Origin of the sequence: Pseudomonas sp. SCB32 (assembly GCF_009189165.1) — a bacterium.
In the GTDB taxonomy this organism is placed as follows: Bacteria; Pseudomonadota; Gammaproteobacteria; order Pseudomonadales; family Pseudomonadaceae; genus Pseudomonas.
Genome location: NZ_CP045118.1, coordinates 1403276 through 1514893 on the forward strand (window position 1 = coordinate 1403276; position 111618 = coordinate 1514893).

The 111618-nt window shown below is 65.7% G+C and carries 111 protein-coding genes (1 of these 111 running past the window's edge); 61 read left to right on the forward strand and 50 right to left on the reverse strand.

The window, feature by feature from the left end; translation table 11 throughout:
* Both GA645_RS06480 and GA645_RS06485 read right to left on the reverse strand, forming a co-directional pair.
* Positions 1-141 carry the start of an enoyl-CoA hydratase gene (locus GA645_RS06480; RefSeq protein ID WP_152221028.1) on the reverse strand. It extends 678 nt beyond the left edge of the window, so 141 of the gene's 819 nt are visible here — the first part of the coding sequence; its start codon is at positions 139-141; the stop codon falls past the left edge of the window.
* A gap of 302 nt (positions 142-443) precedes the next feature.
* Positions 444-1607, reverse strand: coding sequence for an isobutyryl-CoA dehydrogenase (locus tag GA645_RS06485; protein WP_152221030.1), 1164 nt, complete (start codon positions 1605-1607; stop codon positions 444-446).
* 149 nt (positions 1608-1756) lie between these two features.
* Between GA645_RS06485 and GA645_RS06490 the strand changes: the two genes are divergently transcribed.
* From GA645_RS06490 to ung, 3 genes are all read left to right on the forward strand, one after another.
* Complete coding sequence (locus GA645_RS06490) at positions 1757-2635, forward strand: AraC family transcriptional regulator (RefSeq protein ID WP_152221032.1); 879 nt, start codon at positions 1757-1759, stop codon at positions 2633-2635.
* Between the two features lie 94 nt (positions 2636-2729).
* Positions 2730-3296, forward strand: coding sequence for a hypothetical protein (locus GA645_RS06495; protein ID WP_152221034.1), 567 nt, complete (start codon positions 2730-2732; stop codon positions 3294-3296).
* Between the two features lie 54 nt (positions 3297-3350).
* Positions 3351-4043, forward strand: coding sequence for a uracil-DNA glycosylase (ung, locus tag GA645_RS06500; RefSeq protein ID WP_152221036.1), 693 nt, complete (start codon positions 3351-3353; stop codon positions 4041-4043).
* Between the two features lie 92 nt (positions 4044-4135).
* On the opposite strand, the gene GA645_RS06505 is transcribed toward ung, so the two are convergent.
* From GA645_RS06505 to GA645_RS06525, 5 genes are read right to left on the reverse strand one after another with little or no spacing between them, the layout of a single operon-like run.
* A complete protein-coding gene (locus GA645_RS06505; protein ID WP_152221038.1) occupies positions 4136-5179 on the reverse strand; it encodes an AbrB family transcriptional regulator in 1044 nt (347 codons plus the stop codon).
* Entirely contained in the window at positions 5172-6689 is a 1518-nt protein-coding gene (locus GA645_RS06510; RefSeq protein WP_152221040.1) for a tripartite tricarboxylate transporter permease, read from the reverse strand. Before GA645_RS06510 ends, GA645_RS06505 begins: the two co-directional genes overlap by 8 nt.
* A gap of 10 nt (positions 6690-6699) precedes the next feature.
* The gene (locus GA645_RS06515; protein ID WP_152221042.1) at positions 6700-7167 is read right to left on the reverse strand and encodes a tripartite tricarboxylate transporter TctB family protein; all 468 of its coding nucleotides are present in this window, start codon (positions 7165-7167) and stop codon (positions 6700-6702) included.
* Between the two features lie 54 nt (positions 7168-7221).
* The gene (locus GA645_RS06520; RefSeq protein WP_152221044.1) at positions 7222-8199 is read right to left on the reverse strand and encodes a tripartite tricarboxylate transporter substrate binding protein; all 978 of its coding nucleotides are present in this window, start codon (positions 8197-8199) and stop codon (positions 7222-7224) included.
* Between the two features lie 29 nt (positions 8200-8228).
* Positions 8229-9530, reverse strand: coding sequence for an OprD family porin (locus tag GA645_RS06525; RefSeq protein ID WP_152221046.1), 1302 nt, complete (start codon positions 9528-9530; stop codon positions 8229-8231).
* 215 nt (positions 9531-9745) lie between these two features.
* Between GA645_RS06525 and GA645_RS06530 the strand changes: the two genes are divergently transcribed.
* Together GA645_RS06530 and GA645_RS06535 are read left to right on the forward strand one after the other, a co-directional pair.
* Positions 9746-10417, forward strand: coding sequence for a response regulator (locus GA645_RS06530; protein ID WP_152221048.1), 672 nt, complete (start codon positions 9746-9748; stop codon positions 10415-10417).
* Positions 10410-11819 carry a sensor histidine kinase gene (locus GA645_RS06535; RefSeq protein WP_152221050.1) on the forward strand — a complete coding sequence of 470 codons (1410 nt, stop codon included), beginning with the start codon at positions 10410-10412 and terminating at the stop codon, positions 11817-11819. Before GA645_RS06530 ends, GA645_RS06535 begins: the two co-directional genes overlap by 8 nt.
* Before the next feature lie 254 nt (positions 11820-12073).
* Here the strand turns inward: GA645_RS06535 and GA645_RS06540 are convergent, their stop codons facing one another.
* Positions 12074-12910: an HDOD domain-containing protein gene (locus tag GA645_RS06540; RefSeq protein WP_152221051.1), complete on the reverse strand. Its 837-nt coding sequence runs from the start codon at positions 12908-12910 to the stop codon at positions 12074-12076.
* Between the two features lie 167 nt (positions 12911-13077).
* Positions 13078-14019, reverse strand: coding sequence for a folate-binding protein YgfZ (locus GA645_RS06545; protein WP_152221053.1), 942 nt, complete (start codon positions 14017-14019; stop codon positions 13078-13080).
* A gap of 170 nt (positions 14020-14189) precedes the next feature.
* Here GA645_RS06545 and GA645_RS06550 point away from each other — a divergent pair, with 170 nt between their 5' ends.
* Together GA645_RS06550 and GA645_RS06555 are read left to right on the forward strand one after the other, a co-directional pair.
* On the forward strand, positions 14190-14444 hold the full coding sequence (locus GA645_RS06550) for a succinate dehydrogenase assembly factor 2 (protein ID WP_152221055.1): 255 nt from the start codon (positions 14190-14192) through the stop codon (positions 14442-14444).
* Entirely contained in the window at positions 14428-14880 is a 453-nt protein-coding gene (locus GA645_RS06555; RefSeq protein WP_152221057.1) for a protein YgfX, read from the forward strand. Before GA645_RS06550 ends, GA645_RS06555 begins: the two co-directional genes overlap by 17 nt.
* Here GA645_RS06555 and nadB read toward each other — a convergent pair.
* Positions 14849-16465: an L-aspartate oxidase gene (gene nadB / locus GA645_RS06560; protein WP_152221059.1), complete on the reverse strand. Its 1617-nt coding sequence runs from the start codon at positions 16463-16465 to the stop codon at positions 14849-14851. The genes GA645_RS06555 and nadB overlap by 32 nt on opposite strands.
* 459 nt (positions 16466-16924) lie before the next feature.
* Here nadB and rpoE point away from each other — a divergent pair, with 459 nt between their 5' ends.
* From rpoE to pdxJ, 12 genes are all read left to right on the forward strand, one after another.
* Positions 16925-17509: an RNA polymerase sigma factor RpoE gene (rpoE, locus tag GA645_RS06565; protein ID WP_152221061.1), complete on the forward strand. Its 585-nt coding sequence runs from the start codon at positions 16925-16927 to the stop codon at positions 17507-17509.
* A gap of 31 nt (positions 17510-17540) precedes the next feature.
* Complete coding sequence (locus GA645_RS06570) at positions 17541-18128, forward strand: sigma-E factor negative regulatory protein (protein WP_152221063.1); 588 nt, start codon at positions 17541-17543, stop codon at positions 18126-18128.
* Positions 18129-18150: 22 nt separating this feature from the next.
* Positions 18151-19095, forward strand: coding sequence for a MucB/RseB C-terminal domain-containing protein (locus GA645_RS06575; protein ID WP_152221064.1), 945 nt, complete (start codon positions 18151-18153; stop codon positions 19093-19095).
* Positions 19092-19547: a SoxR reducing system RseC family protein gene (locus GA645_RS06580; protein WP_152221066.1), complete on the forward strand. Its 456-nt coding sequence runs from the start codon at positions 19092-19094 to the stop codon at positions 19545-19547. Before GA645_RS06575 ends, GA645_RS06580 begins: the two co-directional genes overlap by 4 nt.
* Positions 19548-19583: 36 nt before the next feature.
* The gene (locus tag GA645_RS06585) at positions 19584-21011 is read left to right on the forward strand and encodes a DegQ family serine endoprotease (protein WP_152221068.1); all 1428 of its coding nucleotides are present in this window, start codon (positions 19584-19586) and stop codon (positions 21009-21011) included.
* 147 nt (positions 21012-21158) lie between these two features.
* Complete coding sequence (lepA, locus tag GA645_RS06590) at positions 21159-22958, forward strand: translation elongation factor 4 (RefSeq protein ID WP_152221070.1); 1800 nt, start codon at positions 21159-21161, stop codon at positions 22956-22958.
* Between the two features lie 5 nt (positions 22959-22963).
* On the forward strand, positions 22964-23818 hold the full coding sequence (lepB, locus tag GA645_RS06595; protein WP_152221072.1) for a signal peptidase I: 855 nt from the start codon (positions 22964-22966) through the stop codon (positions 23816-23818).
* Between the two features lie 144 nt (positions 23819-23962).
* Entirely contained in the window at positions 23963-24340 is a 378-nt protein-coding gene (locus GA645_RS06600; RefSeq protein WP_152221074.1) for a DUF4845 domain-containing protein, read from the forward strand.
* Positions 24337-25029, forward strand: coding sequence for a ribonuclease III (gene rnc / locus GA645_RS06605; protein WP_152221076.1), 693 nt, complete (start codon positions 24337-24339; stop codon positions 25027-25029). Before GA645_RS06600 ends, rnc begins: the two co-directional genes overlap by 4 nt.
* Positions 25022-25963 (forward strand): GTPase Era, encoded by a 942-nt coding sequence (gene era, locus GA645_RS06610; RefSeq protein WP_152221078.1) that lies wholly within the window; start codon positions 25022-25024, stop codon positions 25961-25963. The genes rnc and era overlap by 8 nt, the downstream gene beginning before the upstream one ends.
* Before the next feature lie 87 nt (positions 25964-26050).
* A complete protein-coding gene (recO, locus tag GA645_RS06615; RefSeq protein ID WP_152221080.1) occupies positions 26051-26755 on the forward strand; it encodes a DNA repair protein RecO in 705 nt (234 codons plus the stop codon).
* Entirely contained in the window at positions 26748-27491 is a 744-nt protein-coding gene (gene pdxJ / locus GA645_RS06620; RefSeq protein WP_152221082.1) for a pyridoxine 5'-phosphate synthase, read from the forward strand. The genes recO and pdxJ overlap by 8 nt, the downstream gene beginning before the upstream one ends.
* 74 nt (positions 27492-27565) lie before the next feature.
* Here the strand turns inward: pdxJ and cmoB are convergent, their stop codons facing one another.
* The 8 genes from cmoB to GA645_RS06660 all read right to left on the reverse strand — a co-directional run bounded on the left by cmoB (position 27566) and on the right by GA645_RS06660 (position 36312).
* On the reverse strand, positions 27566-28534 hold the full coding sequence (gene cmoB / locus GA645_RS06625; RefSeq protein WP_152221084.1) for a tRNA 5-methoxyuridine(34)/uridine 5-oxyacetic acid(34) synthase CmoB: 969 nt from the start codon (positions 28532-28534) through the stop codon (positions 27566-27568).
* Complete coding sequence (gene cmoA / locus GA645_RS06630) at positions 28531-29271, reverse strand: carboxy-S-adenosyl-L-methionine synthase CmoA (protein ID WP_152221086.1); 741 nt, start codon at positions 29269-29271, stop codon at positions 28531-28533. The genes cmoB and cmoA overlap by 4 nt, the downstream gene beginning before the upstream one ends.
* A 112-nt stretch (positions 29272-29383) precedes the next feature.
* The gene (locus tag GA645_RS06635) at positions 29384-29956 is read right to left on the reverse strand and encodes a hypothetical protein (RefSeq protein ID WP_152221088.1); all 573 of its coding nucleotides are present in this window, start codon (positions 29954-29956) and stop codon (positions 29384-29386) included.
* An 86-nt stretch (positions 29957-30042) separates the two neighbouring features.
* Positions 30043-30792, reverse strand: a complete 750-nt coding sequence (locus tag GA645_RS06640; protein WP_152221090.1) for an ABC transporter substrate-binding protein — start codon at positions 30790-30792, stop codon at positions 30043-30045.
* 1 nt (position 30793) lies between these two features.
* Positions 30794-31468 (reverse strand): lysoplasmalogenase, encoded by a 675-nt coding sequence (locus GA645_RS06645; protein ID WP_152221092.1) that lies wholly within the window; start codon positions 31466-31468, stop codon positions 30794-30796.
* Between the two features lie 98 nt (positions 31469-31566).
* Complete coding sequence (locus GA645_RS06650; RefSeq protein WP_152221094.1) at positions 31567-31962, reverse strand: protease inhibitor I42 family protein; 396 nt, start codon at positions 31960-31962, stop codon at positions 31567-31569.
* A 1142-nt stretch (positions 31963-33104) separates the two neighbouring features.
* Positions 33105-35504 (reverse strand): endopeptidase La, encoded by a 2400-nt coding sequence (lon, locus tag GA645_RS06655; RefSeq protein WP_152221096.1) that lies wholly within the window; start codon positions 35502-35504, stop codon positions 33105-33107.
* Positions 35505-35610: 106 nt separating this feature from the next.
* The gene (locus GA645_RS06660; protein ID WP_256676084.1) at positions 35611-36312 is read right to left on the reverse strand and encodes a helix-turn-helix domain-containing protein; all 702 of its coding nucleotides are present in this window, start codon (positions 36310-36312) and stop codon (positions 35611-35613) included.
* Between GA645_RS06660 and GA645_RS06665 the strand changes: the two genes are divergently transcribed.
* From GA645_RS06665 to putP, 3 genes are all read left to right on the forward strand, one after another.
* A complete protein-coding gene (locus GA645_RS06665; protein WP_256676085.1) occupies positions 36292-36621 on the forward strand; it encodes a DUF815 domain-containing protein in 330 nt (109 codons plus the stop codon). The genes GA645_RS06660 and GA645_RS06665 overlap by 21 nt on opposite strands.
* Positions 36622-36720: 99 nt before the next feature.
* The gene (locus GA645_RS06670) at positions 36721-37470 is read left to right on the forward strand and encodes an AraC family transcriptional regulator (RefSeq protein WP_152221100.1); all 750 of its coding nucleotides are present in this window, start codon (positions 36721-36723) and stop codon (positions 37468-37470) included.
* A gap of 788 nt (positions 37471-38258) precedes the next feature.
* Complete coding sequence (gene putP, locus GA645_RS06675; protein ID WP_152221102.1) at positions 38259-39776, forward strand: sodium/proline symporter PutP; 1518 nt, start codon at positions 38259-38261, stop codon at positions 39774-39776.
* Positions 39777-39901: 125 nt separating this feature from the next.
* On the opposite strand, the gene GA645_RS06680 is transcribed toward putP, so the two are convergent.
* Together GA645_RS06680 and GA645_RS06685 are read right to left on the reverse strand one after the other, a co-directional pair.
* Positions 39902-41107 carry a sugar transporter gene (locus tag GA645_RS06680; RefSeq protein WP_152221104.1) on the reverse strand — a complete coding sequence of 402 codons (1206 nt, stop codon included), beginning with the start codon at positions 41105-41107 and terminating at the stop codon, positions 39902-39904.
* Between the two features lie 207 nt (positions 41108-41314).
* Positions 41315-42229, reverse strand: a complete 915-nt coding sequence (locus GA645_RS06685; RefSeq protein WP_152221106.1) for a LysR substrate-binding domain-containing protein — start codon at positions 42227-42229, stop codon at positions 41315-41317.
* Positions 42230-42368: 139 nt separating this feature from the next.
* Here GA645_RS06685 and GA645_RS06690 point away from each other — a divergent pair, with 139 nt between their 5' ends.
* From GA645_RS06690 to GA645_RS06700, 3 genes are read left to right on the forward strand one after another with little or no spacing between them, the layout of a single operon-like run.
* Complete coding sequence (locus GA645_RS06690) at positions 42369-43007, forward strand: FMN-dependent NADH-azoreductase (RefSeq protein WP_152221108.1); 639 nt, start codon at positions 42369-42371, stop codon at positions 43005-43007.
* Positions 43007-43315 carry a multidrug efflux SMR transporter gene (locus GA645_RS06695; protein WP_152227951.1) on the forward strand — a complete coding sequence of 103 codons (309 nt, stop codon included), beginning with the start codon at positions 43007-43009 and terminating at the stop codon, positions 43313-43315. Before GA645_RS06690 ends, GA645_RS06695 begins: the two co-directional genes overlap by 1 nt.
* A 48-nt stretch (positions 43316-43363) precedes the next feature.
* Positions 43364-43585 carry a VF530 family DNA-binding protein gene (locus GA645_RS06700; RefSeq protein WP_152221110.1) on the forward strand — a complete coding sequence of 74 codons (222 nt, stop codon included), beginning with the start codon at positions 43364-43366 and terminating at the stop codon, positions 43583-43585.
* Between the two features lie 249 nt (positions 43586-43834).
* Here the strand turns inward: GA645_RS06700 and GA645_RS06705 are convergent, their stop codons facing one another.
* Positions 43835-46951, reverse strand: a complete 3117-nt coding sequence (locus tag GA645_RS06705) for a transglycosylase domain-containing protein (protein WP_152221112.1) — start codon at positions 46949-46951, stop codon at positions 43835-43837.
* A gap of 279 nt (positions 46952-47230) precedes the next feature.
* On the opposite strand from GA645_RS06705, the gene GA645_RS06710 reads away from it, so the two are divergent.
* The 3 genes from GA645_RS06710 to GA645_RS06720 all read left to right on the forward strand — a co-directional run bounded on the left by GA645_RS06710 (position 47231) and on the right by GA645_RS06720 (position 49976).
* Entirely contained in the window at positions 47231-47476 is a 246-nt protein-coding gene (locus GA645_RS06710; protein WP_152221114.1) for a hypothetical protein, read from the forward strand.
* A 124-nt stretch (positions 47477-47600) separates the two neighbouring features.
* A complete protein-coding gene (locus GA645_RS06715; protein ID WP_152221116.1) occupies positions 47601-48281 on the forward strand; it encodes a class I SAM-dependent methyltransferase in 681 nt (226 codons plus the stop codon).
* 312 nt (positions 48282-48593) lie between these two features.
* The gene (locus GA645_RS06720) at positions 48594-49976 is read left to right on the forward strand and encodes an amino acid permease (RefSeq protein ID WP_152221118.1); all 1383 of its coding nucleotides are present in this window, start codon (positions 48594-48596) and stop codon (positions 49974-49976) included.
* A gap of 69 nt (positions 49977-50045) precedes the next feature.
* Here the strand turns inward: GA645_RS06720 and GA645_RS06725 are convergent, their stop codons facing one another.
* From GA645_RS06725 to GA645_RS06740, 4 genes are all read right to left on the reverse strand, one after another.
* Positions 50046-50420 (reverse strand): 5-carboxymethyl-2-hydroxymuconate isomerase, encoded by a 375-nt coding sequence (locus GA645_RS06725; RefSeq protein ID WP_152221120.1) that lies wholly within the window; start codon positions 50418-50420, stop codon positions 50046-50048.
* Positions 50421-50624: 204 nt separating this feature from the next.
* Positions 50625-52541, reverse strand: a complete 1917-nt coding sequence (locus GA645_RS06730; protein ID WP_152221123.1) for a M48 family metallopeptidase — start codon at positions 52539-52541, stop codon at positions 50625-50627.
* A gap of 11 nt (positions 52542-52552) precedes the next feature.
* The gene (locus GA645_RS06735; RefSeq protein WP_152221125.1) at positions 52553-53149 is read right to left on the reverse strand and encodes a LemA family protein; all 597 of its coding nucleotides are present in this window, start codon (positions 53147-53149) and stop codon (positions 52553-52555) included.
* 164 nt (positions 53150-53313) lie between these two features.
* A complete protein-coding gene (locus GA645_RS06740) occupies positions 53314-53862 on the reverse strand; it encodes a cysteine hydrolase family protein (RefSeq protein ID WP_152221127.1) in 549 nt (182 codons plus the stop codon).
* A 107-nt stretch (positions 53863-53969) separates the two neighbouring features.
* Between GA645_RS06740 and GA645_RS06745 the strand changes: the two genes are divergently transcribed.
* A complete protein-coding gene (locus GA645_RS06745; protein ID WP_152221129.1) occupies positions 53970-54980 on the forward strand; it encodes a GlxA family transcriptional regulator in 1011 nt (336 codons plus the stop codon).
* Here GA645_RS06745 and GA645_RS06750 read toward each other — a convergent pair.
* Positions 54970-55266 (reverse strand): DUF3303 domain-containing protein, encoded by a 297-nt coding sequence (locus GA645_RS06750; RefSeq protein ID WP_152221131.1) that lies wholly within the window; start codon positions 55264-55266, stop codon positions 54970-54972. The two genes, GA645_RS06745 and GA645_RS06750, sit on opposite strands and share 11 nt — an antisense overlap.
* A gap of 305 nt (positions 55267-55571) precedes the next feature.
* On the opposite strand from GA645_RS06750, the gene GA645_RS06755 reads away from it, so the two are divergent.
* Both GA645_RS06755 and GA645_RS06760 read left to right on the forward strand, forming a co-directional pair.
* A complete protein-coding gene (locus GA645_RS06755; RefSeq protein ID WP_152221133.1) occupies positions 55572-55817 on the forward strand; it encodes a type II toxin-antitoxin system RelE/ParE family toxin in 246 nt (81 codons plus the stop codon).
* Positions 55801-56127: a helix-turn-helix domain-containing protein gene (locus tag GA645_RS06760; RefSeq protein WP_152221136.1), complete on the forward strand. Its 327-nt coding sequence runs from the start codon at positions 55801-55803 to the stop codon at positions 56125-56127. Before GA645_RS06755 ends, GA645_RS06760 begins: the two co-directional genes overlap by 17 nt.
* 11 nt (positions 56128-56138) lie before the next feature.
* Here GA645_RS06760 and GA645_RS06765 read toward each other — a convergent pair whose 3' ends face one another.
* Positions 56139-56507: a cupin domain-containing protein gene (locus GA645_RS06765; protein ID WP_152221138.1), complete on the reverse strand. Its 369-nt coding sequence runs from the start codon at positions 56505-56507 to the stop codon at positions 56139-56141.
* Between the two features lie 181 nt (positions 56508-56688).
* Between GA645_RS06765 and GA645_RS06770 the strand changes: the two genes are divergently transcribed.
* The 8 genes from GA645_RS06770 to GA645_RS06805 all read left to right on the forward strand — a co-directional run bounded on the left by GA645_RS06770 (position 56689) and on the right by GA645_RS06805 (position 61224).
* A complete protein-coding gene (locus tag GA645_RS06770; RefSeq protein WP_152221141.1) occupies positions 56689-57117 on the forward strand; it encodes a VOC family protein in 429 nt (142 codons plus the stop codon).
* A 101-nt stretch (positions 57118-57218) separates the two neighbouring features.
* On the forward strand, positions 57219-58043 hold the full coding sequence (locus GA645_RS06775; protein WP_152221143.1) for an aldo/keto reductase: 825 nt from the start codon (positions 57219-57221) through the stop codon (positions 58041-58043).
* A 31-nt stretch (positions 58044-58074) separates the two neighbouring features.
* Complete coding sequence (locus tag GA645_RS06780) at positions 58075-58521, forward strand: SRPBCC family protein (RefSeq protein WP_372239801.1); 447 nt, start codon at positions 58075-58077, stop codon at positions 58519-58521.
* Between the two features lie 92 nt (positions 58522-58613).
* Positions 58614-58985, forward strand: coding sequence for a nuclear transport factor 2 family protein (locus GA645_RS06785; protein WP_152221147.1), 372 nt, complete (start codon positions 58614-58616; stop codon positions 58983-58985).
* Between the two features lies 1 nt (position 58986).
* A complete protein-coding gene (locus tag GA645_RS06790; protein ID WP_152221149.1) occupies positions 58987-59799 on the forward strand; it encodes a class I SAM-dependent methyltransferase in 813 nt (270 codons plus the stop codon).
* Between the two features lie 86 nt (positions 59800-59885).
* Entirely contained in the window at positions 59886-60341 is a 456-nt protein-coding gene (locus GA645_RS06795) for a DUF3237 domain-containing protein (RefSeq protein ID WP_152221151.1), read from the forward strand.
* 69 nt (positions 60342-60410) lie between these two features.
* On the forward strand, positions 60411-60839 hold the full coding sequence (locus tag GA645_RS06800) for a thiol-disulfide oxidoreductase DCC family protein (RefSeq protein WP_152221152.1): 429 nt from the start codon (positions 60411-60413) through the stop codon (positions 60837-60839).
* A complete protein-coding gene (locus GA645_RS06805; protein ID WP_152221154.1) occupies positions 60832-61224 on the forward strand; it encodes a DoxX-like family protein in 393 nt (130 codons plus the stop codon). The genes GA645_RS06800 and GA645_RS06805 overlap by 8 nt, the downstream gene beginning before the upstream one ends.
* Here GA645_RS06805 and GA645_RS06810 read toward each other — a convergent pair.
* Both GA645_RS06810 and GA645_RS06815 read right to left on the reverse strand, forming a co-directional pair.
* Positions 61221-61964 carry a TorF family putative porin gene (locus GA645_RS06810; RefSeq protein ID WP_152221156.1) on the reverse strand — a complete coding sequence of 248 codons (744 nt, stop codon included), beginning with the start codon at positions 61962-61964 and terminating at the stop codon, positions 61221-61223. The two genes, GA645_RS06805 and GA645_RS06810, sit on opposite strands and share 4 nt — an antisense overlap.
* Positions 61965-62118: 154 nt before the next feature.
* Entirely contained in the window at positions 62119-63876 is a 1758-nt protein-coding gene (locus tag GA645_RS06815; protein WP_152221158.1) for an amidohydrolase, read from the reverse strand.
* Between the two features lie 114 nt (positions 63877-63990).
* Between GA645_RS06815 and GA645_RS06820 the strand changes: the two genes are divergently transcribed.
* Entirely contained in the window at positions 63991-64899 is a 909-nt protein-coding gene (locus GA645_RS06820) for a LysR substrate-binding domain-containing protein (protein ID WP_152221160.1), read from the forward strand.
* 5 nt (positions 64900-64904) lie between these two features.
* Here GA645_RS06820 and GA645_RS06825 read toward each other — a convergent pair whose 3' ends face one another.
* The 4 genes from GA645_RS06825 to yghU form a co-directional block, all read right to left on the reverse strand.
* Positions 64905-66446, reverse strand: a complete 1542-nt coding sequence (locus GA645_RS06825; protein ID WP_152221162.1) for a sensor domain-containing diguanylate cyclase — start codon at positions 66444-66446, stop codon at positions 64905-64907.
* A 67-nt stretch (positions 66447-66513) separates the two neighbouring features.
* Positions 66514-67122, reverse strand: coding sequence for a LysE family translocator (locus tag GA645_RS06830; protein ID WP_152221164.1), 609 nt, complete (start codon positions 67120-67122; stop codon positions 66514-66516).
* A gap of 53 nt (positions 67123-67175) precedes the next feature.
* Positions 67176-68012 (reverse strand): AraC family transcriptional regulator, encoded by an 837-nt coding sequence (locus GA645_RS06835; protein ID WP_152221166.1) that lies wholly within the window; start codon positions 68010-68012, stop codon positions 67176-67178.
* 95 nt (positions 68013-68107) lie between these two features.
* Positions 68108-68950, reverse strand: coding sequence for a glutathione-dependent disulfide-bond oxidoreductase (gene yghU, locus GA645_RS06840; RefSeq protein ID WP_152221168.1), 843 nt, complete (start codon positions 68948-68950; stop codon positions 68108-68110).
* A 108-nt stretch (positions 68951-69058) separates the two neighbouring features.
* Between yghU and GA645_RS28990 the strand changes: the two genes are divergently transcribed.
* The gene (locus tag GA645_RS28990; RefSeq protein WP_256676086.1) at positions 69059-69406 is read left to right on the forward strand and encodes a hypothetical protein; all 348 of its coding nucleotides are present in this window, start codon (positions 69059-69061) and stop codon (positions 69404-69406) included.
* A 33-nt stretch (positions 69407-69439) separates the two neighbouring features.
* Here GA645_RS28990 and GA645_RS06850 read toward each other — a convergent pair whose 3' ends face one another.
* From GA645_RS06850 to GA645_RS06865, 4 genes are all read right to left on the reverse strand, one after another.
* On the reverse strand, positions 69440-69580 hold the full coding sequence (locus tag GA645_RS06850; protein WP_178119498.1) for a hypothetical protein: 141 nt from the start codon (positions 69578-69580) through the stop codon (positions 69440-69442).
* A gap of 108 nt (positions 69581-69688) precedes the next feature.
* Positions 69689-71299 carry an FMN-binding glutamate synthase family protein gene (locus GA645_RS06855; protein WP_152221170.1) on the reverse strand — a complete coding sequence of 537 codons (1611 nt, stop codon included), beginning with the start codon at positions 71297-71299 and terminating at the stop codon, positions 69689-69691.
* A 264-nt stretch (positions 71300-71563) separates the two neighbouring features.
* A complete protein-coding gene (locus tag GA645_RS06860; protein WP_152221171.1) occupies positions 71564-72943 on the reverse strand; it encodes an L-serine ammonia-lyase in 1380 nt (459 codons plus the stop codon).
* Between the two features lie 679 nt (positions 72944-73622).
* On the reverse strand, positions 73623-74402 hold the full coding sequence (locus GA645_RS06865; protein ID WP_152221172.1) for a LuxR C-terminal-related transcriptional regulator: 780 nt from the start codon (positions 74400-74402) through the stop codon (positions 73623-73625).
* Positions 74403-74551: 149 nt separating this feature from the next.
* Here GA645_RS06865 and GA645_RS06870 point away from each other — a divergent pair, with 149 nt between their 5' ends.
* The 3 genes from GA645_RS06870 (at position 74552) to GA645_RS06880 (ending at position 77561) form a co-directional block, all read left to right on the forward strand.
* The gene (locus GA645_RS06870) at positions 74552-75370 is read left to right on the forward strand and encodes a carbon-nitrogen hydrolase family protein (RefSeq protein WP_152221174.1); all 819 of its coding nucleotides are present in this window, start codon (positions 74552-74554) and stop codon (positions 75368-75370) included.
* 164 nt (positions 75371-75534) lie between these two features.
* Entirely contained in the window at positions 75535-76857 is a 1323-nt protein-coding gene (locus tag GA645_RS06875; protein WP_152221175.1) for an APC family permease, read from the forward strand.
* Between the two features lie 59 nt (positions 76858-76916).
* The gene (locus GA645_RS06880; protein WP_152221177.1) at positions 76917-77561 is read left to right on the forward strand and encodes a glutathione S-transferase family protein; all 645 of its coding nucleotides are present in this window, start codon (positions 76917-76919) and stop codon (positions 77559-77561) included.
* A 645-nt stretch (positions 77562-78206) separates the two neighbouring features.
* On the opposite strand, the gene metR is transcribed toward GA645_RS06880, so the two are convergent.
* Positions 78207-79127: a transcriptional regulator MetR gene (gene metR, locus GA645_RS06885; RefSeq protein ID WP_152221179.1), complete on the reverse strand. Its 921-nt coding sequence runs from the start codon at positions 79125-79127 to the stop codon at positions 78207-78209.
* A 122-nt stretch (positions 79128-79249) separates the two neighbouring features.
* Between metR and metE the strand changes: the two genes are divergently transcribed.
* Positions 79250-81562 (forward strand): 5-methyltetrahydropteroyltriglutamate--homocysteine S-methyltransferase, encoded by a 2313-nt coding sequence (metE, locus tag GA645_RS06890; protein WP_152221181.1) that lies wholly within the window; start codon positions 79250-79252, stop codon positions 81560-81562.
* A gap of 1 nt (position 81563) precedes the next feature.
* On the opposite strand, the gene GA645_RS06895 is transcribed toward metE, so the two are convergent.
* Positions 81564-82007, reverse strand: coding sequence for a hypothetical protein (locus GA645_RS06895; protein WP_152221183.1), 444 nt, complete (start codon positions 82005-82007; stop codon positions 81564-81566).
* Positions 82008-82207: 200 nt separating this feature from the next.
* Here GA645_RS06895 and GA645_RS06900 point away from each other — a divergent pair, with 200 nt between their 5' ends.
* Positions 82208-83203, forward strand: a complete 996-nt coding sequence (locus tag GA645_RS06900; RefSeq protein ID WP_152227953.1) for an alpha/beta fold hydrolase — start codon at positions 82208-82210, stop codon at positions 83201-83203.
* 201 nt (positions 83204-83404) lie between these two features.
* Here GA645_RS06900 and GA645_RS06905 read toward each other — a convergent pair whose 3' ends face one another.
* Positions 83405-84319, reverse strand: coding sequence for a LysR substrate-binding domain-containing protein (locus GA645_RS06905; RefSeq protein ID WP_152221185.1), 915 nt, complete (start codon positions 84317-84319; stop codon positions 83405-83407).
* Positions 84320-84421: 102 nt separating this feature from the next.
* Here GA645_RS06905 and GA645_RS06910 point away from each other — a divergent pair, with 102 nt between their 5' ends.
* The 6 genes from GA645_RS06910 (at position 84422) to GA645_RS06935 (ending at position 92548) form a co-directional block, all read left to right on the forward strand.
* Positions 84422-85507 (forward strand): tartrate dehydrogenase, encoded by a 1086-nt coding sequence (locus tag GA645_RS06910; RefSeq protein WP_152221187.1) that lies wholly within the window; start codon positions 84422-84424, stop codon positions 85505-85507.
* Positions 85508-85740: 233 nt separating this feature from the next.
* Positions 85741-87360, forward strand: a complete 1620-nt coding sequence (locus GA645_RS06915) for a BCCT family transporter (RefSeq protein ID WP_152221189.1) — start codon at positions 85741-85743, stop codon at positions 87358-87360.
* Positions 87361-87499: 139 nt separating this feature from the next.
* Entirely contained in the window at positions 87500-88621 is a 1122-nt protein-coding gene (locus GA645_RS06920) for an aromatic ring-hydroxylating dioxygenase subunit alpha (protein WP_152221191.1), read from the forward strand.
* A gap of 52 nt (positions 88622-88673) precedes the next feature.
* Positions 88674-90122: an NADP-dependent succinate-semialdehyde dehydrogenase gene (gene gabD / locus GA645_RS06925; RefSeq protein WP_152221193.1), complete on the forward strand. Its 1449-nt coding sequence runs from the start codon at positions 88674-88676 to the stop codon at positions 90120-90122.
* A 61-nt stretch (positions 90123-90183) separates the two neighbouring features.
* Positions 90184-91155, forward strand: coding sequence for a PDR/VanB family oxidoreductase (locus GA645_RS06930; RefSeq protein WP_152227955.1), 972 nt, complete (start codon positions 90184-90186; stop codon positions 91153-91155).
* Positions 91156-91462: 307 nt separating this feature from the next.
* Positions 91463-92548: a helix-turn-helix transcriptional regulator gene (locus GA645_RS06935; RefSeq protein ID WP_152221195.1), complete on the forward strand. Its 1086-nt coding sequence runs from the start codon at positions 91463-91465 to the stop codon at positions 92546-92548.
* A gap of 1 nt (position 92549) precedes the next feature.
* Here the strand turns inward: GA645_RS06935 and GA645_RS06940 are convergent, their stop codons facing one another.
* From GA645_RS06940 to glpK, 4 genes are all read right to left on the reverse strand, one after another.
* Entirely contained in the window at positions 92550-92876 is a 327-nt protein-coding gene (locus tag GA645_RS06940; RefSeq protein ID WP_178119615.1) for a GlpM family protein, read from the reverse strand.
* A 96-nt stretch (positions 92877-92972) separates the two neighbouring features.
* Positions 92973-94514 carry a glycerol-3-phosphate dehydrogenase gene (glpD, locus tag GA645_RS06945; protein WP_152221199.1) on the reverse strand — a complete coding sequence of 514 codons (1542 nt, stop codon included), beginning with the start codon at positions 94512-94514 and terminating at the stop codon, positions 92973-92975.
* A gap of 164 nt (positions 94515-94678) precedes the next feature.
* Complete coding sequence (locus GA645_RS06950; protein WP_152221201.1) at positions 94679-95434, reverse strand: DeoR/GlpR family transcriptional regulator; 756 nt, start codon at positions 95432-95434, stop codon at positions 94679-94681.
* A gap of 188 nt (positions 95435-95622) precedes the next feature.
* Complete coding sequence (gene glpK, locus GA645_RS06955; protein WP_152221203.1) at positions 95623-97137, reverse strand: glycerol kinase GlpK; 1515 nt, start codon at positions 97135-97137, stop codon at positions 95623-95625.
* Between the two features lie 171 nt (positions 97138-97308).
* Between glpK and ybaK the strand changes: the two genes are divergently transcribed.
* Together ybaK and GA645_RS06965 are read left to right on the forward strand one after the other, a co-directional pair.
* Entirely contained in the window at positions 97309-97779 is a 471-nt protein-coding gene (gene ybaK, locus GA645_RS06960) for a Cys-tRNA(Pro) deacylase (RefSeq protein ID WP_152221205.1), read from the forward strand.
* Between the two features lie 107 nt (positions 97780-97886).
* Positions 97887-98669 carry a PhzF family phenazine biosynthesis protein gene (locus tag GA645_RS06965; protein ID WP_152221207.1) on the forward strand — a complete coding sequence of 261 codons (783 nt, stop codon included), beginning with the start codon at positions 97887-97889 and terminating at the stop codon, positions 98667-98669.
* A 3-nt stretch (positions 98670-98672) separates the two neighbouring features.
* Here GA645_RS06965 and GA645_RS06970 read toward each other — a convergent pair whose 3' ends face one another.
* Both GA645_RS06970 and argF read right to left on the reverse strand, forming a co-directional pair.
* Entirely contained in the window at positions 98673-99758 is a 1086-nt protein-coding gene (locus tag GA645_RS06970; protein WP_152221209.1) for an ABC transporter ATP-binding protein, read from the reverse strand.
* Between the two features lie 16 nt (positions 99759-99774).
* On the reverse strand, positions 99775-100692 hold the full coding sequence (gene argF / locus GA645_RS06975; protein WP_152221211.1) for an ornithine carbamoyltransferase: 918 nt from the start codon (positions 100690-100692) through the stop codon (positions 99775-99777).
* Between the two features lie 315 nt (positions 100693-101007).
* Here argF and GA645_RS06980 point away from each other — a divergent pair, with 315 nt between their 5' ends.
* The 3 genes from GA645_RS06980 to GA645_RS06990 all read left to right on the forward strand — a co-directional run bounded on the left by GA645_RS06980 (position 101008) and on the right by GA645_RS06990 (position 104785).
* Positions 101008-103101 (forward strand): molybdopterin oxidoreductase family protein, encoded by a 2094-nt coding sequence (locus GA645_RS06980; protein ID WP_152221213.1) that lies wholly within the window; start codon positions 101008-101010, stop codon positions 103099-103101.
* Between the two features lie 132 nt (positions 103102-103233).
* On the forward strand, positions 103234-103560 hold the full coding sequence (gene grxD / locus GA645_RS06985; RefSeq protein ID WP_043250272.1) for a Grx4 family monothiol glutaredoxin: 327 nt from the start codon (positions 103234-103236) through the stop codon (positions 103558-103560).
* Between the two features lie 61 nt (positions 103561-103621).
* Positions 103622-104785: an MFS transporter gene (locus tag GA645_RS06990; protein WP_152221215.1), complete on the forward strand. Its 1164-nt coding sequence runs from the start codon at positions 103622-103624 to the stop codon at positions 104783-104785.
* 48 nt (positions 104786-104833) lie between these two features.
* On the opposite strand, the gene bfrB is transcribed toward GA645_RS06990, so the two are convergent.
* Together bfrB and GA645_RS07000 are read right to left on the reverse strand one after the other, a co-directional pair.
* On the reverse strand, positions 104834-105310 hold the full coding sequence (gene bfrB, locus GA645_RS06995; RefSeq protein WP_152221217.1) for a bacterioferritin BfrB: 477 nt from the start codon (positions 105308-105310) through the stop codon (positions 104834-104836).
* Between the two features lie 219 nt (positions 105311-105529).
* Positions 105530-105745: a bacterioferritin-associated ferredoxin gene (locus tag GA645_RS07000; protein ID WP_152221219.1), complete on the reverse strand. Its 216-nt coding sequence runs from the start codon at positions 105743-105745 to the stop codon at positions 105530-105532.
* Positions 105746-106023: 278 nt separating this feature from the next.
* Here GA645_RS07000 and GA645_RS07005 point away from each other — a divergent pair, with 278 nt between their 5' ends.
* Positions 106024-106626, forward strand: coding sequence for a peroxiredoxin (locus GA645_RS07005; RefSeq protein WP_152221221.1), 603 nt, complete (start codon positions 106024-106026; stop codon positions 106624-106626).
* Positions 106627-106830: 204 nt separating this feature from the next.
* Here the strand turns inward: GA645_RS07005 and rnt are convergent, their stop codons facing one another.
* Positions 106831-107511, reverse strand: a complete 681-nt coding sequence (gene rnt, locus GA645_RS07010; protein ID WP_152221223.1) for a ribonuclease T — start codon at positions 107509-107511, stop codon at positions 106831-106833.
* Entirely contained in the window at positions 107508-108554 is a 1047-nt protein-coding gene (gene pyrC / locus GA645_RS07015) for a dihydroorotase (protein ID WP_152221225.1), read from the reverse strand. The genes rnt and pyrC overlap by 4 nt, the downstream gene beginning before the upstream one ends.
* Before the next feature lie 139 nt (positions 108555-108693).
* On the opposite strand from pyrC, the gene GA645_RS07020 reads away from it, so the two are divergent.
* The 3 genes from GA645_RS07020 to gloA all read left to right on the forward strand — a co-directional run bounded on the left by GA645_RS07020 (position 108694) and on the right by gloA (position 111554).
* Positions 108694-109716 carry an OmpA family protein gene (locus tag GA645_RS07020; RefSeq protein ID WP_152221227.1) on the forward strand — a complete coding sequence of 341 codons (1023 nt, stop codon included), beginning with the start codon at positions 108694-108696 and terminating at the stop codon, positions 109714-109716.
* 133 nt (positions 109717-109849) lie between these two features.
* Positions 109850-111067, forward strand: coding sequence for an argininosuccinate synthase (locus tag GA645_RS07025; RefSeq protein WP_152227957.1), 1218 nt, complete (start codon positions 109850-109852; stop codon positions 111065-111067).
* 94 nt (positions 111068-111161) lie between these two features.
* The gene (gene gloA / locus GA645_RS07030) at positions 111162-111554 is read left to right on the forward strand and encodes a lactoylglutathione lyase (protein ID WP_152221229.1); all 393 of its coding nucleotides are present in this window, start codon (positions 111162-111164) and stop codon (positions 111552-111554) included.
* Positions 111555-111618: the final 64 nt, after the last annotated feature.

Sequence of the window (111618 nt, forward strand, 5' to 3'; positions counted from 1 at the left end):
GCCGATCAGGGAGTCGCGGTCCCAGGTGTTGGCCGGCGGGTGGTTGATGGTGATCAGCGCGGTGTGGCCGTGTTTCTCCACGGTCAGCTTGTGGGTCAGGTCGAAGACTCCGGGCTTGTAGGGCTCGAGGGCATTGCTCATGGGGCATCTCCTTGTCGGTGCCGCCGGCGGGCGGACGCGTGTGCCTGGACTCTAGGCGCGCGCGCAGTGGCGCGTCCATGTCCGATCTGTTCGATTGCGCCCGCATGGGCGGGCGGTTTTTCCAGTGGGGCGCGGGCTTCGTTCACTGGGTGATGCCCCTTCCGGCCAGCGCAAGCGCTGTTCGCGATGGAGCCACGTCCCGCGTTCGCGGGAATGACGGGGTGAGTATTGAACTTCCCCTCTGTCATCCCCGCGGACGCGGGGACCCAAAAACAGCCGTTTCTACAACAACCACACTGCTGTTACAGCAAGCGATCCAGCATCCCGCCCTGTTCCAGCAGGCGGCGGGCGACGATCACCCGCATGATTTCGTTGGTGCCCTCCAGGATCTGGTGCACGCGGCTGTCGCGTACCCAGCGCTCCAGCGGGTAGTCGTTCAGGTAGCCGTAGCCGCCGTGCAGCTGCAGCGCCTCGTTGCACAGGGCGAAGCAGCGGTCGGTGGCGAAACGCTTGGCCATCGCGCAATACAGGGTCGCCTCGCCGTCCTTGTGGTCCAGCTTGTGCGCGGCCAGGCGCACCATCTGCCGGCTGGCGGTGAGGTCGGTGAGCATGTCGGCGAGCTTGAACTGCAGGGCCTGGAACTCGGCCAGCGCCTTGCCGAACTGCTTGCGCTCCTCGACGTAGCGCAACGACTGCTCCAGTGCCGCCTGGGCCGCGCCGAGGGAGCAACTGGCGATGTTCAGGCGGCCGCCGTCCAGGCCTTTCATGGCGTAGACGAAGCCCTGGCCTTCCGGGCCGATGCGGTTGCCGGCGGGGATACGCACGCCTTCGAAGGTGATGGTGCGGGTTGGCTGCGCCTTCCAGCCCATCTTGTCCTCGTTGCGCCCGTAGCGGATGCCCTCGGCATTGGCCGGCACCAGGAAGCAGGAGATGCCCTTGGCGCCTTCCTCGCCGGTGCGCGCCATGACGATCAGTACGTCGGTGCTGCCGGCGCCGGAGATGAAGGTCTTGGCGCCATCCAGCACGTACTCCTCGCCGTCGCGCTTGGCGCGGGTACGCAGGCGCGCGGCGTCGGAGCCGGCGTCCGGTTCGGTGAGGCAATAGGAAGCCAGCAGCTCGCCGCCGATCATCCCTGGCAACCACTGCTCCTTGAGCGTGGCATCGCCGAAGCTGGCGAGCATCCAGGTGGCCATGTTGTGGATGGTGATGTAGGCGGTGGTGGCGACGCAGCCGGCGGCCAACTGCTCGAAAATCAGCGAGGCGGACAGCCGTGACAGGCCCAGACCGCCGTCTTCCTCGGCGATGTACAGACCCAGGTAGCCCTGCTCGGCGGCCAGGCGGATCACGTCCACCGGGAAGTGGTGCTGGCGGTCCCAGTCGGCGGCGTGGGGGGCTAGTTCGCGGCTGGCGAAAGCGCGGGCGCTGTCCACCAGCAGGCGTTGTTCTTCGGTCAGGTCGAAATGCATGCAGCTACCTCGGATTGTTCTTGTCGGCCACATCGTCGCGCAGTGCGCGAATTCTCATCGGTTATAGCGGTTGCATCGGCGGCTGTGGATTGACGATCTTGCTCGGGGGATGGATGATCTTGGTATTCATGAGAGCGGGAAACCTCGCCATGTCCCGTCCACTCACCTCCTCCTGGCCACTGCCCCAGCAGGGTGTTCGCTTCATCACGCCGCCGCGCCTGCGCCGGGCGTTGGACCGCCATCCGCTGGGCCAGGCCTGCTATCCATTGGCCCTGGGCTACTACCCGGCGGCGGTGGGGCACCGCATGGAGCGGGAAAATCCGGACGACCACCTGCTGATCTACTGCAGCGCCGGCCACGGCTGGCTGGAAACGGAGGATGGACGATTCGAGGTCGCCGGTGGCGATCTGCTGGTGCTGCCCAAGGGCCGCGCCCATGCCTATGGCGCCGATGCGCAGCGGCCCTGGTCGATCTTCTGGGTGCACCTGGATGGCCGGTTGGCCGAGGAATTCCTGCGTCTGCTGGGCAAGTCGCCGCGCCTGCGGGTCGGTGTGCAGCCGCGTCTGCTTGGCGAGTTCGACGCATTGCTGGCGTTGCGCCGGCAGGGTCTGAGCCTGCCGCACTTCATTCATGCCGCGCACCTGCTGCAGAGCCTGCTGACCTCGCTGGCCCTGCGTCCGGTGCGGGCGCGGTTGAAGTCCGGGCGGGTGCTGGACGTGGAGGCCGTGCAGGCGCTGATGCGCGAACACCTGCATGACACCCTGAACCTCGACGAGCTGGCGGCGCAGTTCCGCCTGTCGCGCTTCCACTTCGCCAAGACATACCGTGCGCTGACCGGGCAGGCGCCGATCCAGGACTTCATCCGCCTGAAGATGACCCACGCCTGCCGCCTGCTCGACCAGGGCAACCTGGAGGTGCGGCAGGTGGCTGAGCAATTGGGCTATGCCGATCCCTACTACTTTTCACGGCTGTTCAAACGCGTGGTGGGCATGGCGCCCAGTCATTACCGGGCGCTGCACCAGGGGTGATGGCGCGCGCTGTCCTATGCGATGGCGTCCGTGACCGTGCATACACCTGGCATGGTCGTTAGTCTGCGGCGACTGCCCGGACAAGGACTTGCCCATGCTCCCCGTGATTGCCGAATTGCTGCTGACCCTGGCCTGCGCCGTCGCCGCCGGGCTCGCCCTGCGCGAGCGCCAGGGCTGGCGGGCGCTGGGCTTTCTGTCGATGGGCGTCGCGGCGTTTCTCGGGGCGTTGGAATACGCCGGCATCGCAGCAGTAGCTGAGCCGCATCATCTGGCGAGCGTATTGTCCGGAGCGCTGGGCCTGCCGCTGATCGCACTCGGGCGACTTTCCGCTGGAGCAGGGCGGCAGGTGCTGGTGCTGCTCGCTGGGGCGGCACTGCTATTGCTCCCACCGCCGGCCACTTTGGCCATCAACCTGATCGCGCTGCTGCTGATCGCCTGGCCCGGTCGTTCCAGTCGTTTTCCACTGGCGTTGCTCGGTGCGCTGCTGTTCATCGGCAGCGGTCTGCTGATCGGCACCCGCGGCGAGTGGGCTGGCGTGCCACGGCGGGAGCTGTTCCACCTGGGGCTCACGCTCGCCGTGGCGGCTTGGGCGCTGGCCGGGCTGGGCAGTGGGGCGGTGCGCGTGCCGGGGCTGCCGAAGCCTGGGCAGCGGTCGCCTTGACTTGGCCGGGACGCTTGCTTAGCGTGCCGGTTCGTTTTACCAGGCAGACGCACCATGACGAATGAAGATCGGATCAAGCTGGAAGCCAGCTGGAAGGACGCCCTCCACGAGGAGTTCGAGAAGCCCTACATGAAGCAGCTGGGCGAGTTCCTGCGCGCGGAGAAGGCGGCTGGCAAGGTGATCTTCCCGCCCGGTCCGCTGATCTTCAACGCGCTGAACACCACGCCGCTGGACCGCATCAAGGTGGTGATCATCGGCCAGGACCCCTACCACGGCCCCGGCCAGGCCCACGGCCTGTGCTTTTCGGTACAGCCGGGCGTGCCGACGCCGCCGTCGCTGCAGAATATCTATAAAGAGCTGCAGCGCGACCTGAACATCCCGATCCCCAATCACGGCTACCTGCAGCACTGGGCCGAGCAGGGCGTGCTGCTGCTCAACACCTCGCTCACCGTCGAGCAGGCGCGCGCGGGCTCCCACGCCCAGGCCGGCTGGGGGCCCTTCACCGACAAGGTGATCGAGATCGTCAGCCAGCGCTGCGAGAACCTGGTGTTCCTGCTCTGGGGTTCCCATGCGCAGAGCAAGCAGAAGCTGATCGACGCGCAGAAGCATCTGGTGCTCAAGTCAGCTCACCCGTCTCCGCTTTCGGCCTACCGGGGCTTCCTCGGCAACGGGCATTTCAGTCGCACCAACAAGTTCCTCGAACAGCACGGCCTGGCGCCCATCGACTGGTCGCTGCCGCCGGTCTGACACGCCCCTCTCCCCGAAAAAAAGGCCCGCACGAGGCGGGCCTGGAGAAATCGCCGGGGAACTCAGCCCGGCGAGCGTGGCACTTGCTGCACTCACTCCGCCGCTTCGGCGCGACGCTGCCAGAGGCGGAAACAGGGTTCGGCGAGAAACAGCACCAGCAACAGGCGCAGCACCTGCAGGGCCGTCACCAGCGGCACTGACAGCTGCAGCGTCTCGGCGGTGAGGCTCAATTCGGCAATGCCGCCGGGCATCATGCCGAGCATCAGCGACTGCTGATCGAGCGGCCCGAGCCAGCCGATCAACTCCGCCACCAGCGCCGCCGCCAGCATCATCCACAGGGTGCAGAGCAGGCTGCGGCCGACGAAGGCCGGCGCATTGCGGAAGAAACTGCGATTGAAGTGACAGCCCAGCGCGCTGCCGATCAGCCACTGGCCCAGCGAGCTGCTGCCCGCCGGCAGGCCGATCTGCAGGTCGGCGGCGATGGCGGCGACTGCGCTGACCAGCAGCGGCCCGAGCAGCCAGGGATTGGGTTGGCGCAGCGCCTGCAGGACCAGGGCGACCACTGCGCCGGCCGGCAACAACAGGGCCAGCCAGGCCCAGCTGACGGCGGATGCGTGCGCGCTCGGCGGTTGAGCATGGAGCAGCCAGGTGAAGGCCGCCGGCACCAGCAGTACCACCAGCAGCAGGCGCAGGCTCTGCGCCGCCGCCACGCGGCTGGATTGCGCGCCGTGGCGCAGACCGAGGTTGACCATCTCGCTGGCGCCGCCGGGCATGCTGGAGAAGAACGCCGTGGCGCGGTCCTCGCCAGCGCGGCGCAGCAGGACGATGGCGGCCAGGCTCGACAGCGTGGTGGCGAGTGCGCCGACCACCACGATGGCGCCGTGTTTGAGCACCTGCTCGACCACCGCCGGGGTGAAGTGCAGGCCGATCCCGGTGCCCACCAACCATTGCCCGGCCTTGCGCGCGCCGGGGACTTCCGCCAGCGGCCAGTCCAGCAGGCAGCGGCTGAGCATCACCGCCAGCAGCGAGCCGATCATCCAGGGCAGCGGCCAGCCGACCCCTTCGGCCAGCCAGCCGCCAAGGGCGCCGATCAGGGGCGTTGCCCAGAACAAGCGCCAGTTCGCCAGTTTATGCATCAGCCAGCTCGACCGGGGCACGACGGCCGCGCTTGCGCCAGGCGCGGTACAGCGGCAGGCCGAGCATCAGTGCGACCAGGGCCCAGGTGCCGAGGGTGATCGGGCTGGACCAGAGGATGCCCAGTTCGCCGTTGGAGATCGACAGCGCGCGGCGCAGGTTCTGCTCCATCAGCCCGCCGAGGATGAAGCCCAGCAGCAGCGGCGAGAGCGGGAAGTCCAGCTTGCGCAGGAGGTAGCCGAGGATGCCGATGGCAACCATCAGGAACAGGTCGAAGGTGGTGGCGTGCACAGCGTAGACGCCGATCGCGGTGATGATCGCGATGCCCGGCACCAGCGCCCAGTTCGGCACCGAAAGAATGCGCGTGAACACCCGGACCATCGGCACGTTGAGGATGATCAGCATGACGTTGGCGATGAACAGCGAGGCAATCAGGCCCCAGACGATGTTCGGCTGCTCCTGGAACAGCAGCGGGCCGGGGGTGATGTTGTACAGGCTGAGCGCGCCGATCATCACCGCGGTCGTGCCCGAGCCGGGTACGCCGAGGGTCAGCATCGGCACCAGGGCGCCGCAGGCTGCGCCGCCGATGGCGGTTTCCGGTGCCGCCAGTCCGCGCATGTCGCCCTTGCCGAACGTGCCGGTTTCGCCAGCCAGCTTCTTCTCGGTCATGTAGGCCACGGCGCTGGCCAGGGTGGCACCGGCGCCGGGCAGGACGCCCATGATGAAACCGAGCAGGCCGCAACGCAGGTTGACCACGAACACCGAGGCGGCCTCCTTGACGTTGAACAGCATGCGCCCACTGGCTTCGACCATCTTGTGGCCGTGGTGGGTCTTCTCCAGCAGCAGGAGGATTTCGCTCACCGAGAACAGGCCCAGCACCAGCACCACGAACTGGATGCCATCGGAGACGTGGATGTTGTCGAAGGTGAAGCGGTACACGCCGCTGTTGGCGTCGATCCCGACGCTGGAGAGGAACAGCCCGAGCAGCGCCGCCAGCAGCGTCTTCAGCGGCCGATCGCCGGCCAGTCCGCCAAGGGCGACGATGGCGAAGACCATCAGCACGAAGTATTCGGCGGGGCCGAAGGCGATGGCCCACTTCGCCAGCAGCGGGGCGAACAGCACCATGCCGCAGGTGGCGATGAAGGCGCCGATGAACGAGCTCCAGGCCGACAGCGACAGGGCCACGCCGGCCAGGCCGTTGCGTGCCATGGGATAGCCGTCGAGGGTGGTCATCACGGTGGAGGCTTCACCGGGGATGTTCAGCAGGATCGAGGAAATCCGCCCGCCGTATTCGCAGCCCAGGTACACGGCGGCCAGCAGGATCAGCGCCGACTCCGGCGGCAGGCCGAGGGCGAAGGCCACCGGGATCAGCAGGGCCACGCCGTTGATCGGGCCCAGGCCCGGCAGCAGGCCGACGACGGTGCCGATCAGGGTGCCGATCAGCGCGGTGATCAGGTTGTAAGGTGTCAGGGCGACGCCGAAGCCTTGCCCGAGGTAGCTCAATGTTTCCATGATGGTTTCCTCAGAGCAGGGGTTCGAGGATGCCCAGCGGCAGCGGGACATCCAGGGTGCGGTCGAACAGGACGTACAGGCCGATGGCGAGCAGCGTGGCGGTGACCACGCTGGTCACCGGGCGGCCGCCGTAGATCAGCGCGATGAAGGTGCCGACCAGGGCGCTGGCGGGGATGAAGCCCAGCGGCTCGAACAGCCCGGCGTAGACCGCCAGCAGGGCGACGCAGAGCACCACCTTGGCCAGCAGCGCGCCTTCCAGCGCGGGCTCGTCCTCGTCGCGCTTGATCGGCGTCGGGCGGGCGATCAGCCAGGCCAGGCCCACGGCCATCAGGCCCAGGCAGAGCAGCGGGTAGGCACGCGGGCCGACCGGTTCGTAGGAGAAGGGTGCCTGGAGCTGCCAGGCGATCAGGGCGAAGGCGACGCAGGCGAACAGCCAGGCGCCGGCGAACAGCCGCTGGAAGAGGCTGGTTTGCGACATGGGGAGACTCCTTGCGTCGGCGGCTGCGAGGAGCCGCCGACGCTGCGCGGGGCGTTACTGGATGAGGCCGAACTCGCGGGCGAGCTGCTTGTACTGGGTCACCTGCTGCTTCACGTAGGCATCCAGCTCCGGGCCGGTCATGGCGAAGGGGAACAGTTCGCGCTGGTCGCGCAGCTTGGCGAAGTCTTCCGAGGCCAGCAGCTTGTCGAAGGCGCCTTTCCAGAAGGCGTAGTCCTCCTCGCTCACCTTCGGTCCGACGTAGAAGCCGCGCACCACCGGCCAGACGATGTCGTATCCCTGCTCCTTGGCGGTGGGGATGTCGGTCATGCCTTCATCCTTCAGGCGCTCCTCGGCGAACACCGCAAGCAGGCGCATCTTGCCGGCGCGGATGTGCGGCATGGAGTCGGAGATGTCGGTACTGCCAACCTGGATGTGCCCGCCCAGCAGAGCGGTGGCGATCTCGCCGCCGCCTTCCAGGGCAACGTAGCGCAGCTGCTTGGGATCGATGCCGGCGGCCTTGGCGATCAGTGCGGTCTGCATCCAGTCCTGGCTGCCGACGGTGCCGCCGGAGCCGATCACCACCTTGCTCGGGTCGGCCTTGAGCGCGGCAACCAGGTCGTTGAGGTTCTTGAATGGCGAATCCGCCGGCACCGCGATGGCGCCGTAGCTGGTACCCACCGCCGCCAGCCACTTCACCGCACTTTCATCGAAGCGGCCGAACTTGCCTTGCGCCAGGTTCAGCAGGGAGCCGCTGGAGAAGGCCGTGATGGTATTACCGTCGGCCGGGCGCTGGGCGACCACCGCGTTGTAGGCCACGGCGCCGACGCCGCCGGGCATGTAGGTGACGCGCATTGGCTTGGACAGCAGCTTCTCCTCCATCAGGGCGCTTTGCGCCAGCTTGCAGGTGAGGTCGAAGCCGCCGCCGGGGGAGGCTGGCGCGATGCATTCCGGGCGCTTGGGCTCGGCGATCAGGCTGCCGGCGAACAGCAGGGTGGCGCCGGCCAGGGTCAGGTTGCGCAGGACGGTGGACATGGGCAATTCCTCTCTTGTTGTTCTTTCGATTACCAGATCGCCAGGGAGTAGCTGAGGTAGACGCGGGTTTCGTCGGCATCGCGGGCGAAGCTCGAGCGGTAGGTGGCGTTGCGCACGCGCACGGCTACGTCCTTGAGCGGGCCGCTCTGGATCACGTACTTGATGTCGGTGTTGCGCTCCCATTCCTTGCCGTGGCCGTCCATGCCATTGATTCTGGCATCGTCGCCGCTGACATAGCGATTCATCAGGGTCAGGCCGGGAATCCCGAGGCCGGCGAAGTCGAAGTCGTGGCGCAGTTGCCAGGAGCGTTCCTCGGCATCGGCGAAGTCGCCGACCTGCACGAAGTTCACCAGGTAGGGGTTGCTGCCATCGATGTAGGGGAAGGCGGTGTCGCCGTTCATCTGCTGCCAGCCCAGGCTGAACTTGCTGGCGCCCAGGGCGTAGCCGAGCATGCCGTTGAAGGCACGGTTGTCGATCTTGCCGCCGCGCGCTTCACCCTGGTCGTCGCTGAGCGCCAGTCGCAGGTCGGCGCTGAATTTTCCGGGGCCCAGCGGATAGCTGGCGAGCAGGCCGACGAAGTGCTGGCGGTAGACGTTGTCCAGCTCGGCGTAGTGGTAGCGGCCGGTGAGGTGGTCGGTGAGCTTGTAGTCGCCGCCGGCCAGGTCGTAGTGGTCGCCTTCGGCGCTGCCGCCGCTGAAGCGCTTGTTCTTGTTGTTCAGCGCGAGATCCTGCCAGTGGGTGGAGTCGCGGTCCTTGACCTTCTCCAGGCGACCGCCGGTGAAGTTGAGGCCGGGCAGGTCGGTGGAGTTGAGCAGCCCGCCTTCGAAGGTCTGCGGGAACAGGCGGCTGTCATTGGGCTGCAGGGTCGGCAGGTCGGGGATCAGGCTGCCGATCTTCAGCTCGCTCGCCGAGACCTTGAACTTGGTGGTCAGGCCGAGCTTGCTGTATTCGTCGGCGGCGCGGCCGTCGTCGTGGGTCGGCAGCAGGCCGGTGCCGGTGCGGTCGGGCGAGGAGTCGAGCTTCAGGCCAAGCATGCCCATGGCGTCGAGACCGACGCCGACGGTGCCGGGGGTGTAGCCGGACTGGAAATCGAGGATGAAGCCTTGCGCCCATTCTTCGCGCTTGGACTGGCCGCTGCCGTCGCGAAAGTCACGGTTGAAGTAGATGTTCTGGGTGCTGAGGGTGGCGCTGCTGTCCTCGATGAAACCTGCTGCATCGCACAGCGGGGCGAAGCCGGCGACGGCCAGCAGGGCGCTCGCGCGGGCAGTGGACAGGCAAGGGAAAATGGGCTTGCGGGCAGCCAGTGCAGCCTGGGGCTGGACAGTGGGCATCTGTGGTCTCCGGTTCTTGTTGTTGTCACGAAAGGGCACCACGCCGCCTTTCGCTCTGAGCGGTCTTCGCCGCTTGGGGGCGATGCTAACGGGCTAAGCTTTCACCAGGCTTTCAGTCGGCTTTCGCAGTCTTTTCAACGAATTTCCCCCATTCACAGCGGCGCGCGGATGGGTACACTGCCGGCCCGAACCTGTCGTCGTAGGGGTGAATCCGCGTGCGAATCCTTCTGGTCGAAGACCATCCCCAATTGGGCGAAAGCGTCGCCCAGGCGCTCAAGGGCGCCGGCTGGACCGTGGACCTGCTGCAGGATGGCGTGGCTGCGGACCTGGCCCTGGCCAGCGAGGAATACGCCCTGGCGATTCTCGATGTCGGCCTGCCGCGCCTGGACGGCTTCCAGGTGCTGGCGCGCCTGCGCGAGCGCGGCAAGACCCTGCCGGTGCTGATGTTGACTGCGCGCGGTGAAGTGCACGACCGGGTGCACGGGCTGAACCTGGGCGCCGACGATTACCTGGCCAAACCCTTCGAGCTGACCGAGCTGGAAGCGCGGGTAAAGGCCCTGCTGCGGCGCAGCGTACTCGGCGGTGAGCAGCAGCAGCGCTGCGGCGAGCTGGTCTATGACCTCGGCGCACGGCGCTTCACCCTGGCCGACCAGGCGATGAATCTGACTTCCCGCGAACAGGCGGTGCTGGAGGCACTGATCGCCCGCCCGGGACGGGTGATGAGCAAGGAGCAACTCGCCGCCCAGGTGTTCGGCCTGGACCAGGATGCCAGCGCCGATGCCATCGAAATCTACGTGCACCGCCTGCGCAAGAAGCTCGAAGGCAGCTCGGTGCGCATCGTCACCTTCCGTGGTTTGGGTTACCTGCTCGAGGCGCAGGATGGTTGAGCCGCGCCGCTGGCGCTTCCCCGGCGCCGGCAGCCTGCGTGGCCGGCTGCTCTGGCGCCTGGGTGGGATCCTGCTGGTGCTGCTGCTGATCGGCAGTGCGGTGACCTACTCGCGTGCCCGCCACGCCGCTGACATCGCCTACGACCGCACCCTGCTGGCGTCCGCGCGGGACATTGCCGACGGTCTCTACGCCAGCGACGGCACCCTGCGTGCCAACGTGCCCTATGTGGCGCTGGACAGCTTCGAGTACGACAGCGCCGGGCGCATCTTCTACCAGGTGATCGACCCGCAGGGGCGGATGATCTCCGGCTACGAGAGCCTGCCCGCGCCGCCGCCCGGCACGCCACGCACCGATGATTACCCGGCGCTGGCCAAGTTCTACGACGCTCAGTACCAGAGGCAGGGTGTGCGGGTGGTCAGCCTGCTGCAGCCGGTCAGCCAGCCGACGGTCAACGGCATGGCGGAAATCCGCGTGGCGGAAACCCTGGGTGCCCGCGAGCGACTGGCGCGCAACCTGCTCGGCGACACCCTGCTGAACCTGGCGCTGTCGGCCATTGCCGCGCTGCTGATGGTCTGGTATGCGGTGAGTGCCGGCCTGCGCCCGCTGGACCGCCTGCGCGCGGCGGTGGAAGAGCGGCAGCCGGATGACTTGCGGCCATTGCCGGAGGTGCGGGTGCAGCGTGAGTTGCGTCCGCTGGTGGCGGCGCTCAACCATTTCACCGTGCGCCTGCGCGGGCTGTTCGATCGGCAGTCGCAGTTCATCGCCGAGGCTTCGCACGAGCTGCGCACGCCGCTGGCGGCGCTCAAGGCGCGGCTGGAGCTGGGACTGCGCGAGCAGGACCCGCAACAATGGCGCGCCACCCTGGTGGACGCCGTGCAGAACACCGACCGGGTGACTGGCCTTGCGAACCAGTTGCTCTCCCTGGCGCGCGTCGAAAGCGGCGCGCGCGCCATCGCCGAAGGGGCGGGGGAGGATATCGAGCTCGGCCAGCTGGCACGGGAGCTGGGCCTGGCGCTGGCGCCGCTGGCCTATGCGCGCGGGGTTGCGCTGGCGCTGGAGGCGGACGAGCCGGCCTGGGTGAAGGGCGATCCGACCCTGCTCAACGAGCTGCTCAGCAATCTGGTGGATAACGCCATCGCCCATGCCCCGGCGGACGGCAATGTGATCATCCGCGTGCTGACACCGGCCGGGCTGGAAGTGGAGGACGACGGTCCGGGAATCCCTCCGGAGGAGCGCGACAAGGTGTTCCGCCGCTTCTACCGTCGTCGCCAGCAGGGCACCGGCCTGGGATTGGCCATCGTGGGCGAGATCTGCAGCGCGCACCGTGCACGCATCGAACTGGCCCAGGGCGAGCTGGGTGGGCTGCTGGTGCGGGTGAGCTTCCCGGCGGACGGCGCTTGAGCCAGAAACGCGAAACCCGCCGGTGAGGGCGGATTTCGGGGCAGGAGTTTCGCGGACTAGATCCGCTCCCACATTGTTTTCTGGGTCCCCGCGTTCGCGGGGATGACGTAAAGGGGCGCGAATTTCACGCCCGTCACTCCCGCGAACGCGGGAGCCCAAAAGACAGTTGCTCCTACGAAAAAGCCAATCCGTAGGATGGCGTGGAGCGCAGCGATACCCATCACGAAGAGAAAGAACGTCGCGGACGTTTTCCGTTACTGCAGCATGCTCATCGCCGCTTCCATCGCCGCCGAGAGGTCTTCGTCTTCCTTGAGATTGGCCTTGGGGTCGAGGCCGAGCTTGGCGAAGGCCGGGATGCTGCCCCAGTCCAGCTCGGTGTAGGGGTGCTGGCTGCCCAGGTAGCTCTGCAGGGTGGCGACCTGGACGATGTCCACGTAGTCGACCTTGACCGAGTCGCGGTTGAAATCCAGGTGCTGGGCGGGGACGGCGGCGATCGGCGCCGGGAAGTCCCAGGCCTTGAGGATGCGGTCGCCGATGACCGGGTGAATGCGCTCGATCACGTGGTTGAGGCTGATGGAGTCGGCCAGCAGTTCGCTGTGCTCCTCGGCGTAGGTGAGGATCGGCAGCACGCCGATCTGGTGCACCAGCCCGGCAAGGGTGGCCTGGTCCGGCGCCAGGCGGGTGTAGTGGCGGCACAGCGCGTGGCAGATGCCGGCGATCTCGGTGCTCTTGTTCCAGACTTCGCGCATCTTGCGGTCGACCACGTCGGAGGTGGCCTGGAACATCTGTTCCATGGCAAGGCCGGTGGCCAGGTTGCAGGTATAGTTCATGCCCAGGCGGCCGATCGCCATCTGCAGGTCGGTGATTTCCTTGTTGGTGCGCAGCAGCGGGCTGTTCACGACCTTGATGATGCGCGCGGTCAGCGCCGCATCGTTGCCGATCACCTTGGAGAGATCCTGGATGCTGCTGTCCGGGTCCTCCGCCGCTTCGCGCACCCGCAAGGCGACTTCCGGCAGCGTCGGCAGCACCAGTTCATCGTTGTCGATGGCCCGCAGCAGTTCCTGTTGTACTTTGTCGGCAAGCTTGCTCATGGCACTTCCTGATTGGGTCTGATGTTGCTTCTTGATGAGTCGTGTTGCCGCGCAACCCGGAGGACGGGTTGCATTTTGCACGGTGCCACATCACTCGTCGGTTAGGTGGATCACCAAATCGGGCTTTTCACGCCTTGTCCTGCGCCGGGCTCCCCACCCGGCGCAGATCAGCGCTGGATCTCGCGATTGCTGTCCAGGGTGTAGGGCAGGTCCAGCAGGCGCAGCGGCTGGCCGTCGGCCTCGCCCAGGCGCACGCGGCCATCGGCGACGGCGTCGTCCTGCAGCACGGCCAGCAGTTCCACGCCTTGCGCCGCGCGGGCGGCAAGCACCACTTCGCCGACGCTGGTGGAGTGCACCGGCGAGAACAGCTCGCGGCCCGGCTCCGGCAGGTCGCTGCCGTCCAGTGCCAGGCGATGCAGGCGGCGCTTGAGGCGGCCTAGGTACTGCATGCGGGCGACGATTTCCTGGCCGGTGTAGCAGCCCTTCTTGAAGCTCACGCCACCGACGGCCTGCAGGTTGATCATCTGCGGGATGAACAGCTCGCGGGTGGTGCCGAATACCTGGCCAACGCCGGCACGGATCTGGCCGAGCAGCCAGTCGTTGAGGTTGCCGTGCGCCAGTTGCGCGCCCAGCCGTTCGCGTAGCTCGGCGGCGCGCGCTGCCGGTACCCAGAGTTCGACGCGACCCTGCCCGAGGCCGATGGCGATCAGGCCGTCATGCTGCGCCACCTGATCCGCCTGGCCGCTCAGCGCCAGGCCCAGCCCGGCAAGCAGGGCGTCGGCGCCGCTCAGGCCGAAACGTGTCCACTGGGCGCTGTCGTCCGACAGGCTGGCTTTGGAGAACACGGCGTACTTCTTGAGGTCGGTGAGCTGGCTTTCGAGCAGGTCGCTGGCCATCGCCAGCAGGTAGCCGTCAGACACGGCGACGATGCGGAAGCTGGAGGTCATGCGCCCTTTGGGGGTGCAGCGAGCGCCGAGGCTCGAGGTTTCGTCGTTCAGGTAGCTGAGGTTGCAGGTCAACTGGCCCTGGAGGAATTTGGCGGCGTCCACGCCACGCACGGCGAGAATCCCTTCGTGATTGAGTTCGATGAAGAAAGCGGAGGCGGTCATCACGATTCGCTGGAAGAAAGTTAGGGGCCTCATGATAGAGCCCGGACCGAGGCTTGTCAGCGGGTGCCGGGAGCCGGGGCGCATGCGTATAATGCCGCTCGGCTCGCGCCGGCCGTCGACCTCGCGAGCGATCCGATGTATTCGCCCGCTGTTATTCGAGGTACCTGCAGATGACCGACGAAACCGAACTCAAACGCCTTTTCTGGCACAGCCGCCGCGGCATGCTGGAGCTGGACGTCCTGCTGGTGCCTTTCGTCCAGGAGGTCTATCCGGGCCTGCCCGCCGAAGATCAGGCGCGTTTCCGCAAGCTGCTGGAGTGCGAGGACCAGGACATGTTCGGCTGGTTCATGCAGCGTGGTGAGCCGGAAGACGCCGATCTGCGCCACATCGTTCGCATGATCCTGGACCGTGTCCAGCCGAAGTGACCCCTTCGAATGCCGCTGGCGACCGTCCATCGGGTTGCTGGCGGCCTACCTCGGCGCGCAATCGCTCGCCATCCTGGCGCTGTTGCTTGCCGCCATCCCCGCGTTCCTGAGTCTGCTCGGCCTGCTGGCCTGTGCGCTGCACGCCGGGTACGTCATGCCGCGCCAGGTCTTGCTGCGCAGCGCAGCTTCCGTGCGCGGCCTTCGCCACAACGCCGACGGTTGGCAGGTATGGTCCGAGCGTGATGGCTGGCAGCCGGTGCAACTGGCGCCGGACAGCCTGGCGCTGCCCGCGTTGATCGTGCTGCGCTTCCGCCGTCCCGGCCAGTGGCTGGCGCGCAGCGTCTGCGTGCCGGCCGATGCGCTGGCACCGGACATTCACCGGCGCTTGCGGGTGAGGCTGCGCTTCAGCCGCAATAGGTGGGCGGCGCCAGGATAGTGTCGCGCGCCTCGGGCAGCAGGTCCGGATAGTCCAGGGTGTAGTGCAGGCCGCGGCTCTCGCGGCGCTGCATGGCAGAGTTGATGATCAGCTCGGCCACCTGGGCGAGGTTGCGCAGCTCGATCAGGTCGCGGCTGACCTTGTAGTTCGAGTAGAACTCGTCGATCTCGTCCAGCAGCAGGCGCACGCGGTGCTGCGCGCGAGCCAGGCGCTTGTTGGTGCGCACGATGCCCACGTAGTCCCACATGAAGCGCCGCAGCTCGTCCCAGTTGTGCGCAATGATCACGTCTTCGTCGGAGTCGGTCACCTGGCTTGCGTCCCAGTCGGGGAGGCCGGCGGGAATGGGCGCCTGGGCGAGCTTGCCGACGATGTCGGCGGCAGCCGAGCGGGCGTAGACGAAGCATTCCAGCAGGGAGTTGCTCGCCATGCGGTTGGCGCCGTGCAGGCCGGTGAAGGTGGTTTCGCCGATGGCGTAGAGGTTCGGCACATCGGTGTGGCCGTGCTGGTCGACCAGCACGCCGCCGCAGGTGTAGTGCGCCGCCGGCACCACCGGGATCGGCTCGTGGGTGATGTCGATGCCGAAGTCCAGGCAGCGCTCGTAGACCGTGGGGAAGTGCTCGCGGATGAACTCGGCCGGCTTGTGGCTGATGTCCAGGTAGACGTAGTCGATACCCAGGCGCTTCATCTCGTGGTCGATGGCGCGGGCCACGACATCGCGCGGCGCGAGTTCCGCCAGGGCATGGAAGCGCTGCATGAAGCGCTCGCCGTTGGGCAGGCGCAACAGGCCGCCTTCGCCGCGTATGGCCTCGGTGATCAGGAAGCTCTTGGCCTGTGGGTGGTACAGGCAGGTCGGGTGGAACTGGTTGAACTCCAGGTTGCCGACCCGGCACCCGGCGCGCCAGGCCATGGCGATGCCATCGCCGGAGTTGCCGTCCGGGTTGCTGGTATAGAGGTAGACCTTGCTGGCGCCGCCGGAGGCGAGCACGGTGAAGCGCGCGCCGAAGGTGTCGACCTCGCCGGTGCTGCGGTCCAGCACGTAGGCGCCCAGGCAGCGCTGGCCCTTCTTGCCGAGCTTGCGCTCGGTGATCAGGTCGACCGCGACCCGCTGCGACAGCAGTTCGATGTTCGGCCGCAGGCGTGCCTGCTCCAGCAGGGTATTGAAGATGGCTGCGCCGGTGGCATCGGCGGCATGGATGATGCGGCGGTGGCTGTGGCCGCCTTCGCGGGTCAGGTGGAACTCGAAACCGCCGTCCTCGCGCCCCGGCTCATGGTCGCGGGTGAAGGGTACGCCCTGCTCGATCAGCCACTGGATGGCCTCGCGGCTATGCTCGACGGTGAATTTCACGGCGTCTTCGCGGCACAGACCGGCACCGGCGACCAGGGTGTCCTCGACATGGGACTCGACGGTATCGGTATCGTCCAGCACAGCGGCGACCCCGCCCTGGGCCCAGAAGGTCGAGCCCTGGGACAATTCGCCCTTGCTCAGGACAGCAATGCGCAGGTGCGCGGGCAGAGTCAGGGCGAGCGTCAGGCCAGCGGCCCCGCTGCCGATCACCAAAACATCATGCTGGAAGTGCTGACTCATATCCGGCTCCACCAAAAAGGCGCCCTAGTATATAGAAGGGTGCCACGGCACAATACTGGCGAACCGATGACACCGAAGGCGCCTGTTGCGTGCGGCAGTCGCAGGGCGGAAGCCGCGTGCTTGCGCTCATGCCGCGAAACCAGGCGCGCCGGCGTTGCATCGAGGGTGACGGATCGTGGCAAATCGCCGGAACTTTTTTAGTCGTTCCGGTTCCAACTCGGAATACCTTAAGTCGCTTTCGCGCAGGCTCGGACTGCGCGGGGAGGGCGCGGGTGTTACGCCCGATACAGTTGAATTCAACGGGCTTCGGACGCATGTCTGGGTCCGGTTGCCGCGAATGTGAAAAAACTGTGCGGCGCATGCTTGGAGGGGAGAACTTTTGCAGAAGTCCCGAGTCTATCTTGGCAGGACGATTTACCAGGGTGCTCGAAGCTCCTCCAGGTTCGTAGAGGAGCATTCATGCTAACCCAGGAACAGGATCAGCAACTGGTTGAACGGGTACAGCGCGGAGACAAGCGGGCATTCGATCTGCTGGTGCTGAAGTACCAGCACAAGATTCTCGGGCTGATCGTGCGTTTCGTGCACGACGCCCAGGAAGCCCAGGACGTCGCACAGGAAGCATTCATCAAGGCGTATCGCGCCTTGGGTAACTTCCGGGGCGACAGTGCCTTTTATACCTGGCTGTACCGTATCGCCATCAATACCGCGAAGAACCACCTGGTGGCGCGCGGTCGGCGTCCGCCTGACAGCGATGTCACCGCGGAAGACGCGGAGTTCTTCGACGGCGACCATGCCCTGAAGGACATCGAGTCGCCGGAAAGAGCCATGCTGCGGGATGAGATCGAGGAAACCGTCCATCGCACCATCCAGCAGCTGCCAGAAGACTTGCGGACGGCATTGACCCTGCGCGAGTTCGAAGGCCTGAGTTACGAAGATATCGCCACCGTGATGCAGTGTCCGGTGGGAACGGTCCGCTCACGGATCTTCCGTGCGCGGGAAGCGATCGACAAAGCTTTGCAGCCTTTGTTGCATGAAGAAGTCTGATACAGCGGCAACAGCCAAGAGAGGTACCGCTATGAGTCGTGAAGCCCTGCAGGAGTCGCTGTCCGCTGTCATGGATAACGAAGCGGATGAGCTTGAGCTGCGGCGAGTGCTTGCAGCCTGCGGCGAGGACGCCGAGTTGCGGGCCACCTGGTCCCGTTATCAACTGGCCCGTGCGGTGATGCACAAGGAGCCGGCGATGCCCAAGCTGGATATCGCTGCCGCCGTGTCCGCCGCGCTGGCCGATGAAGCTGCGCCGGCGCCGAGCAAGTCCAATCCGTGGCGCAACGTCGGCCGCCTGGCGGTAGCCGCGTCGGTGACCCTGGCCGTGCTGGCGGGGGTGCGCCTGTACCACCAGGACGACAATGTCGCCAACGGCCTGGCTCAGCAAGCGGCTGGCACGCAGCAGATCGCTCTGCCGCAGGTTCAGGGCCCGGCGGTTCTGGCAGGCTACACTCAGGACGAGGCGCCGCAGGTGATCACCAATGCCCGAGGCGGGCAGACCACCTGGCATGAGCAGCGTCTTCCGGGTTATCTGCGCCAACATGCGCAACAGTCCGCCGTAAACGGTACTGACAGCGCCCTGCCTTACGCGCGCGCCGCGAGCCTGGAAAGCCGCTGATTTTGCGACCTTAAGGAGCGACATGCGCGCGACTACAGCTCTGCTGTTCATCCTTGGCGGTCTGCTGGCATTGCCAGTGCAGGCCGCCGATGCGATGGACTGGATCAAGCGCCTCTCCGAGGCAGACCAGCAACAGAATTTCCAGGGCACTTTCGTCTACGAGCGCAGCGGTGCTTTCTCGACGCACGATGTCTGGCATCGGGTCGATGCCGATGGTTCGGTGCGCGAGCGCCTGGTTCAGGCCGATGGGCCGCGCCAGGAGGTCCTGCGGGTCGATGGCGCCACCCAGTGCGTGGGTGGTGGCATGGCCGGGCAGGTCTCGGTCGGTGAGCTCTGGCCCGCGCACAAGCTGAATCCGCAGGAGCTTTCGTCCTGGTACGACATTCGTGTCGCGGGTGAATCGCGCGTCGCCGATCGCCCGGCCGTGGTGCTCGCGGTGATGCCGCGCGACCAGCATCGCTACGGTTTCGAGCTCCACCTGGACAAGGAAACCGGTCTGCCGCTCAAGTCCCTGCTGCTCAATGACAAGGGGCAGATCATCGAGCGCCTGCAGTTCACCCGTATCGACCTGCAGGCGCCTGACGACGCCGAGCTGCAGCCGACGTCGACCTGTCAGCCGGTCAAGGAGCTCAAGAGCGCCAGTGTGAAGACCGGCTGGCATTCGGAGTGGGTTCCTCCGGGCTTTACCCTCAACAGCACCCTGCAGCAGCGCAGCCCTGTCTCGAATGACCAGGTGCTCTGCCTGGCCTACGGGGATGGCCTGGCGCGATTCTCGGTGTTCCTCGAGCCGCTGCATGGTGCCAAGGTCGATGACGCGCGTACCCAGTTGGGTCCGACCACGGTCGTGTCCCGGCGTTACGCCAGTGAAGACGGCGGTACCATGGTGACCGTCGTGGGCGAGATCCCCAGCGGTACGGCTGAGCGCGTGGCACTGTCCATGCGGCCGGCGGGGGCCCAGTCAGAGTGATCGAGGAGCAGGGAAGGGTGGTGGCAGTGGAATCCGGAGCAGTCTGGGTCGAAACGCTGCGCCGCTCCACCTGCTCGGGATGTTCAGTGAACGCCGGCTGCGGACAGGGTATCCTGGGGCGGTTGGGTGTCGGTAATGGGCGTGGCCGCGTGCGCGCCCTGTCTTCGCTGAAGTTGGCGCCTGGCGACGAAGTCGTGTTGGGCGTGGGCGAGAGCGTTCTCCTGAAGAGTGCCCTGCTCTTCTATCTTTCCCCCTTAATTGGACTTTTCGCACTGGCGCTACTGGCGGCGCGGATCGGTTTCGGGGAACCTCTGGTCATGGTGGCCGGGCTTGCGGGATTCCTGCTGGCCTGGCTGCTCGTGCGGCGCCTGGCGCGACGCCATTCGAATGATCCGGCGATGCAACCGGTTGTGCTGCGTGCGCTGGTCGGTGGGCCGCTCGGCCCGGTTTAGTCTCTTTCCCAATCAACATCACGGGAGCTGTAGTCAATGCAAACCCTGAAACGCAGCATGGCTGCGCTGATTGCCCTGCTGGCCTTGAGCCTGTCGGTCACTGCGCGTGCCGAACTACCGGACTTCACGACGCTGGCCGAGAAGGCGTCGCCGGCAGTGGTCAACATCAGTACGACCCAGAAGCTCCCTGATCGTTCGGGCGCCCAGATGGGTATCCCGGACCTGGATAACCTGCCGCCGGGTCTGCGCGAGTTCTTCGAGCGCAGCATTCCCCGTGGTCAGGGGCAGGGCCAGGCGCCCCGCGGACAGCAGCGCGAAGCGCAGTCCCTGGGCTCGGGCTTCATCATTTCCGATGATGGTTACATCCTGACCAACAACCATGTGGTGGCCGATGCCGACGAGATCCTGGTGCGTCTGTCCGACCGCAGCGAGCACAAGGCCAAGCTGGTCGGCGCCGACCCGCGTAGCGACGTCGCCGTGCTGAAGATCGAGGCCAAGAACCTGCCGACCCTCAAGCTGGGCGATTCCGACAAGCTGAAAGTGGGTGAGTGGGTGCTGGCTATCGGCTCGCCCTTCGGTTTCGATCACTCGGTGACCGCCGGTATCGTCAGCGCCAAGGGCCGCAGCCTGCCGAACGAGAACTACGTGCCGTTCATCCAGACCGACGTGGCGATCAACCCGGGCAACTCCGGTGGTCCGCTGCTGAACCTGCAGGGCGAAGTGGTGGGTATCAACTCGCAGATCTTCACTCGTTCCGGTGGCTTCATGGGCCTTTCCTTCGCGATCCCGATCGATGTGGCGATGAACGTCGCCGATCAGCTGAAGAAGGGTGGCAAGGTCAGTCGCGGCTGGCTGGGCGTGGTGATCCAGGAAGTGAACAAGGATCTGGCCGAGTCCTTCGGGCTCGATAAGCCGTCCGGCGCGCTGGTGGCCCAGCTGGTCGAAGACGGCCCGGCAGCCAAGGGCGGCCTGCAGGTGGGGGATGTGATCCTCAGCCTGAACGGCCAGACCATCAATGAGTCGGCTGACCTGCCGCACCTGGTGGGCAACATGAAGCCGGGCGACAAGGCTGCTCTGGAAGTCATCCGCGATGGCAGCCGCAAGACGCTGAACATGACCATCGGCAACCTGCCGGACGAGGACGAGGAAGTCGCCGCCGTCGAGGGCAAGGGCGCCGAGCGCAGCAGCAACCGCCTGGGCGTGACAGTCGCCGAGCTGACGCCTGAGCAGCGCAAGTCGCTGGATATCAAGGCCGGCGTGGTGATCAAGGAAGTCCAGGGCGGTCCGGCGGCGATGATCGGCCTGCGCCAGGGTGATGTGATCACTCACCTGAACAATCGCGCGGTGGATTCGTCCAAGACCTTCTCCGAGATCGCCAAGTCTCTGCCGAAGGATCGTTCGATCTCCATGCGTGTACTGCGCCAGGGCCGTGCGAGCTTCATCACCTTCAAGCTCGCCGAGTAAACTCGGCACTGAAAAAGGGCGGTCTTCACCGCCCTTTTTCATGTCCGTCCGTCCGGCGCAGGCGTGGCGGACAGTCTGGGATTCAAGTAAACTCCCCGGCTATTTTTCGGCGGATTGCCGCCTTCAGCCTTTCGAGTGTGTTCAGCCGTGAGTGACCTGAGTCATATCCGCAATTTCTCCATCATCGCCCACATCGACCATGGCAAGTCGACGCTGGCGGACCGCTTCATCCAGATGTGCGGCGGCCTGTCCGACCGCGAGATGGAGGCGCAGGTCCTCGACTCCATGGATCTGGAGCGTGAGCGCGGCATCACCATCAAGGCGCACAGCGTCACCCTTCACTACAACGCGAAGGACGGCAAGACCTACCAGCTGAACTTCATCGATACCCCCGGCCACGTCGACTTCACCTACGAAGTCAGCCGCTCGCTGGCCGCCTGCGAAGGCGCGCTGCTGGTGGTGGATGCCGGCCAGGGCGTGGAAGCGCAATCGGTCGCCAACTGCTACACCGCCATCGAGCAGGGCCTGGAAGTCATGCCCGTGCTGAACAAGATGGACCTGCCGCAGGCCGATCCGGACCGCGTGAAGGACGAGATCGAAAGCATCATCGGCATCGACGCCACCGACGCCGTGGCCTGCTCGGCCAAGAGCGGCATGGGCGTGGAGGACGTGCTGGAGCGTCTGGTGAGCGCCATTCCTGCGCCCGAAGGCGAGATCGAGGCGCCGCTGCAGGCGCTGATCATCGACTCCTGGTTCGACAACTACCTCGGCGTGGTCTCCCTGGTGCGCGTCAAGCACGGCCGCGTCAAGAAAGGCGACAAGATCCTGGTGAAGTCCACCGGCAAGGTCCACCAGGTGGACAGCGTCGGTGTCTTCACTCCCAAGCACACCGAGACTCCGGACCTCAAGGCCGGCGAGGTGGGCTTCATCATCGCCGGCATCAAGGACATTCTCGGTGCCCCGGTGGGCGACACCCTGACCCTGAACAACACTCCCGACGTGGACGTGCTGCCGGGCTTCAAGCGCATCAAGCCGCAGGTCTACGCTGGCCTGTTCCCGGTCAGCTCCGATGACTTCGAGGACTTCCGCGAAGCCCTGCAGAAGCTGACCCTGAACGATGCCGCGTTGCAGTACGAGCCGGAAAGCTCCGAGGCCCTGGGCTTCGGTTTCCGCATCGGCTTCCTCGGCATGCTGCACATGGAGATCATCCAGGAGCGCCTGGAGCGCGAATACGACCTGGATCTGATCACCACCGCGCCGACCGTGATCTTCGAGATCGTGCAGAAGAACGGCGAAATCCTGTATGTCGACAACCCGTCGAAGCTGCCTGATCTTTCGTCCATCGACGAGATGCGTGAGCCGATCTGCCGTGCCACCATCCTTGTGCCTCAGGAGCACCTGGGCAACGTCATTACCCTGTGCATCGAGAAGCGTGGCGTTCAGCGCGACATGCACTTCCTCAGCGGCCAGGTCCAGGTGATCTACGACCTGCCGATGAACGAAGTGGTGCTGGACTTCTTCGATCGCCTGAAGTCCACCAGCCGTGGCTATGCTTCGCTGGACTACAGCTTCGATCGTTTCGAGCCGGCCAACCTGGTTCGTCTCGACGTACTGATCAATGGCGAGAAGGTCGATGCCCTCGCCCTGATCGTCCACCGCGACAACGCGCCCTACAAGGGCCGTCAGCTGGTGGAGAAGATGAAAGAACTGATTCCGCGGCAGATGTTCGACGTCGCGATTCAAGCGGCCATCGGTGGGCAGATCATCGCCCGCTCGACGGTCAAGGCGCTCAGGAAGAACGTGCTGGCTAAGTGCTATGGTGGCGATGTGAGCCGTAAGCGCAAGCTGCTGGAAAAGCAGAAGGCCGGTAAGAAAAGGATGAAGCAGGTCGGTAGCGTGGAGATTCCGCAGGAAGCCTTCCTCGCTGTGCTCAAAGTGGACAGTTGAACCCTATGACGCTGAATTTCCCGCTGTTGCTGGTGATTGCCGTTGCTGTGTGCGGCGTTCTCGCCCTGGTGGACCTGGTGCTGTTCGCGCCGCGCCGCCGGGCAGCCATTTCCGCCTATGAAGGCACGGTCGGCGAGCCTGATCCGGAAGTGCTGGAAAGACTCAACAAGGAACCGGTACTGGTCGAGTACGGCAAGTCGTTCTTCCCGGTGCTGTTCATCGTTCTGGTGCTGCGCTCCTTCCTGGTCGAACCCTTCCAGATCCCGTCGGGCTCGATGAAGCCGACCCTGGAAGTGGGTGATTTCATCCTGGTCAATAAGTTCGCCTATGGCATCCGCCTGCCGGTACTGGACACCAAGGTGATCCCGGTCGGCGATCCGCAGCGCGGCGATGTCATGGTGTTCCGCTATCCGAGCGACCCGAACATCAACTACATCAAGCGTGTGATCGGCGTTCCCGGCGACACCATTCGCTATACCAGCGACAAGCGCCTTTACGTCAACGACCAGCTGATCGCCGAGAAGCTATTGGGCGAAGAGCCCGGCAGCCTGGGCAGCGTCACGCTGTACAAGGAAAAGCTGGGCGACGTCGAGCACCTGATCCGCAAGGAAATGACCCGTTATCGCGTCGAGCCGGGCAAGCAGTGGAAAGTGCCGGCCGATCACTACTTCATGATGGGCGACAACCGCGACAACTCCAACGACAGCCGCTACTGGAACGACCCGAAGATCCCGAAGGATCTGCTGGGTATGGTTCCGGACCGCAATATCGTCGGCAAGGCCTTCGCGGTGTGGATGAGCTGGCCGGAACCCAAGCAGCGCAATCTACCGAATTTCTCACGAGTGGGCGTGATCCACTAAAGTTGTGAGATGTTCGAAGCCTTCGGGCGGCGAACAGTGCTAGAAACCCGGGCGGGGCTGCACGCGGGGAGCGAAGCAGCCCCGTTTGCACGTGGACCCGCCGCGGTTGGCGGACAATAAGAACGATACCGACATGAGGTCGATATGAAGTACGCACGTTCGCAGAAGGGCATGTCGTTGCTGGGCTGGCTGGTGATTCTCGCTGTTGTGGCGTTCCTGGCCAGTGCGGCGTTCAAGGTTATTCCGCATTACCTGGATTACTACTCCCTTGAGAAGGCCATCACTTCGGTGGAAACCGACAAGGCAGCGGAGGTGCGCAGCGTGCCGGAGTTCTACTCTTATGTGAGCAAGGCGATGCTGATCAACGGCATCCGCGACTTGAACCTGGATGAGGCTATGGATGTGAAGCTCGAGAACAACGAGTTCCGCGCCCACCTGAAATACGAAAGACGTGAGCCACTGGTGCAGAACATCGACCTGGTGGTCAAATTTGACAAAGAATTCCGTGTACGAATGCCGTGAGTAACAACAGTCTGGATCGACTCGAGCGCAAGCTTGGCTACACCTTCCGCGACCAGGACCTGATGGTCCTGGCGCTGACCCATCGCAGTTTCGCCGGGCGCAATAACGAGCGCCTGGAGTTCCTCGGCGACGCCATCCTTAACTTCGTCATCGGCGAAGCCCTGTTCACCCACTTTCCCCAGGCCCGTGAAGGCCAGCTGTCGCGCTTGCGCGCGCGACTGGTGAAAGGCGAGACCCTGGCCCTGCTGGCCCGTGGTTTCGAGATCGGGGATTACCTGCGACTGGGCTCGGGCGAGCTCAAGAGTGGCGGTTTCCGCCGCGAGTCGATCCTGGCCGATGCCATGGAAGCACTGATCGGCGCCATCTACCTGGATACCGGCATGGACTCCGCCCGCGAGCGGATCATGGCCTGGCTCGGCCCGCAGTTGCGCGAGCTGACCCCGGTGGACACCAACAAGGACCCCAAGACCCGCCTGCAGGAATTCCTGCAATCGCGCGGGTGCGAGTTGCCGCGTTACGACGTGGTGGATATCCAGGGCGAACCGCATTGCCGCACCTTCTTCGTCGAGTGCGAGGTTGCCCTGCTGAATGACAAGACCCATGGCCACGGCGGCAGTCGCCGCATCGCCGAGCAGGTGGCCGCCGCCTCTGCCCTGGCAGCCCTGGGCGTGGAGAATGGCCATGAGTGAGCACGAGCAAGACCAGCACGACCCATCCGAGCACGATGAAGCAGGAGCCGTTCGTTGCGGTTACGTCGCCATCGTCGGCCGCCCCAACGTAGGCAAGTCGACCCTGCTCAACCACATTCTCGGGCAGAAGCTGGCGATTACCTCGCGCAAGCCGCAGACCACTCGCCACACCCTGCTGGGCATCAAGACCGAGGGTGACGTGCAGGCGGTGTATGTCGACACCCCCGGCCTGCACAAGGACAACGACAAGGCGCTCAACCGCTACATGAACCGTTCGGCCAGCGCCGCGCTGAAGGACGTTGACGTGGTGATCTTCGTCGTCGACCGCAACCGCTGGACCGACGAAGACCAGATGGTCTACGACAAGGTCAAGTACGTCAGCTGCCCGGTGCTGCTGGCGGTGAACAAGGTCGACCGCATGGAAGACAAGGGCGAGCTGCTGCCGCACCTGCAGTGGCTGGCCGAGCAGCTGCCCAATGCCGAAGTTGTGCCGATCTCCGCCCAGCACGGGCAGAACCTGGAGATTCTCGAGGGCCTGGTCGCCGAGCGCCTGCCCGAGAGCGAGCATTTCTTCCCCGAAGACCAGATCACCGACCGCAGCAGCCGCTTCCTGGCCGCTGAACTGGTGCGCGAGAAAATCATGCGCCAGCTGGGTGCCGAGCTGCCGTACCAGGTCACCGTGGAGATCGAGGAGTTCAAGCAGGACGGCCCGATTCTGCACATCCACGCACTGATCCTGGTCGAGCGTGATGGTCAGAAGAAGATCATCATCGGCGAGAAGGGCGAGCGCATCAAAAGCATCGGCCAGAACGCCCGCAAGGACATGGAAGTGCTGTTCGATTCCAAGGTCATGCTCAACCTCTGGGTGAAAGTGAAGGGCGGCTGGTCCGACGACGAGCGCGCACTGCGTTCGCTGGGCTACGGCGACCTCTGACCCGCATCGCCCCGCGAGCTGCTCGCGGGGCGCAGCCTGGGCGCCTGAGTGCGCCCACTTTCCGAATTCCATCCCAGGCGCAGCGCCATGAGCCTCGCTTCTTCCGCCCAAGCCGCCTTCGTCCTGCACAGCCGTGCCTACAAGGAAACCAGTGCGCTGGTGGACTTCCTCACGCCGCAAGGCCGACTGCGGGCCGTACTGCGTGGCGCCCGAGGCAAGGCCGGCGCGCTGGCGCGGCCCTTCGTGCCCCTGGAGGCGGAGTTCCGTGGGCGCAGCGACCTGAAGAACGTTGTGCGCCTGGAAGCCAACGGTATCCCCAACCTGCTCAGTGGCGAGGCGTTGTTCAGCGGGCTGTACCTGAACGAGCTGTTGATCCGCCTGCTGCCGTCGGAGGACCCGCATCCCGCGCTGTTCGACCACTACCAGGCGACCTTGCCGCTGCTGGCCGCTGGACGACCGCTGGAACCGCTGCTGCGAGCCTTCGAATGGCGGCTGCTGGACGAGCTGGGTTATGGTTTCTCCCTGGAAAGCGACATCGTCGGCCAGCCGGTGGCTCCCGACGGACTCTACCGCCTGCTGCCGGACTCCGGCCTGGAACCGGTTGGCAGCCTGCAGCCGGGGCTGTTCCAAGGCGCCGACCTGCTGGCCATGGCCGAGGCCGACTGGAGCGCCCCCGGCGCGCTGGCGGCGGCCAAGCGTCTGATGCGCCAGGCCCTGGCGCCCCATCTTGGTGGCCGACCTCTGGTCAGCCGCGAGCTATTCATGAATCGCAAGGACAACTCCCGTGACTGAAGCCAACCGTATTCTGCTGGGCGTGAACATCGACCACATCGCCACACTGCGCCAGGCCCGAGGCACCCGCTACCCCGATCCGGTGAAAGCCGCGCTGGACGCCGAGGAAGCTGGCGCCGACGGTATCACCGTGCATCTGCGCGAAGATCGCCGGCACATCCAGGACCGCGACGTGCGCGTGCTGGCCGAAGTGCTGCAGACTCGCATGAACTTCGAGATGGGCGTCACCGAGGAGATGATGAAGTTCGCCGAGATCATCCGCCCGGCCCATGTCTGCCTGGTTCCGGAGACCCGGCAGGAATTGACCACCGAAGGCGGCCTGGACGTCGCTGGCCAGGAAGCGCGCATCCGCGAGGCTGTGCAGCGCCTGTCCGCCGCCGGCTGCGAGGTGTCGTTGTTCATCGACCCGGACCAGCGTCAGATCGAAGCCTCCGCGCGTATCGGCGCGCCGGCCGTGGAATTGCACACCGGCCGCTATGCCGACGCGCACAACCCGGCCGAAGCCGCCCATGAGCTGGCGCGTATTCGAGATGGCGTGGAGTTCGGCCTGTCCCACGGCCTGATCGTCAATGCCGGCCATGGCCTGCATTACCACAACGCCGAGCCGGTGGCGGCGATTGCCGGGATCAACGAGCTGAATATCGGTCACGCCATCGTTGCCCACGCGCTGTTCGTGGGCTTCAAGCAGGCTGTAGCGGAGATGAAGGCGCTGATCGTGGCGGCGGCCAACCGCTGATCCGGCGTATTCCTGTAGGAGCGCCCGATGCGCGCGAATCGCGGGCATGGCCCGCTCCTACGGGGAATTATTGATCAGGGCTTGCGCGCGACCAAGGTGGCGCGCAGCGGCGCCGGCAGGCCTTCGAGGGTGCGGCTGTGGTCGTGCGGATCGAGGAAGTCCGGCAGCGACTGGTAGCGCATCCACTCGGTGGCGCGCTGTTCGTCCACCGAGGTGCGGCTGACGTCCACGCTGCGCACGTCGGTGAAGCCTGCGCGGTGCAGCCACAGCTCCAGCGCCGGCACCGACGGCAGGAACCACACGTTGCGCATCTGCGCGTAGCGGTCCTCGGGCACCAGCACGGTGTTCACGTCGCCTTCCACCACCAGGGTTTCCAGCACCAGCTCGCCGCCACGGCGCAGGCAGTCCTTGAGCGCCAGCAGGTGGTCGATGGGCGAGCGGCGGTGATACAGCACGCCCATGGAGAATACCGTGTCGAAGCCTTCCAGCTTCTCGGGCAGGTCTTCCAGGGCGAAGGGCAGGTGCCAGGCCGGCAGGTCCGGCAGGTAGCGCTTCATGGCGAGGAACTGGCAGAAAAACAGCCAGTTCGGGTCCACGCCCACTACGCTGCGCGCGCCAGCGCCGAGCATGCGCCACTGGTAGTAGCCGTTGCCGCAACCAACGTCGAGGATGCGCTTGCCCACCAGGTCAATGTGGGGCGAGACGCGCTGCCATTTCCAGTCCGAGCGCCATTCGGTGTCGATGTGCACGCCGAACAGGTTGAATGGCCCCTTGCGCCACGGGATCAGCCCTTGCAGCGCGAGCTTGAGCTGCGCGCGGGTGTCCTCGTCGCAGGCGCCTTCGAGATTGAAGCGATCCCGCAGCTCGACGGCGGCGGCTTGCAGCTGCGGCAGGCGATCCACCGCCGCCAGCCAGCGCTCCAGGTCGCCGTGACCATCGTCGACCTTGGCGGCCAGTTGCGCGGGCAGCGATTCAGCCCAGGCTTGCAGGGGAGTGCCGGCCAGTTCAAGGCTCAGGCGGTCGAGGTTGAAGCGTTCGATCATGGCAGGGCAATCAGGGAAGCGAAGTTGAGGCACTGGAACCAGGGCACGACCTTGGAGAATCCGGCGGCCAGCAGGCGTTCGCGGTGGGTCTCCAGGGTGTCGGGGCGCATGACGTTCTCGATGGCGGTGCGTTTCTGCGCGATTTCCAGTTCGCTGTAGCCATTGGCGCGCTTGAAGTCGATGTGCAGGTCGGTGAGCAGTTCGTGCTCCTGCTCGTCGGCGAAGCGCAGTTTCTCCGAGAGGATCAGCGCGCCACCCGGCAGCAGGGCGCTGCGCAGGCGGGCGAGCAGCTCCAGGCGTTGTTCGGGGGCGATGAACTGCAGGGTGAAGTTCAGCGCGATCAGCGAGCAGGGCTTGAGGTCCAGGGTGAGGATGTCCGCCTCGATCAGCTCGACCGGCAGCAGTTCCTGGTGCATGGCGTCCTGGGCGCGCAGGTATTCGCCGCAGCGCTCGATCATCGGCGCGGAATTGTCGACGCCGATGACGCGGCAGCCTTCGGTCTTCACGTGGCGGCGCAGTGCCTGGGTCACGGCGCCCAGCGAGCAGCCGAGGTCGTAGAGCACGCTGTTCGGGGCGGCAAAGCGCGCACCGAGCACGCCAATGTTCTCGACAATGGTGGGGTAGCCCGGCACGGATCGCTTGATCATGTCCGGGAAGACGCGCACCACGTCCTCATTGAAGGTGAAGTCGGGAACCTGGGTTTGCGGCTGGGCGAAGATGCGGTCGGATTCGCTCACGCTGGATGGGGCCTCGTTACGCTGAACAGGCAGCCGGGCGCGGCGCGCCCGGTTGCCGGGGCGCGCATTGTAGCCGAGGCGCCCAGCGCGCCCAAGCTTCAGCCGATAAGGGTCACTTGAGCTGGTCGGAGAAGTATTCGCCGGCGCCCTGCAGCGGGCCGAGCGGGTTCTTCTTGTCTTCCCGGCGACGGATGTTGGGTTCGCCGTTGCTGGTCTTGTGCACCACCACGTCGTCGATCAGTACGAATACCGGGCGGAACGACCAGCCCTGGACTTCCCGGCGCTTGCGGAAGTTGAAGATGTCCGCCCAGAAACTGCCCACCCGCTGGCTGTCGGTCTTGCTGAAGTCGAAGGAGTAGCCGATGCAGCGATCCTTGGCCTGCAGGCAGGTGATCAGGCCGTCAGGCAGGTAGTCGATGGGAATGTTGGGTTGCACGAACAACAGGCGTACATCGATGAACGAGAGCATCTTGGCGTTGCCCTGGGACAACGGGTCGAAGCCCAGCGCATACAACTGCGAGCGGGTGGTCTTGCCCGGGTCGACCTGGTTGAAGCGGCTCTGTGCATCCTGGTAGTCCAGGAAAGGTGATTGCACTTCCGCGCGTTCGCTGGGCAACAAGCCGCCACAGGCAGAGAGCGTCAGATACGCTCCCAGCAACAACATCGAGCGAACTACTGCACGCATGGAGCTCCCCTTATTGCAGTCTCTTGTAATTGATCTATAGCCGATGACCCAGCGCTGTGCCGGACTTTTCTCACGCTCTAGGATGCCTATTCCACAGCCACTCCATATCCCTGCATCAAGGGCTTCCACTGCTCGCTCCGGCGAAACGCACGCAGGCCGTCGTCAAGCTCCGCCAGGCGCTCCTTGACCGACTCCAGGCGAGGGTTGAGGGCGACGTACATGGGGCGTTTATCGGCCAGCTGTCCGGCGGCGCGAATCTGCTCGGACAGGCGGTGACGATGGAGGTAGTGCTCGACGATCTGGCGGTCTTCAAGCAACACGCTGATGCGGCCGAGCAGCAGCTTCTGGATATTGCGCTCCAGCACCCGCTCGCCGCTGAGCACCTGCACCTGTTCGTGATCTTCCAGGTGGCTGTCGCGCCAGGCGTCCAGTTGTGCACCGTAGGAATAGCCCTGGGCGAGGCCGATGGATTGGTCATTCAGGGACTGTGGCCCCTGGTAGTGCCATTGGCTGTCGGCACGGGTGTAGAAGCGCATGGTCACCCAGCCGATGGGCTCGCGTCCGATCACCAGGTTTTCCGACTCTTCCGGATAGGCACCGACCACGCCATCCACCAGGCCTTCCCGGGCCATCTGCAGGGCGCGCGGCCAGGGCAGGGGTTCGAAGGCGGGGGGCTGGTTGAGGATGCGGGTCAGGGCTTCGAGCAGGTAGCCGGGCTTGTCCGGGTTATCCGGGCAGATGTAGGGGCACCAATCGTCTCCGGCCAGATGCAGTGGCTCGGCACTGGCGATCAGTGGGGTGCACAGGAGCAGCGCCGGCACAGCGAATCGCAGCATGTCAGACTCGGGTGTTGGGCAGTCCCGGTGAGTATGGCAGAGCCTGATGACGACTTGTGACCGATGCCGCGATGCCGAACTGTCCGAGCCAGTAGGTGAGCATGATGGCGTAGGAGGAGCCGTCGAAGGCGCCGACGAATCGGCTGATGCCGATCATCGCGTCGGAGCTGACGAACAGCAGGGCGCCGACCGCCGCGAGGTTGCGGCTGGCGGCTGGCAGGTCGGTGCGGCCAAGACGGGCGATGGCGCGCCAGAGCATGCAGCTGATGGTCAGGCTGTAGAGGGCGATCGGCAGCAGCAGCGAGCCCAGGCCCCGGCTGTAGAGCAGGGCGAAGAGAGCACCACCCAGCAGGGTGGCGAACAGCAGGCCCGCCGGGGCCAGGCGGCGGGTGTCGCCGAGGTAGGCGAGCAGATAGGCCAGGTGCGCCAGCAGGAAGGCGGCAAGACCTGGGACGAAGGCGTTGACCGGCCACTCCAGCAGGATATCGCCGAGCATCGACAGTAGCAGGCCCACGGCGATCCAGCGCCGGTAGGTATCGGCCGGCGTGCTCAGCAGCCAGAGCAGCAGGGCGAGGACCGGCAGCGGCTTGCACAGCATGCGCAAGGGCGGCAGGTCGAAGGTGACGGCAAGCAGGTAGGCGATGCCGCCGAGCAGTGCCAGAAGTGTCCAGCGCATGGGGTTCCCTCCCGTGAAAAGGTGCGTCCACTGTGCCGCAGCGCATCGCGTCGCCACAGCCCGAGCGGCTTATGGCGCCGGTTGCCGGGTGCCTCGAGTCAGCGCACGGCAATCGGGCAGACGAAGGTCTGCGCAGGAGCGACTTCCGGCTCCCAGGGACGACGGTAGGCCAGTTCCAGCTTGTCCTCTCCGGTGCCGGATACACGGAAGCGCCAGGTGGACTCGCCGGCACTGCCGACCAGGCCTGCGTCTTCCGGATTGCTGTAGACCTCAGGGCCTAGGCTTTGCAGCAGGCCATTGGCGGCATTGCGCATTTCCCAACGGAACCCGGTGGTGGGGTTGCTTGGCAGGATCAGCACCAGTTCCTGGCCCTCGTGGAGCTTCAGGGGTTTGCAGTCTCTGGCGTCTTCCAGTGTGACCACGGGTTTGGACTGCCCGGCGCAGCCGGCGAGCAGGGCCAGGGAGAGGGGGAGCAACAGGCGGTACGACGGCATGACGACTCCTGGGGTGGGGACCAGACTGGCCGCAGGATATCGCAAACGTACGAAGAGGGAAGACCATGAGGTGCTGCCCGGCGTAGGAGCGGACTTTGTCCGCGATGCTTTTGGGGGCTAAGACCGCCTCAAGCGTTATCCGCCGTTTTTGGGGCTCAGTGTTTCTGCGCCGCTTCGGCGTGTGCTGAGAGATTCTGTTTCGCCCCCTCGGGCGACCTCCTTTGGCAAACGACCGAAGGCCGCTCCCCCACAAAGGAGGCAAAGGTCTTGCCCCTGTCATCCGGTTTTTCGCTTGGGGCGAAAAAATGCCCTCGTTGAATCGAAGTTTCAGGGGCACGCCACGAAGGGCCATCCCTGGCCCATCGTGGCTCTCGCGGCATCCATGTCGCTCAACCCCTGAAACTACGATTCCACTCGGCCTCCTGAAGGGGTGTTCGGAGTGTGCGGAGATTTCTCTGGAAGCCTTCAAGAGCGAAGCAACGGCAAGGGTCTTGCTCTGAGCAGGCTTTGCTCCCGTAGGGGCGGACCTTGTCCGCGAAATCCATCGCGGCGGAGTTTGTGCGGGCAAGAAAGCGCCGGCGTTTGCCGCCGACCTGTAGGGCTGAGGGGACACCTGGTTCTTGCTGGCGAACCGCCCAACACCGGTGCAGCCGAGGAATCTGTTCGCGAGCAAGCTCGCTCCTACGAAGAGCAGCGCGGCGCACAACCCGTAGGGCGAAAAACGCGCAGCGTTATCCGCCGTGATGGGTATCGCTGCGCTCCACGCCATCCTACGAAGAGCAACCCGGCATGAAGCAGCCAAAGTCGCAGGCGCGCGCAGAGTCCTGTCAGGAGACCGAGTGGAGGTATTGCGCAGAGGGGCGAGCGGCATGGATGCCGACCCTCGGAGCGATACCGGAGGGAGGGAACCCCGGCGAAGCCGGGGCCGGATGTCGGGACGAGACCTTTTGGTTCCTTTTGGGAGGGCGGCTATCCGACGTTCGCCAAAAGGGACTCGCCCGAGGGGGCGAAACAAAAAGTCCCAGCACACGCCGAAGCGGCGCATGAACATCCAACAACAAGGCGGCGGATAACGCGTGAGGCATTATTCGCCCTACAAGGAACAAGAGCATCGCGGACTCCGTCCGCGATTCACAGGGCGATCAGCCCGGGAACAGCACCTTCGCGACATCGCCGTAGCGCCTGGCGAAGTGCACGGTGATGTCTTCCTTCAGGTACTCCGGCAGCTCCTCGAAGTCGCCACGGTTGGCTTCCGGCAGGATCAGCTCGAAGATCTTCTGCCGGCGCGCGGCGATGACCTTCTCGCGCACGCCGCCGATCGGCAGCACCTGGCCGGTGAGGGTCAGCTCGCCGGTCATGGCCACGCCCTTCTTCGGCGCCTGGTTGCGTGCCAGGGACAGCAGGGCACTGGCCATGGTGACGCCAGCACTGGGGCCGTCCTTGGGTGTGGCGCCTTCGGGCACGTGCAGGTGGACGAAGGCCTGGTCGAAGAAGCCGGCGTCGCCGCCGTACTGCTTCAGGTGCGAGCTGATGTAGCTGTAGGCGATTTCCGCCGACTCCTTCATCACATCGCCCAGTTGCCCGGTGAGCTTGAAGCCGCGATTGAGCGTATGGATGCGCGTCGCCTCGATGGGCAGGGTGGCGCCACCCATGCTGGTCCAGGCCAGGCCCGTGATCACGCCAATGCCGGAGAGCAGCTGCTCAGTGCGGAACACCGGCATGCCCAGGTAGTCCTCCAGGTCCTTGGCGCCGATCTTCACCACTGATTCCGGGTCCTCCAGCAGCTTCACCACCGACTTGCGCACCAGCTTGCCGAGCTGTTTCTCCAGCTGGCGAACGCCGGCCTCGCGGGCGTAGCCCTCGATCACCGCGCGCAGGGCGGCGTCGTTGATCGACAGGCGGCTCTTCGGCACGCCGGCTTTTTCCAGCTGCTTGGGCCACAGGTGGCGCTTGGCGATGGCGAGTTTTTCCTCGCCGATGTAGCCGGAGAGACGGATCACCTCCATGCGGTCGAGCAGCGGACCGGGGATCGAGTCCAGGGTGTTGGCCGTGCAGACGAACAGCACCTTGGACAAATCCAGGCGCAAGTCCAGGTAATGGTCGAGGAATTCGACGTTCTGCTCCGGGTCGAGCGTCTCCAGCAGCGCCGAGGCGGGGTCGCCCTGGTAGCTGCTGCCGAGCTTGTCGATCTCGTCGAGCATGATCACCGGGTTCATCACCTGCACTTCCTTGAGCGCCTGCACCAGCTTGCCGGGCAGGGCGCCGATGTAGGTGCGGCGGTGGCCCTTGATCTCCGCCTCGTCGCGCATGCCGCCGACGCTGAAGCGGTAGAACGGCCGCCCCAGGCTCTCGGCGATGGACTTGCCGATGCTGGTCTTGCCCACGCCGGGCGGGCCTACCAGCAGCACGATGGAGCCGGCGATCTCACCCTTGAAGGCGCCCACCGCGAGGAACTCGAGGATGCGGTCCTTCACGTCGTCCAGGCCGGCGTGGTACTTGTCGAGCACCTTGCGCGCGTGTTTCAGGTCGAGCTTGTCGCTGCCCAGCAGGCCCCAGGGCACCGAGGTGGCCCAGTCCAGGTAATTGCGGGTGACGGCGTACTCGGGCGAACCGGTCTCCAGGATCGACAGCTTGTTGAGCTCTTCGTCGATGCGCTTGCGGGCTTGCTCGGGCAAGATCTTGCCCTCCAGGCGGGCACGGAACTCGTCGGAGTCGGCGCTCTTGTCGTCCTTGGTGATGCCCAGCTCCTGCTGGATGATCTTCAGCTGTTCCTTGAGGAAGAACTCGCGCTGACGCTCCCCGATCTTGCGATTCACCTCGGCGGACAGCTCTTTCTGCAGGCGCGCGACCTCCACTTCCTTGCGCAGCAGCGGCAATACCTTCTCCATGCGCTTGAGGATCGGCACGGTGTCCAGCACTTCCTGCAGCTCGGCGCCAGGCGCCGTGGTCAGCGCGGCGGCGAAGTCGGTGAGCGGCGACGGATCGTTCGGGTTGAAGCGGTTCAGGTAGTTCTTCAACTCTTCGCTGTACAGCGGGTTGAGCGGCAGCAGCTCCTTGATCGCATTGATCAGGGCCATGCCGTAGGCCTTCACCTCGTCGCTCGGGTCGCTGGGGGTGTGCGGGTACTCCACTTCCACCAGGAAGGGCGGGCGGTGGCGCTTGATCCAGCCACGGATACGCACCCGCGACAGGCCCTGGGCGACGAACTGCAGCTTTCCGCCCTCGCGGCTGGCGTGGTGCACGCGCACCAGGGTGCCGTGCTCGGGCAGGCTGTTGGGGTCGAAGTGGCGCGGGTCGTCCGGCGGATTGTCCATGAAGAACAACGCCAGGCAGTGGTGTTCGGTCTTGGCCACCAGTTCGAGGGTTTCCGCCCACGGTTCCTCGTTGACTATCACCGGCAGCACCTGCGCCGGGAAGAACGGGCGGTTGTGGATCGGAATGGCATAGACCGTGGTCGGCAGGTTCTGGCCGGGCAGCACGAGCCCGGTGTTGCTGACCTCTTCGGCGCTATGGATATCGTGAATCTCGTCGTGGTCGCTCATGAGGCACCTGACTGATAGGACATGACAGTCTAGATGGGGAAGCGGAAGCGGGGTTTCAATCCCATGTTTTGAGCGGATATTGCGAGTGGATGTTGCAGGAGAATGCTTACGGCCGGATTAGCGGGCGCGGCCGCAGGAAATCGCTGGGTGGACGGCCGAATTGGCGGCTGAACATGGCGCTGAAGGCGCTCGGCGTGCTGTAGCCCACTTCCAGCGCCACGCTCAGCACGCTGTCCCCCAGCGCCAGGCGTTCCAGGGCCGCCAGCAAACGCGCCTGCTGCCGCCATTGGCCGAAGGTCAGCCCGGTTTCGCGAAGGAACCAGCGTTGCACCGTCTTGGCATCGACATTCGCCTGGCGTGCCCAGTCGGCGAGGCCGGCATGCTCCCCGGGCTGGCGCTGGATGGCCTGGCAGAGCGCGCGAAGGCGCGGGTGCGCCGGCAAGGGCAGGTGCAGCGGCAGCACGGGCTCTTCGCGCAGCTCGTCCAGCAGCAGGCCGAGGACCCGCCCGTCGCGGGAATCCGCCGTCACCTCGCCGCTGATCGACAGGGCGGCAAGTATCAGCTCGCGCAGCAGCGGCGAGACCGCCAGCACGCAGCAGCTCTGCGGCAAGTGCGGGGCGCTGTCGGGCTCCACGTAGAGGGTGCGCACCTGGACGTCGCCGACCATGCGCGTCCAGTGCTCGACGCCAGCGGGAATCCACAGGCCGCGATTGTCTGGCACCACCCACTGGCCGCTGGCGCTGCCTACGACGAGGACGCCGCGCACCGCGTAGAGCAGCTGCGCGCGATGGTGGCTGTGAGCGGGCACTTCATGGCCGTCGGGGAAGTCCAGGGCAACGGCGGCGACCGGGCTGGCGGCGTGCTCGTTGCCATGGTCCGGGACCGATTCGGTAAGGCCTCGCTCTCCGAGCGCTTCGGCCTGTGGATATCCTTCCATGCGTTCAGCCAGGAGCGGTATCTGGAGGTGGTCGCGCGCTGGCTGGAGTCCCACGGCCTGGGCGGCGTGGAGCAGGCGGAATGGGAGCAGGCGGCGATCCGCTGGGCGACCCATCGCGGTTCGCGGTCCGGACGGATCGCCGCGCAGTTCGCCCGGGACTACGCCGGGCGCCGACCCTAGGCCCGCCAGAGAGGGCTGATGAGGTGCAACCCGATGGAGTGAAACTGGGCAGGCAGGTGCAACTCACGTAGCATGTGCAAAATTTGATCACATCCTGCCATGTTCGAAACCCGCCTCGCCTGTCTGTCCGATCAGACCTCCCATCACGCCCACGACCATCACCAACTGGTGATGTCGCTCAGTGGTCGTGCGGAGTTCGAGATCGCTGGCCGGGGCGGCGAGGTTTGCCGGATGCGCGCCTGCCTGGTGCCGGGGGATGTGGGGCACGAATTCGCCGGCCTGGGTGACAACCGCATGCTGATCGTCGACCTCGACGAAACCAGCACCGGCGAGGAGGATCGGGAGCTGCTGGCGCGGTTGTTCGAGGCGCCGCGCTACCCGACCCTGGACGCCGATTTCCAGAACCTGCTCAGCTATGCCGGCGCCGAGATCGAGCGCTACGGCAACGACCCGCTGCTGGCCCGCGCCCTGGGCGGAGTGCTGCTGCGCGCCTTGCACCTGCGGCTGTTCGGTCCGCTGGCGGCGCCGCGCCCAGGCCCGCTGGACCTGGAGCGGCTGGATGCCCACATCGGCGAACACCTGGCCCGGCGCATCACGGTGGCGGAACTGGCGCAGGTCGCCTGTCTCAGCCCCAGCCAGTTCCACGCGCAATTCAAGGATCGGGTCGGCCTCACGCCCCATCAGTACCTGCTGCGCCTGCGCCTGGATCGTGCCACGCGTCTGCTGCGCGAGAGCGATCTGCCGTTGGTGCGGGTGGCGGGGGAGTGCGGTTTCTCCAGCCAGAGCGCACTGACCACCACCATGCGCCGTTACCTGGGCCTGACCCCCGGCAGCCTGCGCCGTAGCTGAATTCGCCCGCCTTGGTCGTCTCCATTGCTGACCAGATGGTCAGCCGATGCCTTGCCGGTGCCGGAGTCTTTTGCAAGAAAACCGGAGTTTTCAGCAAGAAATCCATGGGTGCAACCCATAGAGTCCGCCAACCGCGTTGCTGGTGTTCCAGGGTGCAACCCGGGTCAGACCAAGAACAACATCCAGCTCGATACGCGGGAGGGGCAGCATGCCCATCACCGGTTCTGTCTTTGCCTGTAGCGCGCCCGCACCTGGCCGCGCCACTCCCTCCACGGTCCGGCTGCTGATGCCCGGCTGTGGCATTGCGCCGTCATGGGTCGGACCAGTGGCGCAATCGACTCCCCAGCTTTCTGTACAATCCGCGCCCTCGCGCGCCGGCCACCCCCTGCCGCTTCTCGATGCGCGCGTGAGCACAGTTCTGAATGACTCCGGTGAATACCGCTGCAGGCCCCGTATCGTGTGGCGTGCAGGGCTTCATCGGGATGCAGGCGCCATCCCCGGCACCTGAAGGATTACCGGGCCGTGCCCGGTAAACGGCCCGCACCGCGCGTACCAGCGAGGTACGGGGCGAAGGTCGCCGTGGTGAGACGGCGGCCGCAGGAATGCGCCGGCACGGACGACGGCGGACCTGCGACGGGATGCGTAGCGGTTCGGTGCCACTTGGTGCCACGCGCAGCCCGGCTTGCTGGACAGCAAGCGCTAACCGGTCGGCGCCATCCGCGCCGGCTGCCTCAAGGGCCCGCATTACCCAGCGAGCCTGGATAAAAACAAGCTGTAGGGGAGTCCCCATGAGCGTCAACACGCCCACTCTGATCACCTTCGTGATCTACATCGCGGCCATGGTTCTGATCGGCTTGGCCGCCTATCGTTCGACCAACAACTTCTCCGACTACATCCTCGGTGGCCGCAGCCTCGGCAGCTTCGTCACCGCCCTGTCGGCCGGCGCCTCGGACATGAGCGGCTGGCTGCTGATGGGCCTGCCCGGCGCTATCTACCTGTCGGGCATTTCCGAAAGCTGGATCGCCATCGGCCTGATCTGCGGCGCCTACCTGAACTGGCTGTTCGTCGCCGGTCGCCTGCGCGTGCACACCGAGCACAACGGCAACGCGCTGACGCTCCCGGACTACTTCAGCACCCGCTTCGAGGACAACAGCCGCATCCTGCGCGTGATCTCCGCGCTGGTGATCCTGGTGTTCTTCACCATCTACTGCGCCTCCGGCATCGTCGCCGGCGCCCGCCTGTTCGAAAGCACCTTCGGCATGTCCTACGAGACCGCCCTGTGGGCCGGTGCCGCCGCGACCATCGCCTACACCTTCGTCGGTGGCTTCCTGGCGGTGAGCTGGACCGACACCGTGCAGGCGTCGCTGATGATCTTCGCGCTGATCCTCACGCCGATCTTCGTGCTGCTCGCCACCGGCGGTATCGATCCGGCCTTCGCCGCCATCGAGCTGAAGGACGCGGCCAACTTCGACATGTTCAAGGGCGCGTCCTTTGTCGGCGTGCTGTCGCTGATGGCCTGGGGCCTGGGCTATTTCGGCCAGCCGCACATCCTGGCGCGCTTCATGGCCGCCGATTCTGTGAAGTCGATCCCGGCCGCGCGTCGCATCTCCATGACCTGGATGATCCTCTGCCTGGGCGGCGCCGTCGCCGTGGGCTTCTTCGGCATAGCCTACTTCCAGGCGCATCCGGACCAGGCGGGCGCCGTGGGCGAGAACCACGAGCGCATCTTCATCGAACTGGCGAAGATCCTGTTCAACCCGTGGATCGCCGGCGTCCTGCTATCCGCCATCCTCGCCGCGGTGATGAGCACCCTGAGCTGCCAGCTGCTGGTGTGCTCCTCGGCGCTGACCGAAGACTTCTACAAGGCCTTCCTGCGCAAGAACGCCAGCCAGCTCGAGCTGGTCTGGGTCGGCCGTGCCATGGTGCTGCTGGTGGCGCTGATTGCCATCGCCCTGGCCGCTAATCCGGAAAACCGCGTACTGGGCCTGGTGTCCTACGCCTGGGCCGGCTTCGGCGCCGCCTTCGGCCCGCTGGTACTGTTCTCCGTGCTGTGGAAGGGCATGACCCGCAACGGCGCGCTGGCCGGCATCATCGTCGGCGCGGTCACCGTGATCGTCTGGAAGCAGTTCGGCTGGCTCGGCCTGTACGAGATCATTCCGGGCTTCATCCTTTCCAGCCTGTCCATCGTGGTCTTCAGCCTGATCGGCACCGCGCCGTCCAAGGCGATGATCCAGCGTTTCGAGGCCGCCGAGGCCGAGTACGCGGAAGCGCATCTGCCTGAAGGCATTCCGGCGACCAGCCGCTGAGTCTTCGCTGAATGAAGAAGGCCGCGCTCCGTGAGGGGCGCGGCCTTTTTTGTTTGCGGGTGGGCCTTGGCGCATGGGTTCGGCCGATCGCGGACAGAGTCCGCTCCTACGCTCGGTCAGGCACCCTACAGTTCCGGACGCGAGGTGTGCTCGTTGCTGAGCGCCGCCGCATACCGCCAACAGGCGAACAGACACAGCAGCAGACCGGCCACCGCCAGCGCGCCGCCCACGTAGCCGATCCACTCCAGCCCCAGGCCCACCGCCACACGGCTGCCCAGCAGGGCGCCGCCGCCGATGCCGACGTTGTACAGGCCGGAGAACATCGCCATGGCCACGTCGGTGGCGTCGTGGGCCAGTTGCAGCACCTTGGCCTGCAGCGCCAGGCCGAAGCAGAGGATCGCCGCGCCCCAGAACAGGCTCAGGCCGAGCAGGGCAAGCGGCGAGTGCGCCAGCGGCAGGAGCAGCAGCAGGCAGGCGCCGAGTACGGCGATGGCGACGCAGGGGAAGACGCGCGGGAAGCGCTCGCTGTAGCGACTGAAGAGGATCGAGCCGAACAGCCCGGCGCCGCCGAACAGCAGGAGCAGCAGGGTGGTCTTCCGGCTGTCCAGCGCCGCGACTTCCCGGGCGAAGGGTTCGATGTAGCTGTAAGCGGTGAACTGCGCGGTGATCACCAGCACGGTGAGCACGTACATCGACACCAGCGCCGGGCGGCGCAGCAGCACCGGCAGGCTGCGCAGCGAGCCGGAGTTCTGGCTCGGCAGCAGCGGCAGCGAGCGCGCCAGCCAGAGAACGACCACTACCGATACGCCGGCGATGGCGAGGAAGGTCGCGCGCCAGCCCAGTGCCTCGCCCAGTACGCGCCCCAGCGGAATGCCCAGCACCATCGCCAGGATGGTGCCGGTGGCGAGCAGGCCGAGGGCCTTCGCCTGCTGTCCCGGCGGTGCCACGCGCACCGCCAGCGAAGCGGTGATCGACCAGAACACCGCGTGGGCGAAGGCGATGCCGAAGCGGCTGAGCATCAGCACGCTGAAGTTCCAGGCGACGCCTGAGAGCAGGTGGCTGCCAATGAACAGGCAGAAGATCACCACCAGCAGGCGGCGGCGCTCCATGTTGCGGGTCAGCAGCATCAGCGGCAGCGAGGTGAGGGAGACCACCCAGGCGTAGAGGGTGAGCATCAGCCCGGTCTGCTCCGGGCGCATGTCGAAGCTTGCGCCGATGTCGCTGAGCAGACCCACCGGAACGAATTCGGTGGTGTTGAAGATGAAGGCGGCGAGGGCCAGGGCGATGACGCTCAGCCAACTGCCGGTGTGGGTGTGTTGCGCGGTGTCCATGGGAATCCTGAGGTGAGGTGGGGCTCAGGCCGAGTCCCCCGGCCATGCGCGATGCGCTCCGGGGCCAATGGACCGGAGTGCGGGCGGGCAAAGAGGAATCGTTATAGGTATGGGGGAGGCGGCAGGCATGATTCTACCCACGCTCGGCGCATTGCGCACCGCAAACGCCCGAGTGCGCGGGCGCAGCGGCAGGCGCGGCGATCCGCTTCAGGCGGCGTTGTCGATCAGCGGGTCGGCGGCCTGGGCCGCTTCTTCGGCCAGCCAGTCGAGGAAGGCGCGCACCGGCGGATGGCGCTCGCGGCCCGGCACGCAGAGTGCGGTGTAGCGTGCGCCGGGAACGTTGATCTCGGGGCGATAGGGCACCAGCAGCCCCTTATCCACGCACTCGGACACCAGCAGCGAACTGGCCAGTACCAGCCCCTGGCCGGCGATGGCCGCCTGCAACGCGTAGAACTCCTCGTCGTATTCGCGCTGTACCGCGCCGGCCAGCAGGCATTCTTCGCCGGCCACGGCGCACCAGGCCTTCCAGCCGCGCTCGTAGAGCTCGGAGTTGTGCCAGCGCACGCTGATCATCTCCGGCACCTCCACGTCGGCGGTCGCCACCAGCGCGGGCGCGCCGTACACCGCGAAGCGCTCGCCGAGCAGGAACTGGCTGTGCATGCGCGGGTAGTCGCCGAAGCCGTAGCGGATCGCCAGGTCGACGCTGGCGTCCTGTTGCAGGTCGAGCAGCTCGCACTGGCTGTCCAGGCGCAGGCGGATGTGCGGGTGACGCGCGTAGAAGCGCCCTAGGCGCGGCACCAGCCAGAGCGCGGCGAACGCCGGCGTGGTGGAGATCGTCAGGCTGCTGGCGCTGCGCTGCGGGCGCAGGCTGTCCACCGACTGCAATACCTCCAGCAATGCGCCATGCAGGCTGCTGAACAGCCGCTCACCGGCTTCGGTCAGGCGCACCTGGCGCGGCAGGCGCTCGAACAGCGGCAGGCCCAGCCAGTCTTCCAGTGCGCGGACCTGATGGGACACCGCCGTGGGCGTCACCGCCAGTTCCTGGGCGGCGGCCTTGAAACTCAGCTGGCGCGCGGCGGATTCGAAGGTGCGCAGGGCGGGAAGGGGCAGGTTGGCGAACATGCGGTGCTCCATGGATGAGCTGTGTTCATCTGGAAGGAAATCCCCTCAGTTGTCCGGCGGTCAGGCTGGAAATAGCTTGGACGGCAACTGGAGGCCGCTCTTGACCTTCGCAGTGTACACCTTGAGCAAGGAACTACAGATGAACAGGATTCTCGCCATCCACGCCAGTCCCCGCGCCAACCGCTCGCATTCCCGCCGCCTGGCCGAGGGCTTTCTCGCTGCGCTGCCGCAAGCGGAGATCACCCGCCGCGAGGTTGGCCGCGCCGATCTGCCTCACGTCAGCGAAGGTTTCATCGCCGCCGCTTTCCATCCGCAACGCGAGCATCGCCCCGCCGGGTTGCAGGCCGAACTGGCGCTGAGCGACGAGTTGGTGGATGAGTTGCTCGCCCACGATCTGCTGGTGATCTCCACGCCCATGTACAACTTCAGCGTGCCCAGCGGGTTGAAGGCCTGGGTCGACCAGATCGTCCGCATCGGCCGCACCTTCGACCTGCACCTGAAGGACGGCGAGGCGGAGTACGAGCCGTTGCTCAAGGGGCGCAAGGCGCTGATCGTCACCAGTCGCGGCGGCGCCGGCATGGGGCCGGGTGGCGAGCTGGAGTGGATGAATCACGCCGACGCCTGGCTGCGTGTGGCGCTGGGCTTCCTTGGTATCGAGGATGTGCAGGTGATCGCCGCCGAGGGCGAGGAGGGCAATCCCGAAGCCTTCCACGCCTCCTATCAACTGGCCGAAAAGGCCCTGGCCGATCTCGCCGAGAGCGAGTGGGTGCGTTCGTAATGGCCTGGGCGATGCTGATGGTGGCGGCGGTGTTCGAGGTGATGTTCGCCGTGTCGATGAAGTACGCGGAGGGCTTCACCCGGCCACTGCCGACTGCGGTGACAGTGGTCGCGGTGATCGGCGGGATTTTCTTCCTCACCCTGGCGATGCGCCAGTTGCCGGTGAGTATCGCCTACCCGATCTGGACGGCGATCGGCACCCTGGGCACGGTGCTGTTCGGCTTCCTGCTGCTGGGCGAGGCGCTGACCCTGACCAAGCTGATGTCGGTGGCGCTGATCATCGCCGGGGTGGCCGGGCTGCGGGTCTGACGGCTTGGTGTTAAGGTGCCGCGCATTCCCACCTGTTGAAGCCGGACCATGACCGACAAACCGAAGAACCCGCTGCATGGCGTGACCCTGGAAGCCATCCTCAATCGCCTGGTCGAGCAGTACGGCTGGGACGGGCTGGCCAAGCGCATCGATATCCGCTGCTTCAAGAACGACCCGAGCATCAAGTCCAGCCTGACCTTCCTGCGCCGCACGCCCTGGGCGCGGGAGCAGGTAGAGGCGTTGTATGTGAAGAGCGTCCAGGGGAAGTAAGCGCTTAGGGCATTCGTAGGAGCGGGCTCCGTCCGCGATTTGCTCCGCGCCGGGGTTCATCGCGGACGGAATCCGCTCCTGCAGGTTCAGGGATGTATCGGCACTGGGGGGGTTGACGTGGATGGCGTCACCCGGCGAGCTCGGAGCCTTTCGTAGGAGCGAGCTTGCTCGCGAATCCGGCTGGGCACTCATGGCGTCCGGCTGTTCGCGAGCAAGCTCGCTCCTACAGGTTCCACTCTGGCGCAAAGACTATCGCCAACTCACCCGCAGATTGTCGATCGGCTGCTGGCACCCGGTGCTGATCCCTGGCTCCAGGTAACTCTGCAGCATCGGCGCCATACCCTTGAGCACCTGCACCGGCAGTGCCGAGGTGAACTTGAAGTTGTCCGACTCGCTGCCGGCCACGTAGGCGGTGAGGGTGCCGAAGTGGCGCGGGCCGAGGTAGAACACGAAGGTCGCGGTGCGGTTCATCGCCTTGGAGCTCTTCACCCAGCCGCCGCGGGTCACGCTCTCGATGCGGTTGTCGCCGGTGCCGGTCTTGCCGCCCATCACCAGCGGGCTGCCGTCGGCCAGCTTGAAGCTGCCGGACAGTCGCCGCGCGGTGCCGGCGTCCACCACCTGGGACAGCGCGCTGCGCAGGGCCTGGGCCACTTCCGAGCGCATTACCTGGCGGCCAGTGTTCGACTGCGGGCCGAGGCTCGCCTCGTACGGCGTATTGGCGGCGAAGCGCAGGTTGTCGATACGCAGGGTCGGCAGACGCACGCCATCGTTGAGGATGATCCCCATCAGCTCGGCGAGGGCCGCCGGACGGTCGCCGGAGCTGCCTAGCGCGGTGGCCAGCGACGGCACCAGGTGGTCGAAGGGATAACCCAGGCGCTTCCACTGCTCATGCAGGTCGAGGAAGGCTTCCACCTCCAGCATGATGCGGATGCGCTTGTCGCGCGCGTACTTGTGCCGCGACTTGAACAGCCAGCCGTAGACCTGCTTGCGCTCCGCCACGCTGGCCGCCACCGCATCGTTGAAGGTGGCCGCTGGCTGCCGCTGCAGGTAGCCCAGCAGCCAGAGCTCCAGCGGGTGCACGCGGGCGACGTAGCCCTGGTCGTTGAGGTCGAAGGCGCCGGGGCCGTAGTGCGTGTAGAGATCGGCGATGCGCTTGTCGGTCATCTGCTCGCCAGCGTACTTGCCTTTCTTCAGGCGGTCCTGGAGGAAGGTGGTGAAGGTCGGCAGGTCCGCCTGCGGTTGCAGGTAGCGGTGGATCGCCGCCAACCGCACCGGCCAGGCGCGCAGGCCGTCGAGGAAGGTGTCGAGGCGCTCGTCGGCAGTCTTGCCCTTGTATTTCTGCCAGAAGCGCAGCAGGTAGACCTGGCTCTCCTTGTTGACGAAACGATCGAGGTAGGCCTGGCGGCGTGGGTCCTTGTCGTCGGCCAGTACCTCGATCTTGCTGCCGGAGTTGGCGTACATGTCGTGCCGCACCAGGTCGCGCAGCAGGCGCACGAAGGGCAGGTTGATCGACTCGCGCAGGGCGTCCTGGACGGTCGGGATGCGGCCGTTGTCCTCCTTGCGGAAGTTGTTGAAGGTGTGGATGCCGCCGCCGGTGAAGAAGGCCTCGTAGGGGCTGGCGGAGTACTTGCGCTGCATGGCGGCGACCAGCATGTCCGGCAGGTTGCGGTCCTTGGCGGTGATCAGGTAGTCGATGGCCCAGCGGCTGATGAAGTCCAGCGGCTCCACCTGCACCTTCTTCAGCTCGGCGGCGCTCATCGGTGCGTACTGGTCGTGCAGGTCGGCGATGGTCTCCAGGTAGGTGGAGAGCACCCGCAGCTTGGCGGTGGAGCCCAGCTCCAGCTTGCTGCCCTCGTTGATGTCGAAGGGCTGCTCGGTGTTGTCGGTCTGCACGCGCACGCGGTTGCCGCTGGGGGTGCGCTCGAACAGGGTGAAGCTGTAGCGCACGTCCTGGGTCTTGTCCTGGGACAGCAGGTGCTCGCCGAACAGCCCGATCTGCGCGGCAAACTCCGGATCGGAGAGGCGCCGCAGATAGGCCGTGACCTGCTCCTGCAGCTCATGCTGAAGGGTGGTGCTGAAGGAGAGGTCGAAGCGGTCCAGGTCATACAGCGGCACGTCGAGCATCCCGGCCAGGCGGGTGCGCGCCAGGGTCACGCCCTTGTTGTTCTCCAGCGGGGTGACGGTGGGCTGGTTGCGTGGATCGCGGAAGACCAACTGCTGCTTCAGCGCCGCATCGCTCAGCGAGGCGTCGATGATGCCGGACTGGGCGAGCAGGCGCAGGTAGCTGTCAGTCAGCCCGGATAACTGGTCGCGGCCGCGCGCCAGGTACCAGGACGGGCGACGGTGGGCGATCATCAGCGAGATGACCTGGCGCAGCGCCTTGCCCTGTTCGGCCAGCGAAACACCGCTGGCCGGCGGCGCGTTGAGCAGCTGGTTGATCTCCTGGAAGTTGGCGCCGTACCAGATCCACAGGCCGTCCGGCAGGCCGCTGACTTCGCCGTAGCCCGGCTGCGCCGAGAGCGGCACCGAGTTGAGGTAGGTGAGCACCACGTTGCGCCGTGCCGCCAGGTTCTCCGCGCCACCCTGGTAGGTGCGCACGCTGGCCGATGCCATCTGCCGCAGCTTGTCGGTGATGGAATTGGTTCGGCCGTCCTCGGAGTGCCGGTACTTCTCGATCTGGGTGGCCAGGGTGCTGCCGCCAGGGGCGTGGTTGCCCATGCCGACCAGCTTGCCTACCTGGGCCAGCGAGGCCTGGGTAAAGCGGCTCCAGTCGATGGCCGGGTTCAGGTAGGGGCGCTGGGTGTCGAGCAGGTCGCGGTTCTCGATGAACAGCAGGCTCTGCACGATCAGCGGGGAAATGCTGTCGAAGTTGGCGTAAAGCCGCTGCGGATAGCGGAAGTTGTAGATCGGCAGGCCGCGGCAGTCGGCGATGTCGACGCCGGCCTGGTCCTTCTCGGGGTACGGTGGGAACAGTCCGTGGCCGGTGTATTGCATCAGCGGGTCGGAGAAGCGGGTCTGGCTCAGGGTGATGAAGTTGCGCTGGTGCAGGCGATCTAGGAAGGCGGGCAATTGCAGGTAGCCCAGCCGGCGGTCGAACGGGCCGCTCTGCGGGTACACCACGGAACTGCTGGGGCCCTGTGCCAGTTGCCAGGTCAGCTGGCCGGCGTAGCGCGCCAGCTCGCGGGCCTGCAGCTTGGAGGTGCTCGCTTCATAGAGCAGCGCGGCGCCGATGGCGGCGAGCAGCGGCAGGAGGAAGAGAAATAGCAGCAGGAAACGGTGATGGTGGACTTTCGTTGGGGAAACACCGGGCTCCGAGCGACCCGGTTGAGCTGCTGAATGCGTACCGGAATGCTTCGAGCTATCCATTTCACGACCTGCCCATGCTCAAACCACAGCCTAGGTAAGCGGACTCCGCCCACGTGACGACCGGCGCCTCTCCCGACGCCGCGAAAGCCCCGAGACAGCGGCTTTCCTAACATCCAGCGTAGTCGGCGGCGAAAAATCTGCGCGCCGCGCAGCACCGCTCCATGCCTGCCTGATTGATTTGCCGACGGCCAGCAGGTGCAATAGGACTGACTGTTGATGATGGGGCGTACGCTACCCAAGCCTCCACAGACCCTGATGACTTCGACAGGACTTCCCGTCATGCGTTCGTTGTTTTTGCCCGTCGTGCCCCTGCTGCTGGCTTCGCTGAGCGCCATCGCCGCGCCCATGCCGTTCTACAAGTGGCAGAGCAAGGTGGACGGCGCCTATACCTGCCAGCAGACCTCGCCGGGGGATGGCTGGCAGAAGATCGGTGGGCCGTTCCGCGATGCCGGTTGCCGCGAAATGCAGCCGCAGACGCCACCGCCCAAGGGGTTGGCGGTGCCCAAGGGGTGGAAGACGCAGTAGCTCGATGCGAGCGCCCCATGAGTGCGATTCGCGGGCGTGGCCCGCTCCTGCGGGACGCAGTGCTGCTACTTTTCGCCGGCGCGGAGTCATCCGCGATCAAGTCGACTCAAGCACGGAGAGCGCCATGACCGACCAGCAAGCCCGTATCCGCCACAGTTGGCAGGCCAACGCCGATGCCTGGACCCACGCCGTGCGCGAACAGCGTATCGAAAGCCGGCGCCTGGTGACCGACGCGGCGATCCTCAGCGCCGTAGCCGCAGGCCCGGCACATCGAGTGCTGGACATCGGCTGTGGCGAAGGCTGGCTCTGCCGGGCACTGGCGGAGCGGGGCAGCCAATGCGTGGGGGTGGACGCTTCCGCGCTGCTGATCGAAGCCGCGCGCCAGTCGGGCGGTGGGCGCTTCGAGGTGATGGATTACGCCGACCTGATCACCCAGGGCGAGTCGCTGGGGCGCTTCGACGCACTGGTGTGCAACTTCGCCCTGCTCGATGAATCCATCGCGCCGCTGCTGTCGGTACTGCGTGAGCGTCTGGAGCCGGGCGGACGCCTGCTGATCCAGACCGTCCATCCCTGGTCCGCCTGTGTTGAGGAGCCTTATGCCGATGGTTGGCGGCTGGAAACCTTCGCCGCCTTCGGCGAGGCCTTCAGCGCGCCGATGCCCTGGTACTTCCGCACCCTGGAGTCCTGGCTGGCGCTGCTCGCCGCCAGCGGCTGGCGCCTGCGGCAACTGCGTGAGCCGCGCCATCCGCAGAGCGGCAAGCCCTGTTCGCTGCTGCTGGACTTGCAACCACTGGCTGGCGAGTAGAACCGGGTTGCGCCCGGCGCGACGAAACGTCTCTACGCCTTTGGTCAAAAGGCACCCGATTGGGGCAGACGTCCCCTGCGGACTTGTGTAAATTCGGCAGCGACCTCAGCCGTGGTCCACTCCCGTAATGCCTACGTCTGCTTCACAAGAGCGGGCAGCCTCTTGCGGCGTGCCGTCCTGGAATCGCCAGAAATTTCCGCCCCCTGTGCCAATTGGCGCGGTGGCGAAGCTTTTTTCCGGTGATTCCGCATCCCGACTGCACTTCGAGTCCGCAGCTGATACTTCCCAAGAACAAAATGAGGTTGCATCACCATGTCGTCCCACGATCTCCAGCGGGATCTCAACGAGCGGCACATCCGTCTCATGGCCCTCGGCGCCTGCATCGGCGTCGGCCTGTTCCTCGGCTCCGCCAAGGCCATCCAGATGGCCGGCCCGGCCATCATGCTCTCCTACATCATCGGCGGTCTCGCCATCCTCGTGATCATGCGCGCCCTCGGTGAGATGGCCGTGCACAATCCCGTGGCCGGCTCCTTCGCCCGTTACGCCCAGGACTATCTCGGCCCATTGGCCGGTTACCTGACCGGCTGGAACTACTGGTTCCTATGGCTGGTGACCTGCGTCGCGGAAATCACCGCGGTGGCCATCTACATGGGCATCTGGTTCCCCGAGGTACCGCGCTGGATCTGGGCGCTGGCCGCGTTGGCGAGCATGGGCACCATCAACCTGGTGGCGGTACGCGCCTTCGGTGAGTTCGAGTTCTGGTTCGCTCTGATCAAGATCGTCACCATCGTCGCCCTGGTCCTGGTCGGCGGCGGCATGATCTTCTTCGGTTTCGGCAACGGCGGCATCGCCACCGGCATCTCCAACCTGTGGAGCAACGGCGGCTTCATGCCCCACGGCATCACCGGCGTGCTGATGTCGCTGCAGATGGTGATGTTCGCCTACCTGGGCGTGGAGATGATCGGCCTCACTGCCGGCGAAGCGAAGAACCCGCAGAAGACCATTCCGGGCGCGATCAACTCGGTGTTCTGGCGCATCCTGCTGTTCTACGTGGGCGCGCTGTTCGTGATCATGTCGATCTACCCGTGGAACGAGATCGGCACCCAGGGCAGCCCCTTCGTGATGACCTTCGAGCGCATGGGCATCAAGACCGCCGCCGGCATCATCAACTTCGTGGTGATCACCGCTGCGCTGTCGTCCTGCAACGGCGGCATCTTCAGCACCGGCCGCATGCTCTACAGCCTCGCCCAGCATGGCCAGGCACCGGCCGTGTTCGCCAAGACCTCCAAGGGCGGCGTACCGCGTAATGCTCTGCTGCTGTCCATCGTCGCGCTGCTGCTGGGCGTGCTGCTGAACTACCTGGTACCGGAGAAGGTATTCACCTGGGTGACCTCCATCGCCACCTTCGGTGCGATCTGGACCTGGGCGATGATCCTGCTGGCCCAGCTCAAGTTCCGCCGCGGCCTCTCCGCCGCCGAAGCCGGCAAGCTGCAGTTCAAGATGTGGCTGTACCCGGTCAGCTCCTACCTGGCCATGGCCTTCCTGGTGCTGGTCGTGGTGCTGATGGCGTTCTTCGAGGACACCCGCATCGCGCTGTACATCGGCCCGGCCTTCCTGGTGCTGCTGACGGTGCTGTACTACGCGCTGAACCTGGCGCCGAAAGGCGAGCAGGGCGCTGCCGCCAGCCGCGCGTAAGCGACGGTTAAGCGAATGGAAAGGGCCTCTTCGGAGGCCCTTTTCTTTTGCGCGTCTTTTATGTGCGGCTCAGACCGTGGGCAAGCTGCCAGCCATGCGGGTGAGGCTTCGATCGAATTCGGTGATTTCCAGTTGCAGGCCGACCGGGCGTTCGGCGATCAGTTCGGCGAGGGTTTGTTCGGCGGTGGCGAACAGGGTGTCGACGATGCGTTGGCGCAGCTCCTCGGGGCGGCCGGGGGCGATGCGGATCTGGATCTGGATGAAGGCTTCGTTGGCGGTGCTGGCGCCGACCCGGTAGTCGTCGATGGCCTGGGCAAAGGTGCGCAGGCCGTTGAGGGGGAATACGCCGAGGGCCTGGGCGGCTTGGTGGAGTTTTTGTGGAAGCTCCAGTGGGTGCAGGTCTTCGGTGAGGTTGGCGGTGTAGGTAATGGCGATGTGGGGCATGGCGTGGTGTACGGGCCTTTTTTTGGATTGCCCATGCTAGGTGGATGGACTGGCGCGGGACATGCGGGTGACTACCTATAACGTGGGGATATTTGGGCTCGTAGGATGGGTAGAGCTTGCGAAACCCATCGTTCACTGGCGCGGAGTTTCGGAGCAGCATGGGTTTCGCTTCGCTCTACCCATCCTACGGGCGAGAGCTTGATCTCAGGCAGTCAACAACGGCGGCATCGGGCAATCGAGGATATCCGCCACCGCCCGCATCAGCTCCGCTTCGCTGGCATTGATCTGGCCATCCTGCTCGACGCAGCGAGCCATCGCCTTGAGCAGTTGCGGCTTCTGCAATGGGCGCAGTTGCTCCAGCTGCTTCAGCGCGGCTTCCAGATCGCGCAACTGGCCCGCAGCGGGTAGCGGCCGGGGCGCGAAGGGCAGGCCGCCCCAGGCATCGGCGAAGGCCTGCTCGGTCTGCGCAGCGCTGGTTTCGCCAACGCGGGCAAGGAAGGCCAGCAGCACGGCGGTCGGTTCCGCCAGCTCGGCCAGCGCCACATTGCCGATCTTCGCGCTGCCGGGGCGCAGGTTGCGCTCGACGATCCGCAGCAGGGTCCACTCCAGCAGCTTCACCTTGCCGTCGAACTTGATCAGCAGCGCCATGTTCTCCCGCAGGACGAGGAAGCCCTGGGCATCGAGCTGCTTCAGCGCCGGCATGGCCAGGTCCAGCAACGGCAGGCGCTGGCCAGGGTCGAGGTGCAGCAGCGCTTCCTCCAGCAGGTCGAGTTGCAGCGCCAGGCTCAGGCCCAGTCTGGCTTTCATCTGTTCCAGTTGGCCGGCGCGTTGCCCGGGCTCGCTGTCCAGCAGTAGGCCATAGACCAGCGCCTGGACACCCTCTACGTCGTGGGCGGCTCGTTGCAGGCGTGGGTCCAGGCGTTGCAGGGTGCCTCGGGCCTCCTGCAGATGGGCGACGGTGGGGGCGCCGACCGCGGCGACCGCGGCGACCGCCACGTCGACGGCGCTCGGCTGGTAGGGCTGGCCAGTCACGGCGGCAGTCCAGGCGTCCTTGTTGAGCAGCGCCACGTCCAGGCGCGGCTCGAATTTCGGGTAGCGGCCGTCCCAGCCAGGATCGACGCGGCGGATGCGCTCCTTCAGCGGTGGGTGGGTGTCGAACCAGCTGCTGCCCACGCCGTCGCCGAAGTACATGTGGCTGAATTCCGCGGCGCGAGGGGCGCTGAGCAGCGCGCCGAAGGGATTGCTGCCAATCTTCTTCAGGGCGCCGGCGATGGTGGAGGGATCACGGGTGAACTGCACCGCCGAGGCATCGGCCAGGAACTCGCGCTGGCGGCTGACCGAAGCCTTGATCAGCTGGCCGAAGAAGGTCCCGACATAGCCCAGTACGTAGAGCACCACACCGCAGCCGACTGCCAGTAGCGCGACGCTGCCGCCGCCCTTGTTGTCATCGCTGCTGCGGCTGCTGACGCGCACGCCGCTGCTGGTTTCGTCCAGGCCGCGCAGCAGCATTCCGCCGATCAGGCCAAGCAGGAGGATGCCGTGCAGCAGCGCGGTCAGGCGCGTGTTGAGCAGCATGTCGCCGTGGTGGATGTGGCTGAATTCGTGGGCGATCACGCCCTGCAGCTCGTTGCGTTCGAGCTGCTCGATGGCGCCGCGAGTGATGCCGATCACCGCATCGCGCGGGCTCAGGCCGGCGGCGAAGGCGTTGATCGAGGCGTCTTCCAGCACATACACCGGCGGCACCGGCGAGCCGGAGGCCAGGGCCATTTCCTCGACGACGTTGAGCAGCCGGCGTTCGTCGGCATTGCTGGCGCTGAGGTTGAGCAGCCGGCCCCCCAGGCTTTCTGCCACGACCTTGCCGCCGGCGCTCAGTTGCACCTGCTTGAACAGTGCACCGGCGACGACCACGGCGATGATGACGCCGGCCACCGACAGGTACAGCTCGGGGTCGGGCAGCGAGCTGCGCGAGGTCAGGTGCATCGTCGGCTCGCCCAGGTGACGCCAGAGCCAGCCCAGCGCGAGGCTGGTGATGGTCACCAGGCTGACCACCGCGGTGGTCAGCAGCAGGATCAGGCGCCCGGTCTGCCGCCGGGCGCGGTCCTGGTGTTCGAAGAAGTTCATTCCCGTTCAGGTCAGAAGGCGACTTTCGGTGCGGACTGTATTTCCTTGCTGTCCTCGAACTCCAGCAGGCTGGCGTCCTTGCTGTGGCCGTAGGTGGTGGCCAGGAAGTTGGCGGGGAAGGACTGGCGGTAGGTGTTGTAGTCCATCACCGAGTCGTTGTAGGACTGACGGGCGAAGGCCACCTTGTTCTCGGTGCTGGAAAGCTCCTCGCTGATCTGCTGCAGGTTCTGCGAGGCCTTGAGGTCCGGATAGGCTTCCAGGGTCACGTTCAGGCGCCCCATCGCGCCGCCCAGGGCGTTCTCGGCGGCGGCCAGTTGCGCCATGCGGCCGGCGTCGCCGGGTTGTTCGGAGGCGGCCTTCAGACCAGCGACAGCGGCGTTACGGGCGGCAATGACCGCTTCCAGGGTCTCGCGCTCGTGCTTGAGGTAGGCCTTGGCGGTTTCCACCAGGTTGGGGATCAGGTCGTAGCGGCGCTTGAGCTGCACTTCGATCTGGGCGAAAGCGTTCTGGTAGCGGTTGCGCAGCGCCACCAGGCGGTTGAAGACGCTGATCAGCAGGAAGATCGCGCCAGCGATGATGGCCAGGGTGACGATCGACGAAACGCTCATGGGATGTCCTTATCGGCAGGCGATTGAGCCACGATGATAGCGGAAAGCCGGCCATGCGTTGGGCAACTTCTCACGTCTTGCTTCGTCGATTCTTCGGCAATGTTTCGGAGCATTTCTGAACGACAAAGGGCCTCCGTGGAGGCCCTTTGTCCGAACCGTACGAATCAGCGGTTCAGGTACTCGGCGGTCGATACCACTTCTGCGTAGGCAAATGCCAGGGATGCCATGTAGGCCGCGTGCACCTGGGCTGCCGGCACTTTCACACCGTTGAACTCCAGGTCCAGGGTGGCGCAGGCGTCGTGCAGAACGGTGACGCTGTAGCCGAAGTCGGCGGCGGCGCGGACGGCGCCATCCACGCACATGTGGCTCATGTGGCCGACCACGACGACGGACTCGATGCCGTGCTTGTCGAGGATCGCCTTGAGGTCGGTGCCACGGAACGAGTTGACGAAGTGCTTGAGCACCACGGCTTCGCCGGGCAGATTGGCGACTTTCGCGTGAATCTGCGCGCCTTCGCTGCCGGGAGCGAAGAAGGGCGCGTCGGCGCTTTCGAATTCGTGGCGGACATGGACCACCAGGTCACCGCGTTCACGGAAGGCGGCAAGTACCTTGGCGGCCTGGCTGGCGGCGGGCTCGATGCCGACCAGCGGCCATTTGCCGGCAGGGAAGTAGTCGTTCTGGATATCCACTAGGATGAGCGCTTGCTTTGCCATTTCCGAAATCCTCTTCGAGTGGGGGAGTGGAGAAGTGGCACCAGTATGGTTCGCCGCGCGCACAGCGGGGATCAGTTGGAACGACAATAACAGGGGGTAAACTGACAATGGTTGGGCAAAGGCGCGTCGTCGAGATCGGGCTGCTGATCTATCCCGGTGTGCAGACGGCGGCGCTGCACGGGCTGACCGACCTGTTCGCGGTGGCCGAGCGGATCGCCGCGCAGGAGGCCGGCGAACAACTGCCGGTGCTGCGGGTCAGCCACTGGTCCGGCGAGGACGGCGGCGAGCCGCGGCGCGTCTTCGATTCCCTCTCTCACCAGCAGCTTGATGTCGAAAGCCGGCTGGTTGCCGTACTGGTGCCGCCTTCGCTGTTCGGTTTGCCCGATGCCGCGCCGCTGCGCCATCTCACTGACTGGCTGGCCGCGCGTCACGGCGAAGGCGCCATCGTCGGCTCGGTGTGCATCGGCGGCCTGCTGGTGGCTGAGGCCGGCCTGCTCGACGGTCGCTCCGCTACCGCCCACTGGAGCGGGGCCGAAGCCTTCGGCCGGCGTTTCCCCAAGGTGCGCCTGGAGGCGCACAAGCCCATCGTCGATGACGGCGACCTGATCACCTCCGCCGGACTGATGGCCTGGTCGGAAGTGGGGCTGCGCGTGGTCGACCGCCTGCTGGGGCCCAGCATCGCCTCGCGCACCGCGCGTTTCCTGGTGGTGGAGCACAGCGACAGCGCCCAGCAATGCGGCAGCAACTTCTCCCCGCTGCTGGGCCATGGCGACGCGGCGATCCTCAAGGTGCAGCACTGGCTGCAGGGCAACGGCGCGGTGGACGTGAGCCTGCCGGCGATGGCCGCCCAGGCCGGGCTGGAGGAGCGTACCTTCCTCCGCCGCTTCCGGGCGGCCACCGGCCTCAAGCCCACCGAGTACTGCCAGCACCTGCGGGTGGGCAAGGCGCGGGAGCTGCTGGAGTTCACCAACGGCACGGTGGACCACATCGCCTATACGGTCGGCTACCTCGATCCCGGCTCGTTCCGCAGCACCTTTCGCAAGATCACCGGGATGTCACCCAGCGACTACCGCAAGCGCTTCGGCGCGAAGCCGGCGGAAGTCGCCATCAGGGACTGACCGAGGTCGACGCTTCCATCTGCTGTACCAGCAAGGGGGCGTATTCGGCATCGGTCATCGCGGGGTGCACCTGAAGATTCATCAGGTCGGTCCATTGCAGCATCCAGCGCTGCAGGTCGAGGGGGTTCTCGGCTTCCGCCAGGCCAAAGCCCAGCATGTGGCCCATGGCGTGCCAGCGGCCGACCAGCTTGACGTTGGCCGGCGGCTGGCCGCCGGTCTGCAGGAAGCGCTGGATGACCTTGTCGCGGTTTTCCATGGGAATGGTCCAATGCACCAGATAGAGCACGTCGCACCTCCAGCCCGGGTCCGGGCAGGCAAGATTCGCGGACCCGAATCGGCACCGCTGCCAGGGTCGCGCCCGTGTATCCCAGGCGTTACAGCCTATGGCTGGGAGCGGTTTCCTCTTCACAGGCATAGCAGCCGGGCCGATGCCGGCCACGGCCGCTGATCGGCGCTGCAAGGTGCAGTCGATCGACGGTCAGACCCAGCGCGGTGTTCAGCATCCGCTGAGATCGCAGCCTCAATCGGCTGCGGTTGCGATAATATGCTTATTAAATTACTTATATTTCCTGCCTCGTCAGCGAGGCAGTCATGAACAGGATCAACTGGACAAGAAAGGCCGTGAAACAGCTCGGCAAGTCGGACCAGCCGACGATCTACGATGCCGTGCAAGAGCCGGCGTGGATGCCGAACGTCCAGCATGTGAAAAAGCTGGCCAACCACGCCTATGGCTACCGCTTGCGGGTAGGCAATTACCGGGTGCTGTTCGACTGGGATGGCGGCATCCACATCGTGAATATCGAAGAGGTCAGAAAACGCGATGAGCACACGTACTAACGTGCAGATCATCAACGGGCCGGACGGTGTACCGGCCTTCGTGGTCATTCCCTACGCGGACTACATCGCCAGCCACCCGAGGGAGGATCTGGTGCCCAACGAAGTGGTGGGCTTCATGGTCAAGGAGGGGTTGACCGCCATCGGCGCCTGGCGCAGGCACCTGGGGCTGACCCAGGCGGAAGTCGCCGAGCGCATCGGCATCAGCCAGTCGGCCTATGCCCAGCAGGAGGTCGCTACCCGACCGCGCAAACCCACGCGGGAGAAAGTTGCGAAAGCATTGGGGATCCATGCTGACCTGCTGGATATCTAAGCGCGGGGTGGTCATACCCAGCGATCATTCTCCGCCGTGCGCTCGCCGCCGACGTCTCCGGTATTCAGCACCCCGCGCGGCTCGATCAGCATCACCTGCACCTCGTGCTCGGCGTAAGGCTTGTGCTCGACGCCGCGCGGCACCACGTACAACTCCCCGGCGCGCAGGGTGAGCGGGCCGTCGCGGAAGTCGATGCGCAGTTCGCCCTCCAGCACGATGAAGGTCTCGTCGGTGTCGGCGTGGCTGTGCCAGACGAAGTCGCCGTGCAGCTTTACCACCTTGAACTGGTAGTCGTTCATCTCGGCGATCACCCGCGGCTGCCAGGTTTCGTGGATGCCCGAGAGCTTGTCCTGAAGGTTGATAGGTTGGCGCGTGGTCATGGCGTTCTCCTTTAATTGACTTGCCAGACACTACGGGCCCGTCCGGAATCGGTCTTGCAGGAAATTGCGCTTCGATCATCCGTGCATTGGCTTCATCGGCTTGCCGGGGTGTCCTCGCTGAGTGGGTGAAAGCGGGCGGCTATGCTGGAAACATTGCGCCTGCCTTGCGCCGGAGATCGCCATGTCCACGCCCGTTCCAGCCGCCCGCCCCAGCGTCATTCCCTGCCTGCGCTACCGCGATGCGCCGCGCGCCATCGACTGGCTGTGCGCCACCTTCGGCTTCCGGCGCCAGTTGGTGGTGGCAGATGAGCACGGTGGCATTGCCCATGCGCAACTGGTGCTGGCCGATGGCAGCGGGCTGCTGATGCTCGGCTCGCTGCACGACAACGAGTACGGCCGGCTGATGCGCCAGCCGGACGAGGTCGGTGGCTGCACCCAGAGCATCTATGTCGTGGTGAAGGATGCCGAGGCGCTGTACCGCGCGGCGGTGGACGGCGGCGCACAGATCGTCATCGACATCAAGGACGAGGACTACGGCGGCCAGGGCTTCACCTGTCGTGATCCGGAAGGGCATATCTGGAGCTTTGGCACTTACGACCCCTGGCACTGAGCCCCACGCGAAATCCGGTCGGCTGCGCTACCCTGTCCAGCCCGCTGCCTCGATGGGCGGCTGGCCCCGTGATCCGCAACCCAACGATTAAGGAGCACGTGATGAACACTGTGGTATTCGCCGACGGCACCGCCGTTCCCGCCATCGGCCAGGGCACCTGGCGCCTGGGTGAGAACCGTGCCGAGCGCCCGCGCGAAGTGGCGGCGCTGCGCGACGGCATCGAGCGCGGCCTGACCCTGATCGACACCGCCGAGATGTACGGCGAGGGCGGCTCGGAGGAGGTGGTCGGCGAGGCCATCGCCGGGCTGCGCGACCGGGTTTTCCTGGTCAGCAAGGTCTATCCGCACAACGCCAGCCGGCGCGGCATTCCCGAGGCCTGCGAGCGCAGCCTGAAGCGTCTGCGCACCGACTGCCTGGACCTCTACCTGCTGCACTGGCGCGGCCAGTATCCGCTGGAGGAAACGGTGGAGGCCTTCGAGCGCCTGCGCGAGGCCGGCAAGATCCGCCGCTGGGGCGTGTCCAATTTCGACCTCGACGACATGCAGGAGCTGAACGAGCCGGCCTGCGCCACCAACCAGGTGCAGTACAGCCTGGAGGAGCGCGGTATCGAGTGGGACCTGCTGCCCTGGTGCCAGGAGCAGCGCATGCCGCTGATGGCCTACTGTCCGGTCGGGCAGGGCGGCAACCTGCTGCGTCATCGCGCACTGGCCGAAATCGCCGCCCGCCACGACGCCACCCCGGCCCGCGTGGCGCTGGCCTGGCTGATCCACCAGCCGGGCGTGATCGCCATTCCCAAGGCGGTGGAGCCGCTGCACGTGCGCGACAACGCCGCCGCACTGCAGCTGCGCCTGAGCGCCGAGGACCTGGAGCTGTTCGACGCCGCCTTCCCGCCGCCGACGCGCAAGCGGCACCTGGCGGTGGTCTGACGCCGTGGCCGTGCGCCGTCTGCGATTCATCATGCCGGCGCCCGCCGAGGCGGTATTCGAGGCTTTCCATGATCATCGCCAGCGTCTGCGCTGGGACACGCTGTTGTCAGAGGCGTACGTCGAAGGTGGGGCAACCCACCCGTCGATCGGCGCGGTATCGGTGAATCGCGGGCGGGGGATACGGCGCTGCTTCATGCTGCGCACGCGTTTCGTCAACTTCGATCCGCCCAGGCGTGCCGCTGCCGTGCTGGTCGAGCCCAGCGGACCGTTCCGGCAGTGGGCGGCCACGCTGCAGCATCGCGACCTTGCGGCGGGGCACTCCGAGTTGCTGTACAGCTTCGACCTGGCGATACGCCCGCGCTGGCTGGGGCGGTGGCTGGATGCCTGGGTGGCGGGATTCTTCGAGCGGGCCACGCGCCAGCGTTTTGCCGCACTGGCGAACTATCTGCAGTCTCGCCCCGGCCGGGTGGGTGGCTGACCGCCGCCCCGGTCGTCGCCGCACCCGGTGTGGCCGGGGCAGGGTGCTAGCCTTCCCCGATACCGGACGCACCGGTGGGGAGGGCAGCACAGATGACCAACTACACGGCGGAAAGCGCCGCCATCAACAGGGTCCTCACGGATTACGTGGAGGGCATGACCTTCGCCGATGAAGCCAGGTTGCGCCAGGCGTTCCATCCATCCTGCAAGATCATCGGCAATTACCACGGCGACCTGGAGTGGGCAACGCTGGATGACTTCATCGGCGCGATCAAGGCCGAGTCACCGCCAACGACGGGCGCGCCGCCGGTGTGGGAGCTGAAGTCGCTGGATATCACTGGCGACAGTGCGGTGGCGAAGGTCACCGACGAATTCTTGGGCATGCACTTCACCGACTACCTGTCGCTGCTGCGCATCGGCTCGCAGTGGTCGATCATCAACAAGCTCTACTACCTGCACGAGTGACGTGGAACGCATCGGTCTGCGCGGTACGCCGGAAACGCTGCTGATCACCTTCTATGCCAAGGCGAAGGAAAGCGAGCTGGCGGACAGCCTGCTGCACGACAAGGTCGCCCGCCGGGCGCTGGACCGGGTGGAGTACGACTTCGCCCGCCTGCACATCGGCCGCTCCGGACAGATCGGTGTAGCGCTGCGCGCCAAGCTGTTCGACGACTGGGTGCGCGACTTCCTCACGCGCCATCCTCAGTCCGTGGTCCTGCAATTGGGCTGCGGGCTCGACAGCCGGGTTTGGCGCATCGATCCGCCGTCAACCGTGCAGTGGTTCGAGGTGGACTTCCCCGAGGTGATCGCCCTGCGCGAGCGCCTGTATCCGGCGCGGGAGAACTGCCACCTGGTGCCCAGCGCGCTGACCACGCCCGACTGGTGGCGGGTGGTGCCGGTCGGTCGGCCGGTGCTGATCGTCGCCGAGGGTGTGCTGCCCTATGTGGACAGTGATTCGGTGCCCTGGCTGCTGCGCGCGCTGGTGGCGCATTGTGGCCGCGGCGAGCTGATCTTCGATGGCTACACCCGCCAGGGCATCCGCTGGATGCAGTACCACCCGATGATCCGCAGGACCGGCGCCATCCTGCACTGGGGTATCGACGACTCCGCCGAACTGGAGGCGCAGGTGCCCGGCCTGCGCTTCGTCGATGCAGTTGCGCCCTACGCCGAGTCGCAGATCGCCCGGATGTCCCTGGGGGTGCGCCTGCTCTACCGGATCACCCTGGCGATTCCGCCGCTGCGGCGAATGGGGCGGCTGCTGCGTTACCGGTTCGGTTGAAGAAGGGCGCTTCGGTTGAGCGTGGCTGGCGCCGGAGCGGGCTGCTTTACTCAAGGATCGATGACGATGTCCTGCAGGAGCTGTCGATGAAACTCGAGCCGCTGATGACCATGAGCGTGAAGGCGAGCGTGCCGCTGGAAATCGGCCGGGTGCCCCACGGCCAGCGCCTGATCTCGGCCGCCGGCGGCGGCACTTTCCAGGGCCGGCGCTTGAACGGTGAGGTGCTGCCGGGCGGCGGCGACTGGATCCTGGTGGACAACGATGGCGGCTGGCACCTGGAGGTGCGCCTGGTGCTGCGCACGGAGGATGGCGCGCGGATCCTGATGCAGCACAACGGCCTGCTGGTGGCCAATCCGAAGATCATCACGGCGGTATCCCGGGGCGATAGCACGGAGTATGGTGACACCTACTTCATGATCCAGCCGCGCTTCGAGGTAGGCGATGAACGCTACCGTTGGCTGAACCATCTGCTTGCGGTGGGCGAGGGGCGGTTGGGGCCGGGCTGGGTGGAGTACCGGTTGTATTCATTGGCCAATGGGTGAGCGATGAAAACCCGTAGTTGTCACATACGGCGGGCAGAGTGTGCGGACCAGGGTTCCGGAGACGAGGCCATGCCGCTGCCCCCCAACATGCTTCCCGGTGACAAAGTTGTGCTGTTCGACGGCGCCTGCCGCTTGTGCAATGGCTGGAGCCGATTCCTGCTGCGTCATGACCGCGACCAGCGCATGAAACTGTGCAGCGTGCAGTCGGCCGAAGGCCAGGCGATCCTCGACTGGTTCGGACTGCCCACCGACTATTTCGACACCATGCTGTACATCGACGGTCACTGCGGTTACGACCGCAGCGAAGCCTTCCTGCGCGTGATTGGCCAGTTGCCGGCGCCGTGGAACTGGCTGCGCGTCCTGTGGCTGGTGCCCATGTCGTTGCGCGATTGGCTCTATGACCGTATCGCCCTCAACCGCTACCGCCTGTTCGGCCGCGAGGACCGCTGCCTGGTGCCGTCGCCGGAATTCCGCGGTCGCTTCCTGGGCAATGGGTAGCGCCGCCATCGCGCGTCTGGCACTGGGCGTGGTGTTCCTCTACCACGGTCTGGTGCCGAAGCTGTTGTTCCTGAGTCCCGATGAAGTGCGCATGATCGAGGCCCACGACTGGCCGCTGTCGACGGTGCGCATCGCCCAGGCCGCGGGTGCCGCGGAGATGGTCCTGGGGCTAGCCATCCTCCTGCTGCGTCGCAGCCGCTGGCCGCTCTGGCTTGCCGTCGTGGCCTTGCTGGCCCTGCTGGCGGACGTGGCGCTGTTCGTGCCGCAGCTGTTGCTGGGGGCCTTCAATCCGGTCAGCACCAATATTGCCGCGCTGGCGCTGTGCCTGATCGCCCTGCAGGGCGAGCGGGGCGCGCGGCCACCCCGCCCGAGCGCCCTGCGTTAGAAGGTCTTCGACACGCCGGCCACCACGGTGGCGGTGCAGACGTCCTTGTAACCCTGGTTGTTGAAGCACTCGTTCTGCGAAAGGTCGGTGTCGATGTAGCTCAGCGACCAGTCCAGCCCCACCAGTTCATGGCTCAGCTTGACCTCCCACTCGTTGTAGCCGTTGCGGGTATCTTCACTGCCGGAGACGTAGAGCGGGTCCTTGGCGTCGTTGTGGCCAAAGCGCGTGCGCAGCTTGAATTCGGCCGGCAGTTCGGCGTTGTAGCCCAGGTAGGTATAGAGGTTGCTGTTCTTGTCGCCGTAGTAGTTGGGGTAGTCATTGCCGTAGTAGACCCCCGCCTCGAAGCCATAAGCGTGGAGGATGGCGTACACGTCGCTCTGGTTGAACTCGCTCGACTTGGGGTAGGTGTACTTGGTGTAGCCCAGGTCCAGGGCCACGTCCTCGTTGGCCTGCCAGTACCAGCCGGCGTAGTAGTCCACTTCCTGGCGGGTCTTGTAGCCATAGCCGTAATCGACGTTGGAGGTCCAGCTGCCCACGTACAGGCCGCTGACGTGCTGCAGGGTGAGGCCGAACTGGGCGGCCGGGTCGCCCTTGGTCTGCGAGATGCCGCGGGTGCGATAGTCGCTGACCAGGGCGGTATCGATCTGCAGGAGGAAGTCCTGGTTGAGCTCCACGGCCAGGGTGGATGTGAGCGGCGCGCAGGTGAGCAGCGCACCGATGAGCCATTGCGGGCGGTTCATGCGGATGTCCCTTTTTTGTGATTGTGTGTGGGGCAGTGCGAAAAGGCCCGCGCAGCGCCAGCCCCTCGACGTCACCGAGGGACTTGAAGAGTGGGCTGGGCTGGCGGGCAGGGCGCCGGAGGTGTTCAAGCCCCGGCGCAGGAGCCCGGCTCGGTCAGAGAGCCGGAGCGTCGTCGGCGCGGTAGACCTCGCGACCTTCGAACAGGGTGTGCAGCACGCGGGCTTCGGCCAGTTGCTCGTCGGGCACGCTGAACACGTCGCGGTCGAGGATGACCATGTCGGCCTGCTTGCCGGGGGCGAGGCTGCCGATCTGCTTGTCCAGGCCGATGGCCTGCGCGGCGTTGCGGGTGTAGGCGTAGAACATGGTTTCGCGGTCAACGCCCTGCTCGGCGTTGAGCACGCCCATGTCGCCCTTGCGGGTGATGGCCTGGTAGATGGCCTTCATCGGGTCCGGGGTGGATACCGGCCAGTCGCTGGCGCCGGCGATGGTGGCGCCGTTGTTCAGCAGCGACTTTGCCGGGTACATGCCGCGGTATTGGTCATCGCCGATGTAGGGCTTCACCAGGTCGACGGTATAGGTTTCGGCGGTGGCCCAGTCCAGCTGCATCGAGGCGATCACGCCCAGCTGCTTGAAGCGCGGGTAGTCCTGCGGGGTGACCAACTGCAGGTGGGTGATAGAATGGGTGACGCCGCTCTGCCGGTCCTTGCGCGCCTGCTCGATGCCATTGAGCGATTCACGCACCGCGCGGTCGCCGATGGCGTGGATGTGCACCAGCCAGCCACGGGCGTCGGCGGCGCTGACCAGTTCGCCGAAATGCTTCGGGTCGATCAGCAGCTCGCCGGGCTTGTGGCTGTTCTTGTAGTCATCCAGCAGCGCGGCGGACTGGGCCGGGAATTCGATCACGCCGTCGGCGAACACCTTGATGCCCGGCAGCGTCAGGTTGGGGATGCCCTGGAATTGCTGGCGAACCTTGTCGATCACGTCGAGATCGGCCGGGGTGCTCTTCGGATTGACCACCTGCAGCGCCGCGACGTGGGCGGTGAGCTGGCCGTTGCGGGCCAGGTTGCGGTACACCGGCAGCACGCCGACGGTCTGCTCGGTGGGCTTGATGGCGAACAGCGCCTGACCGGGGCTGCCGTTGGCGGCCGGGTCCATCCAGGCGGTGATGCCGAAGCTGTTGTTGTATTTCACGGCGGCCTGGCCGGCGCGGTCCATGGTCTTGGCGTCGGCGGCCGGCATGGCGGCGGCGACCAGGTCGAAACCGGAGTCAACGGTGAAGCCGGTGGGGTTGAAGTTCTTGTCGTGGGCGATGTTCTGCTGTTCCAGCGCGCTCAGGCTGCGCACGCGCTTGGCGTCGAGTCCGGCGCGCTTGAGCATGGCGGCGTTGGCCCAGGCGGTGTGGTGGTCGCTGCCGATGAGGACGACCGGGACCTTTGCCCACTCGCCGTGGTTCAGCCGCTGCGCGAGGCCGTCGGCCTGGGACCAGTAGCTGGAGTTCATGCCGTTCATCACCACGATGTCACCGACCCGCGCCTTGCCGCTGTCGCGGTCCTGCTTCAGGCGCTTGACGAAGGCGTCGAGGTCCATCTGCTCGTCGACCAGGCTGGCGGAGATCAGCTCCAGGCCGCCGAAGACGGAGTGCGAGTGGCTGTCGATGAAGCCCGGCATCAGTACCTTGCCGCCAAGGTCGATGACCTTGCTCTTGGCATCGCCCAGGGCGCGGATCTCGTCGTTGCTGCCCACTTTCAGCACCTTGCCGTCCGCCACCGCGACCGCCTGTTGCAGCGCCTGGCCGGGTTCGGCGGTGAAGACCTTGCCGTTGAGCAGGATCAGGTCCGCGTTCTGTGCCTGTGCTTCCAAAGTGCTGAGCGCGATCGCTACTGCCAGTGCGCCTTTGAGCCACGTGTGCATGAGGTTACCTTGCGTGCCGGTTGATTTTTATTGGTCTGCGCAAGAGGCTATCGGGGTGGCCGGCGGCCAGAAAGGCGCCATCGCTCATAACACTTGTGAACGTTTGGAACGAATATGGACAAGTTCAGCAGCCTGGAGATGTTCGTCGCCAGTGCCGAAACCGGCAGTTTCAGCCGCGCCGCCGAGCGGCTCGGCAAGACGCCCTCTGCCGTGACCAAGGCCATCGGCCTGTTGGAAAGCGAGCTGGGCGCCCGGCTGTTCGAGCGCACCACGCGCAGCATGTCGCTGACCGAGGCTGGCCAGCTCTACCTGGAAGGCGCTCGCGAAGTGCTGGAACGCATGCGGGAAACCACCGAGGAGATTGCCCAGCTGCATCACAGCCTGCGGGGCGTGCTGCGGGTTACCGCGCCGCTGGTGTTCGGCCCGGCCTTCCTCGACCAGGCCTGTGCGGATTTCCTCGCCCAGCATCCGGACGTGCGCCTGCAGGTGGACCTCTCCGACAGCTACCTCGACCTGCTGGACGGCCGCTACGACCTCGCCCTGCGCATGGGCAACAGCGACCTGCCGGGCTTGATCGCGCAGCCCCTGGCCAGCAGCCGCCTGGTGGTCTGCGTGAGTCCCGCCTATCTGGCGCGGCGCGGTACGCCCAGGCACCCGAGCGAGGTCATCGAGCACGAATGCCTGATCTACCGCCATCCGGCGCTGGAGGACCGCTGGTGGTTCGATCTGGCCGGCGAGCGCTACTCGACGCCGCGCTATGGTCGCCTGAGCAGCGATAACCAGGAGGTGCTGCTCAGGGCCTGCCTGGGTGGGCATGGCCTGTTGCCGTGCCCGCGCTGGAGCGTGCTGGAGCACCTGCGCTCCGGGCGGCTGGTCACGGTGCTGGATGAGTTCTACTTCGAGCCCGATACCTTCGGTGCGCAGATCCTTGCCGTGTACCCGAGCAATCGCCGGGCGACGCGGAAGATTCACGCCTTCATCGAGCACCTGCGCGAAGCGCTGCTCCTCAACGGCATTGCCTGAGCCGCTCAGGCCGGCGTGCACTCCACCCGGTTGCGGCCGTTGGCCTTGGCCCGGTACAGCGCGCGGTCGGCCTGTTCGAGCAGTTGCGCCAGGCCGCAGGGCGTGTCGACCGAGACGAGGCCGATGCTGACGCTGACCCGCAGCACACCGCCCTCGACCTCGAGGCTGAGGTTCTGCAGGTTTTCCCGCAGCCGTTCGAGGAAGTGCCGGGCGGCCTCGGCCTCGGTGCTGGGCAGGAGGAAGACGAACTCCTCGCCGCCGAAGCGGGCGAACAGGTCGGTGCTGCGCGCCTGCTGCCGGCACAGCTCGCTGAAGCGGCAGAGCACCAGGTCGCCGACGGCATGGCCGTACTGGTCGTTGACGCGCTTGAAATGGTCGAGATCGAGAAGCGCCAGGCTCAGTGGCGTGCCATAGCGCGCGCTGCGCGCCAGTTCGCGTTCGGCCTGGGCCTGGAACGCGCGACGGTTGAGCGCGCTGGTCAGCGGGTCGAGGGTGGCGAGCTGGCGCAGCTGGTTTTCCAGCACCTTGTGGTGGCTGACGTCGCGGATCTCCGCCACCTGCTGGTGGCCGTCGGCCAGGCGCTCGATGCTCAGTTCGGCGGCGAAGGTGCTGCCATCGTCGCGCATGGCGAGGATATCGTGGGGCTTGCCGTCGGCGCTGGCCAGCAGGGCCAGCAGGTCGTCCCTGGCCTCGCTGACGAACAGCTCGCCGAAGTCCTGGCCGATCAGACGCTCGCGGGACCAGAGCAGCATGCGTTCGAGCATCGGGTTGGCATCGACCACACGGCCTTCGCGCAGCACCAGCATGCCGGCGTTGGCGACCTGCATCAGACGCTCGAAGCGCTCGGCGCTGGCGGCGGCGTCGCGGGCGTGGCGCTGGCTGTCGGCGAGGATGCGGCGCATGGTCATCAGCGCCATGCCGACCAGGGCGATGACCCACAGCGGAATGCCGATGTTGTAGGGCAGCAGGTAGCTGAAGGAGCGGGTGACGTCGGCGTGCTCGATGCCGTGCAGGCCGTCGTGCAGGCCGATGCCGGCGCGCGCCAGGGTGACAAGGGCGTAGCCGCCGAGCGCGATGGCCACGAAGTGACGCACGCCGCGCAGCTCGGGCTCGCCCGGCGCACGCAGCAGGACCCGGCACGCCTGGATCGGCAGCAGGCCGCCGATGGTGGCGTAGATGGCGATCAGGTATTCGGAGTTGATCGGCGCCAGCCACCAGTGCCAGCTCAGCGCCAGGGACATCGCGCCGGCGCTGATGGGGACCATTCGCCAGGGCACCGGCAGGTCGAGAAAGCGGTACACGCCCAGCAGCAGGGTTGCCTCGCCGGCCAGTTGCGTGGCGTTGCCAAGGATGTTCAGCAGTTTGTTGCCGCTGGCCATGAAACCCATGAACAGCAGGATGCCGAGGATCAGCATCCAGGCGCCGCTCATCCACAGGCCGGGACCACGGTAGGGGCGGGCGAAGTACCAGAGGCCGGTGCAGGCGATGGCGCTGGCGAGCATCAGGTTGAGGCCGAGCAGCATCGGCGAGAAGTAGAGGGTTTCCACGGCCAGCGGCCTCCAAGTGGGATGCCGGGGATTCTGCCAGTGCGCCCGGCGTCTTGTCAGTGGTCGTTCAGAGCAGCGCGCCGGCCCAGGCCGAAACCAGCAGCAGGAGCGCCATCAGCTGGTTCAGCCGTTGCATCTGCCGGGGCGAAAGCAGGCGCTGGCTGCCGATGCCGAGGCTGGCCCAGACACTCATGCAGGGCAGCGACACCAGGAAGAACAGCAGCGACAGCAGTTGCACCCGGTCCAGGCGGTCGGCGCCGTGGCCGGCGTACACGCTGACCACCGCCAGCGCCATCATCCAGGTCTTGGGGTTGACCAGTTGCAGCGCGGCAGCGCCAACCAGGCCCAGGGGCGCGCCGTCGGCATCCCGTTCCGGGCTGGCCGGCGGGCTGCGGAAGATCTGCCAGGCCAGCCAACTCAGCCAGATGACCCCGACCACGCTCATCGCCCGCTGCACGCCCGGCAGGTTCGCCAGCGCCCCGCCCAGCCCGCTGCCCACCGCCAGCACCAGCGCGGCGGCGGCGCCGCAGCCGCCGAGGATGATCGGCAGCGCCGCGCCCCAGCCGAAGCGCGCGCTGTTGCTGAATACCAGCAGGTTGGTCGGGCCGGGCGTGATGGAGGATACGAAGGCGAAAAGCAGGAAGGGCAGCCATTGGCTGATCTGCGCGAGGTGCATGGCGAGGGCTCCGCTGAATCGGTGGGAGCCTCATCTTCGCCAGGCGGATCCGTTCAGTCTGGAAGCTTTGAGCAGCGCCTGCGGTAGTAGGCCGGCGTCACCCCGTAGGCGCGGCGGAACCAGCGGCCCAGGTGGCTCTGGTCGGCGAAACCGAGGTCGGCGGCCACCTCGGCGGGCGCCAGGCCGCGGCCGAGCAGCTGCCGCGCACGGGCCAGGCGCAGCTGGATCAGGTAGGCATGCGGCGGCAGGCCGAAGGCCTGCTTGAAGGCGCGGGTCAGGCGGAAGCGGTCGCAGCCACAGGCTTGGGCCAGGTCATCGAGGCCGATATCCTGCATCAGGTTGGCGTGCAGGTAGTCCCGCGCACGCTGCGCCACCAGCGGCAGGTGTGGTTGCAGAGCGCTGCGCTGGCGCCATTGCAGGCGACGGGTGAGGCCGTCGAGCAGGTCGTCGATGGCGGCCTGGCGGACGATCTTCAGGTCGTTGCCGTGCATTGCCTGGAAGGCGTTGTCGATGCGCGGCACCAGCTGCGGGTCGTCGAACAGCAGTTCAGGGACGCCGAGTTGGCAGTTGGCCGGGGCCTGCTCGAACAGGCTGCCGATTTCCCGCTCCAGCCAGGGTGCGTCGAGGTACAGCATGCGGTAGGTGAAGCCACCTTCGGTGGGCGCGTCACCGTCGTGGATGTCGCCGGGTTCGAGGAAGAACACCTTGCCGGCGGTGCTGATGTGCCGTTGCCCCCGGCAGCGGAACTGCTGCACGCCGGATTCGGTGAAACCGATCAGGTAGCTGTCGTGCCAATGCGGGTCGTAGGCGTGGCCCTTGAAGTGCGCGCGCAGGCTCTGGATGCCGGTGTCGGCATCCTGCAGCAGGTCGATCCAGTTGTCCTTGTGCATGGGCGGCCTCCGCATCGCTTGCCCGGTCGGCCAGCATAACGCGCAGGCCTGCCCTGTCTGGAAGATTCGTGCAGGCGGGCCGGCAGGGGCGCGGTTCAGCCTTGGAAGTCGCTGGCGCCGTGGCGTTCGGGCATCTGTTCGTGCGCCTCGCCCCAGGTCCGGTTGACCTTGACCCCTCTCTTCACGGCGGGACGCGCGGCGATCTCGTCCGTCCAGCGTCGGACGTGGGTATAGGTTTCCACGTCGAGGAACTCGGCGGCGCCATACACCCGGTTGTTCATGAGCGCGCCGTACCAGGGCCAGGTGGCCATGTCGGCGATGCTGTAGGCATTGCCCGCCAGGTAACGGTTGCTCGCCAGCTGTCGGTCGAGCACGTCCAGCTGACGCTTGACCTCCATGGCATAGCGGTTGATGGGGTACTCGTATTTCTCCGGCGCGTAGGCGTAGAAGTGGCCGAAGCCGCCGCCGAGGAAGGGCGCGCTGCCGATCTGCCAGAACAGCCAGTTCAGGGTCTCGGTGCGCCCAGCGAGGTCCCTGGGCAGGAAATGCCCGAACTTCTCGGCCAGGTAGAGCAGGATCGAGCCTGACTCGAAGATGCGGATCGCGGGTTCGGTGCTGGTGTCCAGCAGGGCGGGGATTTTCGAGTTCGGATTGATCTCGACGAAACCGCTGCCGAACTGATCGCCCTGGCTGATGCTGACGGGCCAGGCGTCGTATTCCGCCTCGGCCAGGCCCAGCTCCACGAGCTCTTCGAGCAGGATGGTGACCTTCACTCCGTTGGGTGTGGCCAACGAATACAGCTGCAGCGGGTGCCGGCCGCGCGGCAGTTCCTTCTCATGCGTCGCGCCGGCAATCGGGCGATTGATGTTGGCGAAGGCGCCGCCATTGCTCTTGTCCCAGGTCCAGACGCGCGGTGGGATGTAGGTTTCGTTCGCCATGTCGGGCCTTGCCTCGAGTTGATCCGTGCCGCGCAGTATGCGCCAACCTGCTCCGGATACGCCGAATTCCCCGCTCGCCCCCTGTCCTTCATGGGCGATTTCTCCTTCATGCATTCGTACAGCGCAGCCTCTCCCGGCTTGGATTTCGTCGATGACGCGCGCATGGCTTTCGGCCGCCCGGCCGGCTACATGACCGGCTGGCTGTACTGGTACTTCTGGGTGATCGTGGTCGGCGGGCAGTTCATCAACGACAAGATCCACCAGACCCTGCTGGAGTTCTTCCCCGCGCTGAGCGGCGCGCGCATCACCCATCGCTGGGGCGGCGCGCTGGGCGTCTCGCGTGACTGGTGCCCGACCTTGGGCATCGACCGCGCCAAGCGCATCGCCTGGGCCGGCAGCTACGTCGGCGATGGCGTCGCTACCAGCAACACCCGCTGCTCCAGCCAGGCGACCTGATCATCCGCGGCGGGGGAATGCCCACGCCCGTCGTCATGACCAGATCGCCAGGAGAAATCCATCGCCAGGGTCCGGCAGATCGACGGCGTGGTTCCAGGTGATCAACCGGCTGGTGCCGGTCAGGCCGGCGACCGCCTGCAGCTTCAGCGCTTCGATATCGATCAGGTCCTGCACCGTCAGCGTGGGATTACCGGTCCGCGATTTCCGAGGCAGCCATGCACTGGCTAACGGAGGCGCGGACCATGGCCGGGACGGCATCCGGACTCTCGTGCAGGACTGGGCTCAACCCGCCGCGGCTTCGAAGCTGTCGCTGCGCGCCATGCGCCAGATACGCTCGTAGAACTCGCCCTCGATGTTCCCTGAGAGCAGCTCGCCGGGCTTGAGGAAGTAGTGCAGGTGCGAGAACAGGCGGATCTCGGTGGCCGACACGCGGCGCACCAGGTGCTTGGCCTCCAGTTGCGAGGGGTGCTGCAGGCCGGCGGCGGCGATCATCTCGGCCAGGCCCTTGAGGGTGTTGTGGTGGAAGTTGAGCACCCGCTCGGCCTTGTCCGGTACCACCAGGGCGCGCTGGCGCAGCGGGTCCTGGGTGGCCACGCCGGTCGGGCACTTGTTGGTGTGGCAGGACTGCGACTGGATGCAGCCAATGGCGAACATGAAGCCGCGCGCCGAGTTGGCCCAGTCGGCGCCCATGGCCAGCACGCTGGCGATGTCGAAGGCGCTGACGATCTTGCCGCTGGCGCCGATGCGGATCTTGTCGCGCAGGCCCAGGCCGACCAGGGTGTTGTGCACGAACAGCAGGCCCTCGCGCATCGGCAGGCCCATGTGGTCGGTGAACTCCAGGGGCGCAGCGCCGGTGCCGCCTTCCTTGCCGTCGACGACGATGAAGTCGGGGAGGATGCCGGTCTCGTGCATGGCCTTGGCGATGCCCATGAACTCCCACGGGTGGCCGATGCAGAGCTTGAAGCCCACCGGCTTGCCGCCGGAGAGTTCACGCAGCCTGGCGATGAAGTCGAGCAGTTCCTTGGGAGTGCTGAAGGCGCTGTGGGAGGAGGGCGAAATGCAGTCCTGCCCCATCGGCACGCCACGGGTGGAGGCGATTTCCGGGGTCACCTTGTGCTTGGGCAGGATGCCGCCGTGGCCGGGCTTGGCGCCCTGGCTGAGCTTGATTTCGATCATCTTCACCTGCCGGTCGACCGCCTGCTTGGCGAAGCGCTCCGGGTCGAAATGACCGTCCGGGGTGCGGCAACCGAAGTAGCCGCTGCCCAGTTCCCAGGTCAGGTCGCCGCCGTACTCGCGGTGGTAGGGGCTGATGCTGCCTTCGCCGGTGTCATGGATGAAACCGCCCATCTTCGCGCCCTTGTTCAGCGCGCGGATGGCGTTGGCGCTGAGCGAACCGAAGCTCATGGCCGAGATGTTGAACACCGAGATGGAGTAGGGCTGCTTGCATTCCGGGCCGCCGACGTCGACGCGGAAGGTGCGCGGATCGGAGACCGGCGCCGGGCGGATGGAGTGGGCGATGAACTCGAAGCCCGATTGGTAGACGTCGATCAGGGTGCCGAACGGTTTGTCGGCGCTTTCGTTCTTCGCCCGCGAATACACCAGCGCACGCTGGGCGCGGGAGAAGGGCAGGGCGTCATTGTCGCCTTCGAGCAGGTACTGGCGGATCTCCGGGCGGATGCCCTCCACCAGGTAACGGATGTTGCCCAGGATCGGGTAGTTGCGGCGTACCGCGTGGGGTTCCTGCAGCAGATCGAAGACGCCCAGGATACTCAGGGCGAAAGTGAGCAGGGTAAAGGGCCAGACCCCGCCATGCCCGAGGAAGGGCAGGCTGAACAGGGTGAACAGGACACAGGCGGCAAAAAAGGCATAACGGCTTAAGAGCGACAGGTTCATGGAGTCTCCAGTCGTCGGGCTTATCACGGTGGGAGGGGTCGAAAGGACCGCAAAAGAGCATGGCAGGCATTGCGCGAACGCGCCTGCGTGAAAGTCTACGCGTCGGGTTTTGGAAGGTTTTCGATTGTTCGGCAGATGCGACGTTAGCCCGACGAAGGGAAAAAAGAAAGCTAGCTAACGATTTTCTCGGCGGGTGAGAAAGGTCATATCGGGGTGTGCAAGAAACGGACGGGATGCGCTGCTCGCGAACCGCATCCGGCTCAACTAACAGGCAATCACATTCACTGCCAGCCCACCCTTGGAGGTCTCCTTGTACTTGTCCATCATGTCGCGCCCGGTGTCGCGCAGGGTGTCGATGGCCTTGTCCAGGCTGACCAGATGCTGGCCGTCGCCGCGCAGGGCCAGTTGCGCGGCGTTGATGGCCTTCAGCGAGGCCATGGCGTTGCGCTCGATGCACGGCACCTGCACCAGCCCGGCCACCGGGTCGCAGGTCAGGCCGAGGTTGTGTTCCAGGCCGATCTCGGCGGCGTTCTCCACCTGCTCCAGGCTGCCGCCCAGGACTTCCGCCAGGCCACCTGCGGCCATGGCGCAGGCCGAGCCCACTTCACCCTGGCAGCCCACTTCGGCGCCGGAGATCGAGGCGTTGAGCTTGCACAGGATGCCGATGGCGGCGGCGGTCAGCAGGTAGCGCTCGATGGCGTCGGCGTTGGCCTGGGGGTCGTAGCGGGCGTAGTAGTGCAACACCGCCGGGACTATGCCGGCCGCGCCGTTGGTGGGGGCGGTCACCACCCGTCCTCCAGCGGCGTTCTCTTCGTTCACTGCCAGCGCCCACAGGTCCACCCAGTCCATGGCACCGAGGGTGCTGGCGATCAGGTTGCCGCTGTCGGCCTCGTTCAGCCGGCGGTAGAGCATGGGCGCACGTCGGCGCACCTTGAGTCCGCCGGGCAGGATGCCTTCGGTTTCCAGTCCACGGCGCACACAGGCCTGCATTTCCTCCCAGATGTGTGCGAGGCCGGCGTGGATTTCCGCCTCGTCGCGCACCGCGAGTTCGTTGGCCCACATCAGGTCGCTGATGCGCTTGAAACCGTGCTGGTGGCATAGACGCAGCAGTTCCTCGGCGCTGTGGAAGGGATGGGGCATGGGGCTGTCGGGCAGGGCGTGGTCGGTGTTGAAGTCGGCCTGGTCCACCACGAAGCCGCCACCTACGGAGTAGCAGATGCGTTCGGCCAGCAGGTCGCCATTGGACGCCAACGCGCGCAAGTGCAGGCCGTTGGGGTGGGCGGGCAGGCTGTCGTCGTGGAAGACCAGCTGCCGCGCCGGGTCGAAGTCGATTTCCCGCTCGTCGCCCAGGCGCAGGCGATGGCGCTGCAGGATGTCGTCCACCTGTGGCGCCAGGGTGGCCGGGTCGGCTTCGGCCGGGTCGATGCCGAGCAGGCCGATCAGGCAGGCGCGGTCGGTGGCGTGGCCCTTGCCGGTGGCGCTGAGGGAGCCGTAGAGGTGCACCTCGATCGCTGCCACCTGTTCCAGCAGGCCTTCCGTCCCTAGGCGGTCGACGAACTCGCGGGTGGCGCGCATCGGCCCCACGGTGTGGGAGCTGGAGGGCCCGACGCCGGGTTTGAACATGTCGAAAACGCTGAGGCTCATGGGGAATTCCTCCTGTCCTCAAGCATGGACCCGCAATGGCGCGGGTGCTCACCGGCCGCTCGACGGCTGGTGGTTTTCTGTCGGCGCTGCGGGAGCCCCTGTCTATGCCCGCGATGCTTGTTGTTTGGGTTTTCAGCGCCGCATCGGCATGCTTGGATGTTTCTTGTTTCGCCCCCTCGGGCGACCCACTTTGGCAAACGACGGATGGCCGCCCCACCCAAAGTGGGCAAAGGTCTTGCCCCTGCATCCGGGTCCCGCTTCGCGGGACTGATTCGCTTCGCTCACCCTGCGGGCCAGCCTTCGGCTGTTACTACGCTGCGCTCCGTTTCCCTCGCTCCATCGGAGTTTCAGGGGCACGCGTCGACGGGCCATCCATGGCCCAACGACGCTCTCGCGACATCCATGTCGCTCAACCCCTGTAACTCCGATTCCGCTCGGCCTCCTGAAGGGGCGCTCCGGTGCGCGCGGAGGTTTCTCTGGAAGTCTTTAAATCCAGAGCCAGCGCTATGCGGTGCGTATGCTTTCCTGGGAGAGACGGGGGCGCCTAGCCCTTGTCCGCGAAGGTTCGCCACTGCAGCCATGCTGCAGGATGAACACCTGTAGGGCGAATAACGCGCAGCGTTATCCGCCGCGATGGGTATGACTGCGCACCACGCCGTCTACGGGCGAGCGCGCGGTCTCACCCCTGCGCCTGCAGAAACAACGAGAACAACTCCGACTGCGACTTTATCCCCAGCTTGGCATACATGTGCTTGCGATGGACCTTCACGGTTTCGGCGGAGATCGCCAGCTTGCGGGCGATTTCCTTGCTGGAGCAGCCGCTGAGCATCAGCCGGCCGACTTCCAGCTCGCGGGCGGTGAGCGGGGTTTCCACCTGCTGGGCGGTGGCCTCCAGGCGGTTCTGCCAGCGCGGCGGCGGGGGCGCTTCCTGGACTTCGCATTCGAAGGCCATGCGCTGGCGCATCAGCCCGGCGACCCAGGGCTGGACCAGGCCCAGCAGGGCGATCTGTTCCGGGCTGAAGCGGCCCTTGCTGCCCACCGAGCAGCACAGGGTGCGTTCGCCATCGAGTTGCACGTTGATCTGCACTTCGTCGGCCACTACGTTGAGACGGAAGTAGCGCTGGTAGTAATCGGTCTGTTCGAAGCACTCGGGCGCCACGTCGTCCAGGCGGAACAGCCCGCCGCCCGGTGCCTCGCGGCTGGCGATGTAGAAGGGGTCGAGCAGGTAGAGGCCCTTGAGGTAGTCCTGGAACAGCGGGTCCGGGCCGCCATCCTCGCCGGGGCATTCGGCGAACACCTGTGGCCTGCCATTGCTGAAGAGCAGCACGACCCAGCTGTCAAAGGGCACATACTGGCCCAGCAGGCGCACCAGCAAGGTCCAGAAATTCGGCTTGTCCAGCGCCTCGATCAGCTGCCCGATCGAGCGGTGCCAGGCGATGTCCTGAAGGGAAAGGCCCATGACTCTACCCCCGTTGGGTTACCACGCGGGCGTAATTACCCGGTGAGGGCGCCGCCGGCATACTCGATCCATCGCTTGAGCCGGCGCGGCGTGCAGTTTGATCCTTTTGCAGCGTGCGGTCACTGGAAGACAGGAATCAGAGGAAGCCCATGAAAGTCGAACTCGTGCAACTGGCCGGCCGTGATGGCGATGTGGCCTGGAACCTGGCCCGTACGCTGGAGGCCATCCACGCCTGCGCACCCGACACCCAACTGGTGGTGTTCCCCGAGACCCAGCTGACCGGCTTCCCCACCGAGCAGAACATCGCCGTCATCGCCGAGCCGATCGATGGCCCCAGCGTGCAGGCCGTGCAGCGTACTGCGCGGGAGAAGAACATCGGGGTTGCCGTGGGCTTCGCCGAGGTCGCCGATGGCCGCTTCTACAACACCACGCTGCTGATCACCCCCGACGGCATCGCCATGAAGTACCGCAAGACGCACCTGTGGGCGTCGGACCGTGGCGTCTTCACCCCGGGCGACCGCTACGCCACCTGCCTGTGGAATGGCGTGAGGGTGGGCATTGCGATCTGCTTCGACATCGAGTTCCCCGAGTCCGTCCGTGCCCTCGGCCAGCTCGGCGCCGAGCTGGTCATCGTGACCAACGGCAACATGGACCCCTACGGCCCGACCCACCGCACCGCGATCATGGGCCGCGCCATGGAAAACCAGGCGTACGCCGTGATGGTCAACCGCGTCGGCGAAGGCGACGACGGCCTGGTGTTCGCCGGCGGCAGCGCGGTGGTCGACCCCTTCGGCCAGCTGCTCTGCGAGGCCGGCCGCGAGGAGTGCCGGCAGATCGTCGAGCTGGACTTCGAACGCCTGGCGCAGGCGCGCCGCGACTACAGCTACCTGGCCGAGCGCCGCTTCGTGCTGCCGGGCGAAATGCGCGAGCACGCAGACGGCCTGCGCGAGCTGATCATTCCGGCCTGACCTTTCCTTCCGGCCCGAGTCTTTTCCGGGCCGGGGCGCAGGGCCGCGCCACCACAGCGATTCTCCAACACCGACGGGCGCCCCGAGCGCCCGCGCGGCTTGCGGGTGAGCGCAAGCCAGACCTTTGCACTGCCCATAACAAACACAATGTGGAGTAAGCAGTAATGGCTCAACTGAAACGAACCCTGTCGCTGGGTTCGGTGGTGCTGTTCGGCATCGCCTACATGACCCCGATCATCGTTCTTGGCACCTTCGGCATCCTCGCCGACGTCACCCGTGGCGTCGTGCCCTCGGCCTACCTGGTCGCCTCGGTGGCGATGCTGTTCACCGCGCTCAGCTACGGGCGCATGGCTGCGGCCTTCCCGGTGGCCGGTTCCGCCTACACCTATGTGCGCAAGTCGATCAGCCCGAAGCTGGGCTTCCTCGCCGGCTGGGCGGTGCTGCTGGATTACCTGTTCCTGCCCATGGCCATCTGGCTGATCGGCGCGGCCTACCTGAACTCGGCCTTCCCGGCGATGCCCCAGGCCATCTGGGTGCTGGCCTTCATCGGCGTGACCACCGCGATCAACGTGGTCGGCCTGCGCCTGGCGAAGAACATCAATGGTGTGCTGATGCTGGTGCAGTTCCTCGTGCTGATCGCCTTCGTCGGCCTGGCGATCCATTACGTGATGGGCGACGCCAGCCGTCCGCTGTGGACCCTGGAGCCGTTCCTCAAGGAAGGCACCCAACTGCCGCTGATCATGGGTGGCGCGGCCATCGCCTGCTATTCCTTCCTCGGCTTCGACGCGGTCAGCACCCTGACCGAAGAAACCCACGAGCCGCGCAAGACCATTCCGCGCGCTATCCTGCTGATCACCCTGATCGGTGGCGGCATCTTCATCGCCGCCAGCTACTTCGTACAGCTGGCGCACCCGTCCGTGGAATTCCAGAACGCTGATTCCGCCGCTTACGAAATTGCCCGCAACATCGGTGGTGACCTGTTCGTCAGCTTCTTCCTGATCGGCCTGATCGTCGGCCAGTTCACCTCCGGCCTGTCGGCCCAGGCCAGCGCCTCACGCCTGCTGTTCGCCATGGGCCGCGACGGCGTGCTGCCGCGCCCGTTCTTCGGCCGCATCAGCAAGCGTTTCGAAACCCCGGTGAACAGTATCGTGCTGTGCGGCGTGGTGGCCCTGCTGGCGCTGCGCATGGACGTCACCACCTCCACCTCGTTCATCAACTTCGGCGCCTTCCTGGCCTTCAGCCTGGTGAACCTCTCGGTGATCTTCCACTACTACCTGAACGCCAAGCGCCGCGGCCCGCGCGAGGTAGTGCTGTTCCTGCTTTTCCCGCTGATCGGCCTCATCGCCGACCTGTGGCTGATGGTCAGCCTCGACCACCTGGCGATCTGGCTCGGCGCCACCTGGCTGGTGCTCGGTGTGATCTACCTGGCGGTGATTACCGCCGGTTTCCGCGAGCAACCGCCGGAGATGAGCTTCGACGAGGCGTGATGGCCCAGTGGGGCTATGCTGGGGGCTCCATGCAGTGGCGCGCCACAGGAGACTCCGCCATGTCCCGCATCACTCTGTATCACTCGCCCCAGACACGCTCCAGCGGCACCCTGGTGCTATTGGAGGAGCTGGGCGCCGAGTACGATCTCGAGCTGATCAACATGAAGGCCGGCGAGCAGCGAAAGCCGGCCTACCTGGCGATCAACCCCTTGGGCAAGGTCCCGGCGATTCGCCACGGTGAGTCGCTGGTCACCGAGCAAGGGGCCATCTTCATCTACCTGGCCGACCTCTATCCCCGTGCAGGGCTGGCGCCCGCCCTGGATGACCCGCTACGGGGTCCTTATCTGCGTTGGCTGGTGTTCTACGGCTCCAGCTTCGAGCCGGCCATCGTCGACCGCGCGCTGAAGCGTGACCCGTCGCCGCCGGCCATGAGCCCCTACGGCGACTACGACAGTGTGATGCGCGCCATCGCCGAGCAACTGGAAAGCGGACCTTACCTGCTGGGCAGTCGCATGACCGCTGCCGACGTGCTATGGGGCGCGGCCCTGCGCTGGACCATCGGATTCGGCGTGGTGCCCAAGCTGCCGGTGTTCGAGCGTTACGTCGAACTGGTCACTTCGCGGCCGGCTTTCACCCGTGTCTGGGAGCGGGATGTGCAGTGGGTGGCGGAGCATGCCCTGGCCGCTGAGGCGAAGGCACTGTAATGCCGGAGAGCAAGGCGTAGCCGCAGGTGAGAACTAACGGAGGGCCGCTGCGTATTTTGCGGAAACGGTCTCAGGTGGTGTGGGAAGTTTCTTTTTTGTCTGTAGCTTTCTTTGCCGGTTGGCAGGACTGATCAATGATTGCCCCAACGCCGCGTCGTTCCCCATCTCGCGGCGTCTGCTCCACCATAACGACGATAAGAGCTTTGCATCCGTTGGGTCCCGAAGCCCATCCGCGAGGATGGGCTTTTTTTCGTTCGCTGTTCGGGCGTCCTTCAATCCCGTTTTTCATCAGGTGCGGTGGGAAAAGTCTTCCGCCGGGAGCGTTGAGGCGTAGGTGGCTCAGGAAAATGCCGACGATGTGGTGCTTATCTCAAATCGGCTTAGGGCATTTCTTACATGGATGCCTGGGGCTTGGAGTTGGCTGTCAGCTGCTGGATCATATGCCCCGCGCCCTGTTCCTACAGGGTGCCCTAAAGATTGATCGACTAGTCAATCGTTTAGTCCTTGGCCCGCCAGCAATGGCGGGCTTTTTTATGCTCCGCTGTGTAGGAGGTTCTGAGTAGGACGCCCGAAATAGAGCGGCTAAGCAGACATGCTTGCGAGCCAGAGGCTTTTCGTCAGATCGCGATTTGTGGGATTCCGGCGTCAGCTCTTCGCCGCGCTGACCCCTTCCAGGGTGGCGAAGGAGGTGTCCTTGGCCGTCAGCAGGAAGTCGCGCATGAACGGCGCGTCCAGCATGTCGGCGCGGATTGCCGCGAACAGCGTGCAGTACAGGCCTTTCTCGCCCAGGCGCTTGGCGGTGACGTAGCCGCGCGAGCTGTATTCATGCAGCGCCCAGTTCGGCAGGCAGCACACGCCGCGGCCGGAGGCCACCAGCTGCATCATCATCACCGTGAGTTCCGAGGTGCGAATCTGCGCGGGTTCGACATCGGCGGGTTCGAGGAAGCGGGTGAAGATGTCCAGGCGGTCGCGCTCCACCGGGTAGGTGATCAGCGTGTGGCTGGCGAGGTCTTCCGGGACGATATAGGACTTGCCGGCCAGCGCGTGGTGGTTGTCCACCGCCAGCAGCGCCTCGTAGGTGAACAGCGGCACGTAGGTGATGCCGGCGAGGTCCACCGGGTCGGAGGTCACCACCAGGTCCAGGTCGCCACGGGCCAGCGCCGGCAGCGGGGCGAAGGAGAAGCCCGAGGCGAGGTCGAGCTCCACTTCCGGCCAGGCGTCGCGGAACTGGTCGATGGTCGGCATCAGCCACTGGAAACAGCTGTGGCACTCGATGGCCATGTGCAGGCGGCCGGCAGTTCCGCCCGCCAGGCGCGCGAGGTCGCGCTCGGCGCTGCGCAGTTGCGGAAGCACGCTGTCGGCCAGTTGCAGCAGGCGCAGGCCGGCGCTGGTGAAGCGCACCGGCTTGGTCTTGCGGATGAATAGTGACAGGCCCAGGCGGTCCTCCAGTTCCTTGAACTGGTGGGATAGGGCGGACTGGGTGAGGTGCAGGCGCTCGGCCGCCTCCACGAGGCTGTCGGCTTCGCGCAGGGCGTGGAGGGTTTTCAGGTGACGGAGTTCAAGCATGGTGCCGGCCTCGACCTCAATATGAGGAAAACTTGATTACAACGCGAAGGAATTGAGTTTGTCTCATGAAGGGCCGGCTGTCGACAATGCCTACATCGACGTATTGGATTGGAGACTTCGCCATGGCATTGGCCCACACCCTCGGCTTCCCCCGCATCGGCCGCGACCGTGAACTGAAAAAGGCCCTGGAGGCGTTCTGGAAAGGCGAGCTGGACGAGGCCGGACTGCGCACCGTGGGACGCGAGCTGCGCGCCGCGCACTGGCAGGCACAGAAGGACGCCGGCATCGACCTGCTGCCGGTCGGTGATTTCGCCTGGTACGACCAGGTGCTGACCCACTCCCTGACCTTCGGTGTGATTCCCGAGCGTTTCCGCCCGCAGGATGGCAAGCCGACCCTGCAGACCCTGTTCGCCATGGCCCGTGGCCGTCGCGGCGACGTCTGCTGCAACGGTGTCCATGCCCAGGAAATGACCAAGTGGTTCGACACCAACTACCACTACCTGGTCCCGGAGTTCAGCGTCGACCAGCGCTTCGAACTGAGCTGGGAGCAGCTGTTCGAGGAGGTGGATGAGGCGCTGGCGCTGGGACACAAGGTCAAGCCGGTGCTGATCGGCCCGCTGACCTACCTCTGGCAGGGCAAGCTCAAGGGCGAGCGCGCCGGCTTCGATAAACTCGATCTGCTGGAGCGGCTGCTGCCGGTCTATGGCCAGATCTTCCAGCGCCTGGCCGCCCAGGGTGTGGAGTGGGTGCAGATCGACGAGCCGATCCTCGTGCTCGACCTGCCGCAGGACTGGAAGAATGCCTTCGAGCGCGCCTACAACCTGCTTCAGCGCGAACCGCTGAAGAAGCTGATCGCCACCTACTTCGGCGGTCTCGAGGACAACCTCGGCCTGGCTGCGAGCCTGCCGCTGGACGGCCTGCACATCGATCTGGTGCGCGCCCCGCAGCAATACCCGACCATCCTCGACCGCCTGCCGGCCTACAAGGTGCTGTCCCTGGGCCTGGTGAACGGCCGCAATGTCTGGCGCTGCGACCTGGAACCTGCGCTGGAGGTGCTGCGTCACGCCCATGAGCGGCTGGGCGAACGGTTGTGGGTGGCGCCGTCCTGCTCATTGCTGCATTGCCCGGTGGACCTGGACCGCGAGGATCAATTGGACGCCGAGCTGAAGGACTCCCTGGCCTTCTCCGTGCAGAAGTGCGCCGAGGTGGCATTGCTCGCTCGCGCGGTGAGCGAGCCCGAAGCGCCAGAGGTGCTCGCCGCGCTGGCCGAGAGCCGTGCCGTACAGGCCCGCCGCGCCGCCTCGCCGCGTATTCACAAACCCGAGGTGCAGGCGCGCGTGGCGGGTGTGCGCCCCGAGGATGCACAGCGTCAGTCGCCCTTTGTCGTGCGCATCGACAAGCAGCGGGCCGTGCTCGATCTGCCGTTGTTCCCGACCACCACCATCGGCTCCTTCCCGCAGACCCCGGCGATTCGCCTGGCGCGCCAGGCGTTCCGTCAGGGCAAGCTGTCCGAGGCGGACTACGCCCAGGCCATGCACAGCGAAATCCGCCACGCCGTAGTGCTGCAGGAAGGGCTCGGCCTGGACGTGCTGGTGCATGGTGAGGCCGAGCGCAACGACATGGTGGAGTACTTCGCCGAACAGCTCGACGGCTATGCCTTCACCCGCTTCGGCTGGGTGCAGAGCTACGGTTCGCGCTGTGTGAAACCGGCGGTGATCCATGGCGACCTGAGCCGCCCGCGGCCGATGACCGTCGATTGGATTCGCTACGCCCAGGGCCTCACCGGCAAGGTGATGAAGGGCATGCTGACCGGCCCTGTGACCATGCTGATGTGGTCCTTCCCGCGCGAGGACGTGTCGCGCGAGGTACAGGCGCGTCAGCTGGCGCTGGCGATCCGCGACGAGGTGGAGGACCTTGAGCGCGCCGGCATCCGGATCGTGCAGATCGATGAAGCGGCCTTCCGCGAGGGACTTCCCCTGCGTCGGGACCAGTGGCAGCCTTACCTGGATTGGGCCACCGAGGCCTTCCGCCTGTGCGCCTCGGGTGTACGGGACGAAACCCAGATCCACACCCACATGTGCTACAGCGAATTCAATGACGTGATCGAGTCCATCGCCGCCATGGACGCCGACGTGATCACCATCGAGACCTCGCGCTCGGACATGGAGCTGCTGGATGCCTTCGAGAAGTTCGAGTACCCCAACGAGATCGGCCTGGGTGTCTACGACATCCACTCGCCGCGCGTGCCGGGCACCGAGGAGATGGTCGCCCTGCTGCGCAAGGCGGCGCAGCGGATTCCCGCCGCGAGCCTGTGGGTCAACCCCGACTGCGGCCTGAAGACCCGCGGCTGGCCCGAGACCGAGGCGGCGCTGATCAACATGGTCGCGGCGGCACGCCAGTTGCGCCGGGAGTTCACTGGCGGCACTCCGGCGTGAGTCACCAGCTCAGGTAGAACATGCCCTTGGCCAGCACCACGATGGCCAAGGCATGGGCGAACACGCTGTAGTGGATGCGCCGCGAGCGCTGGCCGGTCATGCGGCCGGTGCGGAAGGAGAACATGGCGAAGGCGAAATGCCCGAGCACGCTGGTGGCCAGCAGCAGCTTCAGGCTGAGCAGGGTGGCGAAAACGGAGGTCAGCGGATCGGCCAGCAAGGGCAGGTAGCGCAGGTACAGCATGCCCAGGCCGGCACCGAACAGGCTGAGGATGGCCCATGGCATCAAGCGCCGGGCGCGCCGCCCGACGGCGGCCTCCACCGCGCGCATGGCCCTTGCCGGCACGTGGTGGCGGACGTTCTCCAGGATCAGTACCTCGAAGAACACCGTACCGACGAACAGGATCGCGGCCAGCAGGTGCAGGGTGAGCAGGAGCGGGTAGGCCATGGCGGCGGACTCCGAGGGTGGGACCGCTATCTTCGCCAGTGGCCCTCGGTTCGCCCATGATCCGCGTCATGCCCTGCGCCATGACAGGCGCATGACCGCTCAGCGCCTTTCATTAAACTGTCACGGACCTGTGGCAGAGCGAATGACGGAAATTCATCAGAATCCCGCTCCACTGGGGTTTTGCGTTCCGGATTTTCATGATGCGTGCTTTGCTGCTGGCGGTCGCCCTTTTGTGCGGACTGCCCACTCTTTCTTTTGCCGGCGATCGTTGCGATGCCAGGGTGCCGACCGAGATGGTCGACCTGGGCGACGTGCGCCTGGCCTACCAGAGCATCGGCCGTCCGCAGGACCCGGCGCTGCTGCTGATCATGGGCCTGGGCGGCCAGCTGATCCACTGGCCCGACGAGGTCGTCGAGGCGCTCTGCCAGCAGGGCTTCCGGGTGATCCGCTATGACAACCGCGATGTTGGCCTGTCCGCCTGGCGCATCCCGACGCCCACCGGCAACCTGACCTACGAAGTGATTCGCTACCGCCTGGGGCTGCCGGTGAGCGCGCCCTACAGCCTGACCGACATGGCGGGGGATTCGCTGCGTCTGCTCGACGCCCTGCACATCGAGCGCGCCCACGTGCTGGGGGCGAGCATGGGCGGGATGATCGCCCAGCATGTCGCCGATCTCGCCCCGGACCGGGTGATCAGTCTGACCCTGGTGATGACCAGCTCCGGCGCCGAAGGCCTGCCGGCACCCAGCGAGTCACTGCTGCGCCTGCTCGCCCGGCGTGAGGCCGCCAGCCGCGAACAGGCCATCGAGCAGCAGGCCGATCTGCTCGCCGCGCTGGGCAGCCCCGAGGTGCGCGACGACCGTCGGCAATTGCTGCAACAGGCGGCTCGTTCCTATGACCGCGCTTTCAACCCTGAGGGCGTGCAACGGCAGCTGCTGGCGATCCTCGCCGAGCCGAGCCGGGTGGAGCTGCTCAACCGCCTGGACGTGCCGACCCTGGTGGTCCACGGCACCGCCGATCCCCTGCTGCCGGTGATGCACGGGGTGCACGTGGCGGCGCATATCCGTGGTTCGGAGCTGAGGTTGATCCCCGGCATGGCGCACCGCTTCCAGGAAGACTTCAAGGAGCCGCTGCTCAGCGCGGTGCTGCCTTACCTGCGGGCGCACCAGGGGAGCGGGCACGTGGCGCAGCTCTGATCATCCGTCGGAGCACCCTGTAGGAGCGCCCCATGGGCGTGATTCGCGGGCATGGCCCGCTCCTACGAGTCCGACCGTAGGAGCGGACTTCGTCCGCGATCAATCCTGCTGCGGAACCCATCGCGGACAGAGTCCGCTTCTACAGGAGCCCCTCTTCCAGGAGCCCTCCGACCATCCCGGCGCATCGGCGGGTTGTACGCCCTAGGTTTCCGGCAAGCTGTAGCGCTCGGCGAAGTACTGCCGGAGAAACTCCACCGCCACACGCACCTTGGCCGAGCTGGCCAGGGGCGCGGTGTACACCGCCCAGATATCCGCCGGCTGCTGGTACTCCGGCAGTACCCGCACCAGGCGCCCGTCGGCCAGGCTGTCGTGCACGTCCCACCAGGAGCGCAGCAGGATGCCGCGTCCATCGATGCACCACTGGTGCACCACCTCGCCGTGGTTGGACGACAGGGGGCCCGTCACTTTCACGTTTTCCTCGCCGCTGGGCCCCTGCAGGTGCCAGATGCCGAAGGAGTGGTCGCGCTCCTTGATCACCAGGCAATCGTGCCCGGCCAGGTCCGCCAGGGTGCGCGGCATGCCGCGCTGTTCGAGGTAGGCGGGGGCGGCGCAGAGCACCCGGCGGTTGCGCGCCAGCGGCTTGGCGATCAGGTGTGGATCGATCTCGTTGCCCACCCGTACGTCGAGGTCGAAGCCTTCGTCGATCAGGTCCACCAGGTGGTCCTGCACGTCCAGGCGGATATCCAGCTGCGGGTGTCGCATCGCCAGTTCCGACAGGGCCGGGGCGACGAAGCGCCGGCCCAATCCCAGGCTGCTGGCGATGCGCAGCTGGCCGCTGGGTTCGCGGTGCAGGGCGGAGACGTCATCGCCCATGCGCTGTACCGCGTCGAGGATGCGCAGCGCCCACTGGTAGACGCGTTCGCCGTCCTCGCTCACCGACACCCGACGAGTGGTGCGGTGCAGCAGGCGCACGCCCAGGTCCTCCTCCAGCAGGCGGATGCGCTTGCTGACGAAGGCGGTGGACATGCCCAGCTCGGCGGCGGCGTTGGCGAAGCTGGAACGGCGGGCGACCTGGATGAAGACCCGCAGGTCTTCCAGATTGGGAAGATTGTTCACGATTCGTGATTCAAGAATCCACAGAAGTGGTGATTATGTTTGATTTGTCGACTTATAGCATGGAGGTCACTTCTTCCCCATCCCATCTGCAAGGGTGCCCTCATGAGCAAGACATACAGAATCGCTGCCATTCCCGGTGACGGTATCGGCCACGAAGTCCTTCCCGAGGGCCTGCGCGTGGTTCAGGCGGCGGCGCGCAAGCACGGCTTGAATCTGGAGATCGAGCACTTCGAGTGGGCCAGCTGCGACTACTACCTGGAACACGGCAAGATGATGCCGGACGACTGGTTCGAGCAGCTGCAGCAGTTCGATGCGCTGTACTTCGGCGCCGTCGGCTGGCCGGACAAGGTGCCCGACCACATCTCCCTGTGGGGCTCGCTGCTCAAGTTCCGCCGCGAGTTCGACCAGTACGTGAACATCCGCCCGGTGCGCCTGTTCCCCGGCGTGCCGTGCCCGCTGGCCAACAAGAAGCCCGGCGACATCGACTTCGTGGTGATCCGCGAGAACACCGAGGGCGAGTACTCGTCCCTCGGCGGCCGCATGTTCGAAGGCACCGAGAATGAGTTCGTGCTGCAGGAGTCGGTGTTCACCCGTCGTGGCGTGGATCGCATCCTCAAGTACGCCTTCGACGTGGCTCAGACCCGCGAGCGCAAGCACGTCACCTCGGCCACCAAGTCCAACGGCATGGCCGTGAGCATGCCCTACTGGGACGAGCGCACCGCCGCGATGGCCGCCAACTACCCGGACATCAGCTGGGACAAGCAGCACATCGACATCCTCTGCGCACGCTTCGTGCTGCAGCCGGAGCGCTTCGACGTGGTGGTGGCGTCCAACCTGTTCGGCGACATCCTCTCCGACCTCGGCCCGGCCTGCGCCGGCACCATCGGCATCGCGCCGTCGGCCAACCTCAACCCCGAGCGCAAGTTCCCCTCGCTGTTCGAGCCGGTGCACGGTTCGGCGCCGGACATCTTCGGCCAGAACATCGCCAACCCGATCGCCATGATCTGGTCCGGCGCCCTGATGCTGGAGTTCCTCGGCCAGGACGATGCGCGCTACCGCGCCGCCCACGACGACATCCTGCGCGCCATCGAGCAGGTTATCGCCAATGGCCAGGTCACCCGCGACATGGGCGGCAAGCTGTCGACCCAGGCAGTCGGCCAGGCCATCGCCGAGATCGTCGCCGGCTGATTCCGTCGATTCGCAGCGGCACCCGCCCTGGGCAGGGCGCGGCGCCACTGCGAGGCGATGGACTGCTCTTGCGTTGCGCGACAAACCACCGCACACTGTTAACCAATAGATCGTCGTTAACCAATGGTTGATAGATGGGAGAAACGTCAACCTGACCTAGCGCTGCACTTCATGTCCCACTGCGTGCCTGCGCCGGATGTGAAGCACAATAAAATCGTCCCAGGAGACGCCTGATGTCCCACAAGAATAAAAAGGTCGATGTATTCCTGATCACCATGAGCCTGGTAGCCGTCCTGCTCACCGTGATCGGCCTGGCTGCCTACCCGGCAGAGGCGGAACACGCGGCCAATCAGCTGTTCGAGTTCTCCACCCGTTCCTTCGGTACCGCAGTCCAGCTGCTGATCTTCGGCAGTTCGCTGGCGGTGCTGTACATCGCTTTCAGCAAGTACGGAAACATCCGTCTGGGCAGCGGCAAGCCGGAATACTCCACCGCCACCTGGGTATTCATGTTCATCTGCGCCGGCATGGGCTCCTCGACCCTCTACTGGGGGGTAATGGAGTGGGCCTACTACTACCAGTCGCCCGGCCTGAACATCGCTGCGCAGTCCCGTGAAGCCCTGGAATACAGCGTCAGCTACTCGTTCTTCCACTGGGGCATCAGTGCCTGGTCGATCTACGCCCTGGCGTCTCTGGCCATGGCCTATCACTTCCATGTGCGCAAGAAGAGCGGCCTGAACCTGGCTTCCATCGTCGAGGCCGTCACCGGCTTCAAGGCCACCGGCCCGGTGGGTCGCCTGGTCGACCTGATCTTCCTGCTGACCATGATGGGCGCGCTCACCGTATCCCTGGCGCTCACCGCATCGACCCTCACCCGTGGCCTCTCCGGCCTGGTCGGCACCCCGGACACCTTCACCGTGCAGGTCATGGTGATCGGCATGATCGCCGTGCTGTTCTCCCTGAGCTCCTACATCGGCATCGACGGCGGCCTGCAGAAGCTGAGCAAGATCGTCTGCTACGGCGCCCTCGTGTTCGCCGCGGTGGTGCTGCTGGTCGGTCCGACCCAGTTCACCATCAACAACACCGCCAACGGCATCGGCCTGATGATCCAGAACTACGTGCACATGAGTCTGTTCACCGACCCGGCGGGCGATGGCGCGTTCACCCGTAACTGGACGGTGTTCTACTGGCTCTGGTGGGTGTCCTACGCACCGGGCGTGGCGATGTTCGTGACCCGCGTATCCCGTGGCCGGCAGATCAAGGAAGTGGTGTTCGCCCTGCTGCTGGGCGGTAGCTTCGGCTGCTGGTTCTTCTTCGGCGCGCTGGAAAGCTACAGCATGCACCAGTTCATCACCGGCGCCATCGACGTACCGAAGATCCTCACCGAACAGGGTGGCGAGAGCGCGGTGGAAGTGCTGCTGCTAGGCCTGCCGTGGGGCAAGGTGTTCCTCGCCGTGTACCTGTTCATCATGGCCGTGTTCTGCGCCTCGCACATGGACGCAGCCGCCTACGCCGTGGCTGCCACCAGCACCCGCAACCTGGAAGAAGGCGACGACCCGACCCCGACCCTCCGTCTGTTCTGGGCCATCACTCTGACCCTGGTGCCGCTGGCCATGCTGTTCGCCAAGGCCTCGCTGTCGACCATGAAGACCGCCGTGGTACTCACCGCGATCCCGTTCACCCTGATCCTGCTGGTGAAGGTCTACGGCTTCTTCAAGTGGATGCTGGAGGACTACGCCAAGGTGCCGGCCTACCGCATCGAAGAAGAAGCCGCCGCCATGGCCGACGAAGAACTGCCGGAGATCGCCGAGCCCGCGCCGCTGCGCAAGCCGCTGGTCGAGGCAATGGCCCAGTAATTCCTGCGTGGCGCCGTCCGCCTCCGGGCGGCGCCACCCGCAGGCTTTTTTTTGCCTGTTCTGTTAACCATCAGATTTCAGTTAACCAATAAGTAAATCGACCGCCGCGCCGCGAGTCGTTGAAGCCTGGAGAGATGAGATGACCGATTTCGAACGCCTGCCCGCCGATTTCTGCAACAACCCGAGCCACGCTTACACCATCCCGGCGAAGTTCTACACCAGCGATGCCGTATTCGACCACGAGAAGGAAAAGATCTTCGCCCACAGCTGGATCTGCATGGGCCACCGCAGCGAAGTCGCGGAGAAGAACGCCTACATCGTCCGTGAGGTGATCGGCGAGAGCATCATCGTCGTCCGTGGCCGCGACGGCGTGCTGCGCGCCTTCTACAACGTCTGCCCGCACCGTGGCCACCAGTTGCTGGAAGGCACCGGCGGCATCGCCAAGAACGTCATCGCCTGCCCGTACCACGCCTGGACCTTCAAGCTCGACGGCGAACTGACCCACGTGCGCAACTGCGACCAGGTGGAAGCCTTCGACAAGGGTGACTACAGCCTGGTACCGGTGAAGGTCGAGGAGTACGCCGGCTTCATCTTCATCAACATGGACCTCGATGCCGGCAGTGTCGAAGAGCAGCTGCCGGGCCTGGAAGCGCGCATGCGCCAGGCCTGCGGCGTGATCGACGACCTGCACCTGGCCGCCCGCTTCGTCAGCAAAACCCCGGCCAACTGGAAGTCCATCGTCGACAACTACATGGAGTGCTACCACTGCGGCCCGGCTCACCCGAGCTTCGCCGACTCCGTGGACGTCGGCCAGTACACCCACACCCTGCATGGCAACTGGTCGCTGCAGTACGGCATCGCCAAGTCCTCCGAGCAGTCGTTCAAGGTAGACGAGGGCGTTTCCGATCCGTCCTTCTGCGGCTTCTGGGCCTGGCCGTGCACCATGTTCAACGTGCCGCCGGGCGCCAACTTCATGACTGTGATCTACGAGTTCCCGGTCGATGCCGAAACCACCCTGCAGCACTACGACATCTACTTCCTCAACAAGGACATCACCGAAGAGCAGCAGAAGCTGATCGACTGGTACCGCGAAGTCTTCCGTCCGGAAGACCTGCGCCTGGTCGAGAGCGTGCAGAAGGGCCTGAAGTCCCGCGGCTACCGCGGCCAGGGCCGGATCATGGTGGACAAGGAGCGCTCCGGCATCAGCGAGCACGGCATCGCCCACTTCCACAACCTGATCGCCGTCTCCCACCTCGACTGATCAAGCGTGCCGCCGGCCCGCGTGGCCGGCGGCATCTCGCGGAGTACCTTGCGTGAAACTCAACGATTCCAACCTGTTCCGCCAGCAAGCCTTCATAGACGGGCGCTGGTGCGATGCCGACGACGGCCGCAGCCTGGACGTGCATGACCCGGCCACCGGCGAGCGCCTGGGCAGTGTGCCGCTGATGGGCGGCGCCGAAGCCATGCGCGCCATCGAAGCGGCGAACGCCGCGCTGGAAGGCTGGCGGGCGAAGACCGCCAAGGAACGCGCGCAGATCCTGCGTCGCTGGTTCGAGCTGCTGCTCGAACACGAAGAGGACTTGGCTCGCCTGATGACCTTCGAGCAGGGCAAGCCGCTGCACGAGGCCCTCGGGGAAATCCGCTACGCGGCGTCCTTCATCGAGTGGTTCGCCGAAGAAGGCAAGCGCATCTACGGCGACGTGATTCCGAGCCCGGCGGCGGACAAGCGCCTGCTGGTCATCAAGCAGGGCATCGGCGTCTGCGCGGCCATCACCCCGTGGAACTTCCCGGCGGCGATGATCACCCGCAAGGCCGCGCCGGCATTGGCTGCCGGCTGCACCATGGTGATCAAGCCTGCCAACGAAACCCCGTTCTCCGCGCTGGCGCTGGTTGCACTGGCCGAGCGCGCCGGCATCCCGGCGGGCGTGCTCAGCGTGGTCACCGGCGATGCGCCGGCCATCGGCGCCCAGCTCACCGGCCACCCGCTGGTGCGCAAGCTCAGCTTCACCGGCTCGACGCCGGTTGGCCGCCTGCTCATGGGCCAGTGCGCCGAGACCATCAAGAAAGTCTCCCTGGAGCTGGGCGGCAACGCGCCGTTCATCGTCTTCGAGGACGCCGACATCGAGGCGGCGGTTGAAGGCGCGCTGATCGCCAAGTACCGCAACGCCGGGCAGACCTGCGTGTGCGTCAACCGCTTCTACGTGCATGACGCGGTGTACGAGCGCTTCTCCGCGCGCTTCGTCGAGCGCGTTCGCGAGCTGGCGGTCGGCCATGGTGCCGAGCAGGGCACCCAGATCGGTCCGCTGATCACCGACAAGGCCGTGGCCAAGGTGCAGAGCCTGGTCGACGACGCCACCGCCAAGGGCGCCGAGCTGGTGCTGGGCGGCAAGCCCCACGCACGCGGCGGCAACTTCTTCGAGCCCACCGTGCTCGGCAGCATCCGCCCCGGCATGGACCTGCTGCAGGACGAAATCTTCGGCCCGGTGGCGGCGCTGGTGCGCTTCTCCTCCGACGCCGAAGTGATCGAACTGGCCAACGACACCCTCTACGGCCTGGCCGCGTACTTCTACAGCCGTGACCTGGCCCGCGTGTTCAGGGTCGCCGAGCGCCTGGAATACGGCATGGTCGGGGTCAACACCGGGCTGATCTCCAACGAGGTCGCGCCGTTCGGTGGGGTCAAGCAGTCGGGCCTGGGCCGTGAAGGCTCCAAGTACGGCATCGAGGACTACCTGGAAATCAAGTACCTCTGCCTGGCGGTGTGAGCCGGGCGAGGAATAGCCGGGGCGGCGAGGCCGCCGCCCCGTGTCGCAATTGAGGTGAATGATGGCCAACACATACGAGATGTTCAGCGTGCGGGTGACCGCAGTGGAACAGGCGACCCCGCAGATCAAGCGCTTCACCCTGGCGCGCGCCGATGGCCAGCCGATGCCGGCCTTCACCGGCGGCAGCCACGTGATCGTGCAGATGCAGGCCGCCGACGGCGGCGCGTTCAGCAACGCCTACTCGCTGATGAGCGACCCGCGCGACCTGAGCCACTACCAGATCGGCGTGCGCCTGGAAGAGCAATCCAAGGGTGGCTCGGCCTTCATGCACCAGCAGGTGGAAGTCGGCAGTGAGCTGACCATCTCCACCCCGAACAACCTGTTCGGCCTGGACCCCAAGGCCGGACGCCACGTGCTGATTGCCGGCGGCATCGGCATCACCCCGTTCCTCTCCCAGCTGCATGAGCTGGAAGGCAGCGCGGTGCCCTACGAACTGCACTACGCCTTCCGCAGCCCGGAACACGGCGCCTTCCAGGGCGACCTGGCTGACGGCCCGCATGGCGAAAGCGTGCGTTTCTACATCGACAGCCTGGAGCGCCGCCTGGACCTCGCCGGGCTGTTCGACTCGCTGGCTGACGACGCCCACGTCTACGTCTGCGGCCCCAAGCCGCTGATCGACGCAGTGATCGAAGGTGCGAAGAAGGCCGGCATCGCTGACGCCCGCGTGCATTTCGAACAATTTGCCGCGGCCCCGGCCAGCGGCGGTGCCTTCACCCTGGTGCTGGGCCGTTCCGGCCGCGAGCTGCGGGTGGAGGAGGGCATGACCATCATCCAGGCCATCGAGAACGTGAAGGCGGCCAAGGTGGAATGCCTGTGCCGCGAAGGCGTTTGCGGCACCTGCGAGACGGCCATCCTCGAAGGCGAGGTGGAGCACTTCGACCAGTACCTCTCCGACGACGAAAAAGCCTCGCAGCAGACCATGATGCTCTGCGTCTCGCGGGCGCGTGGCGAGCGGCTGGTGATCGATCTCTGAAGTATCCGCCGGGCGTATAACGTCGAACGTCATACGCCCTACGCTCCTGCCTTCCGGGCTCCCGCGTTCGCGGGAGTGACGAGCTGACAGTCGAGCCTCCTGCGTCATCCCCGCGAACGCGGGGACCCAGAAAACAGCGTCGGGGAGCCCCCAGGCAAGGGCTTCACGGAAGAGCGCCATTGCTTCCATGCGCCTCGCGCAACGCCACTGTCGCCCCTTCCATCCGTAACCGCTACGCATCTGTTATCCGTCAGTTTACAGCTGTGTATACTGCAGTCCTCGACGATCTTCAGGGACTATGCCTTCCATGCAGGAAAACAGCTTCGCCTTCCGTCTCAAGGAATTGCTCGAACTCCACAAGCTGACCCTGCAGGCAGTGGGCACGGCCCTGGGCATTTCGCGCACCGCGGTGCACAAGTGGACCAAGGGCGGCGAGATCGACTATGACAACCTGCGCAAGCTGGCGGACTTCCTCAAGGTCAACTGGATCTGGCTGCGCTACGGCGAGGAAGCCCTGCGCGACGTGCAGCAGGCCGAGCCGATCGAACTGCCGATGACCGACCTGCGCCGCCGCTACACCGCCGAGATCATGGAAAGCGAAGCGCGCATGAAGCTGGCCCAGGAAGGCGCGCGCATCGTCACCTGGGAATGGAACCTGATCAGCGACGAAGTGACCTACTCGCCCAACGTCGAGGTTGTCTACGGCTGGCCGGTCACCTCCAACAAGGACTTCTGGCGCCATCTGCCGCCGGAGGACATCGCCGCCATGCAGGCCATGTACGACCGCGCCATCGCCGAGGGCGGCACTTGCGAGTGCGATTTCCGCATCTTCCAGCCCGATGGCGCGCTGCGCTGGATCGCCTCCCGCGCGAGCGTGGTGCAGGACGCCGTGGGGCGGCCGGTGAAGATGGTCGGCATCAGCATGGACAACACCGCGCGGATGATTACCGAGGACGCGCTGCGCAATAGCGAGGAACGCTTCCGCGCGATCTTCGAACTGACCTGGGGTGCATTGGCCTATATCGGCCTGGACGGTGGCTGGCAGCGGGTCAACGGCAGCCTCTGCGAACTGCTCGGCTACAGCCCGCTGGAGCTGTACTCCATGACCTTCCAGGAACTCACCCACCCGGACGACCTGGGCAAGAACCTCGAACTGCTGCGCCAGCTGCTGGCTGGTCGCTTCGACCGCTACGTGGTGGAGAAACGCGTGCGCCGCCGTGACGGCGACTACGTCTGGGTACGCGTGCGCACCTCGCTGCAGCGCCGCCGCCAGGACGGCATGCCCGACCACCTGATCAGCGTGTTCGAGGACATCAGCGCCGAACGCGCCGAACGCGATCGCCTGCAGGCGCGCATCGAGGAGCTGGAAGCCAGCCTGGCCGAGCGCGCCTGATTCAGTGCAGGCGCACCCAGACGCTCACCAGCACCGTGGCGGCCACCAGCCAGGCCAGTGCCGCCATCGCCAGCGAAAGTTCCAGGCGCAGACGGTCCACCAATAGGTAAAGCGCGGCGAGATAGACGAAGTAGGGGATGATCGACCACATGCCGAAGGCGATGGTGCTCTTCAGGTCATCCAGCGAACGGCTCTTGCCAACGATGTAGTGGGCGATCAGGGCGAAGGTGGGGAACAGTGGCACCAGCCCGGCGATGTAGTAATTGCGCGTCTTCGACAGCGCGGCGAGGATCAGCACCACGCCGGCGCCGAGGCTTGCCTTGAGAATCAGGTCCACGGTGGTCTCGATACAGCGACGCCACCGGATGGTGGCGTCGGGCATTATCGGTGAGCGCGGCAGGCCGTCAATCCGACTTCCGGTGCGTCAGGCCACCTGTGTGCTCGGTTCCAGTGGATGTTCGCTGTGCAGGTACTGCTCCAGCCGCTCCTGTTGCCGGGCGGTGAGGAACAGGCCGAGCTTGGTGCGGCGCCAGAGGATGTCCTCGGCTTCGCGCGCCCACTCTTCGCGGCACAGGTATTCCACTTCGCGGGCGTAGAGCCCGCCGCCCAGGTGTTCGCCCAGTTCGCTGAGATCGCCGGCGCCACCCAGCAGCTTCCACACGCGGCTGCCGTAGGTGTTGGCCCAGCGGTGGGCGAGGGCCGGGTCGAGCTGGCGCAGGTGCTCCATCAGCTGCACGGCGAGGTCTTCGAGGCTGGTCAGCGCCTCGCCGCCAGGCAACGGGGCGGCGGCGGTCCAGCTCGGCCCCATGACGCCGGCGAAATACGGTGCCAGCTGTTCCAGTGCGGCCTCGGCGAGCTTGCGGTAGGTGGTGAGCTTGCCGCCGAACACCGAGAGCAGTGGGGCCTCGCCGGGGGTGTTGTCCAGCGCCAGGGTGTAGTCGCGGGTGACGGCGGAGGGATCGTCGGACTCGTCGTCGCACAGCGGACGCACCCCGGAGAAGCTGCGCAGGATGTCCTCGCGCCCGAGCTGGCGCTTGAAGTGGGCATTGACCACGTTCAGCAGGTAATCGGTTTCTTCCTCGCTGATGCGGATCTGCGCCGGGTCACCCTTGTACTCGCGGTCGGTGGTGCCGATCAGGGTGAAGTGCTGCAGGTAGGGAATCGCGAAGACGATCCGGCGGTCCTCGTTCTGCAGGATGTAGGCGTGCTCGCCTTCGTACAGGCGCGGCACGATCAGGTGGCTGCCCTGGATCAGGCGAATACCGTAGGGCGGCTTCTGGCGCAGTTCCTCGCGCAGGAAGCGGTCGACCCAGGGGCCGGCGGCGTTGACCAGGCAGCGGGCGCGGATCGAATAGAGGCTGCCGTCCTTGCGCTCCAGATGCAGGTGCCACAGGCCCTTGCTGCGCCGCGCGCTGACGCAGCGGGTGCGTGGGTGGATGTGCGCGCCGTGCTCGCGGGCGCTCATGGCGTTGAGTACCACCAGGCGAGCGTCGTCCACCGCGCAGTCGGAGTACTCGAAGCCGCGGGTGATCTCGGCTTTCAACGGGCTGTCCTGGCCGAAGCGCAGGCTGCGCGAGCCCGGCAGCTTCTCGCGCTTGCCGAGGTGGTCGTAGAGGAACAGACCGGCGCGGATCATCCAGGCCGGGCGCAGGTGCGGGCGGTGCGGCAGGACGAAGCGCAGCGGGTGGACGATGTGCGGTGCCTTGGCCAGCAGTACTTCACGCTCGGCCAGGGCTTCACGCACCAGGCGGAATTCGTGGTGTTCGAGGTAGCGCAGGCCGCCGTGGATCAGCTTGCTGCTGGCGGAGGAGGTGTGGCTGGCCAGGTCATGCTGTTCGCAGAGGAACACCGAGAGACCGCGCCCGGCGGCGTCCGCCGCGATGCCCACGCCATTGATCCCACCGCCGACGACGGCCAGGTCATAGACTTCGGCCAGGGGCGCGTTGCGCGAGCGGGTTGGGTTCATGGGGATGCCTCGAGAGTGGAAGTGAACGCATTTATGTTCGTTTTCGAAAATATCTTAGTTCGATGAATGAAACGTGACCAGCTCTGGGCGCGAAATCGCGCAGGCATTCGTCAGTTTCTTCGAAATTGAACGCTCGGGGAGGGTGTGGAGGTGAGAACGGACGCTCAGACCAGTTCGAGCTGGACCTTGTGCTGCGCCAGCAGGCGTGCCACGGCGGCGGGGGGCGGGCTGTCGGTGAACACCCGGTTGACCAGGGCGATCGGCCCCAGGCGCACCATGGCGTTGCGCCCGAACTTGCTGGAGTCGGCGGCGAGGAACACCTGCCGGGCGTTGTCGATGATGGCGCGGGAGACGCGCACTTCCTGGTAGTCGAAGTCCAGCAGGCTGCCGTCTTCGTCGATGCCGCTGATGCCGACCACGGCGAAGTCGACGCGGAACTGCTCGATGAAGTCCACCGCCGCCTGGCCGACCACGCCGCCGTCGCTGCGCACGGTGCCGCCGGCCACCAGCACTTCGAAGTCGTCCTTGCCGGCGAGGATGCTGGCGACGTGCAGGTTGTTGGTGATGATCTTCAGGTGGCTGTGGCCGAGCAGGGCGCGGGCGATGGCTTCGGTGGTGGTGCCGATGTTGATGAACAGCGAGGCGTTGTCCGGGATGTGCGCGGCGATGGCTTCGGCGATGCGCTGCTTCTCGTCGCGCATCTGGTCGGCACGGGTGTTGTAGGCGGTGTTCTCGACGCTCGAATCCCAGGCCGCGCCGCCGTGGTAGCGGCGCAGCAGGCTCTGTTCGGCGAGCTGGTTGATGTCGCGGCGGATGGTCTGCGGGGTGACGGCGAACTGCTGGGCGAGTTCCTCGATGCTCAGGTAGCCGCGTTCGCGGACCAGGTCGAGGATGCTTTGCTGTCGCGGTGGCAGGTTCATGCGCTGTGCTCGTGTGGACGGGCCGAAGGGGCAAGGATGCCGGAGTGGGGCGGCGCTGTCATGAGTCGCTGAAACCAAGAGGCGCAAGCAACCCAGTAGGATGGGTAGAGCGTAGCGAAACCCATGCTGTCCCGATTGCGAGACTTGAGGGGTTTCGCTGCGCTCTACGCCATCCTACGGTCGGTGGTTCAGTCTTCGGCTGCCCAACCGCGTGTACGTTCGACAGCCTTCTTCCACCCGGCATACAGCCGCGCGCGCTCCGCCTCGTCACAGGCCGGCTGGAACACCCGCTCGATCACCGCCTTGTTCTTCAGCTCGGCGAGGCTCCCCCAGAATCCGCAGGCCAGGCCCGCCAGCACGGCGGCGCCGAGGGCGGTGGTCTCGCGCATCTGCGGGCGCTCCACCGGGGTGCCGAGGATGTCGGCCTGGAACTGCATGAGGAAGTTGTTGGCCACCGCGCCGCCGTCCACGCGCAGGGCACGCAGCGGTTCGCCGGCGTCCTGCTGCATGGCGTCGAGCACGTCACGGGTCTGGTAAGCGATGGATTCCAGCGTGGCGCGGATCAGGTGGTCGGCCTTCACCCCGCGGGTGAGGCCGAACAGCGCGCCGCGGGCATACGGGTCCCAGTAGGGCGCGCCGAGGCCGGTGAAGGCGGGCACCAGGTAGACGCCGTTGCTGTCCTTCACTTTGGTGGCGAAGTACTCGGAGTCGTGGGCGTCGTTGATGACTTTCAGCTCGTCGCGCAGCCACTGCACGGTGGAGCCGCCATTGAATACCGCGCCTTCCAGCGCGTAGGCCACCTCGCCACGCGGACCGCAGGCGATGGTGGTGAGCAGGCCGTGGGTGGACTTCACCGCCTTTGTGCCGGTGTTCATCAGCAGGAAGCAGCCGGTGCCGTAGGTGTTCTTCGCCTGGCCCGGTTCCACGCACATCTGGCCGAACAGCGCGGCCTGCTGGTCGCCGGCGATCCCGGCGATCGGCGTGCGGTGCACGCCCAGGCCACCGACCTTGCCGTAACCGTAGACCTCGGAAGATGCGCGCACCTGCGGCAGCATGGCGCGCGGGATGTCCAGGGCAGTGAGCAGGCGCTCGTCCCAGTCGCGCTTGTGGATATCGAACATCAGCGTGCGCGAGGCGTTGGTGTAGTCGGTGACGTGCACCTCGCCCTCGGTGAGCTTCCAGATCAGCCAGGTGTCCACGGTGCCGAACAGCAGTTCGCCACGTTCGGCGCGTTCGCGGGCGCCTTCGACGTTGTCGAGGATCCACTTGAGCTTGGTGCCGGAGAAGTAGGGGTCGACGACCAGGCCGGTGGTGTCCTTGATGTGCTGCTCCAGGCCGTCGCGCTTGAGCTGCTCGCAGATCGCCGCGCTACGCCGGCACTGCCAGACGATGGCGTTGTGGATCGGCCGGCCGCTGGCCTTGTCCCACACCAGGGTGGTTTCGCGCTGGTTGGTGATGCCGATGGCGGCCACCTCGGCGACGCTGATATTGGCCTGGGCCAGGGCTTCCACCAGGGTCGAGCTCTGGGTCGCCCAGATCTCCATGGGATCGTGCTCGACCCAGCCGGCTTGCGGGTAGATCTGCGCGAATTCGCGCTGGGCCACGCTGACCACATTGGCGTCATGGTCGAAGATGATGGCGCGCGAACTGGTGGTGCCCTGGTCGAGGGCAACGATGTATTTCTTGTTCTTCAGGTCGGTCATGGCGGCGGCCTTGTGCGGATTCCGTTCGGCAATCCCGGCGGCAGGGCCGGGAGGGGATTGGCGGTGAACATACGGGATTCATCCGCATCGGTGAAGCGAACACCGTGCAGCGCGCCACACCTTGGCTTACTGTTATGCGCTGGAAAGCCGCTTGCGAGAAGCCCGCCGATCATGACCCCCGCCATCGACCTGCTGAAGAAGAACCGCGCCGAGCACCAAGTGTTGAGCTATGAGCACGACCCCAAGGCGCCGTCCTATGGACTGGAGGCCGCCGAGAAGCTCAATCTCGATCCGGCCCGGGTGTTCAAGACCCTGCTGGCCGCCAGCGAGAAGGGCGAGTTGCTGGTGGCGGTGGTGCCGGTGGCCGGCACCCTGGACCTCAAGGCGCTGGCCCATGCTGCTGGCGTGAAGAAAGCCGACATGGCCGACCCGAACGCCGCCCAGCGCGCCACTGGCTACCTGGTTGGCGGCATCAGTCCGCTGGGGCAGAAGAAGCGCCTGCGCACCTTCATCGATGAATCCGCCCAGGGCTTCCCGAGCATTCACGTCAGCGCCGGCCGCAGAGGGCTGGAGGTGTCGCTGAGCGCCGAGACACTGGCCGCGCTGACCTCTGCGAAGTTCGCGCCGATCGGTCGAAGCTGAGCGGTCGAGGCTCAACGGTCAAAGCAAGGGACTGTCTGGTCCGGTCTGTACGGTTCGCTGCCAGTCGGCTTCTGTCATGCTCGGGTATCACTTTTCAGGAGACTGCCATGCAACTCGATTTCCATCAGGTGGATGCCTTCACCGACCATCCCTTCGCCGGCAACCCGGCCATGGTCTATCGCCTCGATACCTGGCTGGCCGATGAGTTGATGCAGAAGATCGCCGCCGAGCACAACCTGTCCGAGACCGCTTTCCTGGTCCAGGAAGCCGAAGGCTGGCGCATTCGCTGGTTCACCCCGACCGCCGAAGTCCCGCTGTGCGGCCACGCCACGCTGGCGAGCGCCCATGTGCTGTTCGAGGTCTTCGGCGAGCTGGGCCAGTCCCTGGAGTTCAATTCGCAATCCGGGCCGCTGCGTGTGTTCCGCGAGGAGGGCCGGCTGGCCCTGGACTTCCCAGCGCAGCCGCCGAGCGAGGCGGGCAGCACAATAGAGCTTGAGCAGGCGTTGGGACTGCCAGTGGTGGACGCCCTGAGTACCCAGGCGCACCTGCTGGTGCTGTTGGAGTCCGAATATGCAGTGCGCAGCTGCACGCCCGACTTCGCGGCACTGGCGCGCATGCCGTACCTGGGGGTTATCGTCACCGCGCGTGGCGACGACCATGACTTCGTCTCGCGCTTCTTCGCCCCGGCCATCGGCCTCAACGAAGACCCGGTGACCGGCGCCGCCCATTGCAGCCTGATTCCCTACTGGTCGCAGCGCTTGAACAAGCTGCAGATGCATGCCTACCAGTGCTCGGCGCGCGGTGGTGAGCTGTGGTGCCGGCTGGAGGGCGATCGGGTGCGCATCGCCGGCCACTCGCGGCTGATCGCCAGCGGCCGGATGGTCATCTGAGGATCAGTGCTGGCGGCTAAGGGCCTGGTGCGCTTCCACGCTGCCCTGGGCCGGGAACAACACCAGGTGCTCGGCGGCAACACTGATGCCCACTTCATCACCGGGTTGGTGATCGGCGTGGCTGGGGAAGATCGATTCCAGCTGGGTGCCGGTGGGCAGTTGCAGGCGGTAGAGGGTCGCCGCGCCGAGGAATGACTTGCCGACTATCCGCGCCTTCAGCGCGCCATCGGCCGCCGGCACCAGGTCGTCCGGCCGCAGCAACACATCCACCGCGCTGCCGTCGGGCAGGCTGTAGGCGCGGTTGCCGCACAGCACGCCCAGTTCGGTCTGCACCGCATCGCTCCCACGCATCTGGCCGCGAATGAAATAGCCCTGGCCGATGAAGCTGGCGACGAAGGGCGTCTGCGGCTCGTGGTAGAGGTTGAATGGGGTATCCCACTGCTCCAGATGGCCCTGACGGAATACGCCGACGTGGTCGCTGACGGCGAAGGCTTCCTCCTGGTCATGGGTCACCAGGATGGCGCTGGTGCCACGCGCCTTGAGGATGTCCCGCACCTCGTGACTGAGCTGCCGGCGCAGTTCCACGTCGAGGTTGGAGAAGGGTTCGTCGAGCAGTAGCAGTTGCGGCTGCGGCGCCAGCGCGCGGGCCAGGGCCACGCGTTGCTGCTGGCCACCGGAAAGCTCATGCGGGTAGCGCTGGCCAAGACCGTCGAGCTTCACCAGTTGCAGCAGTTCTTCGACGATGCGCGCGCGCTCGGGATGCCTGCGGATTCCGAAGGCGATGTTGTCCGCCACCGACAGGTGCGGGAACAGGGCGTAGTCCTGGAACACCATGCCGATCCGGCGCTTCTCCGGCGACAAGGTGAAGCCGGGACGGGAAATGACTTCGCCGGCCAGTTCGATACGACCGCTCTGCACCGGCTCGAAACCGGCGATGGCGCGCAGGGTGGTGGTCTTGCCGCAGCCCGAGGGGCCGAGCAGGCAGCCGATGTCGCCGGCGTTCAGGTGCAGGCTGACGCCTTGCACCACACGCTGCTGTTCATAGCCACAGGAAAGATCGTCGAGGGTGAGCAGCAGCGGTGGGGTCATCTGACTCGGAACGGATTCAGGCGTAGTGCGCGTGCTCGACCAGCAGTTCGAGCAGCGCCTTCTGGGCATGGAGACGGTTTTCCGCCTGGTCCCAGGCCACGGAGCGCGCGTCGTCCAGCAGGTCTTCGCTGATCTCTTCGCCACGGTGGGCCGGCAGGCAGTGCATGAATAGTACATCCGCCGCGGCGCCATCGAGCAACGCACGTGTTACCTGATATGGCTGGAACAGGCGCAGGCGCGCGGCGGCCTCGTCTTCCTGGCCCATGGAGGCCCAGACATCGGTGCTCACCAGGTGCGCGCCGGCCACCGCTTCGCGTGGGTCGCGGACGATCTTCACGCGCTCGCCCGCCAGGTCCAGCAGGCCGGCATTCGGCTCGTAGCCCTCGGGGCAGGCCACGCGCAGCTGGAAGTCGAAGCGAATGGCGGCCTCGATGTAGCTGTTGCACATGTTGTTGCCGTCGCCGATCCAGGCCACGGTCTTGCCGGCGATGCTGCCACGGTGCTCGTGGAAGGTCTGCATGTCGGCCAGCAGCTGGCAGGGGTGCAGGTCGTCCGACAGGCCGTTGATCACCGGCACGCGGGAGTTCTCCGAGAACTCGATCAGGTTGCTGTGGGCGAAGGTGCGGATCATCACCGCATCGACCATCCGCGACATTACCCGTGCGGCGTCGGCGATCGGCTCGCCACGGCCCAGCTGGGTGTCGCGCGGAGAGAGGAAGATCGCCTGGCCGCCGAGCTGGATCATGCCGGCTTCGAAGGAAATCCGCGTACGGGTCGAGGCCTTCTCGAAGATCATGCCCAGCACGCGGTTCTTCAGCGGTTCGTAGAGCACACCTCGGTCGCGCAGGTCCTTCAGCTCGGTGGCGCGTCGGATCAGACCGAGCAGCTCTTCGGTCGTGTAATCCAGCATCGAGAGAAAGTGACGTGCGCTCATGGTTCGTACCTACTACTTATTCTCAGAATCGGGCCGAGGTACCGACCGGATTTCGTGAGAAAAAACGGGCTGAACCTGCGGGGGGACCGCATGGAGCGGGAAATGGGGGAAGGCGCGATCCTATAAGGAAATTACGCATCTACGCAAGTTTCGCCCAAGGGCCCTGTTGGCCGAGGTTTCTCCATGGTCGTTCCTGATGCCTGGGGATTCACCCGACAGAAGCTGGTGGTGCTTATCCGGGGCGCGTTCCATAGTGCTCTGCGACCCCACGACCGGCGCCATGAGCGCCCGGCGACAACAACAACGAGGCGAGCCATGAGCAAGACCCTCCACCACCGTGCGTGCCACCTGTGCGAGGCCATCTGCGGCCTGACCATCGAGACCGAGGATGAGCGAATCCTCTCGATCAAGGGCGATGCGCAGGACAGTTTCAGCCGTGGCCATGTCTGCCCGAAGGCCGTGGCGCTGCAGGATATCCAGAATGATCCCGACCGCCTGCGGCAGCCGGTGCGGCGGGTGGGCAGCGAATGGCAGCCAATCGGTTGGGACGAGGCCGTCGAGCTGGTCGCCGCGCGTCTGGCGGACATTCGCGAACGCCATGGCAGCGATTCCGTCGCGGTGTACCAGGGCAATCCGAGCGTGCATAACTACGGTCTGATGACCCACAGCAACTATTTCCTGGGGCAGCTGAAAACTCGCAATCGTTTTTCGGCCACTTCAGTCGATCAGTTACCCCATCACCTGGTCAGCCAACAGATGTTCGGCCATGGCCTGCTGATCCCCATCCCCGACATCGACCACACAGACTTCATGCTGATCCTGGGCGGCAATCCGTTGGCGTCCAACGGCAGCATCATGACCGTGCCGGATGTGGAGAAGCGTCTGAAGGCCCTGAAGAGCCGCGGCGGTCGCCTGGTGGTGGTGGACCCGCGGCGCACGGAAACCGCGGCACTTGCCGACCAGCACTTGTTCGTCCGCCCGGGCGAGGATGCTGCCTTGCTGCTGGGCATCCTCGACACGCTGCTTAGCGAAGGTCTCACCCGTGAAAGCCATCTGCCGGTGACGGGCCTTGCGGCCGTGCGCGGGGCGCTGGCGCCGTTCAAGGTCGAGGCGATGGCCGTGCGCTGCGGCGTGCCGGCCCAGGATATTCGCCAGCTGGCGCGGGACTTCGCCGCCGCCGACAAGGCCGTCTGCTATGGCCGCATGGGTGTTTCCACCCAGGTGTTCGGCAGTCTCTGCCAGTGGCTGGTGCAACTGATCAACCTGCTCACCGCCAACCTCGACCGGGTCGGCGGCACGCTGTGCACCACGCCGGCGGTGGACTTGGTGGCGACCACTTCCGGTGGTGCTTTCAACCGTTGGCAAAGCCGCGTGTCCGGCCTGCCGGAATATGGCGGCGAGTTGCCGGTGGCGGCGCTGGCCGAGGAGATGCTCACCGAGGGTGACGGGCAGATCCGCGCACTGGTGACGGTGGCGGGCAACCCGGTGCTGTCCACGCCCAATGGCCGGCGCCTGGAGCAGGCGCTGGACGGCCTGGAGTTCATGCTCAGCGTCGATCTCTACATCAACGAGACCACCCGCTATGCCGACCTGATCCTGCCGCCCACGGCGCCGCTGGAGCACGATCACTACGACACCACCTTCAATATCTTCGCGGTGCGCAACGTCACGCGCTTCAACGAGGCGGTGCTGCCCAGGCCCGACGGCGCACTGCACGACTGGGAAATCTTCGTCGGCCTCGCCACGGCTTATGCCGCGCGCATGGGTAGCGAGTTGAAGCCAACGATGGCGCCGGAACAGATGATCGAGATGGGGCTGCGGTTCGGCCCCTATGGCGACGCCTCGGAGCACAAGCTCAACCTCGCCCGGCTGCGCGAGCATCCTCATGGGCTGGACCTCGGCCCGCTGCAGCCCAATCTTGCGGCGCGCCTGAAGACCGCCAGCCGGAGCGTCGAGGCCGCGCCGGAAATCCTGCTGAATGACCTGCGCCGCTTCGCCGACACCCAGGCGCCGGCAGCGGACCAGTTGTTGTTGATTGGCCGTCGTCATGTGCGCAGCAACAATTCCTGGATGCACAACTATCACCGCCTGGTGAAGGGCAAGCCGCGCTACCAGTTGCTCATGCACCCGCAGGACCTGGCATCGCGCGGGCTGGTGGATGGCCAGCGCGTGCGGGTACGTTCGCGAGTCGGCAGCATCGAGATCGAGGTGTCGGCCAGCGACGAGGTAATGGCCGGCGTGGTCAGCCTGCCCCATGGCTGGGGGCATGGACGGCCGGGGGTGCAGTTGTCCATTGCTCGCGAGCAAGGAGGGGCCAGCGCCAACGACCTGACCGACGAGCGCCACCTGGATGCGCTCTCCGGCAACACGGCGCTCAACGGTGTGCCGGTCGAGGTCGAGGCGGCCTGACAGGCTGTCGCAGCGGCCCTGCAAAGCCGAGCGTCGCGCTCGGCTTTGCAGTACAATGCGCCCAACCGTGCCGGCCAGAAGCCGCCTGTGGCGCTGCCGGGTCAGTATCTGATAGTTCAGCCGAGGAAGTTCATGGATATCATCGATACCATCAAAGAACAGATCGCCAACAACCCTGTCCTGCTGTACATGAAGGGCTCGCCGAATGCTCCGCAGTGCGGTTTCTCGGCCCGCGCCGCCCAGGTGCTGATGGCTTGCGGCGAGAAGTTCGCTTACGTCGACATCCTGCAGAACCCGGAAATCCGCGCCAACCTGCCCAAGTACGCCAACTGGCCGACCTTCCCGCAACTGTGGGTCGGCGGCGAACTGGTCGGCGGCAGCGACATCCTGGCCGAGATGTTCGAGAAGGGCGAGCTGCAACCGCTGATCAAGGACGCCGTAGGCAAGGCCAACGCCTGAGTCTTTCGTGCTGTCGCACAAAGCCCCGCCTCGGCGGGGCTTTGTTTTTGGGAAGGAATAAATGACCGAACAAGCAAGGACGAACGCCGCGCGCTGGGCCTGCGGCTACTGTTTCGCCATGGGCGGGATGGCGCACGGCAGCGTGATGGGACGGGTGCCGGCGCTCAAGAGCATGACCGGGGTGGACGAGCAGGAGCTCGGCCAGGCGCTGCTGGGCGCGGGCTGCGGCGCGCTGCTGGCATTCGTCTTCGCTGGCGCCCTGGTGCGCCGCTACGGCAGCCGGGCGATCACCATCGTCTCCGGTTTGGCGCTGATGGCCAGCTTCCCGTTGCTGGGGCTGGCGCAGAATGTCTGGGAGCTGGCGGCGGGCTTTCTGCTGGTCGGCCTGACCTTTGCCACCATGGACGTGGCGATGAACACCCAGGCGGTGGAGGTGGAGCGACGCCTCGGTCGGCCGTGCATTGCCGGCCTGCATGGCATGTACAGCCTGGGCGGGCTGGTCGGTGCAGTGGGAGCGGCGGCCCTCGCTGACCTTGCGCCGATCTGGCATTTCACCCTGCTGGCGGGGATAGCGGTGGCGATCCTGCCGTTCTTCGCCCGCAGCCTGTTCGAAGGGCGCCCTGAGCCCATGGAGGAGGAGGCGCCGGCCCAACGTGGCTGGCGCCTGCCGCCACCGGCCTTGATCGGTCTTGGGTTGCTGACGGTGTGTGCATTCGTTTCCGAGGGCGCGGTCGCAGACTGGGGCGCATTGCTCCTGCACCAGGTGATGGGCGCGTCCGAGCGCCTGGCAGCGGTGGGCTTCGCGGCGTTCTCCGCGACCATGGTGCTGGGACGGCTGTTCGGCGATCGCCTGCGCGTGCGCTTCGCCGACGAGGCGCTGGTGCGCAACCTGGCGCTGCTGGCCATCGCCGGCACGCTGCTGGCCCTGTTCAGCCCTTGGGTGGCGGGCGCCATCGCCGGTTTCGCCCTGGTGGGCGTGGGGCTTTCGGTGGTGGTGCCGATCCTGATCGGCGCGGCAGGCAATCGGCCGGGCGTCGAGCCGTCCAGAGGCGTAGCCGCGGTGGCGTCGTTCGGTTACGGGGGCTTGCTGCTCGGGCCGCCGCTGATCGGCTTCCTCGCCGAACACGTGGGGCTGCGTCTGGCGTTGCTGGTGGTGGTGGGGCTGTGCGCCGGGCTGGTGCTCAAGGCGTCACTGGTGCGTCGTCCGCCGAAGGCGAACGCCTAGAAGGGAAGGGCACCGACGTCCACAACCGCGCCGGTGCCTTTTTCCTGATCAGTCGTCTTCGTGCATGTGCGACTGCAGGTAGTTTTCCAGGCCGACCTTCTGGATCAGGCCCAGCTGGGTTTCCAGGTAGTCGATGTGCTCTTCCTCGGACTCGAGAATGTTCTTGAGCAGGTCGCGGCTCACATAGTCATGCACGCTTTCGCAATGCACGATGGCGTCGCGCAGGTCCTTGCAGGCCTTGAGTTCCAGGTTCAGGTCGCACTGCAGCATTTCCTGGGTGTTCTCGCCGACCAGCAGCTTGCCCAGGTCCTGCAGGTTGGGCAGGCCTTCGAGGAACAGGATGCGTTCGATGAGCTTGTCGGCGTGTTTCATCTCATCGATGGATTCGTGGTACTCGTGCGCGCCGAGGCGCTTCAGGCCCCAGTCGTTCCACATGCGCGAGTGCAGGAAGTATTGGTTGATGGCGATCAGCTCGTTACCGAGGACCTTGTTCAAGTGCTGGATGACTTTCTTGTCGCCTTTCATGCCGGGGTCCTGCCGTGTGGAGTGGGGGAGTCTGAAAGTGTGGTCCTCTTATAACTGACTGTCAAACATAAGTACTTGAATTCGTTATAAAAAGGAATATGAATGCGAATGTTTTCATTCCGCAATTCGGCGTTAAGACGCTGAATTTCAGGCATAAAAAAACCGGGCATGGCCCGGTTTTTTTGGAATCTCTGCTGAATTGACCGCAGGTCGCGTCGATCAGCTTGCGGCATAGGCGAGGGAGTAGTTCATCGACTGCGCACTCTGCAGTTCGCCCAGGGTCTCGCGGACGACCTGTTTGGCGAGGCAGGCGCACTTGCCGCACTGGGTGCCGACGCCGGTGCTTTCACGCACTTCGCGGTAATTGCAGCAACCTTCGTAGATCGCTTCGCGGATATGGGTATCGGTGACACCTTGGCAGAGGCAGACGTACATGGTTGCACTACGCATCGCTGTGGGGTTGTTGGAGGCGATACTAATCTTAATGAGAATGATTGTCAAAGTTTGCTGGGCGGGCTTTTTCGCGACCGGATAAATGGTCATTTCCGTCAATGGCTTAGCCTTGTCGGGGAGCCGGGGAAAGCGCTGGGCGCACCGGAAAACGGCGGTGTATCATGGCCGCCCCACTGGAGTGGATAACCCGTTGATCCGGCCGTTGCGAGCCGGGCAGGGCACCTTGCACTCCCTCACGTCCTCACCCCAGGAGACATGGAATGAGCGTACTCGTAGGTAAGAAAGCTCCCGACTTCAACGTAGCCGCCGTTCTCGGCAATGGCGAGATCGTCGACAGCTTCGTGCTGTCCGAAGCCATCAAGGGCAAGTACGGCCTGGTGTTCTTCTACCCGCTGGACTTCACCTTCGTCTGCCCGTCCGAGCTGATCGCCCTGGACCGCCGCATCCCTGAGTTCCAGGCGCGCAACGTCGAAGTCATCGGCGTTTCCATCGACTCCCACTTCACCCACAACGCCTGGCGTAACACCCCGGTGGACAAGGGCGGCATCGGCCCGGTCAAGTACACCCTGGCCGCCGACATCACCCACGAAATCGCCAAGGCCTATGACGTCGAGTCCGCCGACGGTGTCGCTTTCCGTGGCGCCTTCCTGATCGACCAGAACGGCGTGGTGCGCTCGCAGATCGTCAACGACCTGCCGCTGGGCCGCAACATGGACGAGCTGCTGCGTCTGGTCGACGCCCTGCAGTTCACCGAAGAGCACGGTGAAGTCTGCCCGGCCAACTGGAAGAAAGGCGACAGCGGCATGACCGCATCGCCGGAAGGCGTTGCCGCCTACCTGGCCCAGCATGCCGCCAAGCTGTAAGGCTGCCAGTGCATGAAAAAAGCCCCGCTTCGGCGGGGCTATTTATTGGGATACGCGGGGGCTGCTTTTCGTAGGAGCGGACTTCGTCCGCGATCCATTCCGCGACGAGGCTAATCGCGGACGGAGTCCGCTCCTACAGGGAGCCCGTGCGGGAAAGAAAAAGCCCCGCAAGTGCGGGGCTTTTTCATGGGGAGTGGGAAGCGATCAGTCCTCGTCTTCCATCCAGCCGCCGAATTCCTTCCAGCGGTTGACGATGCCGCAGAACAGCTCGGCGGTCTTCTCGGTGTCATAGCGCGCCGAGTGGGCCTCGCGGTTGTCGAACTCGATGCCGGCGGTCTGGCAGGCCTTGGCCAGTACGGTCTGGCCGTAGGCGAGGCCGGCGAGGGTGGCGGTGTCGAAGCTGGAGAAGGGGTGGAACGGGTTGCGCTTCACGCCGCTGCGGTTCACCGCGGCATTGAGGAAGCCCAGGTCGAAGCTGCTGTTGTGGCCGACCAGGATCGCCCGCTTGCAGCCGTTGGACTTGAGCGACTTGCGCACGCCACGGAAGATTTCGGTCAGCGCCTGTTCTTCCGGCACGGCCATGCGCAGCGGGTGGTCCAGCTTGATGCCGGTGAACTCCAGTGCCGCCTGCTCGATGTTGGCGCCTTCGAAGGGCTCCACGCGGAAGAAGTAGGTGTGTTCCGGGAACAGATACCCGCTCTCGTCCATGCCGATGGTGACGGCGGCGATCTCCAGCAGTGCGTCGGTTCCGGCATTGAAGCCACCGGTCTCGACGTCCACGACTACCGGCAGGTAGCCACGGAAGCGGCGGGCCATCGGGTGGCGCGGGCCAGGCGGGAAGGAACCGTCGAGTTCTTCTTCGAAGTTTTCGTTCTCGTCACTCATGCCTGGGTCTCCAGCAGGCGCCAGCGCAGTTTCTCGCCGGCACGCAGCGGGACCACTTCGTAATCGCCGAACGGCAGCGCCGCCGGGGCATTCCAGTCTTCACGCACCAGGGTGATGTGGTCGCTATTGCGCGGCAGGCCGTAGAAATCAGGGCCGTGGAAGCTGGCGAAGGCTTCCAGCTTGTCCAGCGCGTTGCGCTGCTCGAAGGCCTCGGCGTACATCTCGATGGCGGCGTAGGCGGTGTAGCAGCCGGCGCAGCCGCAGGCGGCTTCCTTGGCATGGCGCGCGTGGGGCGCGGAGTCCGTGCCGAGGAAGAACTTCGGGTTGCCGCTCGTGGCCGCATCCAGCAGGGCTTCCTGGTGGGTGTTGCGCTTGAGGATCGGCAGGCAATAGAAGTGCGGGCGGATGCCGCCGACCAGCATGTGGTTGCGGTTGTACAGCAGGTGGTGCGCAGTGATGGTCGCGCCGACGTTGGCCGGGGCGGCCTTGACGAAGGTTGCGGCATCGCCGGTGGTGATGTGCTCGAGGACCACTTTCAGGGTCGGGAAGCGCTCGACCACGCGGGTCAGGTGTTCGTCGATGAAGCGCTTCTCGCGGTCGAACACGTCGACTTCGGCGCGGGTCACTTCGCCATGCACCAGCAGTGGCAGGCCGATTTCGGCCATGGCTTCCAGAACGTGGAAGATGTTGTCGACGCTGGTCACGCCGGAATCGGAGTTGGTGGTGGCGCCGGCCGGGTACAGTTTGGCGGCATGGACGTAGCCCGAGGCCTTGGCCGCGCGCACGTCTTCCACGCTGGTACGGTCGGTGAGGTAGAGCACCATCAGCGGTTCGAAGCGGCTGCCGGCCGGACGGGCGGCCAGGATGCGCTGGCGGTAGGCGTCGGCTTCGGCGGCGTTGCGCACCGGCGGCACCAGGTTCGGCATGATGATGGCGCGGCCGAAGGTGCGAGCGGCGTCGCCGACGGTTTGCGCGAGTGCGGCGCCGTCGCGCAGATGGATGTGCCAGTCGTCGGGGCGCAGGAGTGTCAGGCGGTCGGACATGCGAATTCCAGGAAGGCGGTTGCAGCGGAAAGAGTAGGGAAATGCTACCGGAAAAGGCAGTCGGCAGCACTCGCTATCAAGTTTTGCCGCAGCCGACCGATAGATTCGGAGACCCAATCCAGCTTGTGTGGAACGCACCGTGCGCCAGCCAACTCTTCTTCTGCTCGTTCTTTGCGCGAGCCTTCCAGCCTGGGGGCTGACGTTCCAGCCGCGCCTGGAAAGCGCCGAATGGACGGTGGCGGGTGACCAGTTCGAGTGCCGGCTGTCGCAGAACGTGGCGGGCTTTGGCCTGGGCGAGTTCGTCTGGCGTGCCGGCGAGCAGCCGACCTTCCGTCTCAAATCGCAGCAGGGTTGGCTCGGGCGCGGCTCGGCCACGCTGCTGGCGGCGGCGCCACCGTGGCGTCCGGGGCAGGGCGATGTGAACCTGGGTTCGGTGCAGGTCGGTGGCGGCGACGTTCCGTTCAACAGCAGCCAGCAGCAGGCCGGACGCCTGCTCAGCGGCCTGCTGGAAGGCCGCACGCCGGAGGTGCGGCACCACACCCGCGATGGCGATCGCTTGCTGGTGCGCCTGCTGCCGACGCACTTCGCTGCCGGCTACGCGCAGTTCCAGGACTGCTCCACCCGGATGCTGCCGGTGAACTTCGACCAGGTCCGGCAGAGCCAGATCGGCTTCCCGGATGGCGGCACCGAAATCGATGCGCTGGGGCAGGCCAAGCTCGACATCATCCTGCAATACATGAAGGCCGATCCGAGCGTGAACCGTATCGAGCTGGACGGTCACTCCGACAACAGCGGCAATCGCCTGGCCAATCGCGAGGCTTCGCGGCGCCGCGCCGTCGCGGTGATGGAGTACTTCAAGGCCAATGGCGTGCCGGAATCGGAGATCATCGTGCGCTTCTATGGCGAGCGTTATCCGCTGGTGAAGAACAACTCCGCGGCCAACCGGGCGCATAATCGCCGGGTGACTGTGAACCTGTCGCGCGGGCCGGTCCTCGATGAAGCCCCGGTAGAGGCGCCGGTGGCACCCGCCGCATCAGCGCCTGCAACACCTGTCGCGCCTGCCGCAACGGCGCCCGGTGCGCCGGCGAATGCGGCTCCCATTGCGCCTGCCGGCAACGTCGCCTCGCCACCTGCCGCACCTGCTGCCATTCCCAAGGGCTGAGCCTGCGGCAGCGAGTCGCACCGACGATAGAAATTGTCGCTTTGTCATCTAAAGCTGTCGCGCCTCTGTAAATTATGCTGGGCGGGCAGTAGAATCGATCCCTTTCGTGACAACCCCCGTGGAGTTGAGTGGCATGGCGGACGTGAAGAAGGTAGTCCTGGCGTATTCCGGTGGCCTGGACACCTCCGTAATTCTGAAGTGGCTGCAGGATACCTATAACTGTGAAGTGGTGACCTTCACCGCCGACCTGGGTCAGGGCGAGGAGGTCGAGCCGGCCCGCGCCAAGGCCAAGCAGATGGGCGTGAAAGAGGTCTTCATCGAGGACCTGCGAGAAGAGTTCGTCCGCGACTTCGTCTTCCCGATGTTCCGTGCCAACACCGTCTACGAAGGCGAGTACCTGCTGGGTACTTCCATCGCTCGTCCGCTGATCGCCAAGCGCCTGATCGAGATCGCCAACGCCACCGGCGCTGACGCCATCTCCCACGGCGCCACCGGCAAGGGCAACGACCAGGTGCGTTTCGAGCTGGGCGCCTACGCGCTCAAGCCGGGCGTGAAGGTGATTGCTCCCTGGCGCGAGTGGGACCTGCTGTCCCGCGAGAAGCTGATGGACTACGCCGAAGCCCACAACATCCCGATCGAGCGCCACGGCAAGAAGAAATCGCCGTACTCCATGGATGCCAACCTGCTGCACATCTCCTATGAAGGCGGCGTGCTGGAAGACACCTGGACCGAGCACGAAGAAGACATGTGGAAGTGGACCGTCTCCCCGGAGAAGGCCCCTGACGCCGCAACCTACATCGAGCTGACCTACCGCAAGGGCGACATCGTTGCCATCGACGGCAAGGACATGACTCCGGCCCAGGTTCTGACCGAGCTGAACCGCATCGGCGGCGCCAACGGCATCGGCCGTCTCGACATCGTCGAGAACCGCTACGTCGGCATGAAGTCCCGCGGCTGCTACGAGACCCCCGGCGGCACCATCATGCTCAAGGCGCACCGCGCCATCGAGTCGATCACCCTGGACCGCGAAGTCGCTCACCTGAAGGACGAGCTGATGCCGCGCTACGCCAAGCTGATCTACACCGGCTACTGGTGGAGCCCGGAGCGCGAGATGCTCCAGCAGATGATCGATGCCTCCCAGGCGTACGTGAACGGCGTCGTGCGCCTGAAGCTGTACAAGGGCAACGTCACCGTGGTCGGCCGCAAGTCCGACGACTCGCTGTTCGACGCCAACATCGCGACCTTCGAGGAAGATGGTGGTGCCTACAACCAGGCCGATGCCGCGGGCTTCATCAAGCTCAACGCGCTGCGCATGCGTATCGCCGCGAACAAGGGCCGCAAGCTGTTCTGATAAGCTGGTGACCCCGTGACAAGCGAACCCCGGCCACGAGCCGGGGTTCGCGTTTATAGGCCCCGCATCCGGGGCGCCTGATGAGGAAGAATCGATGAGACTGCTGCACACCATGCTGCGCGTCGGCGACCTGGACAAATCCATCGCCTTCTACACCGAAGTCCTGGGCATGACCCTGCTGCGCCGCAAGGATTACCCGGACGGCCAATTCACCCTGGCCTTCGTCGGCTACGGCAGCGAAGACGAGAACAGCGTGATCGAGTTGACCTACAACTGGGGCGTGGACCATTACGAGCTGGGCACCGGCTACGGCCACATCGCCCTGGAAGTGGCCGACGTCTACAAGGCCTGCGAGGACATCCGCTCCCGCGGCGGCAAGATCACCCGCGAGCCGGGCCCGATGAAGCACGGCACCAGCATCCTGGCCTTCGTCGAGGACCCGGACGGCTACAAGATCGAGCTGCTCAGCCCGCAGCGCAAGGACTGACCCTTGCGCTGAACCGAAGTGTCCCTGGAGAAACCCCGCCACCCCGGCGGGGTTTTTCTTTTCG

Coding starts and splice junctions, on each gene's coding strand:
- GA645_RS06485 (WP_152221030.1), bottom strand. CDS start 1,607: ATGCATTTCGACCTGACCGAAGAACAACGCCTGCTGGTGGACAGCGCC.
- GA645_RS06490 (WP_152221032.1), top strand. CDS start 1,757: ATGTCCCGTCCACTCACCTCCTCCTGGCCACTGCCCCAGCAGGGTGTT.
- GA645_RS06495 (WP_152221034.1), top strand. CDS start 2,730: ATGCTCCCCGTGATTGCCGAATTGCTGCTGACCCTGGCCTGCGCCGTC.
- ung (WP_152221036.1), top strand. CDS start 3,351: ATGACGAATGAAGATCGGATCAAGCTGGAAGCCAGCTGGAAGGACGCC.
- GA645_RS06505 (WP_152221038.1), bottom strand. CDS start 5,179: ATGCATAAACTGGCGAACTGGCGCTTGTTCTGGGCAACGCCCCTGATC.
- GA645_RS06510 (WP_152221040.1), bottom strand. CDS start 6,689: ATGGAAACATTGAGCTACCTCGGGCAAGGCTTCGGCGTCGCCCTGACA.
- GA645_RS06515 (WP_152221042.1), bottom strand. CDS start 7,167: ATGTCGCAAACCAGCCTCTTCCAGCGGCTGTTCGCCGGCGCCTGGCTG.
- GA645_RS06520 (WP_152221044.1), bottom strand. CDS start 8,199: ATGTCCACCGTCCTGCGCAACCTGACCCTGGCCGGCGCCACCCTGCTG.
- GA645_RS06525 (WP_152221046.1), bottom strand. CDS start 9,530: ATGCCCACTGTCCAGCCCCAGGCTGCACTGGCTGCCCGCAAGCCCATT.
- GA645_RS06535 (WP_152221050.1), top strand. CDS start 10,410: ATGGTTGAGCCGCGCCGCTGGCGCTTCCCCGGCGCCGGCAGCCTGCGT.
- GA645_RS06540 (WP_152221051.1), bottom strand. CDS start 12,910: ATGAGCAAGCTTGCCGACAAAGTACAACAGGAACTGCTGCGGGCCATC.
- GA645_RS06545 (WP_152221053.1), bottom strand. CDS start 14,019: ATGACCGCCTCCGCTTTCTTCATCGAACTCAATCACGAAGGGATTCTC.
- GA645_RS06550 (WP_152221055.1), top strand. CDS start 14,190: ATGACCGACGAAACCGAACTCAAACGCCTTTTCTGGCACAGCCGCCGC.
- nadB (WP_152221059.1), bottom strand. CDS start 16,465: ATGAGTCAGCACTTCCAGCATGATGTTTTGGTGATCGGCAGCGGGGCC.
- rpoE (WP_152221061.1), top strand. CDS start 16,925: ATGCTAACCCAGGAACAGGATCAGCAACTGGTTGAACGGGTACAGCGC.
- GA645_RS06570 (WP_152221063.1), top strand. CDS start 17,541: ATGAGTCGTGAAGCCCTGCAGGAGTCGCTGTCCGCTGTCATGGATAAC.
- GA645_RS06575 (WP_152221064.1), top strand. CDS start 18,151: ATGCGCGCGACTACAGCTCTGCTGTTCATCCTTGGCGGTCTGCTGGCA.
- GA645_RS06585 (WP_152221068.1), top strand. CDS start 19,584: ATGCAAACCCTGAAACGCAGCATGGCTGCGCTGATTGCCCTGCTGGCC.
- lepB (WP_152221072.1), top strand. CDS start 22,964: ATGACGCTGAATTTCCCGCTGTTGCTGGTGATTGCCGTTGCTGTGTGC.
- GA645_RS06600 (WP_152221074.1), top strand. CDS start 23,963: ATGAAGTACGCACGTTCGCAGAAGGGCATGTCGTTGCTGGGCTGGCTG.
- era (WP_152221078.1), top strand. CDS start 25,022: ATGAGTGAGCACGAGCAAGACCAGCACGACCCATCCGAGCACGATGAA.
- recO (WP_152221080.1), top strand. CDS start 26,051: ATGAGCCTCGCTTCTTCCGCCCAAGCCGCCTTCGTCCTGCACAGCCGT.
- cmoB (WP_152221084.1), bottom strand. CDS start 28,534: ATGATCGAACGCTTCAACCTCGACCGCCTGAGCCTTGAACTGGCCGGC.
- GA645_RS06635 (WP_152221088.1), bottom strand. CDS start 29,956: ATGCGTGCAGTAGTTCGCTCGATGTTGTTGCTGGGAGCGTATCTGACG.
- GA645_RS06640 (WP_152221090.1), bottom strand. CDS start 30,792: ATGCTGCGATTCGCTGTGCCGGCGCTGCTCCTGTGCACCCCACTGATC.
- GA645_RS06645 (WP_152221092.1), bottom strand. CDS start 31,468: ATGCGCTGGACACTTCTGGCACTGCTCGGCGGCATCGCCTACCTGCTT.
- GA645_RS06650 (WP_152221094.1), bottom strand. CDS start 31,962: ATGCCGTCGTACCGCCTGTTGCTCCCCCTCTCCCTGGCCCTGCTCGCC.
- lon (WP_152221096.1), bottom strand. CDS start 35,504: ATGAGCGACCACGACGAGATTCACGATATCCATAGCGCCGAAGAGGTC.
- GA645_RS06665 (WP_256676085.1), top strand. CDS start 36,292: ATGGTGGCTGTGAGCGGGCACTTCATGGCCGTCGGGGAAGTCCAGGGC.
- GA645_RS06670 (WP_152221100.1), top strand. CDS start 36,721: ATGTTCGAAACCCGCCTCGCCTGTCTGTCCGATCAGACCTCCCATCAC.
- putP (WP_152221102.1), top strand. CDS start 38,259: ATGAGCGTCAACACGCCCACTCTGATCACCTTCGTGATCTACATCGCG.
- GA645_RS06680 (WP_152221104.1), bottom strand. CDS start 41,107: ATGGACACCGCGCAACACACCCACACCGGCAGTTGGCTGAGCGTCATC.
- GA645_RS06685 (WP_152221106.1), bottom strand. CDS start 42,229: ATGTTCGCCAACCTGCCCCTTCCCGCCCTGCGCACCTTCGAATCCGCC.
- GA645_RS06690 (WP_152221108.1), top strand. CDS start 42,369: ATGAACAGGATTCTCGCCATCCACGCCAGTCCCCGCGCCAACCGCTCG.
- GA645_RS06695 (WP_152227951.1), top strand. CDS start 43,007: ATGGCCTGGGCGATGCTGATGGTGGCGGCGGTGTTCGAGGTGATGTTC.
- GA645_RS06700 (WP_152221110.1), top strand. CDS start 43,364: ATGACCGACAAACCGAAGAACCCGCTGCATGGCGTGACCCTGGAAGCC.
- GA645_RS06705 (WP_152221112.1), bottom strand. CDS start 46,951: ATGGATAGCTCGAAGCATTCCGGTACGCATTCAGCAGCTCAACCGGGT.
- GA645_RS06710 (WP_152221114.1), top strand. CDS start 47,231: ATGCGTTCGTTGTTTTTGCCCGTCGTGCCCCTGCTGCTGGCTTCGCTG.
- GA645_RS06715 (WP_152221116.1), top strand. CDS start 47,601: ATGACCGACCAGCAAGCCCGTATCCGCCACAGTTGGCAGGCCAACGCC.
- GA645_RS06720 (WP_152221118.1), top strand. CDS start 48,594: ATGTCGTCCCACGATCTCCAGCGGGATCTCAACGAGCGGCACATCCGT.
- GA645_RS06725 (WP_152221120.1), bottom strand. CDS start 50,420: ATGCCCCACATCGCCATTACCTACACCGCCAACCTCACCGAAGACCTG.
- GA645_RS06730 (WP_152221123.1), bottom strand. CDS start 52,541: ATGAACTTCTTCGAACACCAGGACCGCGCCCGGCGGCAGACCGGGCGC.
- GA645_RS06735 (WP_152221125.1), bottom strand. CDS start 53,149: ATGAGCGTTTCGTCGATCGTCACCCTGGCCATCATCGCTGGCGCGATC.
- GA645_RS06740 (WP_152221127.1), bottom strand. CDS start 53,862: ATGGCAAAGCAAGCGCTCATCCTAGTGGATATCCAGAACGACTACTTC.
- GA645_RS06745 (WP_152221129.1), top strand. CDS start 53,970: ATGGTTGGGCAAAGGCGCGTCGTCGAGATCGGGCTGCTGATCTATCCC.
- GA645_RS06755 (WP_152221133.1), top strand. CDS start 55,572: ATGAACAGGATCAACTGGACAAGAAAGGCCGTGAAACAGCTCGGCAAG.
- GA645_RS06760 (WP_152221136.1), top strand. CDS start 55,801: ATGAGCACACGTACTAACGTGCAGATCATCAACGGGCCGGACGGTGTA.
- GA645_RS06765 (WP_152221138.1), bottom strand. CDS start 56,507: ATGACCACGCGCCAACCTATCAACCTTCAGGACAAGCTCTCGGGCATC.
- GA645_RS06770 (WP_152221141.1), top strand. CDS start 56,689: ATGTCCACGCCCGTTCCAGCCGCCCGCCCCAGCGTCATTCCCTGCCTG.
- GA645_RS06775 (WP_152221143.1), top strand. CDS start 57,219: ATGAACACTGTGGTATTCGCCGACGGCACCGCCGTTCCCGCCATCGGC.
- GA645_RS06780 (WP_372239801.1), top strand. CDS start 58,075: ATGCCGGCGCCCGCCGAGGCGGTATTCGAGGCTTTCCATGATCATCGC.
- GA645_RS06785 (WP_152221147.1), top strand. CDS start 58,614: ATGACCAACTACACGGCGGAAAGCGCCGCCATCAACAGGGTCCTCACG.
- GA645_RS06795 (WP_152221151.1), top strand. CDS start 59,886: ATGAAACTCGAGCCGCTGATGACCATGAGCGTGAAGGCGAGCGTGCCG.
- GA645_RS06800 (WP_152221152.1), top strand. CDS start 60,411: ATGCCGCTGCCCCCCAACATGCTTCCCGGTGACAAAGTTGTGCTGTTC.
- GA645_RS06805 (WP_152221154.1), top strand. CDS start 60,832: ATGGGTAGCGCCGCCATCGCGCGTCTGGCACTGGGCGTGGTGTTCCTC.
- GA645_RS06810 (WP_152221156.1), bottom strand. CDS start 61,964: ATGAACCGCCCGCAATGGCTCATCGGTGCGCTGCTCACCTGCGCGCCG.
- GA645_RS06815 (WP_152221158.1), bottom strand. CDS start 63,876: ATGCACACGTGGCTCAAAGGCGCACTGGCAGTAGCGATCGCGCTCAGC.
- GA645_RS06820 (WP_152221160.1), top strand. CDS start 63,991: ATGGACAAGTTCAGCAGCCTGGAGATGTTCGTCGCCAGTGCCGAAACC.
- GA645_RS06830 (WP_152221164.1), bottom strand. CDS start 67,122: ATGCACCTCGCGCAGATCAGCCAATGGCTGCCCTTCCTGCTTTTCGCC.
- GA645_RS06835 (WP_152221166.1), bottom strand. CDS start 68,012: ATGCACAAGGACAACTGGATCGACCTGCTGCAGGATGCCGACACCGGC.
- yghU (WP_152221168.1), bottom strand. CDS start 68,950: ATGGCGAACGAAACCTACATCCCACCGCGCGTCTGGACCTGGGACAAG.
- GA645_RS28990 (WP_256676086.1), top strand. CDS start 69,059: ATGCATTCGTACAGCGCAGCCTCTCCCGGCTTGGATTTCGTCGATGAC.
- GA645_RS06855 (WP_152221170.1), bottom strand. CDS start 71,299: ATGAACCTGTCGCTCTTAAGCCGTTATGCCTTTTTTGCCGCCTGTGTC.
- GA645_RS06860 (WP_152221171.1), bottom strand. CDS start 72,943: ATGAGCCTCAGCGTTTTCGACATGTTCAAACCCGGCGTCGGGCCCTCC.
- GA645_RS06865 (WP_152221172.1), bottom strand. CDS start 74,402: ATGGGCCTTTCCCTTCAGGACATCGCCTGGCACCGCTCGATCGGGCAG.
- GA645_RS06870 (WP_152221174.1), top strand. CDS start 74,552: ATGAAAGTCGAACTCGTGCAACTGGCCGGCCGTGATGGCGATGTGGCC.
- GA645_RS06875 (WP_152221175.1), top strand. CDS start 75,535: ATGGCTCAACTGAAACGAACCCTGTCGCTGGGTTCGGTGGTGCTGTTC.
- GA645_RS06880 (WP_152221177.1), top strand. CDS start 76,917: ATGTCCCGCATCACTCTGTATCACTCGCCCCAGACACGCTCCAGCGGC.
- metR (WP_152221179.1), bottom strand. CDS start 79,127: ATGCTTGAACTCCGTCACCTGAAAACCCTCCACGCCCTGCGCGAAGCC.
- metE (WP_152221181.1), top strand. CDS start 79,250: ATGGCATTGGCCCACACCCTCGGCTTCCCCCGCATCGGCCGCGACCGT.
- GA645_RS06895 (WP_152221183.1), bottom strand. CDS start 82,007: ATGGCCTACCCGCTCCTGCTCACCCTGCACCTGCTGGCCGCGATCCTG.
- GA645_RS06900 (WP_152227953.1), top strand. CDS start 82,208: ATGCGTGCTTTGCTGCTGGCGGTCGCCCTTTTGTGCGGACTGCCCACT.
- GA645_RS06910 (WP_152221187.1), top strand. CDS start 84,422: ATGAGCAAGACATACAGAATCGCTGCCATTCCCGGTGACGGTATCGGC.
- GA645_RS06915 (WP_152221189.1), top strand. CDS start 85,741: ATGTCCCACAAGAATAAAAAGGTCGATGTATTCCTGATCACCATGAGC.
- GA645_RS06920 (WP_152221191.1), top strand. CDS start 87,500: ATGACCGATTTCGAACGCCTGCCCGCCGATTTCTGCAACAACCCGAGC.
- GA645_RS06930 (WP_152227955.1), top strand. CDS start 90,184: ATGGCCAACACATACGAGATGTTCAGCGTGCGGGTGACCGCAGTGGAA.
- GA645_RS06935 (WP_152221195.1), top strand. CDS start 91,463: ATGCAGGAAAACAGCTTCGCCTTCCGTCTCAAGGAATTGCTCGAACTC.
- glpD (WP_152221199.1), bottom strand. CDS start 94,514: ATGAACCCAACCCGCTCGCGCAACGCGCCCCTGGCCGAAGTCTATGAC.
- GA645_RS06950 (WP_152221201.1), bottom strand. CDS start 95,434: ATGAACCTGCCACCGCGACAGCAAAGCATCCTCGACCTGGTCCGCGAA.
- glpK (WP_152221203.1), bottom strand. CDS start 97,137: ATGACCGACCTGAAGAACAAGAAATACATCGTTGCCCTCGACCAGGGC.
- ybaK (WP_152221205.1), top strand. CDS start 97,309: ATGACCCCCGCCATCGACCTGCTGAAGAAGAACCGCGCCGAGCACCAA.
- GA645_RS06965 (WP_152221207.1), top strand. CDS start 97,887: ATGCAACTCGATTTCCATCAGGTGGATGCCTTCACCGACCATCCCTTC.
- GA645_RS06970 (WP_152221209.1), bottom strand. CDS start 99,758: ATGACCCCACCGCTGCTGCTCACCCTCGACGATCTTTCCTGTGGCTAT.
- argF (WP_152221211.1), bottom strand. CDS start 100,692: ATGAGCGCACGTCACTTTCTCTCGATGCTGGATTACACGACCGAAGAG.
- GA645_RS06980 (WP_152221213.1), top strand. CDS start 101,008: ATGAGCAAGACCCTCCACCACCGTGCGTGCCACCTGTGCGAGGCCATC.
- grxD (WP_043250272.1), top strand. CDS start 103,234: ATGGATATCATCGATACCATCAAAGAACAGATCGCCAACAACCCTGTC.
- GA645_RS06990 (WP_152221215.1), top strand. CDS start 103,622: ATGACCGAACAAGCAAGGACGAACGCCGCGCGCTGGGCCTGCGGCTAC.
- bfrB (WP_152221217.1), bottom strand. CDS start 105,310: ATGAAAGGCGACAAGAAAGTCATCCAGCACTTGAACAAGGTCCTCGGT.
- GA645_RS07000 (WP_152221219.1), bottom strand. CDS start 105,745: ATGTACGTCTGCCTCTGCCAAGGTGTCACCGATACCCATATCCGCGAA.
- GA645_RS07005 (WP_152221221.1), top strand. CDS start 106,024: ATGAGCGTACTCGTAGGTAAGAAAGCTCCCGACTTCAACGTAGCCGCC.
- rnt (WP_152221223.1), bottom strand. CDS start 107,511: ATGAGTGACGAGAACGAAAACTTCGAAGAAGAACTCGACGGTTCCTTC.
- pyrC (WP_152221225.1), bottom strand. CDS start 108,554: ATGTCCGACCGCCTGACACTCCTGCGCCCCGACGACTGGCACATCCAT.
- GA645_RS07025 (WP_152227957.1), top strand. CDS start 109,850: ATGGCGGACGTGAAGAAGGTAGTCCTGGCGTATTCCGGTGGCCTGGAC.
- gloA (WP_152221229.1), top strand. CDS start 111,162: ATGAGACTGCTGCACACCATGCTGCGCGTCGGCGACCTGGACAAATCC.